The organism is Pseudoalteromonas sp. '520P1 No. 423' (assembly GCF_001269985.1).
Taxonomy (GTDB): domain Bacteria; phylum Pseudomonadota; class Gammaproteobacteria; order Enterobacterales; family Alteromonadaceae; genus Pseudoalteromonas.
This window is the reverse complement of sequence record NZ_BBZB01000002.1, coordinates 1,211,098-1,316,679: the sequence shown is the minus strand read 5'-3', so window position 1 is coordinate 1,316,679 and position 105,582 is coordinate 1,211,098. Positions and strand designations below refer to the sequence as shown.

General features: G+C 33.6%; 99 protein-coding genes and 5 pseudogenes (1 of these 104 only partly in view). 61 read left to right on the top strand and 43 right to left on the bottom strand.

Translation table 11 applies throughout. The annotated features are described in order from the left end of the window. The coding region (locus PSA_RS24215; RefSeq protein WP_269432881.1) for a PPC domain-containing protein at positions 1–1,321 on the top strand (1,321 nt) is incomplete at its 5' end. 156 nt (positions 1,322–1,477) lie between these two features. Beyond that, complete coding sequence (locus PSA_RS24210; RefSeq protein WP_042145411.1) at positions 1,478–2,011, top strand: thioesterase family protein; 534 nt, start codon at positions 1,478–1,480, stop codon at positions 2,009–2,011. Between the two features lie 48 nt (positions 2,012–2,059). On the opposite strand, the gene PSA_RS24205 is transcribed toward PSA_RS24210, so the two are convergent. Beyond that, a complete protein-coding gene (locus PSA_RS24205; protein ID WP_082305901.1) occupies positions 2,060–3,268 on the bottom strand; it encodes a hypothetical protein in 1,209 nt (402 codons plus the stop codon). A 122-nt stretch (positions 3,269–3,390) separates the two neighbouring features. Then, complete coding sequence (locus tag PSA_RS25010; protein WP_337589994.1) at positions 3,391–3,630, bottom strand: hypothetical protein; 240 nt, start codon at positions 3,628–3,630, stop codon at positions 3,391–3,393. Between the two features lie 166 nt (positions 3,631–3,796). Between PSA_RS25010 and PSA_RS25695 the strand changes: the two are divergent. The 8 genes and pseudogenes from PSA_RS25695 to PSA_RS24175 form a co-directional block, all read left to right on the top strand. Further along, positions 3,797–4,165 (top strand): annotated as a pseudogene (locus PSA_RS25695) (transposase); the annotation flags it as partial. 294 nt (positions 4,166–4,459) lie between these two features. Next, a complete protein-coding gene (locus PSA_RS24200; RefSeq protein WP_127924115.1) occupies positions 4,460–5,176 on the top strand; it encodes a hypothetical protein in 717 nt (238 codons plus the stop codon). A gap of 12 nt (positions 5,177–5,188) precedes the next feature. Then, positions 5,189–5,965, top strand: coding sequence for an ABC transporter ATP-binding protein (locus PSA_RS24195; protein ID WP_042145402.1), 777 nt, complete (start codon positions 5,189–5,191; stop codon positions 5,963–5,965). Positions 5,966–6,138: 173 nt separating this feature from the next. Further along, complete coding sequence (locus tag PSA_RS24190; protein WP_059365080.1) at positions 6,139–6,474, top strand: helix-turn-helix domain-containing protein; 336 nt, start codon at positions 6,139–6,141, stop codon at positions 6,472–6,474. After that, positions 6,474–7,652: a PAS domain-containing sensor histidine kinase gene (locus PSA_RS24185; protein WP_127924114.1), complete on the top strand. Its 1,179-nt coding sequence runs from the start codon at positions 6,474–6,476 to the stop codon at positions 7,650–7,652. The genes PSA_RS24190 and PSA_RS24185 overlap by 1 nt, the downstream gene beginning before the upstream one ends. Positions 7,653–7,959: 307 nt before the next feature. Further along, the gene (locus PSA_RS24180) at positions 7,960–9,837 is read left to right on the top strand and encodes a S8 family serine peptidase (RefSeq protein ID WP_042145400.1); all 1,878 of its coding nucleotides are present in this window, start codon (positions 7,960–7,962) and stop codon (positions 9,835–9,837) included. A gap of 203 nt (positions 9,838–10,040) precedes the next feature. Next, complete coding sequence (locus tag PSA_RS25690) at positions 10,041–10,217, top strand: hypothetical protein (RefSeq protein ID WP_157575833.1); 177 nt, start codon at positions 10,041–10,043, stop codon at positions 10,215–10,217. A 51-nt stretch (positions 10,218–10,268) separates the two neighbouring features. Beyond that, positions 10,269–10,685, top strand: coding sequence for a hypothetical protein (locus tag PSA_RS24175; RefSeq protein ID WP_042145398.1), 417 nt, complete (start codon positions 10,269–10,271; stop codon positions 10,683–10,685). 8 nt (positions 10,686–10,693) lie between these two features. On the opposite strand, the gene PSA_RS24170 is transcribed toward PSA_RS24175, so the two are convergent. After that, positions 10,694–11,509 (bottom strand): helix-turn-helix domain-containing protein, encoded by an 816-nt coding sequence (locus PSA_RS24170; protein ID WP_042145396.1) that lies wholly within the window; start codon positions 11,507–11,509, stop codon positions 10,694–10,696. 126 nt (positions 11,510–11,635) lie between these two features. Between PSA_RS24170 and PSA_RS24165 the strand changes: the two genes are divergently transcribed. The 4 genes from PSA_RS24165 (at position 11,636) to PSA_RS24150 (ending at position 16,227) form a co-directional block, all read left to right on the top strand. Then, on the top strand, positions 11,636–12,817 hold the full coding sequence (locus PSA_RS24165) for an MFS transporter (protein WP_042145405.1): 1,182 nt from the start codon (positions 11,636–11,638) through the stop codon (positions 12,815–12,817). Positions 12,818–13,631: 814 nt separating this feature from the next. After that, on the top strand, positions 13,632–13,877 hold the full coding sequence (locus tag PSA_RS24160) for a hypothetical protein (RefSeq protein WP_042145394.1): 246 nt from the start codon (positions 13,632–13,634) through the stop codon (positions 13,875–13,877). 849 nt (positions 13,878–14,726) lie between these two features. Next, complete coding sequence (locus PSA_RS24155; protein ID WP_042145352.1) at positions 14,727–14,942, top strand: hypothetical protein; 216 nt, start codon at positions 14,727–14,729, stop codon at positions 14,940–14,942. A 298-nt stretch (positions 14,943–15,240) separates the two neighbouring features. Beyond that, positions 15,241–16,227, top strand: coding sequence for a WD40 repeat domain-containing protein (locus tag PSA_RS24150; protein ID WP_042145350.1), 987 nt, complete (start codon positions 15,241–15,243; stop codon positions 16,225–16,227). Between the two features lie 101 nt (positions 16,228–16,328). Here PSA_RS24150 and PSA_RS24145 read toward each other — a convergent pair whose 3' ends face one another. Beyond that, on the bottom strand, positions 16,329–16,508 hold the full coding sequence (locus PSA_RS24145) for a cold-shock protein (RefSeq protein ID WP_042145348.1): 180 nt from the start codon (positions 16,506–16,508) through the stop codon (positions 16,329–16,331). A 302-nt stretch (positions 16,509–16,810) separates the two neighbouring features. Here PSA_RS24145 and PSA_RS26710 point away from each other — a divergent pair. Beyond that, positions 16,811–17,076: pseudogene (locus PSA_RS26710) on the top strand (cupin). 12 nt (positions 17,077–17,088) lie between these two features. On the opposite strand, the gene PSA_RS24140 reads toward PSA_RS26710, so the two are convergent. Both PSA_RS24140 and PSA_RS25685 read right to left on the bottom strand, forming a co-directional pair. After that, positions 17,089–17,394, bottom strand: coding sequence for a hypothetical protein (locus tag PSA_RS24140; protein WP_042145346.1), 306 nt, complete (start codon positions 17,392–17,394; stop codon positions 17,089–17,091). 468 nt (positions 17,395–17,862) lie between these two features. Continuing rightward, positions 17,863–18,009 carry a hypothetical protein gene (locus PSA_RS25685; protein ID WP_157575832.1) on the bottom strand — a complete coding sequence of 49 codons (147 nt, stop codon included), beginning with the start codon at positions 18,007–18,009 and terminating at the stop codon, positions 17,863–17,865. 269 nt (positions 18,010–18,278) lie between these two features. On the opposite strand from PSA_RS25685, the gene PSA_RS24130 reads away from it, so the two are divergent. The 7 genes from PSA_RS24130 (at position 18,279) to PSA_RS24095 (ending at position 25,771) form a co-directional block, all read left to right on the top strand. Next, a complete protein-coding gene (locus PSA_RS24130) occupies positions 18,279–18,797 on the top strand; it encodes an RNA polymerase sigma factor (RefSeq protein WP_231665530.1) in 519 nt (172 codons plus the stop codon). Continuing rightward, positions 18,787–19,731, top strand: a complete 945-nt coding sequence (locus PSA_RS24125) for a FecR family protein (protein ID WP_052379983.1) — start codon at positions 18,787–18,789, stop codon at positions 19,729–19,731. Before PSA_RS24130 ends, PSA_RS24125 begins: the two co-directional genes overlap by 11 nt. Positions 19,732–19,876: 145 nt before the next feature. Continuing rightward, positions 19,877–22,552: a TonB-dependent siderophore receptor gene (locus PSA_RS24120; protein WP_231665529.1), complete on the top strand. Its 2,676-nt coding sequence runs from the start codon at positions 19,877–19,879 to the stop codon at positions 22,550–22,552. 381 nt (positions 22,553–22,933) lie between these two features. Beyond that, entirely contained in the window at positions 22,934–24,481 is a 1,548-nt protein-coding gene (locus PSA_RS24110; RefSeq protein WP_042145337.1) for a PepSY domain-containing protein, read from the top strand. Continuing rightward, a complete protein-coding gene (locus PSA_RS24105; RefSeq protein WP_042145335.1) occupies positions 24,475–24,741 on the top strand; it encodes a DUF3325 domain-containing protein in 267 nt (88 codons plus the stop codon). Before PSA_RS24110 ends, PSA_RS24105 begins: the two co-directional genes overlap by 7 nt. 179 nt (positions 24,742–24,920) lie before the next feature. Then, the gene (locus tag PSA_RS24100; protein WP_052379982.1) at positions 24,921–25,331 is read left to right on the top strand and encodes a hypothetical protein; all 411 of its coding nucleotides are present in this window, start codon (positions 24,921–24,923) and stop codon (positions 25,329–25,331) included. Further along, positions 25,319–25,771 (top strand): hypothetical protein, encoded by a 453-nt coding sequence (locus tag PSA_RS24095; RefSeq protein ID WP_145987698.1) that lies wholly within the window; start codon positions 25,319–25,321, stop codon positions 25,769–25,771. Before PSA_RS24100 ends, PSA_RS24095 begins: the two co-directional genes overlap by 13 nt. A 265-nt stretch (positions 25,772–26,036) precedes the next feature. On the opposite strand, the gene PSA_RS24090 is transcribed toward PSA_RS24095, so the two are convergent. From PSA_RS24090 to PSA_RS24080, 3 genes are all read right to left on the bottom strand, one after another. Continuing rightward, entirely contained in the window at positions 26,037–26,288 is a 252-nt protein-coding gene (locus PSA_RS24090) for a hypothetical protein (RefSeq protein WP_042145331.1), read from the bottom strand. A 252-nt stretch (positions 26,289–26,540) separates the two neighbouring features. Continuing rightward, entirely contained in the window at positions 26,541–26,972 is a 432-nt protein-coding gene (locus PSA_RS24085; protein ID WP_042145329.1) for a GNAT family N-acetyltransferase, read from the bottom strand. Positions 26,973–27,118: 146 nt separating this feature from the next. Continuing rightward, on the bottom strand, positions 27,119–28,690 hold the full coding sequence (locus PSA_RS24080; protein WP_042145328.1) for a BCCT family transporter: 1,572 nt from the start codon (positions 28,688–28,690) through the stop codon (positions 27,119–27,121). Between the two features lie 334 nt (positions 28,691–29,024). On the opposite strand from PSA_RS24080, the gene PSA_RS24075 reads away from it, so the two are divergent. Both PSA_RS24075 and PSA_RS24065 read left to right on the top strand, forming a co-directional pair. Continuing rightward, on the top strand, positions 29,025–29,492 hold the full coding sequence (locus PSA_RS24075) for a GNAT family N-acetyltransferase (protein WP_231665528.1): 468 nt from the start codon (positions 29,025–29,027) through the stop codon (positions 29,490–29,492). A 275-nt stretch (positions 29,493–29,767) separates the two neighbouring features. Continuing rightward, positions 29,768–30,022 carry a hypothetical protein gene (locus PSA_RS24065; protein ID WP_042145326.1) on the top strand — a complete coding sequence of 85 codons (255 nt, stop codon included), beginning with the start codon at positions 29,768–29,770 and terminating at the stop codon, positions 30,020–30,022. A gap of 409 nt (positions 30,023–30,431) precedes the next feature. On the opposite strand, the gene PSA_RS24060 is transcribed toward PSA_RS24065, so the two are convergent. After that, positions 30,432–32,615 (bottom strand): OsmC domain/YcaO domain-containing protein, encoded by a 2,184-nt coding sequence (locus PSA_RS24060; protein ID WP_042145325.1) that lies wholly within the window; start codon positions 32,613–32,615, stop codon positions 30,432–30,434. A gap of 438 nt (positions 32,616–33,053) precedes the next feature. Between PSA_RS24060 and PSA_RS26980 the strand changes: the two genes are divergently transcribed. Beyond that, positions 33,054–33,185 (top strand): hypothetical protein, encoded by a 132-nt coding sequence (locus PSA_RS26980; protein WP_269432880.1) that lies wholly within the window; start codon positions 33,054–33,056, stop codon positions 33,183–33,185. Positions 33,186–33,305: 120 nt separating this feature from the next. Here PSA_RS26980 and PSA_RS26120 read toward each other — a convergent pair whose 3' ends face one another. From PSA_RS26120 to nrtS, 4 genes are all read right to left on the bottom strand, one after another. Beyond that, entirely contained in the window at positions 33,306–33,449 is a 144-nt protein-coding gene (locus PSA_RS26120) for a transposase (RefSeq protein ID WP_197276872.1), read from the bottom strand. A 71-nt stretch (positions 33,450–33,520) separates the two neighbouring features. Continuing rightward, positions 33,521–33,841: an ISAs1 family transposase gene (locus PSA_RS26115; RefSeq protein ID WP_052379981.1), complete on the bottom strand. Its 321-nt coding sequence runs from the start codon at positions 33,839–33,841 to the stop codon at positions 33,521–33,523. A gap of 203 nt (positions 33,842–34,044) precedes the next feature. After that, a complete protein-coding gene (locus PSA_RS24050) occupies positions 34,045–34,827 on the bottom strand; it encodes a methyl-accepting chemotaxis protein (protein WP_371257882.1) in 783 nt (260 codons plus the stop codon). Between the two features lie 146 nt (positions 34,828–34,973). Then, positions 34,974–35,201 (bottom strand): nitrate/nitrite transporter NrtS, encoded by a 228-nt coding sequence (gene nrtS, locus PSA_RS27420; RefSeq protein ID WP_042145322.1) that lies wholly within the window; start codon positions 35,199–35,201, stop codon positions 34,974–34,976. A 177-nt stretch (positions 35,202–35,378) separates the two neighbouring features. Between nrtS and PSA_RS24040 the strand changes: the two genes are divergently transcribed. The 3 genes from PSA_RS24040 (at position 35,379) to PSA_RS24030 (ending at position 37,296) form a co-directional block, all read left to right on the top strand. Then, the gene (locus tag PSA_RS24040) at positions 35,379–35,594 is read left to right on the top strand and encodes a dodecin (RefSeq protein WP_042145321.1); all 216 of its coding nucleotides are present in this window, start codon (positions 35,379–35,381) and stop codon (positions 35,592–35,594) included. A 172-nt stretch (positions 35,595–35,766) separates the two neighbouring features. Beyond that, positions 35,767–36,276 (top strand): phosphatase PAP2 family protein, encoded by a 510-nt coding sequence (locus tag PSA_RS24035; RefSeq protein ID WP_231665527.1) that lies wholly within the window; start codon positions 35,767–35,769, stop codon positions 36,274–36,276. After that, positions 36,277–37,296: an MJ1255/VC2487 family glycosyltransferase gene (locus PSA_RS24030; RefSeq protein WP_042145320.1), complete on the top strand. Its 1,020-nt coding sequence runs from the start codon at positions 36,277–36,279 to the stop codon at positions 37,294–37,296. 68 nt (positions 37,297–37,364) lie between these two features. On the opposite strand, the gene PSA_RS24025 is transcribed toward PSA_RS24030, so the two are convergent. Next, complete coding sequence (locus tag PSA_RS24025; RefSeq protein WP_042145317.1) at positions 37,365–39,491, bottom strand: TonB-dependent receptor domain-containing protein; 2,127 nt, start codon at positions 39,489–39,491, stop codon at positions 37,365–37,367. Between the two features lie 137 nt (positions 39,492–39,628). Between PSA_RS24025 and PSA_RS24020 the strand changes: the two genes are divergently transcribed. Then, a complete protein-coding gene (locus PSA_RS24020; protein WP_052379980.1) occupies positions 39,629–40,636 on the top strand; it encodes a helix-turn-helix transcriptional regulator in 1,008 nt (335 codons plus the stop codon). 654 nt (positions 40,637–41,290) lie between these two features. Beyond that, positions 41,291–42,547 carry a hypothetical protein gene (locus PSA_RS24015; protein ID WP_052379979.1) on the top strand — a complete coding sequence of 419 codons (1,257 nt, stop codon included), beginning with the start codon at positions 41,291–41,293 and terminating at the stop codon, positions 42,545–42,547. Positions 42,548–42,595: 48 nt separating this feature from the next. On the opposite strand, the pseudogene PSA_RS24010 reads toward PSA_RS24015, so the two are convergent. From PSA_RS24010 to PSA_RS24000, 3 genes and pseudogenes are all read right to left on the bottom strand, one after another. Further along, positions 42,596–42,961 (bottom strand): annotated as a pseudogene (locus PSA_RS24010) (VOC family protein). A 75-nt stretch (positions 42,962–43,036) separates the two neighbouring features. Beyond that, a complete protein-coding gene (locus PSA_RS24005; RefSeq protein WP_231665547.1) occupies positions 43,037–43,309 on the bottom strand; it encodes a cupin domain-containing protein in 273 nt (90 codons plus the stop codon). Positions 43,310–43,421: 112 nt separating this feature from the next. Next, a complete protein-coding gene (locus PSA_RS24000; protein ID WP_042145316.1) occupies positions 43,422–43,739 on the bottom strand; it encodes a heavy metal-binding domain-containing protein in 318 nt (105 codons plus the stop codon). A gap of 222 nt (positions 43,740–43,961) precedes the next feature. On the opposite strand from PSA_RS24000, the gene PSA_RS23995 reads away from it, so the two are divergent. Continuing rightward, positions 43,962–44,177, top strand: a complete 216-nt coding sequence (locus tag PSA_RS23995; protein ID WP_042145314.1) for a DUF6500 family protein — start codon at positions 43,962–43,964, stop codon at positions 44,175–44,177. Positions 44,178–44,198: 21 nt separating this feature from the next. Further along, complete coding sequence (locus tag PSA_RS23990) at positions 44,199–44,837, top strand: glutathione S-transferase family protein (protein WP_042145313.1); 639 nt, start codon at positions 44,199–44,201, stop codon at positions 44,835–44,837. A 309-nt stretch (positions 44,838–45,146) separates the two neighbouring features. Here PSA_RS23990 and PSA_RS23985 read toward each other — a convergent pair whose 3' ends face one another. Then, positions 45,147–45,515, bottom strand: a complete 369-nt coding sequence (locus PSA_RS23985; RefSeq protein WP_145987697.1) for a DUF2913 family protein — start codon at positions 45,513–45,515, stop codon at positions 45,147–45,149. 760 nt (positions 45,516–46,275) lie between these two features. Between PSA_RS23985 and PSA_RS23980 the strand changes: the two genes are divergently transcribed. Further along, entirely contained in the window at positions 46,276–46,941 is a 666-nt protein-coding gene (locus PSA_RS23980; RefSeq protein ID WP_042145312.1) for a GntR family transcriptional regulator, read from the top strand. A 111-nt stretch (positions 46,942–47,052) separates the two neighbouring features. Further along, positions 47,053–47,697 (top strand): lipopolysaccharide assembly protein LapB, encoded by a 645-nt coding sequence (locus PSA_RS23975; protein WP_042145311.1) that lies wholly within the window; start codon positions 47,053–47,055, stop codon positions 47,695–47,697. A 53-nt stretch (positions 47,698–47,750) separates the two neighbouring features. On the opposite strand, the gene PSA_RS23970 is transcribed toward PSA_RS23975, so the two are convergent. The 5 genes from PSA_RS23970 to PSA_RS23950 all read right to left on the bottom strand — a co-directional run bounded on the left by PSA_RS23970 (position 47,751) and on the right by PSA_RS23950 (position 54,025). Next, positions 47,751–49,424 (bottom strand): alkaline phosphatase, encoded by a 1,674-nt coding sequence (locus PSA_RS23970; protein WP_042145310.1) that lies wholly within the window; start codon positions 49,422–49,424, stop codon positions 47,751–47,753. A 483-nt stretch (positions 49,425–49,907) separates the two neighbouring features. Next, positions 49,908–50,111, bottom strand: a complete 204-nt coding sequence (locus PSA_RS25675) for a hypothetical protein (protein WP_042145309.1) — start codon at positions 50,109–50,111, stop codon at positions 49,908–49,910. A 9-nt stretch (positions 50,112–50,120) separates the two neighbouring features. Next, positions 50,121–50,453 carry a hypothetical protein gene (locus PSA_RS23960; protein WP_042145308.1) on the bottom strand — a complete coding sequence of 111 codons (333 nt, stop codon included), beginning with the start codon at positions 50,451–50,453 and terminating at the stop codon, positions 50,121–50,123. Between the two features lie 142 nt (positions 50,454–50,595). Further along, a complete protein-coding gene (locus PSA_RS23955) occupies positions 50,596–53,529 on the bottom strand; it encodes a cadherin-like domain-containing protein (protein WP_193216503.1) in 2,934 nt (977 codons plus the stop codon). A 112-nt stretch (positions 53,530–53,641) separates the two neighbouring features. Continuing rightward, positions 53,642–54,025 carry a ribosome recycling factor family protein gene (locus PSA_RS23950; protein WP_042145304.1) on the bottom strand — a complete coding sequence of 128 codons (384 nt, stop codon included), beginning with the start codon at positions 54,023–54,025 and terminating at the stop codon, positions 53,642–53,644. A 132-nt stretch (positions 54,026–54,157) separates the two neighbouring features. Here PSA_RS23950 and PSA_RS23945 point away from each other — a divergent pair, with 132 nt between their 5' ends. From PSA_RS23945 to PSA_RS23935, 3 genes are all read left to right on the top strand, one after another. Next, positions 54,158–56,236 (top strand): CapA family protein, encoded by a 2,079-nt coding sequence (locus PSA_RS23945; protein WP_042145302.1) that lies wholly within the window; start codon positions 54,158–54,160, stop codon positions 56,234–56,236. Between the two features lie 219 nt (positions 56,237–56,455). Then, positions 56,456–58,603 (top strand): TonB-dependent siderophore receptor, encoded by a 2,148-nt coding sequence (locus tag PSA_RS23940; protein WP_082305896.1) that lies wholly within the window; start codon positions 56,456–56,458, stop codon positions 58,601–58,603. A gap of 3 nt (positions 58,604–58,606) precedes the next feature. Continuing rightward, positions 58,607–59,086 carry a thioredoxin family protein gene (locus PSA_RS23935; RefSeq protein WP_052379977.1) on the top strand — a complete coding sequence of 160 codons (480 nt, stop codon included), beginning with the start codon at positions 58,607–58,609 and terminating at the stop codon, positions 59,084–59,086. Positions 59,087–59,134: 48 nt separating this feature from the next. On the opposite strand, the gene PSA_RS23930 is transcribed toward PSA_RS23935, so the two are convergent. The 3 genes from PSA_RS23930 to PSA_RS23920 form a co-directional block, all read right to left on the bottom strand. Beyond that, complete coding sequence (locus PSA_RS23930) at positions 59,135–60,367, bottom strand: Glu/Leu/Phe/Val dehydrogenase (protein ID WP_042145299.1); 1,233 nt, start codon at positions 60,365–60,367, stop codon at positions 59,135–59,137. 136 nt (positions 60,368–60,503) lie between these two features. Beyond that, positions 60,504–62,111 carry a hypothetical protein gene (locus tag PSA_RS23925; protein WP_042145297.1) on the bottom strand — a complete coding sequence of 536 codons (1,608 nt, stop codon included), beginning with the start codon at positions 62,109–62,111 and terminating at the stop codon, positions 60,504–60,506. A gap of 53 nt (positions 62,112–62,164) precedes the next feature. Continuing rightward, a complete protein-coding gene (locus PSA_RS23920) occupies positions 62,165–63,127 on the bottom strand; it encodes a hypothetical protein (RefSeq protein WP_127924111.1) in 963 nt (320 codons plus the stop codon). A gap of 811 nt (positions 63,128–63,938) precedes the next feature. On the opposite strand from PSA_RS23920, the gene PSA_RS27415 reads away from it, so the two are divergent. Together PSA_RS27415 and PSA_RS23915 are read left to right on the top strand one after the other, a co-directional pair. Beyond that, a complete protein-coding gene (locus PSA_RS27415) occupies positions 63,939–64,064 on the top strand; it encodes a hypothetical protein (protein ID WP_127924123.1) in 126 nt (41 codons plus the stop codon). Positions 64,065–64,231: 167 nt separating this feature from the next. Next, positions 64,232–64,501 carry an aldo/keto reductase gene (locus tag PSA_RS23915; protein WP_127924110.1) on the top strand — a complete coding sequence of 90 codons (270 nt, stop codon included), beginning with the start codon at positions 64,232–64,234 and terminating at the stop codon, positions 64,499–64,501. Positions 64,502–64,752: 251 nt separating this feature from the next. On the opposite strand, the gene PSA_RS23910 is transcribed toward PSA_RS23915, so the two are convergent. Next, on the bottom strand, positions 64,753–66,786 hold the full coding sequence (locus tag PSA_RS23910) for a methyl-accepting chemotaxis protein (RefSeq protein ID WP_042145295.1): 2,034 nt from the start codon (positions 66,784–66,786) through the stop codon (positions 64,753–64,755). A 230-nt stretch (positions 66,787–67,016) separates the two neighbouring features. Between PSA_RS23910 and PSA_RS23905 the strand changes: the two genes are divergently transcribed. The 4 genes from PSA_RS23905 (at position 67,017) to hspQ (ending at position 70,147) form a co-directional block, all read left to right on the top strand. Beyond that, positions 67,017–68,027, top strand: a complete 1,011-nt coding sequence (locus tag PSA_RS23905; protein WP_042145293.1) for a phospholipase — start codon at positions 67,017–67,019, stop codon at positions 68,025–68,027. Beyond that, complete coding sequence (locus tag PSA_RS23900) at positions 68,028–69,203, top strand: peptidylprolyl isomerase (RefSeq protein ID WP_042145290.1); 1,176 nt, start codon at positions 68,028–68,030, stop codon at positions 69,201–69,203. 8 nt (positions 69,204–69,211) lie between these two features. Next, entirely contained in the window at positions 69,212–69,724 is a 513-nt protein-coding gene (locus PSA_RS23895) for a hypothetical protein (RefSeq protein WP_042145288.1), read from the top strand. A gap of 111 nt (positions 69,725–69,835) precedes the next feature. Next, a complete protein-coding gene (gene hspQ / locus PSA_RS23890; RefSeq protein WP_231665526.1) occupies positions 69,836–70,147 on the top strand; it encodes a heat shock protein HspQ in 312 nt (103 codons plus the stop codon). A 51-nt stretch (positions 70,148–70,198) separates the two neighbouring features. Here the strand turns inward: hspQ and megL are convergent, their stop codons facing one another. Beyond that, a complete protein-coding gene (gene megL, locus PSA_RS23885; protein ID WP_042145282.1) occupies positions 70,199–71,419 on the bottom strand; it encodes a methionine gamma-lyase in 1,221 nt (406 codons plus the stop codon). A 375-nt stretch (positions 71,420–71,794) separates the two neighbouring features. Between megL and PSA_RS23880 the strand changes: the two genes are divergently transcribed. Beyond that, the gene (locus tag PSA_RS23880) at positions 71,795–73,276 is read left to right on the top strand and encodes a sigma 54-interacting transcriptional regulator (protein ID WP_052379975.1); all 1,482 of its coding nucleotides are present in this window, start codon (positions 71,795–71,797) and stop codon (positions 73,274–73,276) included. A gap of 18 nt (positions 73,277–73,294) precedes the next feature. Here PSA_RS23880 and PSA_RS23875 read toward each other — a convergent pair whose 3' ends face one another. Beyond that, positions 73,295–73,864, bottom strand: coding sequence for a TetR/AcrR family transcriptional regulator (locus PSA_RS23875; RefSeq protein WP_042145278.1), 570 nt, complete (start codon positions 73,862–73,864; stop codon positions 73,295–73,297). A 170-nt stretch (positions 73,865–74,034) separates the two neighbouring features. On the opposite strand from PSA_RS23875, the gene PSA_RS23870 reads away from it, so the two are divergent. The 3 genes from PSA_RS23870 to PSA_RS23860 all read left to right on the top strand — a co-directional run bounded on the left by PSA_RS23870 (position 74,035) and on the right by PSA_RS23860 (position 79,573). Then, a complete protein-coding gene (locus PSA_RS23870) occupies positions 74,035–75,081 on the top strand; it encodes an efflux RND transporter periplasmic adaptor subunit (protein ID WP_052379974.1) in 1,047 nt (348 codons plus the stop codon). Between the two features lies 1 nt (position 75,082). Then, on the top strand, positions 75,083–78,124 hold the full coding sequence (locus PSA_RS23865) for an efflux RND transporter permease subunit (protein ID WP_042145272.1): 3,042 nt from the start codon (positions 75,083–75,085) through the stop codon (positions 78,122–78,124). A gap of 465 nt (positions 78,125–78,589) precedes the next feature. After that, a complete protein-coding gene (locus PSA_RS23860; RefSeq protein WP_042145270.1) occupies positions 78,590–79,573 on the top strand; it encodes a helix-turn-helix domain-containing protein in 984 nt (327 codons plus the stop codon). On the opposite strand, the gene PSA_RS26705 is transcribed toward PSA_RS23860, so the two are convergent. From PSA_RS26705 to PSA_RS24995, 6 genes and pseudogenes are all read right to left on the bottom strand, one after another. Beyond that, a complete protein-coding gene (locus PSA_RS26705) occupies positions 79,570–79,722 on the bottom strand; it encodes a nucleotidyltransferase family protein (RefSeq protein WP_269432890.1) in 153 nt (50 codons plus the stop codon). The genes PSA_RS23860 and PSA_RS26705 overlap by 4 nt on opposite strands. 8 nt (positions 79,723–79,730) lie before the next feature. Beyond that, positions 79,731–81,098, bottom strand: a complete 1,368-nt coding sequence (locus PSA_RS23855) for a sulfatase-like hydrolase/transferase (protein WP_052379973.1) — start codon at positions 81,096–81,098, stop codon at positions 79,731–79,733. 198 nt (positions 81,099–81,296) lie between these two features. Next, the gene (locus PSA_RS23850) at positions 81,297–81,593 is read right to left on the bottom strand and encodes a helix-turn-helix transcriptional regulator (RefSeq protein ID WP_082305912.1); all 297 of its coding nucleotides are present in this window, start codon (positions 81,591–81,593) and stop codon (positions 81,297–81,299) included. Then, positions 81,559–82,443, bottom strand: a complete 885-nt coding sequence (locus PSA_RS23845; protein ID WP_042145268.1) for an SMP-30/gluconolactonase/LRE family protein — start codon at positions 82,441–82,443, stop codon at positions 81,559–81,561. Before PSA_RS23845 ends, PSA_RS23850 begins: the two co-directional genes overlap by 35 nt. Before the next feature lie 124 nt (positions 82,444–82,567). Next, a complete protein-coding gene (locus PSA_RS23840) occupies positions 82,568–82,765 on the bottom strand; it encodes a hypothetical protein (protein WP_042145266.1) in 198 nt (65 codons plus the stop codon). Between the two features lie 114 nt (positions 82,766–82,879). Continuing rightward, positions 82,880–83,014, bottom strand: a pseudogene (locus PSA_RS24995) (transposase domain-containing protein); the annotation flags it as partial. Between the two features lie 18 nt (positions 83,015–83,032). Here PSA_RS24995 and PSA_RS23835 point away from each other — a divergent pair. The 3 genes and pseudogenes from PSA_RS23835 to murQ all read left to right on the top strand — a co-directional run bounded on the left by PSA_RS23835 (position 83,033) and on the right by murQ (position 84,968). Beyond that, positions 83,033–83,317, top strand: coding sequence for a hypothetical protein (locus PSA_RS23835; RefSeq protein ID WP_042145264.1), 285 nt, complete (start codon positions 83,033–83,035; stop codon positions 83,315–83,317). A gap of 163 nt (positions 83,318–83,480) precedes the next feature. Continuing rightward, positions 83,481–83,885, top strand: a pseudogene (locus PSA_RS23830) (transposase); the annotation flags it as partial. A gap of 138 nt (positions 83,886–84,023) precedes the next feature. Further along, on the top strand, positions 84,024–84,968 hold the full coding sequence (gene murQ, locus PSA_RS23825) for an N-acetylmuramic acid 6-phosphate etherase (RefSeq protein ID WP_042145260.1): 945 nt from the start codon (positions 84,024–84,026) through the stop codon (positions 84,966–84,968). A gap of 237 nt (positions 84,969–85,205) precedes the next feature. On the opposite strand, the gene PSA_RS23820 is transcribed toward murQ, so the two are convergent. From PSA_RS23820 to PSA_RS23810, 5 genes are all read right to left on the bottom strand, one after another. After that, positions 85,206–86,405 carry a beta-propeller fold lactonase family protein gene (locus PSA_RS23820; RefSeq protein ID WP_042145258.1) on the bottom strand — a complete coding sequence of 400 codons (1,200 nt, stop codon included), beginning with the start codon at positions 86,403–86,405 and terminating at the stop codon, positions 85,206–85,208. A 164-nt stretch (positions 86,406–86,569) separates the two neighbouring features. Further along, positions 86,570–86,773, bottom strand: coding sequence for a hypothetical protein (locus tag PSA_RS27410; RefSeq protein ID WP_371257881.1), 204 nt, complete (start codon positions 86,771–86,773; stop codon positions 86,570–86,572). Beyond that, positions 86,767–87,048 carry a hypothetical protein gene (locus tag PSA_RS23815; RefSeq protein WP_052379972.1) on the bottom strand — a complete coding sequence of 94 codons (282 nt, stop codon included), beginning with the start codon at positions 87,046–87,048 and terminating at the stop codon, positions 86,767–86,769. The genes PSA_RS27410 and PSA_RS23815 overlap by 7 nt, the downstream gene beginning before the upstream one ends. A gap of 166 nt (positions 87,049–87,214) precedes the next feature. After that, entirely contained in the window at positions 87,215–87,406 is a 192-nt protein-coding gene (locus PSA_RS24985) for a PepSY-associated TM helix domain-containing protein (RefSeq protein ID WP_269432889.1), read from the bottom strand. A gap of 203 nt (positions 87,407–87,609) precedes the next feature. Continuing rightward, positions 87,610–88,989 carry a sodium:alanine symporter family protein gene (locus PSA_RS23810; protein WP_042145256.1) on the bottom strand — a complete coding sequence of 460 codons (1,380 nt, stop codon included), beginning with the start codon at positions 88,987–88,989 and terminating at the stop codon, positions 87,610–87,612. Positions 88,990–89,177: 188 nt separating this feature from the next. Here PSA_RS23810 and PSA_RS23805 point away from each other — a divergent pair, with 188 nt between their 5' ends. The 3 genes from PSA_RS23805 to PSA_RS23795 are packed head-to-tail and all read left to right on the top strand — an operon-like array spanning position 89,178 to position 93,000. Then, entirely contained in the window at positions 89,178–91,301 is a 2,124-nt protein-coding gene (locus tag PSA_RS23805; RefSeq protein WP_042145356.1) for a TonB-dependent receptor, read from the top strand. Between the two features lie 5 nt (positions 91,302–91,306). Further along, the gene (locus tag PSA_RS23800; protein WP_052379971.1) at positions 91,307–92,524 is read left to right on the top strand and encodes a sialidase family protein; all 1,218 of its coding nucleotides are present in this window, start codon (positions 91,307–91,309) and stop codon (positions 92,522–92,524) included. A gap of 11 nt (positions 92,525–92,535) precedes the next feature. Further along, positions 92,536–93,000 carry a redoxin domain-containing protein gene (locus PSA_RS23795; RefSeq protein WP_193216502.1) on the top strand — a complete coding sequence of 155 codons (465 nt, stop codon included), beginning with the start codon at positions 92,536–92,538 and terminating at the stop codon, positions 92,998–93,000. Between the two features lie 107 nt (positions 93,001–93,107). On the opposite strand, the gene nrdD is transcribed toward PSA_RS23795, so the two are convergent. Then, positions 93,108–93,260 carry an anaerobic ribonucleoside-triphosphate reductase gene (gene nrdD / locus PSA_RS25660; RefSeq protein WP_371257880.1) on the bottom strand — a complete coding sequence of 51 codons (153 nt, stop codon included), beginning with the start codon at positions 93,258–93,260 and terminating at the stop codon, positions 93,108–93,110. Between the two features lie 49 nt (positions 93,261–93,309). Further along, positions 93,310–93,579 (bottom strand): 4Fe-4S cluster-binding domain-containing protein, encoded by a 270-nt coding sequence (locus PSA_RS23790; protein WP_052379970.1) that lies wholly within the window; start codon positions 93,577–93,579, stop codon positions 93,310–93,312. A 237-nt stretch (positions 93,580–93,816) separates the two neighbouring features. Here PSA_RS23790 and yjjX point away from each other — a divergent pair, with 237 nt between their 5' ends. From yjjX to glgC, 8 genes are all read left to right on the top strand, one after another. Beyond that, a complete protein-coding gene (gene yjjX, locus PSA_RS23785; protein ID WP_127924109.1) occupies positions 93,817–94,383 on the top strand; it encodes an inosine/xanthosine triphosphatase in 567 nt (188 codons plus the stop codon). After that, complete coding sequence (gene yjjG, locus PSA_RS23780) at positions 94,373–95,047, top strand: pyrimidine 5'-nucleotidase (protein ID WP_042145249.1); 675 nt, start codon at positions 94,373–94,375, stop codon at positions 95,045–95,047. The genes yjjX and yjjG overlap by 11 nt, the downstream gene beginning before the upstream one ends. A gap of 452 nt (positions 95,048–95,499) precedes the next feature. Then, the gene (locus tag PSA_RS23775; RefSeq protein ID WP_042145247.1) at positions 95,500–95,799 is read left to right on the top strand and encodes an isoamylase early set domain-containing protein; all 300 of its coding nucleotides are present in this window, start codon (positions 95,500–95,502) and stop codon (positions 95,797–95,799) included. Between the two features lie 15 nt (positions 95,800–95,814). After that, positions 95,815–97,878, top strand: a complete 2,064-nt coding sequence (malQ, locus tag PSA_RS23770) for a 4-alpha-glucanotransferase (RefSeq protein ID WP_042145245.1) — start codon at positions 95,815–95,817, stop codon at positions 97,876–97,878. Next, entirely contained in the window at positions 97,871–100,120 is a 2,250-nt protein-coding gene (gene glgB, locus PSA_RS23765) for a 1,4-alpha-glucan branching protein GlgB (protein ID WP_042145243.1), read from the top strand. Before malQ ends, glgB begins: the two co-directional genes overlap by 8 nt. Next, positions 100,120–102,270 (top strand): glycogen debranching protein GlgX, encoded by a 2,151-nt coding sequence (gene glgX, locus PSA_RS23760; protein ID WP_042145241.1) that lies wholly within the window; start codon positions 100,120–100,122, stop codon positions 102,268–102,270. Before glgB ends, glgX begins: the two co-directional genes overlap by 1 nt. After that, a complete protein-coding gene (locus PSA_RS23755; RefSeq protein ID WP_042145238.1) occupies positions 102,263–104,737 on the top strand; it encodes a glycogen/starch/alpha-glucan phosphorylase in 2,475 nt (824 codons plus the stop codon). Before glgX ends, PSA_RS23755 begins: the two co-directional genes overlap by 8 nt. Before the next feature lie 21 nt (positions 104,738–104,758). Beyond that, positions 104,759–105,582, top strand: partial view of a glucose-1-phosphate adenylyltransferase gene (gene glgC, locus PSA_RS23750; protein WP_042145235.1) — the 5' portion only. The gene runs 484 nt beyond the window's last position; the window shows 824 of its 1,308 coding nt (coding positions 1–824); the start codon lies at positions 104,759–104,761; the stop codon falls past the right edge of the window.

Below are 105,582 nucleotides of genomic sequence, written 5' to 3'. Positions count from 1 at the left end.
TACAATCGAAGCTGATTTAGTGAAAGATGTGATATCAGAAGAGATCCCAGATCAAGATGAACTAGGTAGCTGTGCCTTAGCACAGCCCCATATGATTTTAGATCAATCCCATGCATTTACTATCACCAATACAAGTGACAAATCTATAAGACTATTTAGAGTTGATAACGCAACTGGTAAACCTAAATATGAAAGTGCAGCAACAGGATTTGATCATGGCTACGGAACTTTAGCTAAAGGTGAAAGCTATACTTCAGATATTTGGTATGGCGATCGTCGCTTTATAGTGACAGATACGAGATTAAACTGTTTAAGTGTGGGTGTACTAAATAATTTAAGCGCAAACTTCACAATTGATGATTTAATAGTTGCAAATGCTGCCGAGCCAGAAGTTATTCCTGCGGCAAATACCATAGGTAGCTGTGATTTAATGGAGAAACATTTAACAGGGCCATTTGAAGCTGATTTCTCATTTACAAATACAAGCAGTACACCAGTAAGAGTTTACCGAGTAGATAATGAAACTGGACAATTGAGTGAAGGCTTTGGTTTTACTACGCTACAACAAGGTGATACGTACGATAGCGCTAACACTTGGAAATGGTTTGGTAAACGTCGTGCAGCAATTACAGATACATCAGGACAATGTTTAGGTGTTGCTGTTATGACTGAAAAAGACACCGTGAATACTTATGAGATCACAGATCAATTAACTGGTGGAACGACACCTAAAGATTCTGATGGTGATGGCGTAATAGATTCTCAAGACGCATTCCCAAATGATCCAAATGAGTGGACTGATACTGATGGTGATGGCTATGGCGATAATTCAGATGCATTTGTAAATGACCCAGCCGAATGGTTAGATACTGATGGTGATGGATATGGTGATAATTCAGATGCTTTCCCAACAGATGCGACTGAGTGGGTAGATACGGATGGTGATGGAATGGGTGATAATTCTGATCCGTACCCTGAAGATCCAACTAATACAGCACCTCATTGTGGCGCAGCAACCATTAGTTATGGTCAACTTCATTCAGGTGTAACACAGTGTATATCTGGTGGTAGAAGCTCATTTTATGTTTGGATAGATAGTGACAATACACAACTAACAGTATCAACATCAGGTGGAGACGGTGATGCTGATATTCACTTTAATGCCGACACTTGGGCTACAGCAGCAAATGCGCAAGCTGAGTCTTCAACAGTAGGTAACAATGAAAGCTTTACTGTAACAGCACATAGAGGTTGGCGTTATATTGATGCAAGTACCACAAGTAATTACTCAGGTGTAAGCATCACAGTGACAATGAATTAATCCTTGTTATAACAATTGCAGAAATGTAGTTGCGAATATACCAAACGGACCGTAAGGTCCGTTTTTTCATATAAAATATAACTTAGAGCAAAATAGAGTTTTTATTCCAAACAAACGATGGCTATAATTATAATTCATTATTTAAGGTGTATTTTCATGAATTTATATTTTCGTTTGTTTTATATTTTATTATTTAAAGTTAAAAAACTGAGTTACCGAATAGGTTTACTTGATGAAGGATCGATTTCATTTCGTGCACTACCAAGTGATTGTGATATTAACTTTCATCTAAATAACTCTCGTTACCTAGCTATGATGGACTTAGCAAGAACTTGGTTGATGGCCGAAATGGGTTTATTGCATTTATTTATTAAAGATAAATGGATGCCAATAATGAATGCATGTTCAATCACTTATATTCGAGAAATTAAACCGTTTCAAAAGTTTGATATCAAAACTAAAATGATAGGTTGGGATGAAAAATATTACTACATTGAACAAAGGTTTGAATCAGAGAATACCTTACATGCAGTAGCGTATGTACGTGGTGTTTTTATTCATAAAGGCCGACGTATTGAAAATGATGAGTTGCTAAAAGTAGCAAAATTTGAAGGAGCAGTTCCTGAATTACCAGAGCCTGTTATTCATTGGAAAATGTTATTAGATGCTAAGAAAAAGCATCATAGTTAGCAGCTATATGTTTAAGGACTATAAAAAATAGTCTTTAAACACTCAATTTCAAACTTGCATCATTGAACCTGTTCTAGGCTCAGATAAAAGTTCAGTAAACACACGCCAAAGCTCATCATGGCTTGAATTTGTAACTTGGTTGGCTAAATAAACTTTAACTAAGTCTTGCCCATAGTTATAGTTGATAACATATGAGCGATTATATTCAATAAATTTAAGCCTTTGTTTTGAACGTTCTTCACTACTCAGTGCATACTTCATCAATAATTTAACAGCTTGATCTGCAGTTATTTCATTATCTAAATATTTTTGTGCAACCATATTATCAACATAAGATAATTTATGTAAAACGGCTTGTATATCGTAATATAACTTTGCTTTTTCAGGTTTTATTTCTGCCAATGGAAACAGCACTGACTGCTCAAAATCCAACCTTTCTTTTATTGGAAATACCACATCAATACCATAATTAGCACTGCCTTCAGCTAATAACGAAGCAGGAGAAAATAGATTGTAGATACAATATTCCATCCAGCCATTCTTATTCACTAAATGTTTTTCAATTAATGCATTAAAAATGTGGTGTCCAGGATAGCCTTCGTGTGCTGCTAAATCTATTACACGATCAATAAAAATTGGATGATCAGTATTGAGTTGTATTAAGCTGTAGCTGTTACCTTTATACCAATTATAAGCACTCCAAACTTGATCATTAACTAATTCAACATTGAAATTTTCATTTGTTGGAATATCAATAAAATTAAGTGTGCGCTTTCTTGCTTCATCAATAGCAGCATTAAAAACAGCATCAAGCCTGTCTACAGGTATAACAAATTCTTGGCGGTAGTCATTCATCCGAGTATTCAAATCACCTGTACCGGGTACTAAATTGTCTAGTTCTTTTAAAACGACATCAAAATGTTGAGTATTAAAAGTGGGTGGTACAACATCATATAAAGCAGCACACTCATCTAAAAACTTTAATTCATTGCCTAATAACTTGTTTATATAAGTCGCACTTGCTTTTATATGTACATATAAATAATGCACACGGCGAGATCTGTTATTGGTAATTATCTTGTCGATATCGTTTATGAGCTTACAGGCATCTTTGTAAAGCGTATTTAAATCGGTTTTACTTTGCTTAGGCTGCCAATCAGCAGGTCCATAATAAGCATCAACGTAGTATTCACTATGTTGACCTATTTTAAGAGATAGCTTCACATATTGTTCAGCAATTTTATCTATAGTTATCATGTTAACTTACACAGCTTAAGGTTATTAGTATATTGTATATCAACGGCCTTATATTAACTACTCTAGGATAATTAATGTTAAATAATAATGATACACTGATTATAATTGCTGGTTAAATAGCTTTAAAATGTTGTCAGTACTTTCACTCTATCGGTAATAGCACTCGAATCAACGTAACTTATAATGTTAGGGTTGGAAGCAACAAGGTCTATAACTGCGACGTTATTATCTACACTTTTTGGTGGAGAACCTTTACCTGTAAATACCAGTTTAGACCAATATGCTTTTAGTTGGCTTGATGATTTTTTAAGCGCCTTTGAGTTAAATTGTCCTGTAGCACTACTTGCCTCAATTTGATTCAAGGGTATAGCAACCGAACTATCCGGAAAAATAGCCGAGATATTGCAGATGCATCCATAGCGTTACTATTGAAGGATACACAATAACTGCAATATCAGGTAATGTTGTTGTGAAAAAGTCACTAATTCTCCGTCGAAATTCTTTAGTCGAAGAAAAATATTTACCATTTCTAGCATGTTCATTCATGACCATTGGAAGCCGTATTATCAATATACTAAGTGCCAACATGCTTTATGCAATGCTAATCATATCCGAGCGTTAGAAAGAGCATGGGAGCAAGATGGCATGCAATGGGCGAAGTCTGACGAGCGCTGCAGTCCCATTTACCAATAATCAAGGAGAGAATGATATTAGGATGACAAAAGTTCATCAAAAAATATCTGGATGTTTCAGAAGTATGCAGGCGCAGAGATGTTCTGTTTGATCAGAAGCTATTTATCGACTTGCAGAAAACAATATGTATCTGCAAGCCTATCTCTTGAATTGCTATTCAAAAATCAGCTTCCAGATGTATTTATTGACGATAAGGCTGAATAGTTACAAAATTTAAAACACTAGAACTTAAGTCACATCAAATTCGACAATTATCTTAATTCTCAACTTTAGTTTTATTTTATTCCCACTTTTAACTTCAACTTCCCTGTAGAGGGAAGCCTTAAATACATAAAAAACAAAAATCCTCTATAAATCAAGTATTAAACTTTTGGCATGCTTATCGCTATTACGTATCAATAATGAATAAAAAATTTATTGGAATGTTTAAAGTATGGACTTAACAAGTACTCTGAAAAAAAACCACAAAGCTTTAATAAAAAATATCTGATTGTAATTTTGATATCTTTAATTGCACTGTTTTTAATTTGGACTGGTGTGTCGTTAGATGATACTCCTTCACTAGAAAAAAATAACGTTAGAATTGCACAAGTAAAGCAAGGTACTTTTAAAGTAAATGTATCTGGATATGGTCGATTAAAAGCAAATTATCAAAGACTATTGACCAGTCAATCGCAAGCAATCGTGGAAAGCATTCAACTTTACCCTGGTGCTAAGGTTAATAAAGATACAGTCATTATGACCCTAACTGATCCTCAATTAGAGCAAGCGGTGATCAATGCCAAGCTTGAACTAGCTCGTCAAAATGCTGAATTTAATCAGCAAGTTATGACTTCAGATAAGACTATCAGAGCAAAAGTTTTAAGAATTGACCCTGTGATCACTGACGGGCGCGTGATGGTTGAGCTTGATTTAACTGGGCCACTCCCAGCAAATGCAAGACCAGAACTAACAGTGGAGGGTAAAGTACATGTTAAAGAAATAAATAATGCCCTCTATGTTGAACAACCTAATAATGTTTACAACTTTAAAGAAAAAGATATCTATCGAATGAGCCGTGATGCTCAAAGCGCACAGTTAACCACAATAAAATTTGGTACACTTTCGGATAATCAAATTGAAGTGATAAGTGGTGCTGTGCTTGGTGACAAACTGATTGTATCAGATATGTCTCAACACTCTGCTACGCAGAGAAACTTAGTAATAACGCTATAAAAAGGAATGATAATGAACAGCACAACTAATAAAACACACAAAAAACCAATTATCACGTTAAAAAATATATCTAAAACGTATCACTCATCTAATATTGAAATAAAGGCATTATCGGATATTGATTTAGATATTATGCCTGGTGATTACTTATCTATTAGCGGTCCTTCAGGCTTTGGTAAGTCTAATTTATTATCCCTTTTAGGCTTATTAGATTCTCCTAGTAAAGGCGAATATTTAATTGAAAATGTTGATACCTCGCAGCTTGATATGGACCAGCAAGCTGAGTTAAGAAATATACATATAGGTTTTGTTTTTCAGTCCTTTAATTTAATTGATGAACTCAGTATTTTTGATAACGTAGCACTACCGTTAACTTATAGGGAAGACGCTTTAACACAGTCAGAAATACAAGAACGTGTTATGAATGCATTAACACAAGTAGAAATGGAACACCGTAAAAGTCATCAACCTAACCAGTTATCTGGTGGTCAGCAGCAAAGAGTTGCAATAGCTAGAGCATTAGCTGGTCAGCCGAGCATATTTTTAGTTGATGAACCGACTGGTAATTTAGACTCTAAAAATGGAGATGCTGTAATGGATTTACTCAATAATTTAAATAAACAAGGAACAACAATTTGCATGGTGACTCATGATGTACGTTATGCAGGACATGCGACTAAACAAGTACAATTACTCGATGGTAAAATAATGCAGTTTTCTCAAGCGCAAGAGAAAACATCAAATGAAACGGCAACTTTTGTTAATCAAACTCAAGAAGCAGTGGTGTAATTAATGCTGACCTTGAGAAATTGATTACATCAGAGCAATTTCGAAGAGATTTATTATTTAGGCTTAATACAATTGAATTGCACATCCCACCATTAAGAGAACGTATAGAAGATATCACGTGTCTTAGTGAATATTTATTGGAAAAACATTCAAATAAATATCAAAGAGGGGAAATGTCTTTATTAAAAGATGCACAAATTGCTATTTTAAAACACCCTTGGATCGGAAATGTCAGAGAGCTTAGCCATAGCATAGAGCGCGCAGTGATAATGAGCGAAAATGATCAGCTAGATGTTCAGTCATTAAGCTTAAATCATCAAAATGATCCAAGTACACAAAGTTTTCCACTAATGACTTTAGAAGAAAATGAGAAAATAACCTTGGTCACAGCAATTAAACATTATCAAGGTAATGTAATTGAAGCCGGTGAGTTTTTAGGTATGAGTAAATCCGCTATTTATCGACGATTAGAAAAGTTCGCTATCGACCCAAAGAATTTGGAATGCTAGTGACTGATAAATCATCTCTAGAAAATAAGCTAGTTTACAAACTTTGTTTTTTAACAATGCTACCGCTTTTACCTTGTACTTATATTACTGACATGAGTGAGATGGATTTCCTCAGTGCCAGTACTTTAATAATGGCTTTTATGATCCCAAGTATTTTTGTTGCAAGACGATGCTTTAAAAGCGTTACTGACACGATAGAGCGCATAGGCCTACAACTTGATGCCATAGGCAACGAAGAGTTTAATAGCTGGCATTTAGCAGAGTATAAAGCGGGTAGGGTAACAAATCTTAGAAATGATTTTGAAAAATTAAGCAATAAACTCATCGATAAACGATTTGAATACATGCACAACGAATCATTTTTATCTGAATTCATTAAAGATCTCAGTTTACCGATTATAGTACTCGATCATCATCAACAAATATATTCAGCAAATCATACAATAGAATCTCTACTAAAAACCTCATCTAATAAATGGTTAGGTAAACATGCATCCACTTTAGGTTTATCTTTTGAAGATAATAAATGGCAACAAAATAGTGACACTACTTTAGGGCAACGTTTTGAAGTGACACACCATGTTTTAAAACGAAGTGGGCGTAATTATCAACTATTGGTTTTATTTTCAATAGAGCAACAACTTAGAGCAAATGAAAAACAAGTTTGGCAACGTTTGATTAGGGTACTTAATCATGAAGTGAGAAATTCATTAACGCCTATCTACTCTATGACACAATCATTACAAGAAAGGAAAATAGCGGGGCCATTAAAACCAGAACAAGAGAAGCTAGAAAAAAACATTTTACAAGTAATTGAAAAGCGTTCATTACAGTTATTAGAGTTTGTCGAGAATTATTCTGCGTTTAGTAAACTAGCACCCGCAAAAATTGAGCATGTATTACCAAAAGATATAACCGATCGTATGCGAGCCATTTTCCTTAAACTTGAAATTAAACTTAACTTATCAAATCAAGCATTTTTAGCTGACCCTGGTCAATTAGAGCAAGCACTAATTAATCTCATTAAAAATGCATTTGAAGCAAGTAAAAAAAATGAGCAAGTTTTAATGCAATGGCACCAAGATAATGAGTTTACACAGATTGATATTATTGATTCAGGCACAGGAATTGCCAATTTAGACAACTTATTTGTGCCATTTTATTCAACAAAAGAGTAAGGATCTGGTATCGGGTTAATTATTAGCCGAGAGTTTATCCGTAATCAACAGGGTGAGCTGGACTTAAAAAACCGAACAGATTCTGATGGTGCTATCGCAACAATTAGCTTACCTAATTTTATTTATTAGAAAAAACTCATTATTTAATAAATTAAAATAAAACAATACCTTAATGGTTTTAAATCCAGTATTTATTCATTGGTTGGATTGACTGTTTACATCTGTTTACATTTAAGTACCTAGAAACGGTAACTGTAGTCTATTTTTAAATTGCCTCTTGGCAAAAATATAATCTACGGAGAATAAAATGCAAACAAAACATTTAGTAACGTTGGCAGTGACAGCTGCACTTTCATATTCATCTGTTCAGGCTAATGAATATAAGGCAACATTATTACAAGTCGATGAATCAAGAGCAATAAAAGACAAATATATTGTTGTTTTTAATACTCCCAGCGTTTTAAATTTAGACAGTGATCAATCAATTGCACAGTTTGCTACAGAGCAAGGTGCATCACTAAATAATAAATATGACGTCAATGTTCAAACTAATTTCGGTAGTGCATTAAATGGTGTATTAATTGATGCAAATCAAGAACAAGTAAAGCAAATGCTTTCAGATCCAAATATCGCATATATTGAACAAGATCAAATGATGTATGCAACACCAATTCAAGCTTCTGGCGATCAAGCTAGTCCTACTTGGGGTCTAGATCGCGTAGATCAACGCTCAGGTTCTTTAGATGGTAATTATCATTATGATTATGATGGCACTGGTGTAACTGCCTATGTTGTTGATACTGGTGTACTTAACTCGCATAATGAATTTGGTGGTCGTGCTACGAGCGGTTACGACTTCATTGATAATGATAATAACGCAACAGATTGTAATGGTCATGGAACACATGTAGCTGGCACCATTGCAGGTTCGAAATACGGTGTTGCTAAAAATGTTAATGTTGTGGGTGTAAGAGTATTAGGCTGTAACGGTTCAGGTAGTAATTCGGGCGTGATCCAAGGTATTAATTGGGTTAAAAATAATGCATCAGGTCCTTCTGTTGCAAATATGAGTTTAGGTGGTGGTGCATCTCAAGCGACTGATGATGCTGTAAATGCGGCAGTTTCAGCGGGTATTACATTTGTTGTGGCGGCAGGTAATGATAACAGTAATGCATGTAATTATTCGCCTGCAAGAGCGGCAAATGCTATTACCGTTGGTTCTACTGCAAATGGTGATTCACGTTCTAGTTTTTCTAACTATGGTAATTGCTTAGATATATACGCACCTGGTTCAAATATCACTTCTGCATGGTATAACTCTAACTCTGCTACAAATACGATCAGTGGTACTTCGATGGCTGCGCCTCATGTAGCGGGTGTTGCTGCATTGTATTTAGATGAAAATACAGGCTTATCAAGTTCACAAGTTGAAAGTTTATTGAATTCAAGATCAACCAGTAATGTCGTTTCTGATGCAAAAGCGGGCTCGCCTAATAAGATGGTTTTTGCATTGGCAGATGATACAGGATGTGGCAATAACTGCCCTGTAGATGAAACTGAATTATCAAATAATCAATCGAAATCAGTTTCAGGTGGTACAGGTTCCACCACTGATTTCTTTATTGATGTACCATCAGGTGCTGCAAGCGTAACGTTAAATATTGCTGGTGGGTCAGGTGATGCAGATTTATATGTAAATCAAGGCCAAAAAGCAACTTTAACAGCTTATTCATGTAGACCTTATAAAAATGGTAATAATGAAAGCTGTGTCATTAATAATCCATCTGCAGGTAAAATGTATGCTATGGTTCATGGATATTCTTCATACAGTACAACAATTACAGCGAGCTATGAAACGTCAGGTGGTGGTTGTACAGGCAGTAGTTGTTTAGAAAATGGAATACCAAAAACTGGTTTATCTGGCAGCGCTGGATCTGAAAGTTTTTACGAAATAGCCGTTCCAGCAAATTCGAGGTTAGCAGTGCAAATGTCTGGCGGTACCGGTGATGGTGATTTGTATGTGAAGCAAGGAGCACAACCGACAGATACAGATTATGACTGCCGCCCTTATAAAAATGGTAATTCAGAAAGTTGTAGTTTAAATATTACACAAGCTGGTACAGTGTATATTAGAGTAAAGGGTTATAGTACTTATTCAGGTATTAGTCTTACAGCTTCTTACTAATTTAGACTTTAAGAACTAACGACATTTTAGAGTTTACAAAACACTTTAAATAGATCTGGATAGAGATATTTAAAGTGTTTTTCTTTTTTAATAACCCAAATCTTCAGATAATAAATTCTTTAAAATTTCTATTAATGGCTTAAATTTTGCTTTAAGAAATCAAGTGAAATTTTGGTGATTTTAAAATCGCAACAGGTATAGAAATGAAGATTCAAGAATATGCTTCACAGATGAACTTTTTGGACTTAGATAATAACAGTACTGCACAGGATTATGCAGTACATGCATTAGATTTATATCGTAATGGTGAGAATATAAAACAAGCGCAAATGTTATGGGAGTATGCAAAAGAATATATGTTATTAAGTACAAGAGCCTGATTGTTCTGGTAAGATTAGGTTAGTTAGGTAAAGTATTTAAGGATCAGAACAATGCAGGGTAAGGAAGCTCGTTGTAATGTCAGTAGCATTGTAAAAAAGTTTATACTGATTATTAGCTTAGCTTTACCTTCATCTGTTTTTGCATCTGATCCATCTGCTTTATATTGGCCATTTATGATTGGCATGGCAGTATTGGGTTTATTATTATTTATAGTCAGTTGTATCCTCATTACTTGCCTACTAGACAATTGTTATTTGAAAACGATATTAATTGGCTTTTTCTTTGGCATATTTCTAGGTCCAGTCCATTTACCTAATGGGTCTTTCATAATAAATATTGCTAATTTGTTTTTTGGTGATGGGCAAGATAGCTTATTTTTAGCAATCATTTATGCATCTGGCTACGCAATAATTTTTTTTATAATCTATTTTAGCGTAAATAACAGATCTCAAAAGAAACCTAAATAAATCACCTATTAATCATTATTAATTGATAAGTATTTTTTGGGTGAACATCCTAGCTGTTTTTTAAAAGCGGTTAAAAATGCTGATGAGGATTCATACCCAAGTTCATAGGCAATATCACTTAAAGGGATTTCTTCATTTAACATTTCCAAAGACTTCATAATTTTAATCTTTTGCTTCCATTTACTAAAACCCATGCCGTAATTTTTATTAAACAGTCTATTTAAAGTTCTGCTTGAAGCGCCAACTTTTGACGCCCATTCTTCAATTGTTAGTTTGTTTGCAAGATCAAAGGTTAAGGATTCTATTATTGGCAACAACCGGTTGTCATTAATGGTTGGCATAAACAACTCGTTACTGGGTGCTATTGATAATCTATCAATTAAAACTTGTACTAAACGATCAGTTTGAGCGGTTCTTTCATAATGCTCACGCCAGTTGGCTATTTCTAAAATTAAAGATTTCAATAGTGGGTCAACAGTGAGAGAACGAACCTTATTACCAAGTGGGTTACACCATTTTGAATCTATGTATAAGCTGCGATTACTAACCTTAGTCTTTAGGTGTTGTTGATGTTCGGCGTTAGCTGGGATCCACAAAGCTTGCTCTGGGGGTAATATGAACGTACCTTCTTGGGTTTGAGTTTGAGTTACGCCTTTACATGCGTAGCACAATTGTGACCATGGGTGAGAATGCTTAACAATATGTGTCATAGCTTCGAATTCATGAGCCGTTGAAACAATCGGTCTAGGTAATTCTGGATAAAGTCTACTTGGGCTCTGTTTTGTCCATTTAAAATCTGTCTGTTTTGATAAGTTAACTGTCATAATTTCACCTTTCAGCCATGTAATGGAAATAATATACTGTTGTAACTCGGTACACAAACTAGAAATCAGTAATGGTTTAACAGGAGCAGTATGGATCAGGAAAGTATTAAATCAATAGGGAATAATATGAAAAATAAGGTATGGCAAACACCATTTATTTTCCTTGTAGTTGCAAGCATTGTTATGTCAGCAACTTTTGCTGCCTGGCTAGCAATGTTAAATAATTTCGCTATAGAACAGGCGGCATTTACAGGAGCTGAAATTGGTATTTTACAATCTCTAAGAGAGATCCCTGGCTTTTTAGCTTTTACTGCCGTATTTGTGCTATTAGTTTTAACAGAGCAGATATTCGCGCTTATTTCTTTGTGTATTTTATCAATAGGCGTTGCAATAACGGGATTATTTCCAAGTATTTACGGCCTATATGCTACCACAATTTTAATGTCTATAGGTTTTCACTATTATGAAACTGTAAATACATCATTAAGTTTACAATGGTTTAATAAAGAAGAAACTGCTGAGAAATTGGGTAAGTTAATGTCAATTAAATCAGCTGTATCTTTAGTGTGTTATGCCCTTATTTGGTTAGGGTTCAGTTTATTTTCTACTAGTTATCAATTCTTATATTTATTTTTTGGTTTAATAGGCTTGTTGCTGACAATTTGGTTGTTTATGGCTATGCCAAAATTCGAGGTGAAACACGCTCAGCACAAAAAAATAGTTTTACGAAAACGCTATAGTTTATATTACTTGTTAACCTTTTTGTCGGGGGCACGAAGACAGATCTTTGTGGTATTCGCTGGATTTCTTATGGTTGAAAAATTTGGCTATAGTGTGCAGCAAATCACACTACTGTATATGATAAACCATGTTATAAATTTCTTTTTAGCACCTAAAATTGGTACTTGGATTGGCAGAGTCGGTGAGAAAAAAGCGCTTAGTTTAGAGTACTCAGGTTTAGTTATGGTTTTTGTTGGTTACGCTGTTGTGGATTCTGCCGATATTGCAGCTGTATTGTATGTGATTGATCATTTGTTTTTTGCTATGGCGATAGCATTAAAAACTTACTTTCAAAAAATTGCAGAACCGAAGGATATCGCATCAAACTCTGCTGTAAGTTTTAGTATCAATCACATTGCTGCAGTTGTTATTCCGGCAAGTTTTGGTGTGATTTGGCTCATTGACAATTCGTTGGTATTTTATGCAGGAGCATTGATTGCTGTTGCTTCATTATTTGCAAGTCAATTTATAAATCTAACTAAAAATACTGCTGATTTTTCTCAAGAGCTTGAAGTGAATAATAAGTAGCAAAATAAAGGATTATTTATGATTTAAAGCTATATTACATGCGATAAAGTAACGGATCAAAATAGTCACGATGGTCAAGGTGAAATAGAAATTCAAGAAGTATTTCGTCGTGAAGAGCTAAAAGGTGTATGGGACTTTGCATTAAGAGTTACTATGCCTGCAAACTCTTCAATGGGATCACATATACATGGTAATGAAGAAAAGATAGTACTTTGAATCATTCAAGCAAGTAATAAAACAGTTTAAAAGGGGTTAAAAGCGATATACCTAAACCCTGCACCATAAATTGTCTCAATGGTTAAAGTAAGAAGTATGAATTTTTTACCTACTTTATCAGCAAAAGGAGCAATAAATAGTGCTCCAAACGCCATAAAAACTGTACCTGAAATAAGTAAATCACCTATTTAGACTTTGGTAGGTGCCTTCAGTACTGACAGAAGCTGCAGTAAAAGCCATCATCATATTTATTAAACTACAAATCACTATAATAATAAATTTAAAGTGACTGCTTTTCGATTCATCAATATTACTTTTTACTTGGGGTAAACTCATACTTTGCATTTTATTGCACTGTTTTAATTATAAGTTTTATCTTTTTATAGAATTAAAGTGGTTAATTATTTCTTTTATTATCTTTTCTTAGCATAGTGATAGAGAAGAGCCCCGCAGATAAAAACATAAATAACCCATAGATACTGGGAGGAATAGACATCGTATTACTTTGTATAATTGTGCTTGTGATCAATTTGAGGCGTATTCCATTCTAGCCTAAATCCCCTAAAGTAATGTCATCATCTACTTACCAAGTAAAAGAATGGCAAATATCCACAGAACACCTGAGCAATGGCAACAAATTTTCGAACAACATGCTGCAAGCAGTATGCAAATAGCCGCCTTTTGCAAACAGCAAAAACTCAACACATCATGCTTCTATGCTTGGCGTAAGCGTTTAACAAGCCATACTCTTCACGCTGTCATAACCGACCCTTTACCACCAGTAGAAAAAACTCAGGATGATTGGGTTAACGTTATCCAAGAGCAAGCAATGCCGTACTGTTAAGTCCCAATTTACTGGCAAGCATAACAACGATAACAAGAATAATCTCGTTAGACAGCTTCAACGCAGGCGTGAGCGTCTTATCTTCTTGTAACTGAGCTTTAGTTTTCTCAACTATTTCAGTGATGTTGATGCTGTTTAAATTCATTGAAGCTAGGGCGATTAAGTCATAGCACTGGCTTGGCATACTGGCAGGATCGGTCAATAGCTAAAAAGGATCATTAGAAAATAATTTTCCCCTAGTGAATAGTTACACTTAATTGTAGAAACAAAAAAATTAAATCTACACAAAATTCATATCATGCATGTCTCAATAAATATTCTAATATTATTTTAATTAGACTAATGATAAGTATGTGTAGATAATTAAGTATCGATACAATCTTAGTAAATACCTAGTTATCACTTATAAAACTATAACATTCCTTACTTATTAACTAGATATTTGAAAAGTAGGTGTCATGAGAAATAAACTATGTACTCGAATTTCTTGGTTAATCACTGTTACTTCTGTGTGGATTATTTTTGAATTTGAAGCTGATAATTTATTGGCCTGAAATTTTATTCATATCTATTTATATTTATGGTCTTTAACTTGTCACATTTGGACTTTCTAAAACCTTGAGCTCTGTTGTTGGTTTAAAATTCATTTTTATAGAAAAAGACAATAGTGCTCTTGAGTTAAGCAAAGTTTATAAATGCTAAATTAATTTTTATAAAAAACCTTTATAATTTAGTAATATAAGTAAGCTATGATATCTTCGCTATTTATGGTTCTGATTTGTTAAGTTACCCAAAAAACTCAATTTATCATAGGAATCATTATGTTCAGTATGCTAACAAGGAAATAAAATGAAAAGTGAAATAACTGAACTGAATGTAACTCAAACCTCAAGAACGCTCGCTTTAGTAGTCGCAATCTTAACCGTATTCATAGCTGTTATTGGGATAATGACACTCGCTGCCAGCGCACAAACTGATGTAACGTTTAAATTTATTATTCCGATAATTGTAACCGATACTGCGAGCGCGTTTTTTTATATTTATTTTTACCTTTTTATACCTTAGCAGCTACTTATATATTAGTTGCGGCTTTTTGTATCGCATACAACTTAGTTGCAAAATATACTGGTGGGATAACCTTTCATACTAAACCTCAATAAAATAAATAAAAGGCTTATGGATTACACTTTTTAGATAAAGTCAGTTGTACTAGATTACAACTTTTGAATAATGCCCTATAATACAGTCAATTACATTTAGGGTTGTTTCCTATATATTGATTTAAACTCACATGGTTTTGACCTAGTTTATTTAACTGTTTACTATGTATAATTCTTGCCATTATTTAGTTTGTCGTTTCATTATGAGTTATATTTCTCGTTTATTGCTTGTACTTTTAACTACTTTTATTTTTGGTTGTACTGACAAATTAAAAGAGCTTAAAGCGGTATCATTTCATAAATTTGTAGAGGTAGGTGTTGTTGATGCAGATTTATCTGAAGACAGCCAATTATCTGCATTATTAGATATTAATCAAAATATTTCTATTTTCAATAATACGAATAAGCAAAAAATGATTGAATACCCAAGCTCTCTCTTTAAAGAATTACAGTATCATATTGTTCTTTCAGGTGATAAATCAATCATTGCCAGTGCAGGTAAAAAATATATAACACTACTTTCCATTAATACGGAAAAAGTAATTGCGACATGGGAGGTTAAAGGATTTAGTGAAGATATTCAAATTACAAAAATATTGCTTAATTACTCAGGAGATAATGTTTATATAGGCCTAAATGAGGGCAGTATTGTAAATGTTGACTTAAAATATAATAAAAGATCTCTTCATAAGATTCACAATTCTTCTGTCACCAAATTAGTAATGCATAAAAATGGTCAAAGCATTTTCTCAGCAGCAAATGATGGTACAATTGTGCAATGGCATGCTTATACAGGTGAAGTAATCGCTTCAGCTGCATTAACTCAAAGGATCACCAGCTTCGCACATGATAGTTTTAATGAAAGAATATTTATATCAGATGCACTTAAATCACAAAAAATAATAAATTTACCCTCTGGAGAATCAGATACGTCCCTTGAATATATAGAACGATTTAGATTTTTTAGGCAGGCAATCTTTTTGTCAAATGGGAGTAAACTGTTAACAGCCTCATCAAAATTCCAACTTTCTCTTTGGGACGTACAAACAGGCAAAGAAATTGGATTTGGAAATGTGAGATCTTATAACTTTGGCAGCATGATCTTAGATTTTGCAGTAACAAACAACAAAGATGTTTATTCAATTACTTCTGATGGTGTTTTAGAAGTTTGGGGCAACAAAGATTTATAACGATAGCAGAAAACAAAAAAGGTAAGACATCAGTCTTACCTTTTGATCATTAAGAATTAACTTAAATGATAATATTTACTCAGCTATTTATTAATAAACAGTTATAGAGCAACAATGTTCTCATCTTGAGGGCCTTTTTGCCCTTCAGCTAAGGTTTTAAAACCGTCACCTTGGATTGCGCTAAAGTGAGCAAAAACATCTGGACCAGAAGCTTGTTCGATAAAACCAATACCTTTAGCATCGTTAAACCATTTTACTGTACCAGTAATTGTATTAGACATAATAGAATCCTATTTTTTAAAAGTAATTGTGCCCTAAGGCGATAATACTGGAAGTCTTACTGTTACTTATAAAAAACATAACGAGGAACATAAGATGCATCTTCGAAATGATATAACACAAATATACTGTTTGCTTTCAAACTGAGTGAATTATATATAATGAAGATTTAAAGTAACGTGTTATGTGTGCAGTTTGTATTTTGTGTAATAATCAAGGATAGGTTTAAGTCATATTTAACTCACTGAAATTATGGTATATTTGTTTTTTCTGCTCTTTGAATTTAATTTTATAAGGAAAAGTAATGAACAACATTTTTAAAGACATTCCTGAAGATCTGAGCTGAGAGGTTTTTGAAGTCTTAGCAGAAAATAAAAATATAAAAATTGAACGAATTATTACTAAATGACACACTTCACCTGAAACAGGTTGGTATGATCAAACCTTAAATGAATGGGTGATTGTGTTAAAAGGTGAAGCAATTTTAACATTGCAGCTCATCAAAAACACAAAGTAACTTGGACTACATCTGATGAAGAAATCATCTGGTTAGCAATTCATTATGATTAAAAAAGCATCTATCTATATTAAATAACCCATTACAAACACTAGAGTGTATGTAGCCAAAATAAATATACCAATCGCATTTATAATAAGATTAAAATACCGTTTAGATTTATCTGAGCATAGTGCGTTGAAATTCTCTTTAAAAATACCAACTAAAAACAAAAAGATTGAAATAAGTAATACATAAGGTAACAGGGGCACATAGATTTCAGCAATATTTTTAACAATAGGGAGTTGGGAAATTCCTAATATGGCAAGCCCTTGAAATAAAGGCATGACTAACACGCCTAGCCACTTCATTTTATAGTAAATATTGTTCACAATTACTTTCCTTAATATATGTATCACGAACTATTCTAAATTGTTCCTATTTTGTTTGCAATCAGTAACAGGAGAGCTGATAATCAGCCACAATATAACAAGACTAAGGAGCAGTTATTTTTAATCGCTTGTTTTATATTTGTTTTTTATCTCTACTACTCATCTCTTGCGGTAGTGATTCAAAATCTAAAATCGAACAACTCTCTGTTCTATCATATAAAAACTCATGTATTGGCATGATGCAATATTTATGCTCTTCTTAATGCTTTCAGTAACTGGTTTGTTAATTTTTTCCTCAATAAACAAGCCAGATGAAACTATATGGCCAGCATTTATTATAGTAGGTGTTATTACACTGTTATTTTTTTCATTTACCATTCGTATCACTAACAATAAAATAACTTGGTTTTTGGCTCTTATTTTTGGAAAAAGGAATTGAAATTTGAAAAAATACATAACGTAAAATTATTAGAACCAAATGGTATTTTGTATACGTTTAGTTTCTACTGGATGATTATATAATGTTTCTACTGGATGATTATATAATGTTTCTACTGGATGATTATATAATGTTTCTGCTTTAGATGCTGTTGAATTAACGCTTAAAGATGACACAACTATTAGCTTGGTCTGTATATTTAGCCTCTATTCTGTCTATAGTGGGTGTGGTAGTTTTTGTTTGCTATATGAATCAATTTCAAATTATGCATGAGGAAGCGGCTTTAAATAAAGTTTTTGGTGATGAATTCGAACAGTACAAGTCAAAAGTAACAAGGTGGTTATAGTTAAAATCTATTAAACTTGATGTGAATCAAAATAGCTACTTGCCTATGCGTATGATAATCATTATCATACGCAGTTCCTCTGTTTCTTATATCTTTAATATGTCTATTAGTAAACTCAATGTATTACAGGTATTCCAAAAGGAATACCAAAATCTGTTCAAATTTATTAAGTATAAAGTTAAATGCCCAGATTTATCTTCTGATTTACTTCAAGATCTTTACCTGAAGTTACACTCAGTTCCTGAAAATAAAAAAATAAATAACCCAAAAGGTTATTTAAATACAGCTGCTAGAAATTTAATTATTGATAATAGTCGCAAACCATATCATGTAATAGAAACAGGACAAGAACAGCAAATTGACTTAGCGATTTGTGATCAAATTTCGCCTGAGCAAAGAGCGATTGATCAAAATATGGTTGAGCTACTTGGATCAGCATTAAATCAATTACCAACAGATAAAAGAGACCTAGTTACTTTAAGCAGAGTACATGGATGGACAAATCAACAAATTGCAAGTCATAAAAATAAATCATTGAGTTGGGTGGAAAAAAATTTAGCGATTAGTTTGATTATGTGCAGCGATATCGCGCAGGAGAAAAATAAACATGGAAAATAATATCGCAGAAATTAAATTAGAAGCAGCGATGTGGATAGTTAAATTCGATCATAATTCACTTACTGCTGATCCTGAATTCGTCAATTGGTTAAATACTTCAGTTAGTCATAAACAGGTATTTGATGATCTTAGTCAAAATTGGCAAATCCTAGAAAGCATACCAAAAAACGAGTCTACAGATTTTGTAGTTAAAAAAGTAAGTCCTATCACTTTTAAGTCAGAAAAAAAGGTTGATAAAGTGCCAATTAAGTTCATCTCATATATGGCTTTGGTAGCGAGTTTTTTCTTTTTTTCCTTTATCTACTTTAATTTAGACACACAATATTATTCTAAAAGTTATAAAACACAGGTTGCGCAACAAGCAGATTTCGATTTACCTGATGGTAGTACCATAAGTTTGAATGCAAAAAGTGAAGTGCTTGTATATTTTGATCATGATAGACGTCAAATAACAATACTGAACGGTGACGCACATTTTGATGTAGCTAAAGATAAGACAAGACCATTTGTAGTACGTTATGAACAACATAAATTTACTGCTCTAGGAACCGCATTTACGGTTAATACTCGGCCTTTTTTGCAATTAGCAGTAACAGAGCATAAAGTAAAAGTGAACTTCAAACACACAAACCGAGTGATCCAAGAAGGCTTTTTAACCGAATTTAATGACTATTGGCAAACAGCTAAAGTCATTCAATCAGATCAGAATTGGCGTGATGTTAAACTAAACTTTAAAGCGAGATATTTAAAAGATGTATTAACGCAAATACAGCCTTATGTCTCCAAACCTATCAGTCTACTTAATCAAGATATGGCTTACGAATTAATTTCAGGCACTGTTAATCTTGAAAAACCCATGCAAGCCCTAAAATTAATCACAAATGGCTTAGGATTAGAAATCGTTAACGAAAACAACGAAGTAAAACTAAAATAATTAAGCTTTTATTTTATATGAAAGGTGAATTAAGAATTAAATTCATCTTTTTTAATTTATTTTTACGGGTTTTGAATATGATTAACGTCCTTATTGGTAATGAATATAGTTATCACTTACATTACTGTCGGAGAGTTGTAAATCCATGTCTGGTAAATCAACATTTAAATTAAGTAGTTTGGCATTTGCTGTTGCAATGTCTAGTTCTGTTATTGCACTTGAATCAAATATATCAATCACAATTAAACAACAATCTTTAGCTAGCGCACTAACAAGCTTAGCTAAACAAAGTGATATACAAATTTTTGCCAGAGATAAAGTTATTAATGGATTAAATGTGAATGGTGTATATCAAGCTAAATCGGTTAAACATGCTCTAATGCAGTTACTAAACAATACGCAATTAGAAGCACAATGGGTATCTGAAACTGATGTTGTAATTAAGCATAAAGAACGCGAAGTAAAAGCAACTAGTATTGTAAAGCCACAAAATAATTTAGTTAGAAATAATCAAACATTAGAACATATTAGTGTTTATGGCAGACATAATAAACTGATTTTAGAGTCAGGTACTGCAACTAAATCTAATATGAGTTTAATGGAGACTCCGGCTGCCATAGTTGTCGTTGATAAGTTTCTATTAGACGAACAATCTACGTCTACTTTACAAGATAGTTTAAGAAACATAAGTGGATTAACACAATCAGGTAATAATTACGGTATAGGTGATAATTTAATTATTCGTGGTTTAGGTGCGAATTATATTTATGATGGTATGTATGGTGGTGCAGGTTTAGGCAACAGTTACAATCCAACCAGAACAACAACAAATGTTGAAAGTATTGAAGTATTAAAAGGACCTGCTACTGGATTATATGGCACAGGCTCTGCCGGCGGTGTTATTAATTTAGTAGAAAAAAAACCATTAGATAAACCTTTCTATCAAGTAAAAGCAACAGTAGGGCAATGGGATAATCAAAGCATGATGTTAGATGCAACATCCGCTATAAATGATTCTATGGCCTATAGGTTTGTTGCTAATTTTGAAGAAACAGATGGTTATCGAGGTCTTAGCTCTGCCCGAAATGAAGTATATGCTTCTTTACGTTTGAATCTACAACAAGATCAAGAGTTAATATTTTCAACAGCCTTCATTGATGATGAAAATCAAGTTGATTCTATCGGTCACCCAGTTCGTATTTTGAACTTAGATAGCATTAACGCCAACCCTGGTGAAATCACTTGGCAAGACTTAGTCAATGATACTGATGCAGATAATGATGGCAATTGGGGATTACAACTTAGTGATGTACAAAGACAGGAGTTAGCTAAGTCATTGGCTGCAACTGATGGTTTAAAACCATTTGATTTAGGTAGCCAAGGTTTAATTTCACCTATGTCTAAGCCTAATGAAGGTGAAGAATTAAGATTTAAAATAAGTCATAGCGTTGATTTTTCGAATGATACTAGCTTATTACAAAAAGTGCAGTTTAGAGAGTATGAAACTGATTTTATTCGTCAAACAGGTGCGTTTAACTATGTTTATTGGGATCGCCGAGGAGAAATAAACGCTGATCCTCGCGCGCCGCTTATAATTGATGATGTGATTTATCCATTTGCAGCAAGACGCCAGCAATATAGAAGAAGTGATGCAAGTGAAACAAGTTGGCAATACTTTGCTGATTTTAATACGAGTTGGTCATTAGGCCCGTTTGAAGGTGAGCATTTGATCAGTGCGAACTTTGAAGATCGTTCTATGACAGTTAAAAGCTGGAGTTTAAGTGATGCTGATGGTAGCTCAGCTGCTGAGCCGCTTCCGTATATTCTAGATATTCGTAATCCAAATTGGCCAACAAAAAGCTTTATGGAATATGACCCAACTTTAACTTCTAATTATGATTCATCGGTCACTTCGTATGGTTTAAGTTTTCAGGAAGTACTTTATTTTAATGATATCTTAACGGGTAGATTTGGATTCGCACACTCTAAAATTAAGCAATCCTATCAGCATAAAGGCACACCAAGAACACCTGATATTTCTGAAGAAGAAGATTTTTCAGATTCAGGAAACACTTATAACTTAGGCTTAAATTATCGAATCACAGATGATTTTGCATCTTTTGTTAACTTTTCAAAAGGTCGTACAGCCTCAAGTATTTTAGGCTTTAGCGATATTCCTGATTCTGAGTCTAAGTCATTTGATTTAGGTATACGTTTTACAGCATTTGATGAAGAGTTATTAGCTTCACTCGTTTATTTTGAAACAAGAAAAACAAATATTCGTCGTTCTCACCCTTTATACAATGATAACCCTGAAGACAGTGAATACAACATCAGTGTTCCTAAGTATGTTTTTGATAACGAAGATAATACTAAAGGTTACGAGTTTGATATGAATATGGCAATTAATGATGTTTGGTCTATGAATTTTAATGCCACATATCAAGATGCTGTTGAAATCAGAAATCAAAATGAACAAGCACAATCGGGGCAAAGAAAAGGGATCCCTAAAAAGTTTGCCAGTATCTGGACGAGTTATCAAAAATCATTTAGTGAATTAGCGAATCCGATAAAGCTTAGTTTAGGTATGACTTATACCGGTAAGCGAAGTATTAATTCAAACGCATTTGGTTTACCCGATTCAACCATAGACGCATATACAGTGTTGGATGCTGCGGTTAGTTACGATGTTGAAAACTGGAATGTGCAACTAAATTTAAGAAATCTAACCGATGAAACCTATTATGTTAAAGCACTATTTATCGGTGGTTTACCAGGTGATAGTCGTAACGCTAAGTTAACTGTGAGATATACCTTTTAAATAATTAAAGTTTAAAAAACAATATTAACAATTAAGACCAATCAGGTATTTGCCTGATTGGTTTTAAAGTTTATACATCTGAATCGGAAATTTAAAATTAATAATGAATTATAGATTGAGTATTACTTTTCGTGCTTTAGCTGCCATTTTTGGAAGTTATGGACTAGCAGTTGCCAGCAGCTTTGCTTTGGTTCCAATATTTATGCATGTATTTGGTTGCTTTAAATCAGATGCCGTTTATCTAGGAACTATTTTCAGCTACGTATTTTATTTTGCTTGTGTGATTTTTAGCTTCTCTAGGTCAAGCGCTTTATTAGTTTGGCGTGATATTGCATTGGTTAGTTCAGTTTTCTGTTTAATTCATTACATAGGAAATATTTCATGAAACCAGATTTTAGAAAATGTATGATTTGGTTGCATACTTATAGTGGATTATTAATAGGCTGGCTTTTATTTGCAATATTTGTAACAGGCACACTCAGTTATTTTAATCCCGAGATCAGCCAATGGATGAAGCCTGAACTTGGTAGTAATAAATCTTCTGATAAATTACTAAATCAATCTTTAACTTTATTAAATAAACAATCAAAAGACTCTGAACGATGGCATATTAATTTACCTACGCAACGGAATAATCAATTTGTTATCTCTTGGTTTATGCCAAGTGAAAAAAGAGCCAAGCGCTTTTCAAAAGTATTAGATAGTGAAACATATAAAGAAATCTCAGTGAGAGATTCAAATGGAGGTAATTTTTTTAGAACATTTCACTACACATTAGAAATGCGTCAATTTGGTGGGCGTTATATTGCTGGCATTGCAGCTATGGTGATGTTGATAGGCGTTTTTACTGGTATTTTTACTCACAGGCGATTTTTTAAAGATTTTTTTACCATACGTCTTAATAAGTTAATGAAAACACTCACAGATACTCATGCTGTTATGGGAGTGATCACCATACCTTTTTGTTTTGTAATTAGTTTTAGTGCTTTGCTGATTTATATTAGTATCTATGTCCCTTTTAGTGCGCAACACCATTTTGAAAATGGCTATAGAGACTTAAATAAACAAGTATCAACGTCTTTACCTAAAGTCATCTCTTCTAATATTGCTGTTGAACCAATCAAAGATCTTATGCCTATTGTGAATACAATTAAAAAACATTGGCCTGAAAAATCTGCAATCAAATCTATCGTATATGAAAGACCTTTTGATTCAAATGGCCGCATTATAGTTTATCGCAACCCGCTAATTTTATTATCAAATAAAGAGGAAGTATTAGCATTTAATGCACAAAGTGGTGAGCAATTAGCCCCAATTGAACCTGAACGTACTGCAAGAAAGATCCGCAGAATATTTTATGGCTTACATGAAGCGCATTTTGCAACACCTATGCTTCGTTGGCTGTTGTTTTTTATGGGGGTTGCTAGCTGTATTTTAATTGCCAGTGGTTTGATTATCTGGTTAAAAAAACGCTTAGATAAAGTTAAAAAACGTCATTTTGGACACTTAGTAGTTGAGCGTTTAAATATAGCTGGCATTGCAGGTTTACTATTAGCCATCACAAGTTATTTTTATGCTAATAGAATAATCCCTCTTAATATTGAATCAAGAGCAGAATTAGAAGTATCAGTTTTTCTGATAGTTTGGTTTGTCTCATTGCTATATAGTTTTTTAAGGCCTGCTTTAAAAACCTGGGCTGATATTATGTTAGTAACCGGGTTGGCATTATCTTTATTACCTTTGATTGATTTTCTCATCGAAAAAAATTGGCTAATTAACGCTTTAGACAATCAAAATATGGCCTATATCAGTTTTAATTTAGCTTTACTCATATCTGGAGGCGTGTGTTTAAAAGTATATTCATGGCTCAAAGGTAAAAACAGAAATGCTGTATCTGAATTTAAAAACAAAGAGGAAGCCGTATGCTAATCAGTTTTATCCTTCAACTCATTGCCCTATGGTGTTTATCTATGACCATGACTAAACATTTTCGCTCGGTATTCAATACAACTTTCACAGCTGAAAAAGGAAAAAGATTTAAAGTGTTAGGTTGGTTTTTATTATTAGTGTCATTCGTGATAGTAGCTTTTCAAAACACGGCTATGATGAGTGTTTATTGGCTTTCCTATCTCGCATTAAATATTTTCATTGTGGCACTTATTAATGCATGGCGTTCATCAAAACAATAAGCTTAAATAAAACTTTTCAGAAATGAAGTAATTTAATTTTTTTTACCACTTCATTTCTGAAAACCGTTTAAACAAGATATTTATTGTAACCTTACTCAAATTTCGTTAATGTTCCTTTACTAGAAAATTCAATTAACCCCACTATTTATAGGGTATTAAAGATAGTTAAAGGATTAATAGTGTTTAAAAAAGTAATACTAATCATGTTTTTAGTTTTAGTTTACGGCATAGTAAATTATGGTGAAACGTTCAGTTCAGTTGTAATAAATTATTTTGCATCACCAGTAGAAGTACCGGAACTCACTAAAACTTATACACCTCATTTATGGTCCGATTTCAAAGTATTAGAGATAGATGCTGAGTTATGCGCTATGAAAGGCAAAAATATCCTTGAATCTCTAAGCTTTAAAACTATTAACAGAAACTTAAAGTACGATAAAGCTAAGTATGTATATGGAAAATTCAATGATAACAGGGCATCTATTACATGTGCAAAGCTAGATGGTAAGACATTTGTTTATACCTCTGTTGCAGGTCCTGATGTTGCTTTGGTAAAAAAACTACGTAATGAGATAGTGTGGAAATTATGATTAAAAATGAAAACACCTTATCTAAATTTTTAATATTATTAGCGGTTATATTCGGGATAACCTTTGCGTACTTTTATTCTGTATTGGATAAAATTGAGTTGCAATATGTCCTGATGTCTATTTTTACGTTAGCAAACCTTGTAACGCTTTCATTTACAAGCTCGAATACTTATAAAAAGAAAAATAATATTAAAAACCTAATCAGGAGGGAGGAGCAATTACTGTTTTGTCAGAGTACAAGTATGAGTCCTGCATCCATTTTACTGATTGATAAGATAGGTGAAATTACGGTTTCAAATAATTACTTATCTTTTATAGAAGTAGGTAATGGGCAAGGGTATGACTTTCAAGTTAAGGGTCGATCTCATGATATAATGACTCATTTGTATTCCATACTTAAGCCACAAGAAATAAAATCAATCAAACTGGTAAAGATTTGATGTTCGCTTTCTTTTAAGTCATTTATAAAGGTGATAACCTTTACATTTTGAAGTAACAGGTACAATAAAACTCATTAAGTTAACAGAATCAGACGCACTCAGTATTTATAATTTAGTTGAGCAAAGTCGAGAATAGTTAGGTGAATATTTATATTGGGTGAAAGGAGTCATTGCTCTGGTTCTTGAGTGTCCAATTCTTCTATTAAATTAATTGCGACGTTTACATAGTTACTTGATGTCTCTAAGCTAACAAGTCTACCGTTAGCTAATATCGGTAAACAGCCAATTTTATATTATCTAAAAGCTTGTGTTCGATTTTAGACAAATGACTCGTTTTATTTACAGCTAACTTTGATTTTATATTAGTTGTATCAACAGATTTTACGATTTTTTTCTCTTGTTTATTTGAACATGGAAATTGGCTAAATATCAGCACATTATTGATATTGCATTTATATAGTGTTGCAGAAGCTGAATAAGAAGTGATTAATAACCCAAGTAATAAAATATATTTCATAAATTAACACCTTCATTAATGGTTGGTAGTGTTAACTTTCATTGTTGCGCCATTAAATACAAACAACTACATAATTTAACAATTTGAATTTAATGGAAAATAAATTCATATTGGCTGAAATTCAAATTAATTAGTAGGACAGTATTATAAAATTTAGGGAGCAAATCTTGTTATAAGCAAGGAAACGGAAGTGCCTTGGTTATTGGCTTTTGGCACTTCTTCTAACAAATTCGGATTATGGAAAACCGAGACTTATAACTTCATATGTAAAATAGGGAAAGGTTTCCCCATATTATCAATGGGTGAGCGAGATATCACTTTAAAACCCATATGTTGGTAAAACCCAACAGCTAATGGATTTTGTTCGTTTACATCTACACTATTTGCATTTAAATTATCAATTGCGTATTGCAATAATAACTTACCAACGCCACTTCCTCTTATGTTGTTTAAAATAAATAACATTTCAACTTTCATTTCATGGACGCCCATAAAACCAATAATTGAACCAAATTTATCTTTAACACATTTTAATGTAACTGCAGGGAAAGCTTGCTCCATGATAATTGGTTTAAAAAACACGATATCTTTTTCAGTGATAAAGTCATGTGTTGCTCGGACTGAGTTTTCCCAAACAATTAGCATTTCATCATAATGTTCAGGAAGCACATTTTCTACAATCATAATATTCTCTTATATTAGTATTGAATCGATGCGCAGCCGCGAATGGATATAGTATCAATCAAGATTGAATAAATACAGTAGAAATCATTTCACCATGATTTCTACTCTGGCAGAAAATAATTTACTTACCAGAGCATGAATAGAAATTATCTCGGTTCAGTTTTTAAGCCTTTTAATAGACAACCACACATTAATAATAAGAGTACTGTAAAGGGCAAACCTGTTGATATCGCCCCAGCTTGAAGTGCTTCAATTGCTTGGGTGCCACCTACCCATAACAAAGCAGCAGCAATCACGCCTTCAATGATAGCCCAAAAAATTCTTTGAGGTGCAGGAGCATCTATCTTGCCACCAGCAGTAATGCTATCAATTACTAGAGAGCCAGAATCGGAAGAGGTAATAAAAAACACTATAACTAATACGATAGCGATAAGCGAAAGCAATGAACTCATAGGAAGTGAATCGAACATCTGAAACATAGCTAAAGGCACTTCTGATAAACCGTCAGTGCCCAAAGAACCTAATTGATTCATAACTTGATCAATCGCTAGACCACCATATACCGACACCCATACAATTGTCACAAGCGTCGGAATTATTAATACTGCAAGAATAAATTCACGAATAGTTCGCCCTTTAGATATTCGGGCGATAAACATACCAACAAACGGAGACCAAGATACCCACCAAGCCCAATAAAATACAGTCCAGCCTTGAAACCAGGCTTCATCATTACGACCATGTGGGTTACTCAATGGAATAATATTCTCAATATATGAAAATAACGTTGTTGGTATTGCGCCAATAGTGACAGTAAATCCAGTAAAAATAACAAATACCAACAAAGCAAAAGCCAGTATCATATTAATTTTACTAAGCTGTTTTACGCCACTTTCTAAGCCTTTGGCAACAGAGAAGACTGCCAATGCAGTCACACCAATAATCACAGATATTTGCATGCCAATACCACCGTCAGTACCAAATACATGATTAATGCCGCTGGTGGCTTGTTGTGCACCAAGACCTAAGGAGGTCGCCAAACCAAATAAAGTTGCTAAGACGGCGAGTATATCTACCATATGTCCAGGCCAGCCCCAAGTTTTTTCGCCCAATAAAGGATAAAATATAGAACGAATAGACAAAGGTAAACCTTTGTTATAGTTGAAAAATGCTAAAGATAAAGCAACAACACAATATATGGCCCAAGGATGAAGACCCCAATGATACATGGTCGCACCTAAAGCTAAACGTGCAGCCTCTGCAGTATTTGGTTCAACACCTAATGGCGTTTTATACCATGAGGTTAAGTAGGCAACAGGTTCAGCTACGCTCCAAAACATTAATCCAATGCCCATACCTGCTGCAAATAACATTGCAAACCATGAAAGGCGTGAATGATCTGCTTCGGCATCGCTTGCGCCTATACGGATTTTGCCATAGGGTGAAAAAATGAGTGTAAGACAAAATAATACAAAGATATTTCCTGACCACATGAATAAGGCATCAAACGTCCCAATGATTTTCCACTTTATACCATCTAAAGCAGTTTTTGCTGTTTCAGGTTCACTTACTAAAATGGCGAGAAGAAATATAAAAATTAATGCGGTACTGACGCCAAAAACAGGGTTGTGGACATCGAATCCCCACTTTTGAATATTATCTTGTCCTATTTTATAGTCAGTACTATCAATACTATAAATGTCTGTATTATTTTTCATAAAATTATTGGCCGTGTTTTTGTGTTAGTTAAAGCTGTGCTTTAACTATTCTCAATGCAGCTAACTTAGTCACAGTCCGTTGTTGGCAAGTTGAGTAAAACCGAGAAAAAGAAGTGTTACCCACAAATTAGATATGAGTAAGCAAAGATTTGTTAGTGAATATTAGCATAACAGCGTGATTAAATCGAAGTTCCTCGGGGTTTGTATATAAGTTTTATTAATAAGTTTCTCAATAGGTTAAATTAAAGTGAAATAGTAACTCTTTTCCTTGTGTGCAGTTAAAAGAGCGCGTTATTATTTAAGCTATAGAATGATAACGGATTACTCAAATAATATGACAACAGAAATAATAATAAGAGATGCTGAGCGGACAGATTATGATTTTATTTTTAAATTATCACCAGATTTAGCAAAAGTTGCAAACTTAACATGGCACAGGGGTGCCATAGTTGCAAAAATGCAAGATGATTATATAGCACAAATATTAAATCAAACATCCGTTAACAAAATTACATTGATTGCAGAGAAAGAGGGTGTTTCATTAGGTTTTGTTCATGCTTGTGAGCACCAAGATAGCATATCAAATGAAGCTTGCGGTACAGTGCCTTTACTTGCAGTTTCTGCAAAAGCTCAAGGAATGGGAGTGGGTAAGTTGTTAATGCAGGCAGCTGAAAAATGGTCTAAACAGCAAGGGTATCGTTTATTGCATTTAGAAGTATTCGCTAATAATAAAAAAGCAAAAGGTTTTTATGATAACTTGGGTTTTGAACCTGAAACCTTGCACATGATTAAAGCTCTTTAAACATATTTCTTATTCTTACACTGTTATATTACACTTTTCAAAGTTGCAGCTTAACAAAAGAGTGTTTCATCTCAAAGCTATTTAGGCTATATGTGTAGTGGTACAATGTTCAGCAAAGGTAAAAGTGTCGATAAAGATTTGGATGCAGCATTTAGTTGGTATATGAAAGCTGCAGAACAAGATTTGTTATTTCTAGGCTCAATTGATTTCTTTGAACCTTATCCTGTATATTGTTGTCTCATTTTTTATTTTTGCTTTAATTTTAATTGCGCTAAGTGTTTTTTCTTATTAAACATATAGCGGGGCAGTTATATAAATTACAAGATAAAGTGGATGCAATTAGTCCCAACAATACATTAGAATTAGAGCCAACTGTAGACAGCAGTGCCATCGCTGTTTTATCACTAAAAGTTCATAATATGGCTGAGCGGATCAAGAGTTTATTAGATGAAAATCACCCCGTTGCTTTAGGCTTTAATAAAGACTTAGACCAATTAAGTATTTTAATTGATGAGCTTCTGACCTATTAAAAGCTTACATTATAATCTCGTGTCGATTTATATCCAATCGACATCACTGAATTAGTCGCAGAACAATTACAGAGTTATAAATTACTGTATCCAAAATTAACGATTACATTAATATCAAAGCTTCCCAAAAATTTCACATTTGATGCGAATGAACCTTTAATAAATCGACTATTAGATAATTTAGTGAGTAATGGTTCAAGATATGCAAACACTAATTTGAGCATTTCAATCACTATCGCGAAATTTTTAAAAAGCTTAACCTAATGAACACAATTTCATTTTACCATATCAACTCATCCCTGCAGTGTATAAACCGTGGCGTCCTATTTTAATTGAAGCAGCCAAAGTACTGATAAACAATATTTACCATCCTGATTTTGAATATCTTCACTTTGGCTAGTACTTAAATTTACTTTTTAACTTTTAATGCACGTGCTGTATGAAGTTTTTTGTAGCTTTCGATTAATCTTAAGTGTTTGTCCAAGCCTTCTAGTTTCATACTTGTTTTAGTTAAACCAAAGAATCTCACATCACCTGTGATTGAACCGACAACGTGCTTCATGTTTTCTTCACCAAACATGCGATTGAAGTTAGGTATATAATCTTCAAGCTCAAGCTCTTCATCTAATGTTACTTCAAGCACAGCATTGATTGCTTGATAGAATAAACCACGCTCAACAGTATTATCGTTAAACTGTAAGAAAGTCTCTACTAATTCTATTGCGTCTTCTAACTCACCTAGTGCTAAGTAAATTAAGATTTTAAGTTCAAGAATTGTTAACTGACCCCAAACGGTATTTTCATCAAATTCAATACCAATTAAAGTGATAATATCTGTGTAGTTATCTAATTGGCTGTCTTCTAATCTTTCAGCTAAGCTTGCTAAGGCATCGTCACTTAATGAATGCAAGTTTAAGATATCCTCTCGGTAATTTAATGATTTATTGGTATTGTCCCAAATCAGATCTTCAACTGGGTAAACTTCTGAATAATCAGGAACTAAGATACGACATGCAGTGCCTAAGTCAGAGAATTCAGCGATATAACATTCTTTACCTAAGTCTTTTAAGATACCAAATAAACTTGCGGTCTCTTCTTCGTTAGTGCCAGAGAAATCCCATTCGATAAACTCAAAATCATATTTCGCACTAAAGAATTTCCAAGAAATAGTACCTGTAGAGTCAATAAAATGTTCTACAAAGTTTTCCGGCTCTGAAACAGCTAAACTATTGAAAGTTGGCTTAGGTACATCATTTAAACCTTCAAAACTACGGCCTTGTAATAGTTCTGTAAGACTACGCTCAAGTGCAACTTCAAAACTTGGGTGGGCACCGAAAGAGGCAAAAACACCGCCTGTTTTTGGATTCATTAAAGTGACACACATAACAGGGAATTGACCACCAAGAGAGGCATCTTTAACAACTACTGGAAATCCTTGTGCTTCTAACCCTTCAATACCAGCAACAATACTAGGGAATTTAGTAATTACATCTTTAGGTACATCTGGAAGTACAATCTCTTGTTCTATGATCTGTCTTTTAACTGCACGTTCAAAAATTTCAGATAAACATTGTACTTTTGCTTCAACAAAGTTATTACCTGCACTCATACCATTACTTAAAAATAAGTTTTCGATGAGATTCGAAGGGAAGTATACTGTTTCGCCATCAGATTGACGAACATACGGAATTGAACAAATACCGCGTTCGCTATTACCTGAGTTAGTATCAATCAGATTGGAGCCACATAGCTCACCCTCAGGATCGTAAATTTCTCGACAATATTCATCTAGGATATCAGTTGGTAGTGAATCATCTTCTTCTAATTTGAACCATTTTTCATTTGGGTAATGAACAAAATCACTATTAGCAATTTCTTCACCTAAAAATTGGTCATTGTAAAAGAAATTACAGTTTAAGCGTTCAATAAATTCGCCTAATGCAGAACACAGTGCACCTTCTTTTGTTGCGCCTTTACCATTAGTGAAACACATTGGAGAGGCTGCATCACGAATATGTAGAGACCATACATTTGGTACGATGTTACGCCAAGACGAAATTTCTATCTTCATGCCAAGAGCTGCTAAGATGCTTGTCATATCGGAAATTGTTTGCTCAAGTGGTAAGTCTTTTCCTAGGATAAATGTATTAGAGGCTTCATCAGGCTTTGCCATGAGCATAGCTTGCGCGTCTTCATCTAAGCTTTCTACTGTTTTAATTTTAAATTCAGGGCCCGTTTGTACAACTTTTTTAACAGTACAACGATCGATAGATCTTAAAATACCTTGGCGGTCTTTATCTGAAATACTCTCTGGTAGTTCTACTTGAATTTGAAAAATTTGGTTATATCTATCTTCAGGATCAACAATGTTATTTTGTGACAAACGAATACCATCTGTTGGAATATCACGAGCCGCACAATACACTTTCATAAAGTAAGCTGCACATAACGCAGAAGATGCTAAAAAGTAATCAAATGGGCTAGGTGCTGAACCATCACCTTTGTAACGAATTGGCTGATCTGCAATAACAGTAAAATCATCAAACTTAGCTTCTAATCTAAGGTTGTCGAGAAAATTAACTTTAATTTCCATTGAATGGTATCCACTTTAGTCTTTCGAGAAATTGGTCAAATAAAACTGCCAATTTTCGGATTGATCTTAATTGGGGCAATTATCTTCTTTTTCTGTGAAATAGTCTTGGGTTTATTGTTTAAAACGTCAAAATAAAGGGTTTATATTTAGGGTTTAACCATAAATAGGACTTTGTGAATAAATAAATTGTAAAACCAAATTTCAAATACGAATTATTATCTTTAACTTGAATATTATAAAAGAGGTACTACCTTTAAAGTCCGACTTATATATTTAATCATTTAGCACGTAGGCTACATGTCCATTCGTTATAAATTTTTTTGGTTTCTTTTTTTGTAATATTAGCTATGGGCACTATGGCTAATATTATGGAATACGAGCAATAACATTGCTCAAATAGGTGAGCAATATGCTCTTTCAAAAGAACTTACATCAGATATGTTGATGTTACGTCGTTATGAAAAAGACTTCTTATTACGTAAAGATTTAAAGTATATTGCAAAGTTTGAAAATCGCATGTTGTCAATGAATGAACATGTTAATCACAGGGCAAACGGGTTAAAAGTATAGAGAATTAAACCCTACTGTGAGTACTTTCATCATATAAGCCTCGTCTCAACCAGCTTTTAGGCGTTTTGTTTTAACGCCTACTTTTACACTTTCTCATTTTTTAATAAATTAAGCGCTATTTTATTCATCTCTCAAATTGGTTTCTAAAAATAACTTAATGTCATCATGAAATTCACCTTGATTACCTTTTAAGGATAATACGTAGTCTGCTTGAGGATCTACTATTTTATCGGCTATAGCAAACTGACAGCCCATAGCATCCATCGTTATTGTAGCTCCTTTTATATCAAGTAGTAATGGTATTACTGTGATCTCATTTGATTACTCATTCACCTTTATCTGACCAAAACATAAGTTATTTTTTGCAGACCAAGCACCCACTGGCTAAAGGCATGGGAAAACTCTTTCGGCTTTAAACGATTCATAACATCATTAAGCGTATCGTGACTTGGGATCCCATTTTCTAAATCTAAAAAACTTTTAAGCCAGCTAATTTTAGGTTTACCATACTCTTCAATTGAGTGAAAATCATCACAACCACAGATAATTGTACAGATAGAGATCGTCAATATATTAACTAAAGGATGACGGAGGCGTTGATTTATGCTTGGGTCTGTTATTTCATCAAAAGCTTTACTGATAGCCGTTTCTTTCATAATAATTTAAGCAAAGACCATTATATGCCACGATCAAAATTATCAGTCAAATGATCAAATCTGCTTGCTTAAATTATGAGGTTATTGGTTGATTTAAACCCGTTTTCCCTTACTCTCCCTAGGATATGTTGCTAATTGAGAAAAAGCATTATCTTTGTTTTCATCAAATTGAATTATTGCTAATAAAGCTTCTTCTCTTGTCATTATAGTCTGTTATCTAAGATTAATTGGCTTACTAGTTGTTGACCTAAGTCAACATTAGTAGAAGAGCCATCGAGTGCTTGGCGGGTATCTTCAATCAGTTGTTGCATACTCTCTTTAATTGTTTCAGAGCTACTTAATTGTTGCTGTACTTGATCAATTGTTGATTCAACTAAACTCGCACTTGAAGAAGACATTGATACTAATTCTTGTAAACTTTCCATAGTGGTATTCGCAATATCTACACTGCCATCAATAATGGTTGTTACTTCTTTTTGTTTATCAATAATCGAGGAAGAAATCCCCATAATCTTTTTCATTTCATTTTGGATCTGATCTGCAGACTGATTAGCAGTATTTGCTAACGAACGCACCTCATCTGCTACAACCGCAAAACCACGACCATGCTCACCTGCACGAGCAGCTTCAATTGCAGCATTTAACGCAAGTAAATTAGTTTGATCAGCAATGCCTTTTATAGATTCGACTAATTGACCAATATTACGATTATTTTCATCTAGGCTGGCTAAAAGCTCAGTAAATTCACTGATATATTGCGCTGATGTTGTAATATTGTCAGTTAAGCTTTCTAGTTGTTGAATGCCGTTAGCAGATGTTTGAGAGGTTGCTTTTGCTGATTCAAATGACTCACTGGAAGTATGTTCAACACTTTCGGATTGCTCAATAAATGATTGGATCAAGCCATAATTACTTTCTATTTCACTTAATCTATTTGAAGATGCTACATTTACATTTTGTGCATTTTCCGTAATTTGTTGTGCCATTTCTAAAGCACCACCAGAAATTAATTGATCTAAAACCTGTGCTTTAGCATTTAGATCCGCTAATTCTTCTTGTTTAATTAAAACATGTCCTTCTGGAGTTTTATCGCCACCAAAAAAATTAAACATTGGGAAATCCTCTTTATTAGTTATTCAGTGGCATCAGAATTCAACATCGAATCTACACTGGCATAGGTTGATACACAATATGGAACACAATAGGTTAATAATATTTTAATCAAATGGCTGATTGTAATTTGGCCATTGAATATTACATCGGCATGGTTTATGAAAACTAAAATAGTTCCTACCACCATAGCAACTTTTAATGAACGCAAAATTACGGAACTGCTTGTCGCTAAATTAAACCATTGCATATTAAATACTCACTGAGTAATCAATTGTTTATAGCGTAAACATACACGACAAATAAGCTAACTACCATAATAAATAAGCAATATATAAAAATTAAATTAATTTTAAATATAGCTCTATTTTCAAAAATAGTTCTATATTTAGATGTAATTAATAATTCTGATAAAAAGGAAGCCTCGATGTCGAATCATCATACGTATAAAAAAGTCGAAATGGTGGGGTCATCACCTACTAGCATAGAAGAAGCAATTCATAATGCGATAGAGGAATGCAATAAAACAATAAAAAATTTAGATTGGTTCGAAGTTGTTGAAACACGTGGTCATATTGTTGATGGCAAAGTCGGTCATTTTCAAGTCACTATTAAAGTGGGTTTTAGAATTGAAAATAGCTGATTGAATCGAATTATACATATAAATCCAGTGGTACAGCCTTAAATCTAAGTTTAAGGCTGTCAACTTATCTTCATCAAACTGTCACTCAAAAGTCATATCAGCACCTCATTATCATTAGCAAATCTCTTGTTATTTTAAATAATAGTGACTCGTAATAGATTAAGAGGTAATTATGAAACTACAACATCTAGATACTGTAATGTTTATGTGGTGTGTCTCTGGCCACAAAAGTGACAAGTTAAAACCTTTTGCTAATTTAATATCAAAAACAGGTGACGGCTATCTACAAGTTGCTTTGCCTATTCTTTTATTGTCTTCTGATAAAGGTATTCAGCTTTTCATCGCAACTTTAGTCGCATTTATAATTGAGCGACCTATTTATTGGTTATTAAAAAATACGTTAAAACGAAACCGTCCACCTAAGGCGATACCTTTTTTTAGAGCAAGTATCGTGGCATCAGATGAGTTCAGTTTCCCATCAGGACATACATCAGGGGCATTTTTATTAGCTTTTTTAATTGCGCAATACTTACCTTTTCTAAGCTTTTTAATTTACATATGGGCTACTTGTGTTGGCATTTCGAGGGTTTTACTGGGAGTGCATTTTCCAACAGATATTATAGCAGGCGCAAGCCTAGGTACAGCGCTTGGATTTTTAACAATAATAATGATAGGTCAATAAATGAAGATACTTTATGGCGTACAAGGGACAGGCAATGGTCATTTAACCCGTTCGCGTGTGATGGCAGAACATTTAAAAAATTCTGAGTTAGATGTTACTTATTTGATTTCAGGCAGAGAAAAATCTGAATTATTTGCCATGGAACCATTTGGTGATTTTGAGCATAGGGCAGGATTAACCTTTATTACAGAAAATGGAAAGATAAAGAAAAGAAAAACACTACAAAACAATAATATAAAGCAGTTCATTAAAGATGTTAAAACGTTAGATTTATCAGGATTTGATTTAGTAATAAATGATTTTGAGCCTGTTAGTGCATGGGCTGCAAAGCAACAAGGTATTGATTCAATCGGAATAGGGCATCAGTATGCTTTTAAACATGATATCCCTAAGGATGGAGGGACTTGGCTGACAAATACTTTAATTCAAAAATTTGCACCTGTTAGATTTCCAATTGGCTTGCATTGGCATCATTTTGATAGTCCTATTTTACCACCAATAGTTGATGTAAAATTAAGCAGCGCAGATATAATTGAAAATAAAGTCTTAGTATATTTACCCTTTGAAGCTCAAAGTGAAGTGGTCAATTTATTACAAAAGTTTAAAAATTTTGATTTTTATATTTATTCGCCTGATTTAGAAAATAAAGATAACGGTAATATCCATACCAGATCGCCATGCCTTAAAGGTTTTAAGAATGACTTAATTCAAAGCAAAAAAGTCATTTGTGGTGCAGGGTTTGAGCTTGTTAGTGAATGTATTCATATAGGTATTGATGTTTTAGTTAAGCCATTAGCAGGGCAAATGGAACAAATATCAAATGCAAAAGCATTACAAACACTAGGTTTAGGTAAAGTAATGAATAACTTAGATTCAAAAATATGTGAAATATTCTTAACATCAGATATCAAAGTACATCAAGCTAATTACCCAGATGTTGCACAGCACTTAGTGACTTGGTTAAAACAAGGAAGATGGCATGAACAGCAAGAGCTAGCTGATTTATTATGGAAGAGGTGAATAGCTTAACTGTGACAATACAAACAAAAAAGCCAAGCAATACCTGCTTGGCTTTTCAATATTAAATATTAAAGCTTATAAGATACTGTCGCTTTTATATTTCTACCTGGCTCATAATCTGTTAAGAATAAATCACCAAACCTCGGATGCTTCGAAAGACCCGTTCTTGATGACTGTGAAGCGTAATATTCATCAAATAAATTATCAACTCCAAGACTGATTGCTAAGCCAGTAACAGCAGATGGCGCCCAGCGAAGTGAAATATTTTGGACTGTGTAGCTGTCTTTTGCAGTATCTTCACTTGCGCCATCTAATGAAGGCGCATGATCTAGACTTGCAACGGTTAAAATATCCCAATGGGCAGTTAATTCTATAGCTTCAAAGTAATAATCTACGCTAGCACTTATTGTATCTCCTTGCTCTCGATCTAAACGAAAGCCATCTAAAGACTGATAATCAGCAAAGGCATTTAAGTCAGTTTCTGCAGCAGAATAACTTAATTGAATTTGTAATTGACCTAATTTATAGCCTGCATAAGCTTCAAAACCTGTTACTTCTAAATCACCTACATTATCTTTATGATAATCACGCGGACCACCACCTGGGATTTTAGCATAATCATAGATATAATTATCTACATCTGTTTGGAATAAAGTGATACCTGCTGTAAAGCTATCAGCACCTAAAACTTCTGCGCGGTATGCAATAGCAAATTCTGAGTTTAAACCTGTTTCAGCTTTTATGCCTTTATTTGGCGTAACTTCAGAGCCTGCTCCAGTAAATACTTCACTTAGCTCAGGACCTTTAAATAACTGGGTCGCACTGAGTTTAAATGTTAATTCATTACTTACATCATACTGTGCAGCTAAAGAGCCTGTCACTTTTGAAAAAGAATTATCGACTACAGTTGAATCAATATCAAAGTTGTCATAACGAACACCTGGTATAAGAGTAAAACCATTATCAAATGCTATTTTATCTTCGATGAACAAGGCTGAGTTAGTTGCTTCTTCATCTGAAGTTCTCATATCTCCAGTTAAAGCAATTGCAGTATATTGTGTTTCATATTTCACAATATCAATACCATAAGTAAAGTTATTGCTTATGTCACCATCTAAAAAGGTATTCCCAATTAAGTTAATGCCTGTATTGTCGGCTTCACCTGTTACATTACCAGCCCACATTGCAAAAGCAGGATTTTCTGCCCAACCACTCTCATCTCGATATAACTCACTTTGATTATTAAAAACAGCAAGTTTTAATACTGAATCTTCATTGAAATTTAATTCATAATTTACAGTTATAGTATCGCGGCTAAACTCAGTAGGCCAATTTAATGGTACGCCCAAAGCACCTGAGATTGCGATATCAGTAGCAGAACCCATATCCGGACGATAGCTATAATCACCTTTATCTGAATAGGTTTCATAACCAAATTCAAAGCGCTGATTGTCTGATAAATCCCAACCTAATTTTAACAATGCATCATCTAGTTCACCTTCAAGACCTTTCACTTCACCATCAGTACCAGGGATCTTATTACCATGTTGATCTGTGATAACGCCACCACCAACTTCAAAGTTTTGACGATCTACAAAGTTATAATATGCTAATACATCTACTGAATCTGTCAATTGGCCATATCCAGAAAGTGAATATGAATTACCTGAATTATCGGCAAAAGTAGTTTGTAATCTGGCACCAAATTGTTGATCTTTGTCTAATAATTCACGGGCTTCTTTTGTTTCAAAGCGTACAGCACCACCTAAACCGCCATTAATCACTGAGTTTGTGCCTACCTCAATGTCTACTGATTTTAGAATGTCCGCGTGGATCTGTAAGTTACCCATATGGTGATACATATAAGTATTTTGATTTGCACCATCAATAGTTACTTTTAAATCTTTATCTTCCAATGAACGAATTGTAATTCTTTGGTTCATTGAGTGAGAGCCACCTACATCAATACCAGGAATAGTTCTTAATAAATCACTTAGGTGATCCGCTTGTTTTGAAGCAAGTGTTTCTTCATTAAAGTATAAAGAAGACGCTTTAACTTCAGTATTCCATATCTCAATCTGCTCTAATTCATTGTTTTTGTCTACCGATGTTTCTTCTGCATAAACGAAGTTAGTTGTACAGACACTTGAAATTAATAAACATAGAGCGCTTTTTTTAAAGTTGTGAGTTGGCATGATTTTCCCTTAACAAAATTCTAAATACGAATGATTATCGATATGATACAATCAAGGTGAGAAAAAGTTTCATTAGTCTGTTATGCAATATCGTCAAATGACATTTATATATCGTCAAAGGAGTACAGGAAGTTAAAATGGCATCAAAAAATACACATGTAACGATTGTAAACCAACAGCAACTAAGAGAAATGATTACATCTGTACATCATAGTGAATATCATTTAAACCTAGCAAATGAGCAGCCGATTATGTCTGGGTTGTTTTCTTTTTCTGATCTTGCATCGGGAATCTCAGTGCATTGCAATGATGTAATTGAAATGCAAAATATGAGCTCATCAATAGAGTTACCGCCTTGTTTAAGTTTTAATATTGTTTTTAAGGGCAAGATACATTTTAACTTAGGAAAACAGGCATATTTTATTGGTGGTGAAGATGCCCCTGAAGTTGAATGTTCAGCCATTATTTTAAATAAACCAGATATTATGACACGCCATATGAAGCAAGATGAGCATGTTAAAAAGGTAAATGTGTTTATAAAGCAAGAATGGCTGAAGAAAAGATGTAAAAACAAACAAGACATCGCAATATTAAATAAAATCTTTACGAAGGATTTAGCTGTTTATAAATGGCAAGCTTCAGATAATATAATCAAATTATCCAAATTGATCTTACAAGAAAAAGTCAAAACAGGGTTTGCAATTGAATTATTAATAGAACAAGTTGCTTTACAAATTTTAGCTGAATGTTTTGATATTTTAAGTAATCAAGATACGGTTAAACTGACTGAAACAAATACCAACAATAAAATAATGAAATCAGATTTAACGATAAAAAAACAAATTGATTTATTAATCACTAAGCCCATTTCATTAGAAGGTATCGCAAAATCTATGGGTTTAAGTATTAGTACATTACAAAGACGTTTTAAAAAAGACTATGGTACAACAGTTGTTGATTATATTCGCCAAACAAGACTTGAAAATGCGCGAGTAGCAATTGCAATTAAAGGCTTAAGCATAGGCGAAGCGGCATATCTAGCAGGTTATAATCATTCATCTAATTTTATAACGGCTTTTAAAAAACGATTTAATATTACACCTGCAAGTTTATTAAAATCACATGCGTTACTAGAAGAAAGCTAACAGTGACCATGACCAGTAATTTTATCTGTAATACTGATTTTAATTGTTATTAAATAAAAAGAGCAATAAGGAAAGCAGTTATGCAAAGTTATAAAGCCCCTTTAATGGATATTAATTTCTATTTGATGATGTATTTGATTATTACGGTCATTACCAAAAATATACTGGATTTGAAGAAGCAACACCTGATTTAATTGATGCTATTTTTAAAGAGTGTGCCAAATTTTGTGAAAATGAATTATTACCTTTAAATCGAAGTGGCGATAAAGAAGGTTTTAATTTGGAATTGCATAGTAACAACACTCAAAGGCTTTAAAGAAACATATCACTAATATGTTGAAGGTGGATGGTAGAGTTTATCGCATCCTACAGGGCACGGTGGCACCAAAAGGTACTCGGGGTATTGCACTCTTTATAGTGCCTAAAGTCAAGTTGAGTTGACCATTACAATGATGGCAGATCCAAAAACGTTAATGCAACTAGGTGAAGACTTATTAAGTTTTCTAAAATACGCGACATGTATAATGCTTAAATAAGCACTTACACAGGATGCCGCCGCAAGCATTTATTTCATTTTACTGTAACAGTAGTGAAATAAAAGATTAATTTATTTTGTGTATTTTATCTTTAGTGCTAACTACTTAAGTAAATTAGATGGAAAATAAATTTTTATTAATGGCTCGTGGTCCATCACATGTCAAATACTTTAAAAAATTATCTGCATATTTCAAATCAAATAAACAAATTAATATAATTGTTTATCGACCTTCCAAATCAATATTTAATTTAAAAGCGTTAAAATATATAAATAAAATAAATCCCTTTATTTTAAAAGGGAATTTAGCATTACATTTTTCAAAAAAGAAAAAGGCACACCCAATATTATCAGAATCCCTGTTTTGGCCAATATATTGCTTTATTAGATCATTACTTGAATATTACTATGTTGCTAAGCATTGTGCTGTAATAAATAAAATAGATCCAACAGTTGTAGGTGTTTGGAATGGTCAGAAATTTCCAAGCAGTACTATTGTGATGGCTGCTAATATATTACAAAAGCAGGTGTTATACTTTGAAAATGGCTTAATACCCAATACAACTGTCTGCGATTGGAAAGGTGTAAATTGTGAAAATAGCATACCTCGAGACCCATCATTTTACCGAAACTACAGATTAAAAACATTATTGAATTCAAACGAGGTTAAAAGGGAAATTCAATTAACAGCAAGAACGCCAACAATACCAAAAAGTATTGATTCTAATGAAATATTAATACCCAAAGAATATATATTTGTACCTTTTCAAGTTGAAACTGATAGTCAAATTATTCGTAATTCACCGTGGCTAAAATCGATGGATGAATTATTCGATGAATGTATCGTGCAACTCAATAAAAACGCAAAATTATTTTTTGTTTTTAAAGAACATCCTAGCGAAAACAGAAGCTATAAACACTTATATGGACAGCATGAAAGGGCTATTTTTTGTAATTCGGCTTGCACACAAACATTAATAACAAACGCAATAAGTGTTTTAACAATAAACTCTACGGTTGGAATTGAATCTATTTTACTTGGCAAAATGCCAATTGTTTTAGGTAATGCATGTTATAAAATTGAATGCCTGTCTCATATGCCTAAAAATTCAAATGAACTAATTGATGTATTAAGAAGTGCAGAGTTAGGAAATGAAAATAAGCCTTTACATAAAACATTTATTAAATTTTTAAATAATGATTATTCCATCCCAAGTAATTGGCTTAATGTTAATGAAGAGCACCTTGTAAAATTAGAAGCAAGACTATTAAAAATTGATAATATGGCTCAATTAATTAATGAAGAAAAGCCCTCATCAGAGGCTAGACAAGACTTAAATAAATATGCGCAAACAGGTTCTTTGATTACAATGTAACTTTATTCTAGCCATGTTCATATAGGTATTAAACTTAATATAAAATGATTAAGTTCTTGAGGACATTGGATGTTCAGGGCTTAATTGTAGTAAATCCCATAAATTACCATATAAATCTTCAAATACAGCTACGGTGCCATAATCTTGCTCTTGTGGCTCTCTTACAAAATTGATGCCATCTGATAGCATTCGATTATAGTCTCGCCAAAAGTCATCAGTACTTAAAAATAGAAAAACACGTCCACCAGTTTGATTACCTACAAACTGTGTTTGATGCTCGTTAGATGCACGGGCTAGTAAAATGGTGACACCAGTTGAACCTGGCGGAGAAACAACTACCCAACGTTTATCTTAGTTTGGTTGGTATGTATCTTCAATAAGATCAAACTTAAGTTTATTTATATAAAAATCAATTACTTAATCATAATCTTTTACAACTAAGGCAATATGTATTATTGACTAGTTCACTCATACTCCTTTACATTTGAATTAAATCCATTCTTGTTGATCAGATGAAACGGTTCTTTCACTCAAGTTTTCACCAGTATGGGCGGTTGATGCAGGTTCAATCATCATAAAGTGGGTATCAGGGAGTGCTTTTGGACAATGCTCAACTCCTTTAGGCACCACATACATTTCACCTGGGTTAAGGGTTATATTTTTAGCTCTTAACTGTAAGGTCAATTGTCCTTTAAATACGATAAATAGTTCATCTTCATTATCATGTGTATGCCAAACTAATTCGCCGCTTCCTTTTGCTATTTTTACTAATTGCCCATTCGATTGAGATATTACTTTAGGTGTTCATTGTTGATCGAACAAACCAAATTTTTCAGCGATGTTAATTTTATTCATATGCTCTGCTCGACAAAATTTATGCTTTTAATTTAACAGCTGTGCCAAAAACCATGATTTCTGAAGAACCATCCATAATAGCACTGGTAGTAAAACGAATACCAACAACGGCATCAGCTCCTTTTTCAGTGGCATTTTGAACTAGGCGTTGCACTGCGATATCTCGGGCATCGGTTAACATTTCTGTATAACCACGTATTTCACCACCCACAATATTTTTTAAACCGGCCATTATATCACGGCCAATATGCTTAGCTTGAACAACATTGCCTGTAACAACCCCCAATATTTGATCTATCTCTTTTCCTGGAACTGTTTCTGTTGTGGTGTAAATCATAAGTTTCCCTAAAGACTGTGGCTAAAATGTAAAGATGCTTGATAATAGTGCAAGTTCTTATGAGGTTAGCACTAATGTATCCTGGGGACAAATTACACCATAACACAATTAATTGTTAAATTAGATGTTACAAGATAGTGCGTTTGCAATATATTCAGTGTCGAGATTTACTGTTAAAATCATGGATTTTTAAGGCATATTAACTTAGTTAACATTATGATTATGAATGAAGCATTGAAACAAAAAATAATCACCGTTTGTAATAAAAAAATAGAACAAAAAGGTGATAACGTAGGTTTATCTTTTTATGCATTTTTTGCAAATAAAAATGATGATCCTGAATTATTAATGGAAGTCGCAACTTGGTGGATAATGACACACAAATTAGATCACTTCGAAAAGGCGGTTAAAATTAAAACTATGGTAGAGCAAATATAACATTTCAATTAAAGGAATATGATGTACACACTTTATTATTATCCACTTAACGCCAGTATGGCACCACATTTTGTATTAGAGGAAATGGGCATTGACTATCAATTACAATTAGTTGATAGAAAATCTAATGCGCATAAATCTGACGAATATTTAGCATTAAACCCTACTGGGCGAATACCTACTTTAGTTGATGATGGCGAAGCAATATTCGAAAGTGCCGCAATTTGTTTACATTTATGTGATAACAACCCATCACACTCCTTGATGCCAGAGGTAGGTAACAAAAATAGACCAAAATTCTACCAATGGTTAATGTATTTAAATAATACCGTTCAAGCTGAATTGATGTTGTATTTTTACCCTCAAAGACATAGCGGCAAAGAAGCAGATATAAATACGATAGTAACGATACAAGAGCAACGTGTCACAGATATGTTTGCACTGCTTGATAGTGAACTTAAGGGGAAAGACTATTTAGTGGGTGAAAGCATAACAGTGTGTGACTATTTTTTATTTATGTTAGCTGTTTGGGCTGATGAATTTAAAAAACCACCATTATCATTTAATAACTTATCGCGATACCTTAAAAAACTTGCAACTAGAGATTCCGTCGTACGTGTCTGTGAAAAAGAAAATTTAAGTTTGGTTGATTACCTTTAACAAATAGATGGGTTTTATTAATACTCATTTAAATGCAGTCGAGTCCTTTTAATTTTTAAGACATAATAGTATCAGATTCAGGTGATACTACGAGTAATCATAATGGCAAGCCAAAACTTGAGAGGTATAGGTGTTTAAAGGACTTAAATCTTGCTCAATGACCGTCGCCATGTCCTTATGTATTTTGGGAAGTTCACCGAAGTACTATTAATGGGTCATAGATAATAATTATCTATAGATTTGCTTTGGTTGAGAAACATGCATGTGACCTTATTTATTTTGATCACATGCTGTTCAGAACTTACAGATTTACTTTGAAGCTGTATCTGATGAAGATTCTGTATCTGACTTTGAGTCAGTATTTTCTTCTGGCTTGCTTAATTTAATTAAATTAGCTTTTAATCCAGCAAATTGACCTTTTTCTTTAGCCATTTGAGTAAGAGCTTGAAGTGTAGGCGCAGTCTCTTTAGCAAAGCGTTTTTGTTTATATGCAGCAGTTAACCATTTACTCAAAAATTTATGTTCTGAAGTTGGACCAAATCCACACTTGCCAGTTTGTTGTTCAATCGCTAAAGCCATCAATGCACATTGTGCCATGTCTGTGAGCAATTGCTCGTGAAGTTCTTCTTGTTGCAAAATTTCGTTTACCTGTATATTTAGTTGCGCATATTCTATCACTATTTATACAATCATAAAATATCTAGAGTATGTATAGGGCCAATAAAATACAATAAATAGTAAAAAAAAATAAAATTCGCAGATAAAGTTTAATTTTTTGTTTAAAACACGCTTTCAAAGTCTCTATTTGCGAAATTAACTAAAGTTTTATCACATTCATAGCGGCTATCTTTATCGATAAAGATAATTTTATAATTACTAGCATAATGCATTTGTTAAATGATCCTCCCTTAAGGACAAGATATATTGAATGGATTTTATCTGAGCTATTTATCAGGTTGAGTATATATGGTTTGGTAGCCAACTAAAGATCAGCTAAGAGAAGAAGTTAATAAAATGCTTTTGCGAAATTTTTGTATATTCTGATCTTATGGATGTATCTAATGGTCGTTTAATTAAACCTGTATATTAAGTGATGGCTTTACAGAATATGTCTGAATTACAAATAATCCTATCAAAAATTACAGTGTTTCACTTAATATCGGAAATTATGTTCACTTTTGCGAAACGTTAAATAATCTAACATTTGATTATTACGTATTAAAACAAGACTTAGTAAAAATAGAACAATATTTTAAATCTTGATGGTCAATAAAGTTGTGGTGCCTCAAATACTTTAAAAATGCAAGGGTTTACACAAAGTGTTAAGGTTTATGAAGATTTAGATTACATAAAGATAAAAAATATCAATAACAAGGATAAAGAATTGTTATCATTAGATGATGCAAGTAATAATTTATAACTGATTTAGGAAAAACCAATGTCAGCAGTAAAAAAAATGGAATATAAAACCATGACTCAGTTAGTCACGGAGTCTGTCAGAGAAAAAATACTCAGTGGTGAGATAGCTGTTGGAACACATATCCGCCAAGCTGCTCTGGCAAAAGAGCTAAATGTAAGTCAAATACCTGTACGCGAGTCACTTTTATTATTAGAAGGTGAAGGGCTAATTACTTTTAAAGCAAACAAAGGCGCCAGTGTTACTGAGTTTAATTTAGAGCAAGTAGATGAGCTATTTCTGTTAAGAGCAACATTAGAAGCTCAGCTATTAGAAAGTTCAATTCCTAATTTATCCCATGATAAAATAAAACAAGCTGGTTTTATTTTAGATACGTTAAATAATGCACTTAAGTTAAATAATGCGCCTAAAGTATGGTGTGATTTAAATACCGATTATCATACATGTTTATACTCATCAGCTGATTTACCTCAAACTCAAGAATTAGTGAATATTTTAAATACAAAGGCTGAGCGATATGTGCGTGTACATATTAACAGTTTAGGTGGGGTTGTAAAAGTGGGTACTGATCATAAAGACATTTTAAATGCCTGTATCGAAAGAGATGTTAAAAAAGCAGTTAAATTACTTAAACAACATATTTTAAGTTCAAGAGATGAAATAAAAGAAGTACTACAAGGTGTTTAATAGTTTTATTGCAATAATAATTCACTTTGATGAATTTTACATGAAACAGTAATTTGCTGTTTTTATTGAGCTAAAGTTTAACTATAAAGTTATGGTTAACAAGTAAACTCCATGTTTGAATTATTACTAGCAAATAAACATAAGTTAAATGATTTATTTGAAGCTGCGTTAGAAAAGGGTGATTCTAATAAAGCTTTAAAAATAGGGCGTAAATTAATAAAAAAAGATAATAATGATTATAAAAACCTGAACAATGTTGCTATGGTGCATTTTAGGTTAGGTTTTTATGAGCATGCTATAAACTATTTATTAAAAGCCAATATTGTCCAAGAAACTGCATGTCATTGGGAAAATATCGCCCAAGTACAACAAGCGCAAAAAAATTATCAACGCGCAATTAAATCATATAATAAAGCCCTAGAAATCGAACCAAGAAAAATGTCTGCTTGGTATTTACTCGCCCAATGTTATAAATCAAATAAAGATTTAAAGTCAGCTTGCTCTGTACTCACTAAACTTATTTTAGTGTATCCAGATAATATTGAAGCAAGAATAGATTTGGGACTTTACTTATTATTACAAGGAAAAATTCACAAAGGTAAGAAACATTTTGAGTGGGTTTTAAGTTCCCAAGATAAAAAAAATGCAAGGGACTTTATGTTGAGAAAATTATATGAATATCGTTACAAACCTTATATTAAAGAATTAATCTTTTATTATAAGGAATTGACGTGTATTGAAAAAAGCTTAACCTGAGCTAATTAAGTTAAGCTTTTACTGATTTGAGACTATTTAAGGTTATCTTTAAACTAATCTTGTGAAATCGCATTCATCATTTTTTGCCCTAAATCTACATGATGTTGCATAGTTGAAAATTGTTTTGTAACACCTTCTGGACCAAAAGCATAAACAGGTACAGGTGCGGCTGTATGTGTACCCGTTCCCCAAACTGTATTTTGATCTGCACCTAAAGTACGGCCAATTAAGTTAGCATGAAGTTCATCACCATATACATAAAATTCCTTGAAATCATTTATTTTAGGAAATTCTGCGGCAGATAAGTACTTGTGTTCAGCTATATAATACTCATTTTCTTCTCTCTCAGCGATATGCGCCGATTGCTCCGGCGTGACCTTAAAATCACTGTAATTATTGATTGCATTAGCCCATTGCTCACCGGTTGTATTACTGAAATCCCAATCAGAATCAACTTGGCTCATCATGTCGTAAAAAGTACCTGATTGCGCATGTAATCTGTCAAGTTTGTTTAAAGCGCCGAAGTTAAAGTTAGGTTTATAATCTTTTCCTTGCATGCCATCTCCAGACAATGTCTGTGCCTGAGGTAACTCTTTACGAGAGTAACTAAAACCAAAACTACCGGTTTCATGATCTGCTGTAACAACAACTAAGGTGTCTTCTCTGTCTTTAACCCATTCATAAACTGCATCTACAGCTTCATCAAATTTCAATAATTCATGTAGCATCCAACCGGTATCATTTACATGGCCAGCCCAATCTATTTGTCCACCTTCAATCATTAAGAAAAAGCCATCATCGTCTTTAGATAATATATTTAATGCTTTTAATGTCATTTCACGTAAAGAAGGCTGAGTACAGATATTGTCTTTTTTACAAGCTGAATAGGCGATACCATCAGCCATACCTGAGTTTGAAAATAAGCCTAGTAATTTATCACCTTCAACGGCATCAAGTTGTTCTGCATCAAAAGCTAAGTTATATCCGTGATCATCTTTCGCTTCTAAAATTATATTTCGATCATCACTACGTTTTGATTTTTTATAGGTACTTAAAGGTAAACCTAACTCAGCCATAGCAGCACGCTCAATTTCATCTGTTTTTATATCTGACGGTAAAAATACACGAGCACCACCAGAAAGTAGTACATCAACATTACCTGAACTGACCAATTCAACCGCGATTTCAGATTCATGCGAGCGATGAGGCTGATGTGAAGCAAAAGCAGCAGGCGTTGCGTGAGTGATTCGAGTATCTGATACTAAACCAGTCGCTTTACCCATAGCTTTCGCTTTTTCTAAAATAGTTTGAACTTTATTGCCGTTGATATCTAGCCCAACCATTTCTGAACCGGATGCAAGACCTGTGGCTAATTGAGTTGCTGAACAAGCTGAATCTACAACTAAGCTGCCAGTTTCACCATGGGGTGCGTTGAGTGATAAACCCATTTGACCAGCATTAGCAAATTTTGATAACGCAGTGATATTGTTTTTGGTGTTATAAATAGATTGCGGTGCTCTGCGGGCGTATTCTTCTAATAATCCAACTTGTTGAGCACCCATACCATCGCCTATCATCAAAATAACATTTTTAACTTTAGTGACTTCAGCACGAGGTACTTCTTTTATTACTTCGACCTTCTTGATCACTTCAATCGTTTTTTCATTATCGCTGCAACCCGATATTAAAATAGCCGATACAGCTAAAGCTAACATACTTTTGTACATGTTTTGAAACCTTTTATAAAATATATATTTAAGTAATATTTTCACAAAAGATTAAAGGAGTTATATGACAAATTAATGGCAAATATATGTCAGTTTGAGTATAAGCTCTAAAGCCAAAATAATTTAATGCCATTTTTACGAATTCTATTTACATTTATGTTCATAAAATGGCGAGCAACATATCTAAAAAATAGTTTTTTAATCCCAAAAAGGTTACTAACAAATCCGGTGTGAAAATCATCTGGTTGTGTATAAACCCTAAATCATCAGCGATACCTTCGCTTTGTATGCAAGTAGTCTCAGCATTAAAATCAATTTAATGTCATCACGCACAAAATTGTAAATTGCACTTATCACATCAAATATAGGTAAATTGCGCCATTGTTTTGTGCTATCAAGATTGTAATTTTTGATGATTAAAATCTAGTATTGGTGTTGGAAGTAGGAAGTCTGTTAATAAATTCCGCATGAGTTGCTGAGGTATTATTTAAGATAGCTTGTACTGCACACATCATTGTTCGCCATAATAAATACGGTCGCCACGAAACCCCTAATTCTTGACTGAATTAATGATTCTAATGATGGCCAAACCAATTGAATTGCTTGATGTGAATGGGATGCGGCATCAAAGCTAGTACCAAAAATACTCACGATACCAGGTTTAATCCAAACAGTTGGTTTATCCATAATAATGTTTTACCACTGACGGTACTGTACGGTTATATCATGATCAAATTTTAATCCAGCTTGTACGATAACTTTATCTATAAATTTGCATATGTCTTCACGTTCACTTGTTTCTATTAAACAGTTAAAACATCGCGCGTTTAAATCGTTTAAAGACAGAACTAACTCTTGAACTTCATAGGTCGCTGTATCATTTGTTTGTGGCTCAGAGCCCATAAATGTCATAAATTCTAATAGCAGTGTGATGCACTGTTCTACATCTTCTGAAGTATATTCAGGATCCTCTTCACCATCTATATAATCTAACATGCCGTATTGAATACTTTTAAGTAATGTTTTCATTTAATTAGCCTATAATTTTTAAGTTGAGTAGGCTACGTGATTCAGTTTTTTAAAACAATTAAAATAAGTTAAATTTCGCGATATTTTACTTACCAAAAAGTAAGTCTTTGATAAGCAAAAATACTAAAAATACTAAAAATACTTAAAACGTTTTATACTTAAAGAGTCCGATATAGCCAGTACGTAAATTATTTTGAATAACTTTGCCAGGAATATAAGCTTGATTGTTTTTGATTAAATATAACTCTCCTAGCTTACCAATCACTTCAAATTCACGATATCGCCATTGTTCGCAGTTATCTTTATTAACATCACAGTAGGTAACATATTCATAATTTTCAGGGTGCACAAAGTAGTCAAGTTTATATATGAGATTATTAAATGACCAACTAAAACGCCCAGAATAAGAGTCATACCAAGTACCTGCTTGATAATTTTGTTGAATTCCAGTGTGATCAATTTCGTAAGGTATTTTAAAATTAGTATTTATATCAGGATCAAACAGTGGTAATTCTGCAGGGATAAATTCACCTTGATGTGAAAATAAACTCAAATTCTGTTTTGCTACTAAATAAGTTGTCTTTACTAGAACTGGTTGATTGTTTTCGAAAACTCTATATTGATAAATAGGTAACCCTTGGTAATTACTTATTTTCGCATAAATGATTTTTATTCCGTTATCATAATTAAGTTGGAAACCGTCATCGTGTAAAGACCAAGTTCCAGTTCGACTTGTATTATAACTATCAGAATACTCGTTAAAACTACCATTAGCGTTGAGAATGAAACTCGCAGCAATAGTATCAAAAGAGGTATATATTCCGGTATCAGTATTCCCTTGCATATAATCAACAGTTTCAAAATGATACTCACCCGGCGAAATTTCAGAGAGTGAAGTTGTTATTAATCGACGACTTTGATAAAGGGTTTGGGTTGGACTATTTTCACCACATATATCATTATTTTCATCATCTGTAGTAATCTCATTACAGCCAGTTCTTTTTTCAAATAATATCGTATGTTTATTTGTTTTAAGAATACTTTTTATCTGAATATTTTGAGCACCAAAATTAAAGCTTTTAGCAACAGCGTTATCATCATATTGATATAAAAATTCTCGATTAATGTCTTCGACGTTAATATCGAGTTTGGAGTCTGTTAATTGCCAACTTATTTTTAGCGGAGCTTTATAGTGGTTATTTGTATCTATGTATCCTTGATTTTCATTATTTAGAATTAAATGGTCAGTGGTAAATAAAGAAGAAGCTTTCCCTGAACGGTATAAAGCATGCCTCCCTTGGTTTAATTCATCAGGAGTCCACGTTAATTGAGTATTATTAAATAATGATTCATAGGCTAAAATATAATCTTGATTATTATGAATTCGCCATTTTCCTAATTCTTTACTGATCTCAAAAGGTAATTGCATAAAGTCATTTATCGAATTAAAACGCTCAGGTAAATTTAACCCATTGTCAGAGATTATAATGTTCGCTGTCGCGGCTAAATCTATTACATAATCGTAATCAAGCTTTTGCTGTATGTCTGAAAGGGTTTGTTCTGTGACTATCGGATCCTGATTAATTTGATTTAATAGCTCGTATTCAGCTGTGGTAAAATGACTTATAGAATGTACACTTACTTCACCACTTTCATTTGCGCTTGCTAATAAACTACTAACAGAGCCGTAATGCGCAAATAGCTCATAAGATTTTTGTGGATATTTAACGTTTGCAACTACCAGACTAGACAAATTTTCTAATGGTATTTTAGCTTCAAAAACACCATTTGAATTAGTTAAAACTTTTATACTTTTATCAGATTCAGTAAATACCACCTCAATATCAGACTGTGTAAGATTGGCTACTTTACCAGTAAGAATGACACTATTTGAGACATCAAAACTAATAAACCCTGAATCTGAACCACTATAATTATCAGAAACCGTATAGCCAACGATGATTTCTCCTTCATAATTATATGGAGCAGTATAAGAAACTTTATTATCAATTATTTCTGCATAACCTTGCTCAGGTGAACTTATAGATTCAATTGTTAAATTATCACCTTCAACGTCGATATCATTTGCTAATACATCAATTTCAATAGTATGTCCGACAAGGACAGTGATGCTATCATTTAATACATTTGGTAATTGATTAGTTATATCAACTACAATAGTGGCAGTACTGCTAGCTCCATAATTATCTAACATTACATAGTCAAAGCTGTCTTGCCCTGAAAAGCCTAGCTGTGGAATATAAACAAGTTGATTATTTTCAATAGAAACATGACCAAAATTTGGTTGTGAATTTCCTGATATTGTTAAATTATCTCCAACAGCGTCTATATCGTTGTCTAAAACCGAAATTACAATACTTTGATTTTGTAATGTTTGTACATTATCGTTTTCAGCTATAGGGAGTTGATTTTCGATTATAATTGACACGGTGGCAGTGGATTCGTCTCCATGTGTATCTCTAACAACATAACCAAATGAATCCTGACCAACATAACCTAACTGTGGTACATAACTAATAACACCAAGATCATTATATATTTGACCACGCTTAGGTGGTGTCATACTAACTAAAGATAATTGATGTTGTCCTTGTGAGCTATCATTACCTAATAAGTTTAATTCAACAGAATTGCTTTGCGTTGTTGTTACATTATCATTGATAGCGTCTGGTGCTTTATTATTAATTGTAATGGTAATATTAGCGCTGGAAGACCCTCCTTTAGAGTCACTGACTATGTAGGAAAGGTTGTCATAACCAATAAAGTTTGAATTAGGTGTATAGGTAATTATTTTGTCAGAGAATGTTGCAACGCCATTTGCTGGTTTTGATATCTCAGTGATTGATAAATTATCACCATTACTATCACTATCATTTGAGATTACTGAAATAGGAGCTGTTTCATTTACCCAAATGCTGACTGAGTCATCAATTGCAACAGGCGCTTTATTTTTTTGTTTATTGTCTGTTTCATTATTAGTCCCGCCACTTCCACCACATGCTGCCATTGCAAAGCAAAATATTGATAGTACAAAAACCCGTTTGTATATTTGCATTATACTTAATACCATTTTGCTGTTCTTAAAAAAGAGGAATGTTAACATGATGTTATTTAATTAAGCTAGCAATAATATCAACAACTTACTATGTAACCTATATAATATTAAATTAGCGCCACTCTACAATATCAATCGCTTCTCTTGCTTGTGCTAATGTGCAATCTGTTTTTTCAATTAACTGATTAAGTGTAATAAGCGGTTGTTGTTTTATTAATTCAACAAGTTCATTAACTGATAATTGTGGTTTATGTTTATGTAATTCATTGATAAACCATTGCCAACTCGGCTCTTCGTTGACTTGCACATTATTTAAAATTTCACTGATCTGTGGCCAGTCGGCTTTTAATACCCAGTTACGAGAACGCCCTTTTCGTTTAAGCAAAGCACCTGTACCCATAACTAACGCTTTGAGTTGTTTATGGTCTTGAGTCCTGCGAACAAAACTATTGAGTGGAATTTCTATCATTGATGTATTTTTAATTATTTTAATCATACTATCCTAAACTGTATTTTATGCTTTTGAAAATACATATAACCTGAGGTTATGGTTGTTTGGTGTAAATGCATTGTTCGATGTTTAAAATGCATGTTAGTGTATTTATTCCAGCAATCGAAGATAATAATTATGAATAAAAATCTGTTGTTAACCCTTATAGGTTTAAGTTTAGGCATTGTTAGTGCGTGTAAGACGGTTTCAGCTATTGATGAAACAGGTAAAGTGAATATTACAGGTTCGCTTGTTGACGAACAACAAAGATCGCTTAAAAATGCTAGCCTTGTGGTAAATGGTCAAAGCTTTAAAACCGATACTAATGGTGATTATAGTGTTTGGGTATCAGCCGATGACATTTATGCTTTAACATTTTCAACAGAAAATTATTACACAGGTATTCAAACATTCAGTCATTATGAATTAGAGCAACAGGATATGAATATTCAACCTGTTGAGCTGGTTAGAAAAGTACAAGGGCGCACCTTATTTGCTTTTGGTGGCGATGTGATGATGGGCCGTCGTTTTGCAAAACCTAAGTTTGATAACGCTGTTATTATTGAAGCAGATAGTAAACAGCAAGATACAAAATCGATAGTTGAGCATATGCGCCCTTATATGAGCTTGGCTGATATGGCCGCGGTTAATCTAGAGACTCAAATTGCACATACAAAACCTAACGAACGCGCACCTAAATCTGTCACTTTTTATTCTCCACCAGAAACACTCACTGCCCTTGAATGGGCAGGTATAGACTTTGTTACTTTAGGCAATAACCATACTTATGATTATATGGACTCAGGCCTTAAATCAACTTTAAAATATCTTGAAAAAAGTACCTTAAATTATGCAGGAGCAGGCATAAATAAAGAGCAAGCGCTTAAAGCCCATAGACAAAATATCAATGGTACTGATTACGCATTTTTAGGCTATGTCGGTTGGGAAGGTGGTTTTACACCAAACCAAACAGCTTCAGATGATAAAGGTGGTGCAGCTTTTGGTTCTATGCAAAATATTGTAGATTCGGTTAGCCGTGAATCAGCTTATAACCATGCCACAATAGTGCAATACCACGGCAGCCTAGAATATAAAACAGAGCCAACTTTAGTAACTGAACAGAGATTAAAAACATCCATTGATTCCGGTGCAGATATGGCGATTGCCCATCATCCGCATGTAACTCAAGGTTTTGAAATCTATAATGATAAGTTAATAGCTTACTCTATGGGTAATTTTATCTTCGATCAGTACTTTTATTCTACACCACATTCATTTGTTTTATATGTATGGATGGATGGAGAGAAATTACATCGCGCCGAGATAGTACCTGTTTATTTAAAAGGGTATAAACCAACGCCTGCAACAGGTATGCATAGATATACTGTATTAAAACGTTTAGATCAGTTATCTCAAAAACGCGGTATAAAATTAGGCATATCTGGTGGCCATGCTGTTATTACACCCAATAAATTACCCGTTACTTCTAATAGTGATATCACTATTAAAGCCAAAGATGATCAAACGGTTTACCCACTTTACCATACAAAATGGCAACAAAGTATTGCTCACGTATCAAGTACAGATAAAGAATTAACCTATCGTTTAGGTGTTAATTTAGTGAATGGTTCTGACTTTGAAAGCTTTGATACCTTTAATAGTAACGAACGCGGTTGGAATATTGATCAGAATGCATTTGATATTACGTTAGATTCTGCATCAAGTGGTAAGAAGTCTGTTAAAGCTGAATTAAAGTCTCGTCAAATCGAAACATTTGGCATGACAAACTTTAGACGTGTTTATAACCCAAGTTCACCGATGACAATTAGTACCAATATTAAAGTAGATTCAGATACGAAAGTAAACTTTTATTGGCAAGGCCGTAAGACCCGAGATAAATTCTCATATGCAATTAAAAGTGCTAAAAAACATTTAATTGAAACTGTGACATTAGATGGCACAGAAGGTTGGACAAACCTAGAAGTCGCTTTTAATACCCAACGTGTTGGTTATCGTAGCTTTAGAGTATTACTAGAAATTGAAGATTTATCTGGTAATAAAAATACGGTTTATTTAGATGATGTAAATTTAGTTGAATGGCAAAGTGCCTATAGTAAATTGAATAGTTTACCAGTTTTGAATGATGGCAATAAACAAGCTAGTTTTATTGGTTTTAATACAACCCCTAAATCAGATGTGAAAATTGATTTGAAATAGTTTTACCATTTTCTTGAAAGTTTTGTAGTTATCACCCTTGAATCAAATGCCATCATATCTATGATGGCATTTTTTTTCATATTATGATTATTAACCTCATCAAATTTACCAGCTTAATAAACTATTTCATGTTTAATCAAAACTCTTATTGTTATTCTTAATGAAAATCATTATCATCTACTGTTTATTTCTGTTCCCATATTGTTTTCTAAGGTTTTTATGAAACATCTAGTTTTGATTTATGTTGCTTCAATCAGTTTTTTGTTTAATTCATTTAATGTATTTTCGTCAGATACAAGTACAGAAATAGTTACACAAAAAGATAAGAGTGTATCTATTGAAAAATTAGATGTATATGGTGTTCGCACGCGTTTAACGGATGCAGGCACATTAAAAGACAGCATTTCTAAAACTGAACTATTAACTGGCGATTATATTGAAAATACACAAGCAGCGAGTTTAGCTGATGCAATTCAAAATGCTATCGGTATTCGTGTATCTAACGAATGTTCAATGTGTGGTGCCAAAAGAGTAATGATAAATGGTATGAAAGGGGAGCATACTAATGTACTGATAGATGGTATTCCTATGCATACGATGATTTCAGGATTTTATGGTATGGACTCTGTAGCTGCAAGTGGCATTGGAACTATCGAAATTGCACGTGGGGCTGGGGCGTCATTAACTGCTCCAGAAGCAATTGGTGGTACTGTAAATATGATCACTAAAAGCGCATTTGAAAATGGCGTGCAATTTGATTTATCTGCAGGTGAGTTAGGTTATCGCAAGGCTTCTATGGTTGCGACAGGGGTCAGTGATGATAGCAATACAAATATCACACTCGTTGGTCAATATGATAACCGAGATCAATTTGATGGCGATAATAATGGTGTAAGTGAAAACCCTTTGTTAACTAATCAATCTTTTACGTTATATTTATCCCATGACTTAAGTTACACAGATAACATCCGTTTTCGCTATAATCAAAGTAACTCAGAAGTATTTGGTGGCCCTGTGATTGGTGATACAACACACAGTATTTCCGATGCGCTATCTAGCGTTGTTTATGGAAAGTCTGAACACTTATTTGAAGATAATGATGTTCGTAACAGTTATACAGGTTTGCCTTGGGAAACTGCTGAATGGGTAAAAACAGATCGTGAAGAGTTATCGCTGAGTTGGTTACATGAAATATCAGCTAAATCAAATGTAACTTCAAGCATTGCATATATTGACCATATTCAAGATTCATTTTATGAAGGTGTTGATTATCGAGCTGACGATGCCATGCTATATCTAAGCACCAGATTTAATTATGATTTAAATGATAATCACCTATTAACTTTTGGTATTGATCACCGAAAAGAAGAAATGCGCTCTAGCTCTCGTGCATTAAAGCAATTAGATAACTATGTCTCTGATAGTTTTGACTATGTAACAACAGGGTTGTTCATACAAGATTCTTGGCTGCCAAACGAAAACTTTGAATTAGCAGCAGCAATACGTATTGATAATATTCAGGCTGATTTTGTTGATCCTTCTAAACCAGGTATTGAAATAGATAAAACGCTTATCTCACCTCGCATAGATATGCGCTATTTACATAACGAACAAATTACTTCTCGTTTATCATTTGGTCAAGGTTATCGAGCACCATTATCTTTCTTTGAAAGTGATCATGGTATATTAGATGCTGGCAAAGGCTATATCGTTGCAGTTGATAGACCAGAACGTTCAGATAGCGTCACTTACTCACTAAACTTTGATGGTGAAAAACTTAGTACTACAGCATCATTTGCATATACACAAGTTGATCATTTAGCTTCCTTATATCATGACGAAGCAGGTACACCTGTACTTGGACAATTAGAAGATATAGCGTCAGTAACAGCAATTGATGTCGCTATCAATTACCAAATTTTTGAGCAATGGTCTTTATCATTAATTGCTGAGCAATATGATTATGATGAGACATTTAAAACTTCATTTGCAATAGCACCGGCAGAGCAAAGAATGACACTAAGTTCTGATTGGGATTACAAAGGTTGGGATGTAATCACTTCAACAACTTGGGTTGCGAGCCGAGACTTATCTGATTATGGCTATGTGGGTTATAACAAAAATGATGGTACACAATTGAAGTCGATCAATGCTGATTCTTACCTTACTATTGATTTAAAGATAATCAAAGCATTATCAGATGACCTTAAAATTTATGTAGGTGCTACAAACTTGTTTGACTACAACCAAGTAAACGATATGGATAGTCCACTCATGTTCCATGATGATGGCAGTTATGATGTTGTTTATATTTATGGACCGTTACGAGGTAGAAGTACTTATGCAGGTTTAAATTACGAGTTTTAATAAATGTTAAAATATCTTTTAATGGGTTTATGTGCATTTGGCTTTTATGCCAATGCACAGAGCATTTATCAAGAAGAAATGCAGCGTATTGATATCAGTAGTCAAACCCCTTACACCCTAAATATGTATAGTGGCTCACCGTTGTTAACTTCTTTTTTTATGCCCAACTGTCGCTGGTGTCAACGACAACATAAAGTCCTTAAAAAGTTACAAAAAATTTGCCCAACGCTGCAAACAGTGATGCTTGGCGTACAAGGTTCAAAGCAAAAATTAAAAATGGAATTGAAAAGGGAGCACAACAGTTTCCCTGCATATATCGCCAGTAGAAACATCATTAATGCAATAGGTACTAAAAGCCCAGTACCTATGATGCTTATTTTTAATGCTAAAGGGAAATTAGTTTTTAAAACACAAGGTTATACACCAAAAGATAAACTGATAAACCTACTTAATAAATATGAAATACCCTCATGTAATATATGAGTCTATGGTTACAATATATGTAGCGTAACTATAAGAGATAAAATAAAGTTAATTTGAAAAGTATTGCTGTGTGCCATGTGCACTTACGGCTTTATCAAACCGGCGCATAGCAAGCATATAAGCAGCATCTCTCATGCTTACTTTCTCGTTCATTGAAATATCCCATATTTCAGAAAATGCTTGGTTCATAATAGTGGCCAATTTATTATGTACTTCAGGTAACGACCAATAATAACCGTTTTTGTTTTGCACCCATTCAAAATAGCTTACTGTAACACCACCGGCATTAGCCAAAACATCAGGTATAACAGTGATGCCTTTTTGTGCGATAATATGATCAACTTCCCCAATAATTGGGCCATTGGCTACTTCAACAATATTTTTTGCTTTAATGTTATTCACATTTTTAGTAGTGATCACACCATCAAGTGCCGCTGGGATTAGAATATCAACATCAAGCTCTAGTAACTGCTCATTAGTGATCACATCATGATCGACTAACTCACATACTGAATGTTTACAATAAAGCGCAGTAATACGATTTGTTTCTTGTTTACCTTTGTAAATACTGTCAACATCAAAGCCGTTATCGGAATAAATCCCACCTTGAGAGTCACTAATAGCCACTATTTTATAGCCATCATCATGTAATAGCCTAGCAACGTGATACCCGCCATTACCAAACCCTTGTACTGCAACAGTGATATTATTTGGTTGCCATTTATTTTTAGACTCTAACTGTTTTATACATAAATAAGCACCTCGGCCAGTTGCATCATCACGACCTAAGCTACCACCTAAGCTACCACCTAAGCTTATTGGTTTACCTGTGATCACACCAGGTGCTTTTACTCTTTTTATCGTTTCATACTCGTCCATCATCCAACCCATAATTCTGGCATTGGTATATACATCAGGTGCAGGTATATCTGTGTCTGGTCCAATAAAATCAGCCATTGCTCGAACATAAGCTCTGGATAATCGTTCTATTTCCATGGCTGAAAGTTTTTTGGCATCAACAGTAATGCCACCTTTACCGCCAGCATAGGGGAGGCCAACAATGGCGCATTTAATGGTCATCCATAAAGCTAAGGCTTCTACTCCTTGGCGGTTTACATTTGGATGATATCTTATGCCGCCTTTTGAAGGCCCTAATAAATTATTATAACGACAGCGATATCCAGTAAAATATTGTGTTGAACCATTATCCATCCTCACAGGCAAACTTGCTGTAAGTGTAGCATGTGGGTGCATTAATGAGTTAATAACGTCTAAACTCACATCTGTATAATTTAGACTAGCTTAATTTCACTTTTTATGAGTTAAAATGTTAGTAATTAATTGTTATAACGCGTATTCATGTACTGAGAGCAAGTTATAAAATCTAAATAAAGATCATATAACTTGATCTTCTTCATTAAAAAGTTTTGTTAGATATTACTAATAACTCAGATAATTGAGTTTTTAAAATAGGATGTTCAGTTTCGGCCAATTTTGCTTCAATAATTTTTTTTTGACTTGCTGATAGAGATCTATTTTCACGCCTCAAACCTTGGGCTACAGCTATAATTTCTTTAGGATTATTACTTGTACTTGCATAATCAATAAGACGATCTTGGTATTTGATATCTTTTGCTAATATCTTTAAAGCAACGATATTTACTTCCGCATTTTTATTCCCGAGTAAATTTGATACATTTGCATTTAGTTTATTTGAACCTGAATTATTAATGGCTAATAAGGTCATTGCAGTTTTATTCGAATTGGTAAGCTGGTCTGATAAGTAGTGTTCAACTTCAGCTGCGAGATCAGGAGAGTTCTTAGCTACAGATCCTATATTTAATAATGCTGTATTCGAGTATTGATGCTCTTTATTGTCAGCTACTGCTTTTAAACTTGTAAAAGCATAATCACTCGCATTAATTAAGCGTGCCAAAGACATGATCACTCTTTGCTGATTTTGAGCCTGTAGATCTGGGTGCTCAAGTAAATTTATTAAACTTATTTCAGATTTTTGTGTATTTGATTTTTGTAGCGCATATATTAATGCTGACGCGTTAGGGCTACCATTTAATAGAGCCAATAATTTATCTGTATCATAATTTTCACCCAAATAGCGCCCGACCTCTGATAATAATGATTCATTTTGCATATTGTGTTTTAACTGTGCTATTGCGTTTAAAAGTTGGTTTTCATTTAATATTTCGTGTTTTTTAGGTTGCATTAGATGAATGGCACTAATACTAGAATTAGCATCTAGTTCATAACTTAATTTTTTAAATTCTGTTTTCGAATTAATTACTGTGACTTCTATTTCTTGTGTTAAATTTAATTCATTAATATCATTTTTAAATAAATTTTGATTAGTAAAATTCAATTTAATGATATTATTTTCTTTGTCTAATAACATTTCCCAATTTTCATTTTGATTTATTCTTTGCAAATTTAGATCACTGTTAAAGTAATCTCTATATACCGCTGTTCGTGTGATGCTATTTCCATTTCTTTTATATCTATATTCAGTTTCATTAGTCGCGCTGGTTATTTTTAATGGTTTATCAAATTGATATGAAAGCTGTTTTAGTAAAACTTTAATTGCATTAACTGGATGATCAGCTGTTAATTTTAATAAATTAACCTGGTCAAATACAAAGTTATTGTATTTGACCTTAAATGGAATGCTTTTGGATATATTAATTGTATTTGATTCTTCACCGACTTGACTAACAATTTTTACATCCTTTATCTGTCCAAGATATTGGTTGTTTACTTCTTCGGGCTTTAATAAAAACTTACCTTCAAAACTTGATTGATTACTAATTTTATTATTAGTTGATAATATTGTTTTAATTTTAAAATTAAATCCATTTAGTGTGTTTTTTTTCCTATGAACATCGTTAGATATATTGGTACTGAGTTCAAATTGAGCATTAACAACAGGTGGTGTTTTGCCTACATTTAAATTATAAAGAAATAATAAAGCCACAATAAAAACGAGCGCTATTATTTTAAAAGTCGGTTTCATTTATTTATTCCTATAAAATAGCGAAGCCAATCTTCGCTATTGAATTTAATTATCTAAATTTTTTCCCAAGAAGGACTAGCATATTCAAAAAAAGTGCGTTCATAAGTGTATATAGGATCCCATTTCATTAAATTTGCGCTGAAATATAATAATCCCCAAAGTTTCTTACAATATGCTTCTAATTTTCCATCGCCACCAGATAGTTTTCCTGTGACTTTTAATTCTAAAAAACCTTCTTCTTGTATGCCGTCATCATGTTCTATTCGACGAATCCCTGCTTCCATATACCCCTTTGCTTGTACCTTTACGATATTAAATTTACCTTTTACACCAGCCTCAGCAATACCGTGTCCAAAAGTTGTATATGCAGCTCCAGAAATTTGACCGCTCACATAAGGTGCCACTGACGCATATACATAATCAGGATTCCTAACACCATTAGGCGTGAATGGTTGCTCATTATTGTGGCCACCAATTACACCACCAGCTGTAAATTCTGCTCCTACTTCAACACCGACTCCAAATTTAACACCTATTTGAAATAAACCTAATGGGTCTAGTGGTACAACGACTTTAGGCTTAATAACATCTGGTATGAGATCAAAATAATGACTAATAGGGTAGGTAATAGAAGCGTCAAGTAAATCATCGCAATTTGGCTTAAATACACTGACAGTATCTTCCCCAACTTCTAAATTAAACGACATTCCTTGAGTACAATCTATTTTTGCAGGGTTAAATTCAAATGAGATTGAGCCAACACCGATTTTCATAGTGCGATCATGCAGCTTTACCCAATTACCAGCACTATAAGAGCCAGTTATACCCCCAGAGTCTGTATTATCAGTATATAACCAAGCTTTTTGATTTCTATGTTGTAATACGTTATCTAATGCTGAGTTTTTAACAGCATATCTTGTATTTTGTTCTACAGTTCCTGGATTTGAATAAATAGAGGCATGGATAAAGCTAGACTGTACTAAAGCTATGCCTAAACATAAGGTTTTAATATTCACAATAAACTCCTAATTATAAGTACCTCAAAATGGCACTCAATCAAGAATATAATGAATATATGTCATTTTTATTAAATTTAATTATTTCTTAGATGTAATCTCAGATTTTAACTGTGTCAGTTAGAAACAAATAGAAATGGAATTTTAAAAATTTAATTATAAAATAAAAATAATGGAAAATAAGCGGGTAGGGTTAATAGTCTAATACGTTAACTTTCATATAATACTATATTAAACCTAAATCCTTTAAGATATAGATAAGCTAACACATTAATAATTGTTCTATCGGCAATTTTGAAGACTAGGATAAAGATAAACTAACCCAATTTACGATTTATACACCAGTAAAAAAGAATGTGATTAAACAAAAAAACAAAATTGCTAAAGCATAAAATAATCCTGAGAAATATTTAGATTGTGTATCTTCATTTTGAAAATTTGACATGAATAGAACTCCAGATAATTTACTTTAATATGGCGCGAATTTTACGTGAATCTTTTGCCTCTGTAAATGGGAATTCATCTCATTTAAGTTAAAGAAATGTTATCATTTTCTTAATCTTTTGAATGCATTCGTATGTATTAATATTTCAGTCTTAATTTACAATTAATTTTATGAATTAAGGCTATAACTAACTGAGAAAAATATAATTGTTAATATTTATGTAGGTCCCAGATGGAATTTGAAACAATCAAAAATACCGCCATTTATTCATCCCATTGAATTATGGTTGTATCCGTATTTGCGGTGAAAATTTTGTAGCAGATCGGGCTAGGGGACAATATGCTATTCATAGTACGATAGAGGCACATTAATCATGCGGATATTTATGGCTCGGGACAAAGTGAGTTATTATTTGATGAAATACTAAAAGCATCGCCTAGCTTACGAGATGACATGTTTATCACATCTAAATCGGGGATCAGGCCTAATTAAAGTGATGTCGATTATGCACCAAAAATATATGATTTTCTAAACAATATATTTTAGATTCTATTGATAACTCTCTAAATCGTTTAGGCATCGAGCAATTAGATATGTTTTTTATTATATAGACCTGATTATTCACAGAATTCGCAAGGAGTTGCAGATGCTTTTGATATATTACAAACGGTAAAGTTAAACATTTTGGTGTGAGTAACTTTAAGCCTTCTCAAGTTAACTTGTTACGTTCGATGATCTCTATGCCATTGGCAGTTAATCAAGTTGAAATTAATATTGAAAACATTACCACTTTATTAGATGACACATTAGATCAATGTCAACAACATGAAATAACTCCAATCGCCTCGTGCTTATTAGCTGACATTGCATATCCTAATGGAAAAATTCATTTACCACTGATGATCAACAAAGAATTGAAACTGGGTTAGCTCAGTAAGCTAAAAAATACCAATGTGAAATGTGGATTGTCATATTAGCGTGCTTATTAAAACACCCAGCAGCCATTTCCCTATTATTGGTTCAACCACCCCTGAACGCATACTTCCTGTAAAACAAGCATTATCGATAAATGATAGTCGAGAAGATTGTATAGAATACTAGAGTTTAAAAATGGCGTATCTTTGCCTTAATATTGTATGTAAATAGACCTTAACATTTGAATTAAGGTCTACTTTTAACATTAAAGTTTAAACCTTGCCACTGAGCTAGTTAATGACTGTGCAAGTTCATTTAGCGCTTTACTACGAAGTGACATAGCTTGTGCCTCGTTGGCGTTTGTATTAGCTGCATTAGAAGCTTCACTCATAGTTGACTCAATATTTTGACTAAAAGTCAGTTGCTCTTGAGCTGAATCATTAATACTTTTACTCATTTGATCTATGGTATGCAGAGCATGTTCGATTTGCTCGATTGCTTTACTTAATTCTTGGCTTTGAGAGACACATTCAGAAGCTTGATTTTGCCCTTGAGAAATGGCGGTTTCTGCAGTTTCAGTTTCGTTTTGTAAAGCATTTATCATCGTTTGTATTTCTGTTGTAGAATCTTGTGTACGAGAGGCAAGAGATCGGACTTCATCAGCTACAACAGCAAAGCCTCTGCCATGTTCACCGGCTCTCGCAGCTTCAATTGCTGCATTTAATGCTAAAAGATTAGTTTGGTCGGCAATACTACCAATTGTATCTAAAATACCTCCAATGCTATTACTGTGATCACTTAAGCGTGTCATAACGGCAACAGAGTCTCTTAAACTGGTTGAAAGTAATTCTATCCGATGCTTATTTGAATACGCTATATCTCTGATCTCATGACTATATTTAGAGGCTTGGGATACATGCTCAGCAGTCAAAGATGCTTCATCAGACACTAAAGATGAACTAGAGTACATTTGTTCAGCTAATTGTTTTGCACTATCAACTCGATTAATCTGCTCATTGGTTGTAGATGTTATATTTTGGCTTTGAATATTAGTAGACTCAGCTGATTTATCTAATAAGTGTGCATCTTTGCTGATGCCCTGGAGTAAACCGGTCAACTCATTACTGAGCTTATTTATATTTGTGATTAAAGTACCAAATTCATCATTACTGCGCTTTTCTATTCGGTGACTAAAATCTCCTTGTGCTATACGCGATAGAGCTTTATTAACAGCAGTTAATGGTACCAGCATCGCCTTGGTTGTAATGGATGCGATAAAACTGGCAAGTACCACAAAGATTAAAGCCATTACAACAGCAATTGTTTCACCTGTCATTATTTTTTCATTTGCTGCTTCTTGTATTTTTTTAAATTTCTCATCAGCTAATGCGACTAACATAGAGAGATCTTTATAAGTTACATCAAAACTTTGCTCTGCCGTAGAATAAGCTTGTTGTGCTTGAAGTTTTGAAGCTAATGCTTGTTTTTGTAATCCATATAACTTTCCTGGCTGAGATAAAAGTAAATTAAGATCGTTAAGATTTGCAGTAAATTCATTTAATAAGCGATCATCATTTAATGGTTCAGCTTGTTGATTTAAATAATTAAAGTTATCTTGAATGTTGCTTAATAGGAAGCCAACATCCTCTTTATGTTGGTTGATGGTGTCTAAATCACTTACTCTGTTTAAACCTGCCATCGTTTCTTTTAAAGTAAATAATAAATCATCAATTCGGGTCCCACTGCCAATCACCACATCTAATAACGCAAGTTGATTAGCCGCATCTATGGTTTCTAGGTCAAGCATGTTATCACTTGCTTTATTTCTGGTATGTACAAATATCTCAAATTGCTCAGCATAGTTTTGCTTTGCTTTTGCAATATTTGTTTTAGCGCTAAAAATTAAATTGCTTTGCTTTACAAAATTAACATATTGAATCTGAGTTTTTTTTAATGCAATGAGCATTTTAGGTTCTTCAAATAGCTTGTTTTGTAAGCTAGTAACGGCTTTTAAATATTCAAGATTAAATTTTTCAAAATTTTTAATGCTTATATTAATAGATGAAATGTCATTTTGAGTGAAGCCCAAAGCACTTATTTTCATCATATTTAATAGTTTAATTTGCAGAGCATTACTTTGCTTTTGGACAGGCACCGCAATGGTTTCAACGTTGCGGTTGGCGTTGCTGATAGAGTTTAGTGAGTAGTAAAAAAAGCTGCTTCCTGCAATTAATAAAACTCCTATCGTACTAAACCCTAAAATTATCTTTTGTTTTATGGTTAGTTGCAGGTAATACATTGTTATCTCTAATTAAAGTAATACATCTATTTCGTATAATAATCACATTTTATTAACAAGTATAGTAATTGAAAACTTAATTATAAAATAATAATAGGCTGTTTGGCTGTTATTGGGCTGCCTCTTTAGATAATTTCATGTTATTTAATGATAATGTAAAACATTTGTCACATTAGTGTCATTACTCTAAGTTTAAATGTTGTACCTAATACAGCACTTGGATAATAAAAATGAATAAAATTATAGCGGGAACATTACTTTTAGCTTGTTCAATAAATTCACATGCTTTTAGTCAAGAAACACATAAGAGAATTGTGATAGATGCCGTTGAATACATGAAAAGAAACGCACAAACAACTCAATATAACAAACTAAAGTTATGGGCTGATAGTTTAAATACAACACCTTCAGCATTAGCGAATTTAATGGGGCAAGCAGCATATGATGTCGATGATTTTGAAGATACTTTCTTATGTGGCGCGATAACTGGTTCATGTGTACAGGCCCCAATTTGGGGAGCCGCCGAAAGTATTGTTAAATACACGAGTTATTGGCATTTTCAAAATCATAGTCAAGGTCATGACGAGCATGGCAATGATTTTGGTGGATATAATTATGATAAATTAACCGTGTGGGGTGCAATAGATACTATGGCTGCCACTTGGTTAAAAGGCGATTACTTAGATGATGGTCAAGGGGGGGAAACAGGCTGGTTTAATGTAGATAAAACAAAATTTAATAGTTATAACGTGACTGAGGCCAACTATAGAATTGAAAGTCAATCACATTATGAGATGTATGATGATTTCGAAAAAGCACCTTTCCAGCCAATTGATAATTTGGGGCAATATTGGTATCAATCTTTTATCGAATCTAAGAACCCACAAATATTAGGGTTTGTATTTCATACTACAGATTTATTACAACCACATCATACTTGGACTACTTCAGATCTAAACCACAGTGGTTGGGAAACTTGGGTAAAAGATTATTATGACAAAGAAGAGTTAAACAACTTTGATTTAGTAAAAAATGCATTAGATAATTTTACCCCTTTAAATGTAAATCAACACGATGTAAGACCACTTTTGACACAAGGAGGTGCATTTTCTTATGCACAAGGTGGCATAGTGCTCAACTCAACCAATCATTATGATCGCCTTAACACTGCGCAACAAGTTATTCCATCAGCTATTGCTATGGTTGTACACATTTTAAACCATGCTATGGAACAGTTGTAAATGAAATTATTTATTATAATGCTAAGCATATTTTGCTTACCACTTAGCGCTTCAATTAAATTTTCAGATGCAGAAATAAATTTAATGCATCAAAAATATCGTGTCGATACTGCTAATGTTACTAAAAACCAAGTGGTCAAAAGGTTACTTGAAGGGCAGTACCTTTTAGCAAAAGCTAAAGAAAAACAGCCTAAATTGTTGCACACACAATCTGATGTTGGCTTTGATACCAATTATCACAAACGAAGATATTTATATACGCTATTGCAGCCTTTTGTCGATGATAAGCTAGCACTACAAACGCTGACTGAATTACCAATATCTAAGGAGAGTTTGAAAGCCTTGCTAGGTAATTATCCATTTAATGGCGAAATAGATGACATCACAAAAAGACACCTAAAATCTGAATATTTAGTTGATAATGAAATTTTAAAAATAACTTATTTTGAGTTATATAGCTCTTTATCGATGCAAAATAGATATCGATTACATCAAGGAGATAAAGAGTTATTATTACAAGAGGTAAACAAAAGATTGAATTTTAATCAGGTGAGTAATTATGTAAAGTCAAAATTAAAATTACAGAACCTAAGTTATACCACTTTAGAAAGCATTGCTTTAGCAGAAGTTCTAAGACTGCCTATGAAAAACTACTTTGGAGTCAACCAAATGATGCACTCTGATTCTTTGATGCTAAATTATTATGAAAAGTCAGTGACAGACGAACAAATAAACAAATATTATGCTAAAAATATAGAAAGATTCAATTATCTATCTCATGTGAAATCTAAAGGGGTTTATTTTAGTACACAAACACAAGCATTTGAATTCTATAACGCCGTCATTAAAAAGGGTTGGAGCAAAACAATCAACCACTTTAATGTAGAAGATATATTTCGACAATATCATAATCGCCTAGGAAGAAACTTGAATTCAAATGACTGGGCTATTCAAACGGCATTTAACTTTCCTGAAAATAAAACGTCGCCTCCTATTCGAACACCTGATGGTCAATGGCTTGTATTAAACAATGGTGATAAGGACTACGATGTTTACGAATTGAATACACCCACAGTGCAATATCAAGCTAAAAAACAGCTGGCTAAATCTCTTGCCATCAAAAATTATCATCAAGGTTTTCAACAGTGGTTACAAAATCAAAGTTCAAACGGCTAAACATCATTATGAGTGTTTTATTTATCATAATGTTAATACTTGCTATTTCATACTATGAATATAACGAGGTGAATGAATTAGTAATATCATCTAACTCATCATCAATTAACAAAGAGTATGTATCAAGTAACAATAAAAAAAATGAGAACTATGAGCTAGAAAAGCAAGTTTACATTTTGCCCAAACAAGATAACACTAGCTCACTCAATCACAAAAATATGGTTAATATTTATATACCAACAATAGAAAATTCAGTAACGCCTGAAGTATATCAAGGCGATTTAAACGACTTTGAACAATATGAAGTATTTGAAATAAATAAAGATATTCAGCTTAAACATAATTTTGTGAATGCAAGTAATGATAAAATTGCATTTTTAACTGAGTATTTACAAAAAGCACAAATAAAAGGTATTTCTCAAGAGCAATTACAGTTCGCACAAAAAAAGATTAATTCTTTAAAGTTACTCAATGAACATTTGCAAAACGAACTTACAATAAAACAATCACTTGTTATGTAAGCTAGGTAAAAAGTAAATTTATCTACAAATAGTCAGGGTAAAGCGTATTGTTAGCGCTATAGTTAATAAGTAAACAACTTCAAAATACTTATTAACTAAAAGGGTTATATGATGATCGAATCTAAATTTTATATAGGGCAAATCATCAACCATATACGTTTTAATTATCGTGGTGTCATTGTTGAAGTTGATCCCGTGTTTAATAACTCAGAACTCTGGTATGAACAAATGGCTGTAACAAAACCGCCAAAAGATAAGCCTTGGTATAGTGTGTTGGTGGATCAATCCGCTGATATCACTTACGTAGCTCAAAGAAATTTAGTAACAAGTGATAACATGGCACAAATAGATCACCCATTATTAGGTAGTTATTTCAATAAATATGATGGTAAACGTTATTACATTAAAAATAAAATGATGTAAAAAAAATGAGGCTTGAAGGGGAGGCAGCCTCATTTAGGACATGTTAACTTACTATTCTAAAATTAACTCTATTTCAGACTTTGGGGCTTTATGACTCATTGCTTGTAAAAGTGCCATATTAAGATCTTCAATTAAATCATCTGAATTTTCTAAACCGACAGAGATTCGAATTAAGCCATCACTAATTCCCGCTTCAGCACGCTCTTCTGGTGTATATGGGCTGTGAGTCATTGAAGCAGGATGTTGTATCAATGATTCTGCATCACCTAAACTGACAGCAATACTAAATAGCTTTGTAGAATCTATAAATCTTTGCCCATCTTCAATATTACCTTTTATTTCAAAGGCGATAACACCACCAGCAGCTGTCATTTGTTTGCCGATATACTTATTACCTTGATGGCTTTTTAATCCTGGATAATAAACATTGCTGATCATTTGATGTTGCTCTAAAAATTCTGCAACTTTTTGTGCATTTTCACAGTGGGCTTTCATTCTGATATGTAGTGTTTTTAAACCACGTAAAATTAACCAAGCATCATGTGGACTTATTGTGCCACCAATATCTTTTAACGCAGTTAATTTAATATGCTCAATCATTTCATTAGAGCCACAAATGATCCCTGCAACAACATCACCATGTCCATTTAAATATTTAGTTGCACTATGAATTACAATGTCGAAACCAAACTCAACTGGACGCTGTAATATTGGCGTTAAAAAAGTATTATCACAGATAGAAATTAAATCATGTTTTTTAGCAAAATCGCCGACCATTTGTAAATCAATTACAACTAAGTTTGGATTAATAGGAGTTTCTATAAATATGATTTTTGTATTGTCTTGTAATGCATCGTCTAATTCTTCTGGTTTCGTCATATCGACAAAAGTCACTTCAACAGCAAACTTAGTGAGCATATGGCTAAATAAAGCAAAACTACATCCATATAGCGCTTTGGAAGCAATAATATGATCACCAGCTTGTACATTTGCCATAACCGATGCCGATACTGCAGCCATGCCTGTTGCCGTTGCAGCAGCATCTTCCATACCTTCGAGCACAGCAAGTTTTTGTTCAAATTGACGGGTAGTTGGGTTGCCTAAACGCGTATAAATATAGCCTTCTTCTTCACCTGCGAAGCGCGCTCTGCCTTGTTCTGCATTTTTAAAAACAAAAGTTGATGTTTGATAAAGCGGTGTTGCTAATGAGCCAAATTGTTCATCATTAATTCTACCCGCATGAACTGCTTTAGTTTCTATTTTGTAAGTCATTATTTGGCCTTTTGTATTAAATTTTTATTAGGATAATTATGATCAGTGACTGATCTTATAAATCGATTTTTAATATTTTTATCGGTGATTTAAACAGTCACTTAAGTTTTAATTAATTGCTAGATTCAATATCGGATAACAGCATTTATTACGCCAAAATATAAAACTCATACTTATCAATAACTTGTGGGTTTTGTTTGTTTTTAAAATCTTTGTTCGTTACATATATGTAACACTAGCAAGGTGAAACATGTAAAAATGATAGTAATATTACGCTTTTAGTGGGTTCAGTAGTGTGTTACCTTTTTGCAACGCGTTACAGAAATGAATCAGATATAAGTGAAGCTAAGAATTTTATGTGAAGACAGATTGGGGATGACTCAAGAAATCCTAAACACAATTGTTAACAAAGGCTGGAACTTGACCGCAATGGAAATGGTGAGTCAAAAGATTTTTGTTCATTTTGAAGAGCGTGGAGGTAGTTTTGAAACAATTAGTACTTCTCTTAAATCGATCAAAGGTGTTACCGATGTCAATGAAGTAGATTTATTACCAAGCGAATTAAAACGTAAACATTTAGATGCTTTATTATCAAAATTACCCGACCCACTTGTTGATATTGATTTTAAAGGAGAGGTATTGGTTGCCAACACAGCTGCTGAAATCGCATTTGGTTTAGAGAAAAGTCTTCTGATCGGTAGTAAAATTTATGAACTTATTGGTGTTTCATTAAACAAGGTATTACCAAATGACGAGACTTCCTTTGAAGTATCATGTGCAAATAAACAATATTTAATGGATATCACACCTGTTTATACACAAAACAAAACGACAGGTGCAGTGATAGTATTACGCAGTGCGCAAAGACTAGGTCAACAAATATCGGCTATATCGCCAAATAAAGGTGAAAATATAGAGTCTATGGTGGGAACTAGCCACCAAATGAAGCTAATTCAACAGCAAACAGTCAGGTTTGCTAAGTTAGATTTACCAGTTTTAATAATGGGAGAAACAGGAACCGGCAAAGAGCTACTGGCACGCGCCTTACATGAATCTGGTCCACGCGCAAAAGCACCATTTTTAGCAATTAATTGCGCTACACTCGCTGAAAACTTATTAGAGAGTGAGTTGTTTGGTTATGCACCAGGTGCATTCACTGGTTCTAAACAAGGCGGCAAACCTGGTTTATTCGAACTAGCAGAAAATGGCACTGTATTTTTAGACGAAATAGCTGAGCTATCCATTTATTTACAAGCTAAATTATTACGATTTTTACAAGAATTTACTTTTAGAAGAATAGGTGGCACACAAGAAATAAACGTAAATGTACGTATTGTGTGTGCAACACATAAAAATTTAGATGAGATGATTGTAACAGGTGAATTTAGGGATGATCTGTTTTATCGTTTAAATGTATTAAGTCTAAACTTGCCGCCTTTGAGAGAACGTGCTGAAGATATTCCCGCATTATTAAATCGATTTGCAACCAATGCAGCTGAGCAGGTTAATATTCCAAAGCCGGACTTTACCAATCAAGCAATACAATTATTACAAAATGCCCCTTGGCCCGGTAATATTAGAGAATTACAAAATGTAATTTTTAAAACTTTAGCCTTGGTTGATAAATCTGTGATTGATCATACTGATATTTGTTTTACTTCTCAAAATCAGGAGCTAACAAAAGATAAAACGCATACCAATGAAATAATATCGTTAGAAGCAGCAGTTGGTAGCTATGAAAAGCAATTGTTACAGGAACTCTATTTAAACTTTTCATCAACACGAAAATTAGCGCAAAGATTAAATGTCTCAAATGCGACCATTTCCAGAAAATTAAACAAGTACGGTATTAAATAAACTTAAAATTTTGTGAAATTAAACAGCAGTCGACGCCTTAAATACTTTCATTAAATGCTTAACAAAAGCTTGGTTATCTTCTTCCATACTCGAAAGGGCCAAGCCAAAGGAGGCTGATTCAATAACGCGGGCAAACTCTTCAATCGTAATATCAATTTTATCTAAAGTCATACGGCTTAGAGCAAGTTCTTTTGAAATCCTTAAGCTGATTATCTCACGTACTTTTATCTCGTTTTCGCTGATAATGTCATTACAATGGCCTTGGCCTGCATGCAGTAAATCAGTTCTTATTAATGAACTTGATACTTCTTCAAATAACCCATCACATCGCTTTAATATAAATGCTTCAGTTTCAGCCCAAAAGTCACCGGTTGATTGGCTGTAATCTTGTAAAAGTACATTGTTATCCGCTATATATTTTTCTACGACAGCTCGAAAAAGGGCCTCTTTGGTCCTAAACTGTTTATGTATTGTGACACGGGAAATCTCAGAATATCTGGCAATCATAGATATATTAGCGGCGACATAACCGTGCTGAAAAAAACATTCAGTTGCACAGGTTAAAATTCTGTCTCTTGAGCTCGGCAAAATTAATTTCTCATTTGATTTTGGCTTTATTAAACAATTTTAGCTTAGTATTGGTAGTTACTCAACAGGTTTACACTTATTGTAAATGTGTAAACCTCTTGCTATAGTACCACAAAATTAAATAGGCTAGGTAATAACTACCTGGTTAATGATAGTGTTTTGGAGATATCGTGAATCGAATATTAATAGGTGTTTTACTTTTATGCTTACAAGCGTGTTCTGAACCAGTTAAGCAAGAAAAAACTCAAGAACCCCTTGTAGTTCAACTTTTTGAAACTAAAAAGGTAGATATATCCAGTGAATACGAGTTTCCAGCAACCGTATCTGCAGTTAAAAGTGTTGACCTTAAATTTGAAGTTTCCGGTAGATTAATTTTTGAAAATCTTGTTGAAGGCAGTCCTGTAGCAAAGGGTGACGTTTTAGCGCGTATTGATTCAGCACCATTTGAACGTCGCGTTTCTGAAGCAAAAATAAGATTTGAAGATGCAGTACGTAACTTAGCGAGAATTGAAGAAGTGTTCAAAAAAAATGTCGCTTCTCAAAGTACATTCGATGATGCTAAATCACAATTTGCTATTACAGAGTTAGCCTTAGCGAATGCAAAACAAGACTTAAGCTATACCACTATAAAAGCGCCATTTGATGCGGTAGTAGGTGCAAGATTGATTGAAAATAATAGCTATATCAGTGCAGGCGATACCATAGCGAATTTGCAAGACAGATCTAAACTTTATTTTACATTTGATGTACCAGAGCGCGTTATGACTGCTAATGCAGGTAATCGAAATATAAAAGCAACTGCATTTATCATAGGTCAAGAAGACACAGTATTTGATATTACTTATGTTGAACATGAAACATCGCCCAATCCTATTACGCAAACTTATGGTGTTACATTTGCCTTAGATGGCAAAGTCAGTAATTTATTTTATCCGGGTTCAAGAGCAAGTGTAAAAATTGAAAATATTAGTGAACAACACAGTGCAATATTAATTCCAATCAAGTCACTTATGGGTGATAAAAATAAAGGATTTAAGGTTTGGAAATTCAGACAAGAAAATAATGATATTCAATCTGTTACTGTTGAAATAGCAAGTTTACAAGGAGAGTTTGCAGTTGTCTCAAGTGGTGTAGTGGTAGGTGATAAAATCGTATCAGCTGCGGTTAATCAAATGAGTCAAGGGCTAAAAGTTAAAGAATATAAGGCAGAGTATTAATATGGATATTGCACGTTATTCTTTATCAAAGCCAACAAATATATGGCTTATCGCACTATGCTTTATTATAGGTGGTGTGATAGCTATGGGTAAAATAGGGCGCTTAGAAGATCCTGCTTTTACCATAAAACAAGCTGTTATTTTTACATATTACCCAGGTGCAAGTGCCAAAAAAGTTGAACGAGAAGTCACTGAACAAGTTGAGATAGCACTTCAACAAATGTGGCAACTTGATAAGTTAGAATCTGTTAGCAAACCAGGTTTTTCTCGTGTCACTATGGAAGTGAAACCTACAATAGATGGACCTTTGTTACCGCAAATTTGGGATGAATTAAGAAAACGATTACGAGATATACAAGGTTCATTACCATTAGGAGCGAGTGCCCCAGTAGTGATGGATGATTTTGGTGATGTATATGGCATCTATTACACATTAACAGCACCTGATTTTACAGCTTATCAAATGAGAGAGTTTTCGAGAACAATTAGGAGAGAACTTCTTGCAGTAGATGGCGTGGCAAAAGTACAAGTTGAAGGCATAATTGAAGAACAAATTGTTGCTGAAATTGACAGTTATCAAATTGCAGGATTGGGTCTGTCATTCCCAGAAATAAAACAAGTTTTGGCAAGTAATTTAAAACCATTTGTTGGTGGTAGACTGTATGTTGATGATAAACAGATCCGAATCCCCGTTGAAAGTTCAACCAACCGCGTAGAAGAAATAGAAAATTTATCAATTGTGCTACCAGGGAAAAATGCTTCTATAAAAATTAAAGACATCGCCAAACTTTCTGTGCAAACAGTTGATATTCCAAGCGGATTAAAACGATACAATGGTCATCCAGCTATTACTTTAGGTATATCAGCACAAAACGATATCAATATAGTGGAAGTAGGTGAAAAAATAGAAGCTAAACTCGCCCAAGTTCTAAAACAGTTACCAGCAGGGATCAATGTCGCTTCAATCTATAATCAAGCTAAAGTTGTTGAAAAATCTGTAGATGGATTTATTTTAAATCTGGAATTATCAGTGGCAGTAGTAACAATTGCTTTATGTATATTCATGGGATGGCGATCAGGTATTGTAGTTGGTGGTACATTGTTAATTACAGTACTAGGTACAGTTTTAATTATGTGGTTATACGACCTTCAGCTACAACGTATATCGCTTGGGGCTATGGTAATTGCCATGGGCATGTTGGTTGATAATGCCATAGTAGTCGCTGAAGGCATGATGCTACGAATGGAAAAAGGAAAGTCGGCTTTTGAATCTGCAAGCTTTATTGTAAAAAGAACCCAATGGCCTTTGCTTGGTGCAACTATTATCGGCATCGCTGCGTTTTCTGGCATCGGTTTATCTGATGATGCAACAGGTGAGTTTTTATTCTCTCTTTATGCCGTAGTCTTAATTTCATTGATGTTAAGCTGGGTACTAGCTGTTTCTTTGACACCTTTATTAGGACGTTATTTTTATAAAGTTGGCCAAGCTAGCCAAGAACAAGATTCACATTCTTTTTTACACAGAGGATATTTAGTTGTTTTAAGAGCAGCACTCCATTGGCGCGGCTTAACGATTGTTACTTTAATTGGTATAACAATCACTGCTTACGCCAGTTTCGGTTTAATAAAACAAGGGTTTTTTCCACCTTCAAATACACCTGTATTTTTCGTTCACTATTGGGGCGCGCAAGACTCAGATATTAGAGCAACAGAAAAATATATGAAAGCGGGTGAAAACTTAATTCTAGAAACTGAAGGTATTGAGTCTTTATCTACTTTTATAGGTGAAAGCTCCGCACGGTTCACTTTAGTTTTTTCACCTGAAATGCCAAACGAAAGTTATGGCTTATATCTTATTAGGGCAAAAGATGCTTCTGAAGTACCTAGGCTAGCGCAAGAGATTTCAGATAAACTCAGAAAAAATAATGCAAATGTTGAGTACTTTGCTGAGGTCATGCAATTTGGACCAGGTGCTGGTGCTAAAATTCAAGCACGTTTTTCTGGTCATGATCCTGAAATTTTACGTCGTTTATCAGAGCAAGCTAAAGCAATATTCCGTCAAGATGGTTTAATTAGGGATATTCGAGATAATTGGCGTGAAAAAGGCATTGTACTTATTCCAGAGTTTGACGATATTGCTGCAGGTGTCGCTGGGGTTAGCAGAAGTGACTTTAGTGATGCTGTAAAATTTTATACTGATGGACTCACAATAGGCCAATTGCAAGATGGTGACTACTTATACCCTATAGTGGCAAAGAATCAAAATCAGACGCAAGATCAATTGTTTGGGCTAGAAAACAGCTTAGTCTGGAGTAGTAGTCAACGCACTTATATTCCTTTTAAACAAGTAAGCGGTAATATTACCTATCAAAGTGAAGAGTTACTGATCAATCGACGTGATCGTGTCAGAACGATATCTGTAAAAGCTGAAGCAGGTTATCAAGAAACAACTGGTGAAGCTTTTGCTCGTATTAAACCATTAGTCGAAGCCATAAAATTACCAGATGGTTATCAGCTTGAATGGGGTGGCGAATATGAATCTTCACGTGACGCACAAGCAGCGTTAGGTCAAGGTCTACCGCTTGGATTCTTAGTGATGTTTATTATCAGTGTTTTATTATTTGGTCGTGCTAGACAGCCTTTGATCATATGGTTAATCGTGCCTATGGCTGTAGTAGGAGTTGTTGCTGGATTATTAATAGCTGATATGCCATTTGGCTTTATGTCATTGCTGGGTTTTTTAAGTTTATTTGGTATGTTGATTAAAAATGCGATCGTGCTGCTTGAAGAAATTGATCTTCAAATAGAAGAGGGCAAAGAAAAAGGGGTTGCCATAGTTGAAGCTAGTTTAAGTCGTTTACGTCCAGTATCCCTTGCAGCTATCACAACTATTTTAGGTGTAATGCCGCTAGTGTTTGACCCATTCTTTGCTGATATGTCAGTAACCATAATGGGCGGACTGGCATTTGCTACGATTCTCACTATGATTGCAGTCCCAGTTTTGTATAGTATCTTTTATAAGATAAAAGTCCCCAGAAATTAAGTTTATTCGTAATTATATTAGTTTTAATACCAAGCCTCGCAGATAATCTCGAGGCTTTTTTGATGCATTTAATATTTTGGTAAATGCTTTAATATAAGTACGATAAACAAACGCACACTTAAATTAAAAATTGTTTATTATATTTCTGTTTTGTTTTTTATAAAATTATCAATGTATGACCCCACTAGATTTATAATTAATTCCTCTATTTAGTTGAGGTTGAAATTATACTTTGCGATCTATTATCAATCATTTATTAAATAAAAGGGGAATATACAATAAGTTAATATTACTCAAGCTATACTATTAATTATTTTTGGCCAATTACTCTTGCAATTAATGCATTAAATTCAAAAGCTTAAACAAAAGCAACCTTCAGTTGACAAAATTCAAAGCATGCTTGATAGTATGCAACTTCAAATTTTCCTATTCTGGCTACCAATTAATACATAAAGGATTTAAAAAATGATATTAGCAGACAAAATAGCTAAATTAAGAAAACAACTTGGTTGGTCACAAGAAGAATTAGCAGAAAAGCTAGACGTATCTAGGCAATCTGTTTCTAAATGGGAAAGCGCAAATAGCATACCTGATTTAAATAGAATAATTATGCTTGCAGATATTTTCGATGTGACTACAGATTTTTTATTAAAAGATGAAAATGAAACTTTTGAAAATAATACTCAAACGACAAAAGAGTCAGATACAATTCAAGTTAGTTTAGATCAAGCTACAAAATATGTTGAAAATAAGCTGGCGGTATCAAGTTTAAATACAAAAGGGATCATGCTTTGCATTTGCTCTGTGGTGCCATTGTTTTTCTTTATGGCGATGGCAGAAACGAACCGTTTAAATATAACAGAAGATATCGCAGGTGCATTAGGTGTTGTCAGTATCTTAGTTATGGTGTCTATAGCCATTCACTTTTTCATTAAAACGAATCAGTTTGAAACGCAAACATCAATAATCGACGATGAGAAATTTGAATTAGAATATGGTGTACATAGTATTTTCACAGATAAATTACATAAGATTAAACCAACTTATAATACAAGACTATCTATGAGTATATTTATGTTCATTATTAGCTTTGTTCCTGTCATGGTTATAAGTATGTTTTTTGATGGTTCAGATATGGTTATGTTAATGTTGATCTTGATGTTATTCATAATATCTGGCGGGATTTATATCATCTCTCCAATATCGGCTGAACATGATGCATATAATGCAATTCTACTAGATCATTCTATAGACACAGTAAAAAATAAACGAGCTAGACGCGCAGAGAAACTCGCATCTTTTTATTGGCCTTTACTTACTGCAATTTATTTAGGTTGGAGCTTGTGGACCATGGATTGGGACATCACTTGGATTGTATGGCCTGTTGGTGCAGTTCTGTTTACAGCATTAGTTGGTTTAATGGAGCTATTTGAAAAAGATGACTGCTAACTTTTAATTATAATGAGCTTATTCCAGCGTTCTAACCAAGCTTTAGAGGTAACCCTTTGATTAAAGCTTGATATAGAACGCTTTGGATTATGAGTCACTTTTAAGTCAAATAATGAATCAAATCCAAAAGCTGAGTATGAAAAATTTATTGCTTTAATTACAATTTTGCTTTTTCAGCTTCTATATCATAGCTCATAAAGCCTGCTTCACCGAAAACAGCAGTGCCATTAAGAAAATATATATTTTCTTTTTCATTTGGGTTTGATATCTCATAATCTAACAATTTAGCTATTTTTTTACTGATAGTGTAATGGTTAGGTAAAATACCTAATTCTTGCGAAACACTGCTTATGGCATCTTTAGTTAAATTTGCTCCATAAAATAAGAAAGGAACTTTTGCAATTTCTAAATCGACTTGATTATGCCCAAACCTTCCATTTTGACCAGTTAATTCTCCATGATCTGAAGTTAAAAATATATATGTAGGCCTGTTTGTACCAGCAAAAAAATTAAAAATATCTGTAATTACTTTATCATTAAATTTTACAGAATTGTCATAACTGTTTTTTAAATAAGCATTATAATTAACGTTGTCAACTGGATAAGCCTCAAATTCTTCTGGATAGTTATCTACATATGGTGTGTGGGCACTTGTCATTTGCAACGTTATAAATTGTGGTTTAGAGTAATCTAAGTCCATTTGATTAAGTTCTAGCAATAATCTATCGTCATATTTACTATGATAATGATTTAAATGACTATCATCTTTCCAAGTATCTATATCTTTTAAGGAAAATGAGTAAGTTAACCCTCCTGCATTCTTTTGAGTTGTAATGTAATGTGTATTAAAGCCAGATTGTTTAGCAAGCCTAAATAAGGATGTATCCATGCTTTGTAGGTGAGATATATTGTCAGGTTCATAAACAGTATTAAAAAATAAAGCTAAGGATACACGAGTAGATACTGCACTAGATAATGAGTGGCGATAAACAAAATTAGGATCACTTTTTAGCTTAGTTAAATTAGGTGTAGTTTGGCGTTCATAATCATATAGACCCATGTTTAAAGTACTTAAACTTTCACCCATAATTACGACTATATTTGCATCAACACTTGGTACTTTAGTAATTTGATATTTTTCATAATCAGGTATTTCTTTATTAAAACCTAAAGCTTTTTTTGTTTGGAATGCGATAAAATAAGAAAAGGAATAAAGACCATTTTTAATTGGTGAATGAGTTATATTAGGTTGAAATTTTTGTGATGAACTTGATTTTAAAGATTGTAAAAAAGGGAAACATAAAACTAAATATAGTAAGAAGTTTACACATAAAAAAGATAAAGACTTTTCACATAATTTATTATAAAAGAAGAAAGCTAAACTAGATAAAATAAGAGAAATAGACAAAGGAATTAGTAAAAATAGACTCACATCCCAAAAACCAGCCAATGCATCAGTTGTTTCTCTCATGGCTAAAATAAGATCAAAAGCGCTATAAAAAGATCCAAAATAATGAAAATACATCAATTGGCTTGCTTGCAAAAATATCAAAAAAAAGAGTATTAATTTAACAAGTAAATTAGGTTTAGAAAAACTAATAAGTGTTACTAATACGAGTGATGTAACTATACTTTTTTCCTGTTTGATTTCCTATATAATGTTAATTAACCAGACTATAAATATACTTAAAATTGAATTCCACTACTTGGCTCGTAAAATTGCTTATATGTTTTTGCCACATTCATCTGCACAACATTCACCTTGCAAGAAATGTAATACTTCCATTAACCTCGGATATTGCGCGACACAATATAAAGTACGACCTTCTCGTCGTTGTTTAATTAAGCATGCTGCCGCTAAACTTGAAACGTGGTGAGAAAGGGTAGAGCCAGGAATGCTTAATTGCTCTTGAATATCACCCACAGCAATCCCTTGAGTGCCAGACTTAACAACACGTTTAAAAATTGCTAAACGTGTTACATGCCTAATTAAACTGGCTTGATCCTGGGTATTGAGCAAAAAAAGTTTCAATCGCACCACGTTTTTGCATTGTTACAAAGATTTGATTGCCATTTTTACCACCAAAAGCAACATTAGTTGGATATTGTCCTTTAAGTTTTATTTCAGACAGTAGCTTACCTTTTGAGGAAACTTTAGCTATTACACCTTTACCATATCTGGCAATATACAAGTTGCCCTTAATATCAACTCTCATTCCATCTAAACCAAAATCAGCAAATTCTATTAATAAGCGTTTATTTTTAAGTGTATTATCAGGTTGAATATCATAAACCCAAACTTTTCTTTGCACACTTTCATTAACGAATAATTGTTTTTGGTCTGCACTGACTTCGATACCATTAGTTGTTCCCATACCAGATTCTATTAGGTGAGTTGAGCCATTAGTATCTATTCGCCATAATTGTCCAGTACTTTTTACCCAATTTGGATCACTCGCGAATAAAGTCCCTGTTTTCATTATCGCAATATCATTTGGTTGATTCATTTTAGGGTTATGCGCAAATACTGAGGCTTTCTTATTGTAGGCATCAACTTTTAATATGTTATGACCGCTATAATCTGCAATATACATATTATTTTTAATATCAAAACGTATTCCGTTTCCAGTACTGCCTTTAGGCAAAGTGATGTACAACTGAGCTTCACCTTTTGCTGTTACTTTTCCTATGGTGCCATCTTTTTCAAAATTCACAGCAAATAGGTGACCTGATTTATCAACCGCAGGGCCTTCAATACCTTGAGTGAATACCTTGTCAGTGATCCAATCGCTTGTTTGATATGTCTGTATTGAATGAGCAAAAAGTACCGGTGTAAATAGACTAATAGTGAGTGCGATTATTTTTTTCATAGGTATTTAAACTTACTTAATTATCGTTCTAGAGTGATAAATCAAAAAATATAAAGCAATAATACTTTGGTCTCAATTATAGGTAATTTATATCATCACCTGGCAAGATAATCGTTTGCATATTTTAATTATTTAGCGCAGTGTGCAATGGTAAAGTTGCAATACCTTTCAATGTAATATTTTCAACATCAGGTGTTTTTATTAATCGCACGACCTGGCGATCACCAAATTGTGAGATAGAAGGAATAAAAGGGCGTAACAGGGTAATAAATTTAACAAGAAATTGTGTATTGATATCACCTCCTAAAAATAATCGTTTCACAATTGTAACTATTCAGCCTTATCTTCAATAAATACATCTGGAAGCTGGCTTTTGCTCCCTTTGCAGTGCTGGAGAATAGCCAATTCTTTCTATGTATCCGTCTGGGGATCACACCTAGCGTTTAATATTCCAAGGTAATAGAGAATCTATGTCTGGCTCTGGTTGGCTGAGTTCTTCTAAGCATTGCACCAAGTAATCAAATGGAATAAGCCCATTTGCTTTGGCGGTTTCGATTATAGCCAGCATGATGCCTTAACGAACGTGCTGATGTACACTATTGATGGCACACAATACCACAGCTCTAAAACAGTGCATTGTGCTTGTTGTTATAACATGTATTTGCTCACATTATTGGCGTTCACCTTCCATCAAATATTTGAGTTAATCGATGGCGTTTATCAAGCCTGCCGTGTGTTATTGGGCTCAAAAGCTCATTTATGGGAAAACTTAAGAAGCACAATTAGAATGGTTATTGTAAAAGGTTGGGCGCAATTAATGGATTTGATGTTAAATCCTGATGATTATGAGGTGATGAAGCTGAAAAAATATTAACCAGTTAATTTTGAAAGAATGGACTTAAATGTCTAGCTCGACGGGTGCCTGATAGTAAAGGTTAAAAATTAAATTCTTCACAAAAAAATGAGTTAAATTAAAAGATGACTAAAAAAGTCATTTTGACTCGATGAAAATTAATTCACCGAGAATTGCTGACCAAGGATACTTACAATGTGATGGTTATGCTATTTATGATAATGTTGACAATATAATACCTGTGGGCTGCTGGGCACATGCCAGACGTAAATATAATGATGCACTTAATCAATGGAATAAATTAAATCGTTATATTGCATATGGTGAACTAGGTATAGACAATAATATAACGGAGCGTGATATCAGAGCATTTACCACGGGACGAAAAAACTGGATGTTCTCGCAATCAGTCAATGGTTCAGAGGCAATAGCGATACTTTATAGTATTGTCATGACATGTCGGGCAAATGATATAAACCCATATTATTACTTCCAACATTTATTTAAAGAAATACCCAATCGAGAAGAAAATTCAGATTTAACAGATTTAATGCCTTGGAATGTGCAGCTAGACTTTGATTATAGCTAGGTGCACTGCCTAGTTGCGCGTTTACCTATAAAACTGCGCTCTTGAAAATTTTTCCTAATTTATATTAGATCATTAACTTACTAGAATTGGTATAATTTCAATAGTTCATTTGCTCAACGTTTAATTTTAAGGAATAAAATGCAAAGCCCATCAAATCAAGACCAAATAGACATGGTTGACTCTTTAAAATCAATTGCGACCGAAGTGCAAAACATCGATACCTTAGATATCGATTTATTAGATTCTTTAGGTGTTGTTACAAAAATAAATAATGAAGATCAAAAAGTGGCTGATGCTGTTAAAGACATTTTGCCAGAAATAGCAAAAGCAGTTGATGAAATTGTTATTGCCTTTAACAATGGTGGCCGTTTAATTTATATAGGTGCGGGTACCAGTGGTCGTTTAGGTATTTTAGATGCGGTTGAATGTCGCCCTACATTTAGTGTTTCTGATGATATGGTGGTTGGCATAATTGCAGGTGGTCAAACTGCAATTCAAAGTGCTGTAGAGGGTGCTGAAGACAATACAGAATTAGGTATTCAAGATTTAAAAGATATTAATTTAACGTCTAAAGACGTATTAGTTGGCATCGCAGCCAGCGGTCGTACCCCATATGTTATTTCAGCTATGAATTATGCAAAGCAGCTTAACTGTAGCGTAGTAGGTGTGACTTGTAGCCCAAATCAAGGTGTCTCGGATGTAGCTGATATTGCTATATGTGCCCAAGTAGGTCCTGAAGTATTAACAGGTTCAACTAGAATGAAATCAGGTACGGCACAAAAGCTTATTTTAAATACACTGAGCACAGCAAGCATGATCAGGATAGGTAAAATATATAAAAACCTCATGGTTGATGTGAGTGCTACCAATGAAAAATTAAATGCACGTGCAATTCGTATTGTTATGCAAGCAACTGAGTGTGATTTTGATACTGCAAGCACCGCATTAATAAATACGCAATCGAATACTAAGTTAGCAATCTTAAATATATTAACAGGTGTTTCAATAGATGAGGGCGCGAAGCTTTTAGAACACAGTGCTGGATTTTTAAGAAAAGCAATTGATACCAATAAAAGTGTATAAATTTCAATCGATATTTGTTGATTATAAAATAGCAAAAAAGTTGAAAACACAAAGCGAATTAAATTAATTAACTCGCTTTAAATTAATCTAAAATGTTATCTAGACTGGCTGTAAATCTTGTCGTCTAAATAAAGTTTTAAATTTTAGAACTTAATTTCTTAAACAAAATATGACGACAGTTTTAAGGACTAGGCCGTCATATTTTTTATAAAGTCAGAATTAGTAATAATCGTTTACTTAATTTACCTCAAAAACATTCAGTGAATCACCTTTACCAGCAGTTACAATTAAGTATTGTCCATCAGTCGATAAAGTAACAGATGATGCACCAAGTAGATTATTTTCATTAAAATCTAAATTATTTATCGTATCCTTTAATGTGAGTGTGCCATCTACATTTCTAGAAAAAATAGATAAAGCATTGTCGTTTTCAGCTACAACATATAATAATCTATCATCGTTACTCATTAAAACACTACCCGCACCGTCAAGACCTGTGATTTGCTCACTTTTAATTGATTCTAAGTAACTTAATTTACCCTGATGGTCTTGATTAAACACTACAATCGCGCCACTGGCGCATGCTACGTATAAATATTCACCATTGTTAGAAAATACAACACTCTGTGGTTTATCTAAGTTATTAATACCATTAGAGTCATTTACTAGGCTTTGCTCTAAACGGAAAGTATTATCTACTTCTCTTTTAAAGTAATTAATTACATTCTCATTAAAACCAGCAACAGCAAAATGATTATCATCTGGTGATAAAGCCACATCAACAGCACCTTTTAAGCCAAAATTGATGTTATCTGTATCTTTAATGGCATGTGAAAAAATAGGAAAACCATCTTCATTAATATTAAAAATACTGACCGCATTACTCACAGAACTGGCTATATACAGTTGATTTCCTGAGCTGTTTATTTCGATATCATACGCGCCTAATAAATAAAATTTTTGTAATGCAGATGAGATAGGTTTTCCTTTATATTCCCACCATTTAATTTTATCTGTATAAGTATGTTGATAGTGAAATTTACCATCATCTGCTTTTTTAAAAATAACTAAAGCACTATCATAAAAACTCACTACATACGCATATTGACCATTTTTAGAAATAGCAACATCTGTCGCACCGCGTAAGCCTTTAATCTCTTGGTTATTTTTAAAAACTTGTGATAATGAAAGTGTTACATTATTACCCACATTGAATATTGCTAACGCATCATCATCAGCGCTTACAACAAAAAGCTGTGAATCATTTTGATTAAATTTTGCTACGCGAGGATTATCTAAACCATCAATATTATTGATAGTATCTTGCAATAGGTGAATGTGCTTAATATTTTGAAATTGCAGTCCTGATGAACAACCTATTAGGCTAAATAATGAAAAAACAAAAAATGATGAAACGAAAAGCTTTAAATAACGCATAACTTTCTCATGAAAATTTCGTAGTTCTATTTTATGCCTTAACTAAAGGTTTTTCCTCATTTTTGTGTCAAAAGTTTTTAAAAATATTTGTTTGATTGTATTTTAATCAAAATTTAGGTGAGGATGAGTGGGTCTAAATCAAAATAATTTAAACCCGTGGTAAATTATTCTAAGCCAGCTTCGAAAGTTAAAAACAATGTATTAAGCATCTTATCTGCTAAAGCATTATCTTTTAATTCTTTTTCATAAGTCGCATGTAATAAATAACGGCCAGCTTCTTGAGGAATAAATGAAACTATGCACTTATAATTAGATTTAACTTCAATTGCTTCAATTTGATTACGGTATAAAGTACCTTCCCTTACAATTGATACCTCAGCATTTTTAACTGGTTTACCATTAAAACGTAATTTAAATTCTGTAATATTTTTTCAACAGTATCAGTAGATTGAGTAATGGGAAGTAATTCAAAATATTGATTTGTTGGTTTAGATGCAGCGTCATTCGGGGTATTTAATGTTACGTAAGTTTCAACTCGTGAAAAATATAATGCGCCTTCTAAATCATAAGCACCTTTGGGAATCATCGCTTTAGTGGCTAATTTATCAACAGGTGTACGCACTGGCTTATCCGAACCTTTCATTTTATATCTTGAGTAATATTTGGCAGAAGTTTCTTTCTATAATCGCAATATTATCTATTAAATCTAAAGTGATATTTTGATAGGTCCCCGGCCCTTTATGCACAACGATCACTTCATCATCAGTGAACTCTATGCTATTAAAATCAACGCCCCATTGGCTTTTTAGTCAATGACCGCTTGCTTGCTGCCAATTAGAATCTAACGGTTCACTAGGGAGTAAATAATCTGGAATTGCTTGTTCGCTAAAGTGACTATTATCTGTTTTACTATCGAACCAGTCAGTGTGGTTTAATGTGATGCCAGTAAAAGCATAAAACATCATAAATAAGAATAATGCCATTGATACATAAATATGGATTGCACGTGCAATGCTAAGTGACTTTTTATTTACACGTTTTTTGCTTTGATGTTTAAATTGCGTCTACTTTTTACCACAGGTATTAGCTTATTACTAATACAATGCAAAATGAGAGTGATTATTTTAGGTTGTTTTGAAAAGTATATATATAACTTAAGTCATTAATATTTAGTATATTTGTCATTTTGGCAATAGTTTTATATTTATTGAACTAGGTTATCAAAATATTTTTTAGACTCTACATTTACTTTTTTTGCTAATAGTATGGTTGAAACCATAGTTGGAATAGCCATCAGAGCATACATAACATCTATCAAGTTAATCACTAATTTAAGGGATGCAATGGCGCCTACAATTATCAAAGCTAAATAAAAGATAATATAAAATCTTTGAAAGGTTTTACCTAATAAAAACTCGGCACATTTTTCGCCATAATACCAAAAACTTAATACTGTACTAGTACTTAAAAAGAATACCACCATAATAAGTAGGTAACCGCCAATCCCTGGGAAAGTATTTTCAAAAGCATGCGCTGTTAAACTAACACCGGTGAAATCACTATCTAATACTCCAGTGACTAAAATTGCTAAAGCAGTACAGGTACATACAATTAAAGTATCAACAATTGGACCTAAGGTTGCAACTAATCCCTCTCTTATTGGTTCGTCAGTTTTTGCCGCACCATGGGCCATAGATTCTGTGCCTATACCAGCTTCATTAGAAAAAGCCCCACGTTGCACACCTATCATAATAATCGTGCCTAGCAATCCACCAGCAACCGAACTTGAATTAAATGCATTTATAAATATTGAAGCAAAAGCAGGTATTATTTTATCTAAATTAATAAACAAAACACTTAATGTCATTAGTAGATAAACAATCACCATAAATGGCACTACTCGACTGGTTACTTTTGCAATTCTGGTCAGTTTACCCATCACAATTGAAGAGATTAAAATACAAAACAATATTCCACACATCAGATCAAAACTAAAATGCTGACTTGGAGATGCAAGTCCATTTGGTATCGCTATGAAATCTCTTAATATTTGAACCAACTGATTTATTTGAAAAATAGGCAATGAACCAAGCATACAGGCGATACAAAATAACCAAGCAAGTGGCAGCCATTTATGGCCTAATCCTTCACGTATTACATACATGGGACCACCTTGTAATTGACCGCTTCTATCAAGTCCCCGAAACTTTACTGCAAGTGTCGCGGTATAATATTTAGTTGAGATACCCACAATAGCAGTGATCCACATCCAAAATATGGCGCCAGATCCTCCTAAAGTAATTGCGACAGCAACACCACTTATGTTGCCTAAGCCGAGTGTGCCTGATAAAGCCACCATTAATGCTTGAAAATGACTGAGTTCTCCTTTGGCTTTAGAATCTTTATCATATTTACCAAGTGTAATATCTATTGCATGTTTTAAATGTCGATATGGCCTGAGTTTTGAATAAATGACAAAAAATAAACCGCCACCTACAAGAATTATAACCAGAGGTAATCCCCACAAAAAGCTTGCGATATTACCTAATGTGGTTTCAATTTGATTTATGAGTTGTGATGACATTTAAGCTCTTTTTAAATTTTTTGTTCAATTTAGTAACGATATAAATACCAGTCACAAATTTTAGAAGTAATATATTGATCTGTATCACTATCCTACATTCAAACTTAACTAATTGCGACATTATGTCACACCCCAAAGATGACATTGTTAATTACAATTGCATTACACTTTTTATTGAGCAATCAATTATGCAATCTTATTTAAAGATATCTCTACTCGCTTTATGTATTTCAGCAAGTTTTCAATCAAACTCTCAAGAAGTTTCCAAAAACAATGAAATAAAAGATATTGAAAGAATTTCTATAACAGCAACCAGAAAAGAATCTTTAGACACAGATTTAGCGATGTCTGTGCATAGTATTAATTCTGATGAGCTTAAAATCGATAACGGACAGCATATTGCTGAATCTTTAAATAGTGTATCGGGTGTATTAATAGACCAACTTGCTGGCGGACAGGGTCATAAAACTGCTATCAGAATGCCAATGAATACCAGCGGTTATTACTTATTTTTACAAGATAATGTGCCAATTCAATCAGCTGCTTTTTTTAATCATAACGCATTATGGTGGTCTAGCTTTAATTCAAATGCTGCTCGTGTAGAAGTATTAAAAGGAGCCGGCACTGCTTTATATGGCTCTGGGGCTGTTGCAGCAACAATAAATGTACTTTCTAAACCAATTAGTAAAAAGCCTGAAACTGATTTATCTATGACATTTGGAGAGTCTGAATATAATAAAATGGCACTTAGCCACTCACAAAACTTGGATGATAATAATGGCATAAGAGTATCGGCATCTCATTTATCAAACCAAGGCTGGCGTGATCATACAAGCTCTCAACGGTCAGAAATTACTGCTAGACATGAATATACCATCAATGATTCCCAATCATTAACCACCTCTGTGGTAATGAGTGATTTAGAACAAGAGATGGCTGCAGGTTTGTCTAAAGATTTATTTGAAAATAATCCTACTGATTCAGGTTTACCACAGCAAGTACTAGAAAATGATCCTCTTAGAAAAAGTCAGTATATAAAGTTATCTACACAATGGGATTTTTACTCAGGCGATAATTATTATTCTGCGATTGGTTATATTCGTCATAGAACTAATGATTACACAGCAACTTGGAATGCAAATATGCCAAACAATGAATCCCAAGTTAATTCGCTTGGTTTATTAGCATTAGCAAACTGGCAACATGACAATGATGCTAATTCTATTTTTGGGATCGATATAGAGTTAACAGAAGGCGAACAATTTTCAAATCAACCGACAGATATCACTACAACAGGTTATGGTGCAGATACCTTTCTCAAAGGTGAAATATTCTATGATGATACAACCCGCTATACAGGCATTTCACCTTATTTTCAGCATCAAAGGTCATTGAATCAAAAATTAGAGCTCACTTTAGGTGCGCGTTATGATTACGCTAAGTATGATTTTGATAATCATATGTCAGTGATAGGTGATATAGGTCATGGGTTGCAAAGCATAGCAGATAGAAGCGATAGCTTTAAACACCTCAGTCCTAAAGCCAGTTTAAATTACCATTTAACCGATGAATCAAGTACTTATTTACGATATGCAAATAGTTTTAGACTGCCAACAGCCGGTAGTTTATACCATATTAAATCAAGTGATACTGCTGATAATATATCAAGCATTGAAGCTGAAGTATCTGATACATTTGAGCTTGGTTATAAAAATAATCTAGAGAATGTATCTATTGATTTAGCGTTATTTTATATGGATGTAGATGATGCAATAGTGCGTGCATATGATGATAACGGTCAAAGATTTTTAACCAACGCAGGACGAGTAATACATAAAGGATTTGAAGCCGCAGCTAATTGGCAGGTGACAACAAATTTCAACATCTCTATGGCTTATAGTAAAGCCGACCATGAATATGATGAATTCATCATAGATGAGGGCCGTATCAAACGCGGAGAATTAGTTGAAAAAGATTTATCAGGTAACAGCATGGTTATGGCTCCAGAATATTTAGCAAACCTAAGGTTAAGATATCTACCTGAAGCAATATCTGGGCTATCAACTATGGTAGAAGTGCAATCTATTGGTGAGTATTGGATGGATGAAGAAAACGAGCAAAGTTATGATGGTTATACTATCGCAAACATAAAATTAAATTATGATGTCACCAATAAATTAAGTTTAAATGCCAGAGTTTTGAACTTAACAGATAAATTTTATGCGCAAGAAGCGCAAGTGAGATATGGTAAAGAAAGCTATCAACCGGCAGCTCCAAGAACAGCTTATTTTGGCTTGAAGTACCAGTGGTAATGACTATGAAGTTCTTATTATCAGTATTATTTATTATTTGGTGTTCATCTTTAGCTGCACATCAGCATGTAATGGATTCACCAGATCAAGCTAAGCTCAAAACCTGTCAAGCACAGGATGTGACATGTGCAAAAACAGTGACAATAGCCACTCATCCAAATGGCGATATCTGGCGTGTTTGGGCCAATAATAATCAAATGTATTATGCTATTTCACATGATCTAGGTAAGCATTTTGGTAAAGCAATTAAAATAAAAGCAATTAATGAAAAAATATCAGCTCGAGGTGAAAACCGCCCTAAAATCGCTTTTTCAAATACTGGTCATGTCTACTTATCATGGTCAAAGCCTGGCAGTAAAAAATATACCGGTGATATTAGGTTTAGCTACTCTCAAAATGGAGGTCAATCTTTTGCTAAACCCATTACCGTTAATAATGATAATTTAATAACGGGCCATAGTTTTAATGAAATGATCGTTACCCAAGATCAAAAACTCGTTTTAATTTGGTTAGATGGACGCGATAAATATAAAGCAAAAAAAGCAGGGCATCAGTTTAATGGATCATCGATTTACTTAGCACAAGCTAATTTTGAAAATGATCTCAGAGTCACATTTTCAAATATTAAGCTGGCGCAAGGTACCTGTGTTTGTTGCCGATTAACCTTAGTAGAAACCGATAAAAATCAAGTTTCTATTATGTATCGGGATATATTTGGCGACAATATTAGAGACTTTTCATTAATTAATTACGATCTAAACAGCAATGAAATTATCAGTCGTCACAGAGTTACTGAAGACGAATGGTTTATCAATGGTTGTCCTCATCAAGGTGCGGGTATTTCAAAAACAGCTAGTAGATTACACTTAACTTGGTTTAACCAAGGCAGTAAAGGGAAGGGAGTTTTTTACGGTTATACCGATACCTTAGGTAAAAAGATATCAAAACCTATACCTGTGGGGGAGCTTAGTAAACAAGCGGTACACCCAAATATTATTTCTAATGATAAACAGGTCGATATCGTATGGCTTGAGTTTAATGGCGTAAAACATGAACTATGGCATAAACAATCTCTTGATAATGGCCACTCATTTCAAGCTCCAACTTTGCTTACAACTTCAAGTACCGGCGCAGATAGGCCATTTTTATTCAAATCTAAAAACGGTTCTAATCATGTATCTTGGCATAAACCAAAAACAGCCCATTGGACAACTAAACTATGAGATTATTAAAAATGTTAACTCATATCTTAGTATGTATTTTATTGGGTTTTACAGCCTTGGAAAGTGCAGCAAAAAGTACACAATTTAATAAGCAAGTTTGGCATGATGTAAAAAAGCAAAACCTAAATGAAAATTGGATTGCAGTATTTTGGTCTTTAGAATGCCCACCTTGCTTTAAAGAGCTCAAAATAATTTCTCAAATGCTAAAAGTTAACTCAGATCTTAAAGTTGTTTTAATTAACACAGATTCAGATGATGAAATAAAGCAAGAAATTGATAAGATTATCAATGAATATGAATTAAATACTTTAGCTTTGTTGCACTTTGCTGATGAACAAGCAATGCAAAGTAGATATATTGTTGATCCAACGTGGTATGGCGAATTACCTCGCAGCTATTTTTTTAATAAGAAAGGGCAAAGCCAAGGTCGCAGTGGTTTAGTTGATAAACTTATTTTGCAAGAATGGCTAAATTAATGCTTTAACTGTCTAAATTTAAATGTAAATAATCATTTTGTATAGGGGGAAAATCATGCGATTTTCTCCCTATTTTTTAATTTAAGTCCCGCTCATTACAAATAGTATTAACGAATATGATAATGACGTCGACTATGCTCTTCACGTCGACCTTGGCTAAAAGCAGATATACGTTTTAAATAACCTATTACACGGGTACCATAATCTATATCTTCGGAGCCACATTCATAGCAAGTTTTTAAAAAATCTAAATGCGCTATGATGCTTTTACTGACTTTCTCAGCCCCCTGTGTATAAGAAAGTTTTAAATTATTGATTTTGCTTTAACTTTAAATGTGCGATAAGTTTATGGGCTTGCCGCTCACCTCCGAAGAAAACAACACAGGTAATGAGATTTTTGTATTGAGATAAGTAATTTGAAAAAGTTTTTGCATCTAATTCAACACCCGAGGTAGCAGTCCAGCTGTCTTGGCTATGACACCCATCACACGCAAAAGGACAACCAGTAACTAAAAATGCCAAAGAGACTTCATTAGGTACTTCTTGAAATACAACTTGTGGTTCAACGCAATTAAACATTATAATTACCATATATTGTGTTTATTTTTATATGAAAGCACAATATATAGTTTGTATGAAATCGCCAGTCAGTTAATTGCTCAAAAATTGTGTTAGATCAACTTATTTATAAATAATAAAATTTCAGTAGTTTAAAAGGGGTCGATATTAAATTTAAAAATTGTTTACATTTGAAATTTAAAGGACAAAGTTAAGCTGTGTTACTATGCAGAAATAACCTGAACAATGTTTAAAAATATGTCAAAAGAAGTTATCAGAATCCTCGTAGGTTCACTTAACCCTGTTAAAATCAATGCAGTAAAAAATGCATTTTCTAATATTTTTGCTAACAACCAAATTATTTGTAAAGGCATACATGCGCCATCCGGTGTTTCTGAACAACCTATGACAGCAAGCGAAACACGCCTTGGAGCGATAAACCGAGCACTATTTTGTAAAAATGGATCTAATAATGCCGATTTTTATGTTGCTCTAGAGGGCGGTGTTGATTTAACCGAAGACGGTCCAATCACCTGCGCGTACTTTTCAATTATTAATAATCAACAGCAATCTGTCGGCAGAAGTGCCAGTTTGCCTTTACCGCAATGTGTTTACGAATCATTAAAATCAGGTGAAGAATTAGGAAATGTGATGGATGATTTATTTAAAACAACCAATATTAAACAAAAAGGTGGGGCGATTGGTTTATTAACACATAATAATGCCACCCGTGAAAGCATTTATACTCAAGCACTCATTTTAGCATTATCTCCCTTTATAAATGCAGACTTATATCATGGAACAGGAGTGAGCAATGAATTATAAATGGGTATTATTTGATGCTGATGAAACGTTATTTCATTTTGATGCATATCAAGGCTTAAAGTTAATGTTTGAAAAGTTTGATATTGAATTTTCCATTGATGATTTTGAAATCTATCAAAGAGTCAATCAGCCACTTTGGGTTGAATATCAAAATGGTGATATTACAGCACAACAATTACAACATAACCGATTTAATGATTGGTCGAACAAACTGTCGGTATCTACTCAAACGCTTAATAGCGAATTTTTACATGCAATGGCACAAATCTGTAAACCACTTGATGGTGCTAAAGAGCTGATTCATTATTTATCAACAAAAGTTAAAATGGGGATCATTACTAATGGCTTTACTCAATTACAAACTGTGAGACTAGAAAAGACAGGCTTTAAAGATGTTTTTTCGACTTTAGTGATCTCTGAGCAAGTTGGTGTTGCAAAACCAGATATTGGTATTTTTGAATATGCCTTTAGAACCATGGGAGAGCCTAATAAAAGTGATATTTTAATGGTAGGGGATAATCCCCATTCAGATATTTTAGGTGGTATAAATGCAGGTATAGATACCTGTTGGTTAAATATAGACAAACAAGCCAGGCCAGAAGGGATCACACCAACACATGAAGTACATTCCTTATGGCAACTACTAGAAAAATTCCAGCAGTAATATATTAACTTTGATTATAAGCACCAATAAGGCATTTGTTTGCACAGTTTTAGTGCAAACAAAAAATTCATATAGAGCTCTAGCACTATGTTTTATATGAACTAAATTCAATTCACTGATTTAAAATCCCTTTTATAGAAACAAATTGAAAATTACTCATCTAAATAAGATCTATTATCATTTGAAAAGTTAATATTTTAATTTATATTAAATATCAATCAAAAATGGTTTATTTATTGCTCTATCTACTACACTAAGTTTTCTTAATCAAAGCCATAACATTTTGTTTTATTGTGGTGCAGTGTTCTCTTACACACACTGTCATAAAATCTAAATATTCATATGTTTAACTTTAATGAGCTTAAGTAACATCATTCAGAACACTGTTAAAACACTCGTTTTAGTAATGTTCGGCAAGGAATTTTTTCGGTTTAGAACTGTTAGGAGCCAATATGTTAATTAAAAGATTTTTTAAAACCAAACAAGAAGCAGAAGTAACATTTGAATTTAATGTATCAGATGTTAAGAAAGTACAACTCGTTGCTGAATTTAATGACTGGCAACCTATTGATATGAAGTTCATTAAGAAAGATAAAGTTTACCGCACGCGAGTAAGACTACCTAGAGACAAAGACTTTCATTTTCGTTACTTAATTAATGAAGATAAATGGGAAAATGACAATCACGCAGATGCTTATATTCAAAATAGCTTTGGTAGTGATAATAGTGTTGTAAATACCTATCAAGTTTAAGGCGAATATAGCCTTATGCAACCAATAACACAATTATTATATTTACAAGGTATTGGCAATCAATATACCAGTTATAACGGTGATCAAATCACAATTAGTGATGATGTAAGACGCAGTGTTTTATCAGTATGTGGATATGACCTAGAGGATTTAGATGCCGTCAATCTGGCTAATTTTCAATTAGATGTCGCCCCATGGTTCGATATTATAGGTCAAACAAGCTTTGTTTCTAATTCAGATTTTATTTTGAAAGTACGTGCTAATGCTGCTCAAGTTAAATCTAAAATTTGTTGGAAAATTTATAAAAACGCACATTTAGTGAATTCAAATAGTATTGATATATCGCAGTTAAAAGAAATTGGTAATTATCAATATAATGATCAAGTGTTCCGTGAATTCGCAGTCAAAATTGAAGACATTTCAATTGGGTACTATCAAATTGAAATATCAATAAACGATACCCACAACAGTGGTAAATTAATCGTTTATCCAAATAAAGCTTATTTGAATGACTGTAACCAAGCATGGGGTGTATCCCTGCAATTATATAGCCTTATTGGTGATGATAATTATGGGATAGGTGATTTTAAAGATTTGAAAAGTGTAATTCAGCATTCATCACAACGCGGTGCTGACTATATTTTATTAAATCCATTACACGCATTATTTGATCATGAACCTAATCGGGCAAGTCCATATAGTCCGAGTGATAGATTATGCATTAACCCTTTATATATACATATTCAAGATATTAAAGACTTTAATAATTGTGCTGATGCACAAGCATTAGTTAAATCTGATTTATTATCAACTCAGCTGAAGCAGCAAAAAAGTGAAAGTTACATAGATTATGAATTGGTATTTTCCTTAAAGTATCAAATTTATTACATCTTGTTTCAGTATTTTTTAGAACAGCATAAATTAATTAAATCGCATTATTACAAACAATTCATCAATTTTAAAAATGATACTGACATTAACAGCTATTGTGATTGGGTATGTGCTCAAGAAAACTTAAAAGCGAGTTATAAAGATCCAGAGTTTATTGCTTATTTACAATGGCAAGCCAATATTCAATTTGAGCAGTGCCAACAATTGAGTAAACAAAGTAATATGAGTTTAGGTTTAATACGCGATCTAGCAGTAGGCTGTGCTCAAGACGGTAATGAGTTCAAACAAAATGAAACCATTTTCATCAAAAATGCCAGTATAGGCGCACCACCAGATCCTTGGTCTAATGAAGGACAAAACTGGGGTCTACCACCCATAGAACCGATTAAATTAAAACAGTCAGGTTATAGCCATTACATCAAGCTATTACAATCGAATATGAAAAGCTGTGGCGCACTTAGAATTGATCATGTTATGGCATTATTAAGACTCTGGTGGTGCATTTTAGATAACTCAGAGCAAAACAAAGGGTGTTACGTTTATTATCCATTTGAGCAGATGTTAGCCTTACTCAAACTTGAATCTCACTTAAACCAATGTGAAGTGATTGGCGAAGACTTAGGTATCGTACCAGATGAAATTAAATCAGCATTGAAATCATCTAATATCTATTCAAATTTACTATTTTATTTTGAAAAGAATCATATAGGAGAATTCATCGCTCCAGATGAATTTGAGCCTCATGCCATGCTTATGGTTGCTAATCACGATGTACCAACATTTAAAGCTTGGTGGCAAAAAAGTGATATAAATTTACGCCATTCATTAAATTTATATTCCAGTGCAGATAAATGCCTTGAGGCACTAGCACAACGGCAATCTGAAAAAACCAAACTACTTAATTGGTTAAATCAATATAAAAGCCAATCTGACGTTAAAGAATTAACGTTAGATTCATCACATCAACACATTTATCTCAGCTTACTAATCATTTTAGCACGCACTAAAGTGAAGTTACTCACAGTGCAGCTTGATGATTTGGATGATAACGAGTTGCCCGTAAATATTCCTGGAACAGATAAAGAATACCCTAATTGGCGAAGGCGCTTACACAATAAACCAGAAAAGTTATTTTCAGAAAATACGTTTTTTAAGCAATTAAATCAGGCAAGGAAGCACTATGAGTGAAGCAATGTTAATAACATCTCAGGTATATAAACCTGATTATGATACACAAGTATCTGCTTTAAACTTAGGGGTATTTAGTGATCCTTTTTCGTTTTTAGGCGTACACAAGTTTAATGAAGATCAATATGTACTTAGGTGTTACATACCAGGTGCAACTAAAGTTTTTTATGAGACTAGTAAATGCAAATCAGCTTATAGCAGATATAAAAATACAGACTTATTTACTTTGATTTTAAATAAATCTCTTTTTAGTCAGCATTATAAACTCAATATTAATTATCCATTGTCTAATGAAATACATTCTGATGTTTATACATTTGAATCTACATTAGATTTAAATGCCATGTATTTATTTAATGAAGGCACATTAGAACAGGCATATCAACACTTAGGTGCGCATTGGCAAACACTAGAACAACAAATTGGTGTTAGGTTTACTTTATGGGCACCCAATGCAAAAAGTGTCAGTTTAATTGGTGATTTTAACCATTGGAATAATAAGCGTCACCTAATGAGAAAACATCCAGCATGCGGAGTTTGGGAAATTTTTATTCCTGATATTAGTGAAGGACAAAGCTATAAATTTAGTATTGTAACTGCACAAGGCGATAGATTAGAAAAATCTGACCCTTTTGCATTTTCAATGCAAATACCTTCAGACACCGCATCTGTAGTGCCTGAACAACAAGCATTAACTGGTTGCAATAAAACTCCCAAAGACATTAATGATCTGCAATATGCCAGAGAATTACGTAATGCAGTTGATAAACCAATTAGCATATACGAAGTACACGCTGGTTCTTGGCAACATGATACTCAAAAACTTGAACAGGGTTTAAAGGGCTACCTTAGCTACCAGCAATTATCAGAAAAACTGGTGCCTTATGTAAAATCTCTTGGATTTACTCATATTCAGTTAATGCCAATTAGTGAATTTCCATTTGATGGTTCGTGGGGATACCAGCCAGTTGGCATGTATGCACCTACAAGTCGTTTTGGCAGTGTTGCTGATTTTCAAAATTTAGTTGATGCCTGTCACGAACATAATATTGGATTATTAATAGATTGGGTACCCGGACATTTTCCTTCTGATCCCCACGGTTTAGCTAAATTCGATGGCTCTCACCTATTTGAACATGCAGATAAACGTCAAGGATTCCATCCTGATTGGAATACCCATATCTATAATTATGGTCGAGCTGAAATACAGAGCTTTTTAATTTCTAATGCAATGTTTTGGTTTGATAACTTTGCAATTGATGGTTTAAGGGTTGATGCTGTCGCTTCTATGCTTTATCTAGATTACAGCAGAGAGTCAGGAGAATGGATCCCGAATCAATATGGCGGTCGTGAAAACCTAGAAGCCATTGAATTATTAAAACAAGTTAACCAAAGATGTTATGGCAACTATCCAGGGATCATGATGGCAGCAGAAGAGTCTACAGCATGGCCTGGTGTCACACAGTTTGTTGAACATGGTGGTTTAGGCTTTGGTTATAAGTGGAATATGGGCTGGATGAATGACAGTCTCAACTATATGTCAAAAGATCCTATCTATCGCGCACATCATCATAATGAAATGACTTTTTCTCTCATCTATGCATTTAGTGAAAACTATATCTTGCCGCTTTCACATGATGAAGTGGTACATGGTAAAGGTTCTTTAATTAATAAAATGCCCGGAGATGATTGGCAGAAGTTTGCCAATTTACGTGCATATTATGCATTTATGTGGGCACATCCAGGTAAAAAATTATTATTTATGGGCGGAGAGTTTGCTCAATACAATGAATGGGATCATGACTCATCCCTTGATTGGCATTTATTAGAGTTTGAACCACATAAAGGCATGCAACAGTTGATCAAAAACCTAAATGCTGTTTATCAAGATCACAAACCTTTGTACCAGTTAGACAATAAACAAGAAGGCTTTAAATGGATAGATGGTGGCAATGCCGGTCAAAGTATATTTAGCTTTATTCGTTTTGCACAAAATTTGGATGATCATATCGTTGTGATCAGTAATATGACACCTGATACTCACCAAAACTTTAGAATTGGCGTACCAAGTAAGTGTGAATATGAAGTAATACTCAATACCGACGCAAGTGAATATTGGGGATCTGATTTTAGTAAACAATCACGATACAAACCTCAACTAATTCAATGGCAAGGTTTTGAGAATAGCATTTATTTAGACATACCGCCTTTAGCTACCTTGTATTTAAAAAGAGTAGATTAATGCCAATAGATTATGAGTTAAAACCTGGGTTAATTTTCCCTTTAGGTTCATCAGTTATATCAAGCAGTGAAGTCGATAAATACAGTATTAATTTTGCTGTATTTTCCAGTTCAGCTCAAGCAATACAACTTTGTTTATTTGATGAAAATGGTACTCATGAAATTGGGCGCTTTGAGCTATTTAAAGGCGAGGGCCATGTTTGGCATGGTCAAATAGATTACTTACCTAAAGATCAGTTATACGGTTACCGCTTAACAGGTGAGTTTAATCCTGAGCAAGGCCTTAGGTTTAATCCAAATAATCTATTGATCGACCCTTATGCGAAGGCGTTATTTGGCGAGTTTACACCAGCAACAGCTTTTGATTTTATTTTAAACTCAAATGAAAATTCAGATAGTGACTTGGGTGAAGCCTACAATCACAACAACACAACAGAAGAAATTAATAATTTAGATACAGCCGCATATATGCCCAAGTCTCAAGTATCGAATATTAAGGCTTATACAGGCAAAAAACCTTGTATTCCTTGGCATGATACTGTGATTTATGAATGCCATGTTAAAGGGGCAACTAAAAATAATACCTTAATTAATGAGTTACATAGAGGTAAATTTTTAGGACTCGCAGAACCGGCATTTATCGCACATTTGAAGAACTTAGGCATTACAACCCTAGAGTTGCTACCTGTACATCAATTTATCAGTGAACGTTTTTTACAAGATAAAAACCTAACTAATTACTGGGGCTATAATAGTTTAAACTTTTTCACACCTCATAATGCATATTTGACTCACGGTAATATCATAGAGTTTCAAACTATGGTTGCTCAACTACATAAACATAATATTGAAGTTATATTAGATGTTGTTTTTAATCATACAGCAGAAGGGAATCATCATGGTCCTACTTTATGTTTTAAAGGTTTTGATAACCCAAGTTATTACCGATTAGATCCCATTAATCTCGCTACATATATTAATGATACTGGTTGCGGTAATACAATTAACATCAGTCATCCTATGACATTAAAATTGATATTAGATAGTTTAAGATATTGGGTTGAAATCATGGGCGTTGATGGCTTTAGATTTGACTTAGCGCCCATACTTGGACGTGATCCTTCAGGATTTAAAACGCACCACACATTTTTTCAATCTATCAATCAAGATCCTATTTTAAGCCAAGTGAAATTAATTGCAGAACCTTGGGATATTGGCCCTGGCGGCTACCAACTTGGTAACTTTCCCTCTGATTGGCGAGAGTGGAATGACAAATATCGCGATGTAGTTCGTCGTTTCTGGCGTTCCGATCTTGGTTTACTGCCTGAGTTTGCTTTACGTTTTCATGGCTCAAATGATTTATTCGAACACTCTGGTCGAAATTCTAGTGCAAGTATTAATTTTATTAGTGCCCATGATGGTTTTACATTAAAAGATCTTGTAAGTTTTAATGAAAAGCATAATGAAGCCAATGGGGAGGAGAATAGGGATGGCCATAGTGAAAACTACAGCTTTAATTTTGGCATAGAGGGTCCTACTGATGAACTTGATATCAAAGCAAAAAGGTTAAAACAACAAAAAAATATTCTACTGACGCTGTTATTTTCTCAAGGCGTTCCTATGATATGTGCAGGTACTGAAAGTGAACACTCTCAACATGGTAATAACAATGCTTATTGCCAAGATAATGATATTAGTTGGCTTGCAGATCAAAATATCTACCAAAAATCACCTTTATATCGCTTTATAAGCCAAGCTTTATCTTTAAGAAAACAGTTTAAAGTGTTTCAGCAAACACGCTTTATTCACCAAAATGATAGTGAATTTGAACTTATTTGGCTTAATAAAGCGGGGTCTGCGATGACCGAAAATGACTGGCAGCTCGAAGATAACCATATTTTAGGCTATATGATTTCGAATAAGTCTCATAAAAATAACTTTGATGTATTACTGATTATATTTAATGCTTCACAAACTGACTGTTCGTTTCAATTACCAAACATCCAAATAACAAGCCCGTGGCAAGTCCGTTTAAATACCTTGTCTTCACCTAATTTAAATGAAATGTATACCTCAGAGCAGAGCATACTGATTGGCGCTCAAACAGCTTGGGTATTGTCTACAACGAAAGAAGGAACATTGAGTGAGTAGTGAAAATATTTCTAGTTTAAGGGATCTTCAAGAAGGACCAGTTATAGATGAAAATACCTTACATGATGACTTAACAAGACATTTTTATTATACCTTAGGACGAGATCGCGTTGGTAAATCTCATTTATATTTATATAACGCATTAGCATTAACAATCCGAGATAGGCTGATTGCACGATGTCGACAAACAAGACAAAGCCTAATTAATAAACCAACAAAACAAGTGGCTTATTTATCATTAGAATTTTTGATGGGTAGGGCATTAGGCAATGCCGTATTAAATTTAGAGCTTGATGAGAGTGTTAAAAAAGCTTTAGAACAATACTCAAGTACCTTAGAAGAAGTATCTGACGCAGAACACGATGCTGGATTAGGTAATGGGGGCCTAGGTCGATTAGCCGCATGTTTTTTAGATAGCTGCGCAAGTTTAGCCTTGCCTGTGACTGGTTATGGGATCCGATACGAATATGGCATGTTTAACCAGAGCATAGAAAATGGCCATCAAGTTGAGCACCCTGATAACTGGTTAAGGGAAGGCCACCCTTGGGAAATATCAGCACCTGAACATACCAGGAGAATAAAATTCTTTGGCCATGTAGAAATATATCAGGATAAAAAAGGTCGCAAACATCATCAGTGGTTAGGTACCGAAGATGTACTCGCTGTGCCTTATGACGTGCCCATTCCAGGTTATAAAAATGATGTAGTAAACACATTAAGACTTTGGAAAGCAGAAGCAACTGATGAGTTTGATTTAGATGAGTTTAATGCAGGGAGTTACACTGACGCTGTCGCACATAAAAATTTAGCTGAGCAAATCACTATGGTGTTATATCCAAATGATGCCAGTGAAAATGGTAAAGAGCTAAGATTACGCCAGCAATACTTTTTAACGTCAGCAAGTTTACAAGATATTTTAGCTGACTGGGTTGCTCGATTTGGTGAAGACTTTGCTGACTTTGCACAAAATAATGTTTTTCAACTTAATGATACACATCCAAGTATCGCAGTTGCTGAGCTTATGCGGTTATTAATCGACGATTATGATGTGGATTGGGACCGAGCTTGGTCAATCACCACAAAAACCATGGCTTATACAAACCATACTTTGTTGCCTGAAGCGCTAGAAAAATGGTCAGTGCCATTATTTAAAAACTTATTACCTAGATTATTAGAGATTATTTATGAAATAAACGCGCGATTTTTATTAGAAGTGGCATGTAAATGGCCTGGCGATATAAACAAACAAAGAAATATGTCTTTAATTGAAGAGGGAGAAGTTCCTCAGATCCGTATGGCGTATCTGGCTATTGTAGGCAGCTTTTCGGTAAATGGTGTAGCTGCATTACATACCCAATTACTCACTAAAGGTTTATTTAATGACTTTTACCAGCTGTGGCCAACTAAGTTTAATAATAAAACCAATGGTGTTACCCCTAGGCGTTGGCTATCTCATTGTAATGAAAATCTCGCTAAATTAATTTCTAAAAATATTGGTGATGATTGGATCCGAGATTTTTCAAAGGTAAAACAAATACGCAGATTTTTTGATAATAACGCTTTTCAAAAACAATGGCAGCAAGTGAAGTTTGATAATAAACAAAAGCTAGTTGCCTTAGTTAAACGAGATTGCAATGTCGAGTTTGATGCCAACATGATGTTTGATGTTCAAGTAAAGCGGATACATGAATATAAACGACAATTGCTCAATGTTTTGCATGTGATCCATTTATATGAGCGTATACGTAAAGGCGATACAAAAACGCTCACACCAAGATGTGTATTGTTTGGCGGTAAAGCTGCGCCTGGCTATTTTATCGCAAAGTTAATTATTAAGCTTATTAATAATGTAGCGCAAACAATTAATGCAGATCCTCTTGCTAAGCCATATCTAAGAGTTGCTTTTTTACCTAATTACAATGTTACAGCCATGGAAACCATTTGTCCTGCGACTGATCTATCTGAGCAAATTTCAACAACGGGTAAAGAAGCGTCAGGGACAGGCAATATGAAATTTATGATGAATGGGGCTATCACCATTGGCACTTTAGATGGTGCCAACATTGAAATTAAGCAGGCTGTTGGTGATGATAATTTCTTTTTATTTGGTGCAAAATCAGAGCAACTCAAAGATATAAGAGCAAACTATGATCCGAATAGCATTATCGAAAACTCACCGGATTTAAAAGAAGTCATCACATTAATAGAGTCTGGACATTTTAATTTATTTGAACCTGGTTTATTTCAACCTTTACTTGATTCAATCAAAAGTCCAACTGATGAATGGCTAGTAGCATATGACTTTGAAAGTTATGTAAAAGCTCAGCATATGGCAGAGTTGGCATATCAAGATAAAACCCATTGGACTCGCTTGAGCATTTTAAATACTGCAGCAAGTGGCTCATTTTCAAGTGATCGCACAATTAACGAATATAGCCAGGACATCTGGCAACTGAAAAACATTTAAATACTTACGGAGAAGTTAAAAATGCCAAATTATGAAAATCGTTATATTAGTAACTTAACTAGAGAAACATATGCCTTAATTTTAGCTGGTGGTCGTGGTTCACGTTTACATGAACTCACTGATTGGCGTGCTAAACCCGCTGTATATTTTGGTGGTAAGTTCAGGATCATTGATTTCCCACTATCAAATTGTATTAACTCAGGAATACGAAGAGTAGGGATTGCCACACAATATAAATCTCACTCTTTAATACGTCATGTTAATCGTGCTTGGGGTCATTTTAAAAAAGAACTGGGTGAATCAGTTGAAATTTTACCTGCATCTCAAAGATATGGTGATGATTGGTACTGTGGTACTGCTGATGCTGTTTTTCAAAATATGGATATTATTCGTCATGAGTTACCAAAATACGTGATGATATTATCTGGCGATCATGTTTATAGAATGGATTACGGTGCTTTAATTGCAAAACACGTTGAAACTAATGCTGATATGACAGTGTGTTGCATCGAAACTGATGTGGAAGAGGCTGCAGATACTTTTGGCGTAATGACAGTTGATAAACAAAACCGCGTAAAACGTTTTGATGAAAAACCAACTAGTCCAACTTCTATTCCTGGAAAACCAGGTACATGTTTAGCGTCAATGGGAAATTATGTATTTAATACTGAGTTTTTATTTGAGCAACTAAAAAAAGATGCACAAAGAGAAGGTTCAGGTAGAGATTTTGGCCATGATATCATTCCAGCAATTATAGAAGAGCATAATGTATTTGCATTCCCATTTAGTGATCCTGGCCATGAAGGTCAACCTTATTGGCGTGATGTTGGTACATTAGATTCATT

Bases quoted from the DNA above. Each gene is read 5' to 3' on its own strand.
- PSA_RS24210 (WP_042145411.1), top strand. From the start codon at position 1,478: ATGAATTTATATTTTCGTTTGTTTTATATTTTATTATTTAAAGTTAAA.
- PSA_RS24205 (WP_082305901.1), bottom strand. From the start codon at position 3,268: ATGATAACTATAGATAAAATTGCTGAACAATATGTGAAGCTATCTCTT.
- PSA_RS24195 (WP_042145402.1), top strand. From the start codon at position 5,189: ATGAACAGCACAACTAATAAAACACACAAAAAACCAATTATCACGTTA.
- PSA_RS24190 (WP_059365080.1), top strand. From the start codon at position 6,139: ATGTCTTTATTAAAAGATGCACAAATTGCTATTTTAAAACACCCTTGG.
- PSA_RS24180 (WP_042145400.1), top strand. From the start codon at position 7,960: ATGCAAACAAAACATTTAGTAACGTTGGCAGTGACAGCTGCACTTTCA.
- PSA_RS25690 (WP_157575833.1), top strand. From the start codon at position 10,041: ATGAAGATTCAAGAATATGCTTCACAGATGAACTTTTTGGACTTAGAT.
- PSA_RS24175 (WP_042145398.1), top strand. From the start codon at position 10,269: ATGCAGGGTAAGGAAGCTCGTTGTAATGTCAGTAGCATTGTAAAAAAG.
- PSA_RS24170 (WP_042145396.1), bottom strand. From the start codon at position 11,509: ATGACAGTTAACTTATCAAAACAGACAGATTTTAAATGGACAAAACAG.
- PSA_RS24165 (WP_042145405.1), top strand. From the start codon at position 11,636: ATGAAAAATAAGGTATGGCAAACACCATTTATTTTCCTTGTAGTTGCA.
- PSA_RS24160 (WP_042145394.1), top strand. From the start codon at position 13,632: ATGGCAAATATCCACAGAACACCTGAGCAATGGCAACAAATTTTCGAA.
- PSA_RS24155 (WP_042145352.1), top strand. From the start codon at position 14,727: ATGAAAAGTGAAATAACTGAACTGAATGTAACTCAAACCTCAAGAACG.
- PSA_RS24150 (WP_042145350.1), top strand. From the start codon at position 15,241: ATGAGTTATATTTCTCGTTTATTGCTTGTACTTTTAACTACTTTTATT.
- PSA_RS24145 (WP_042145348.1), bottom strand. From the start codon at position 16,508: ATGTCTAATACAATTACTGGTACAGTAAAATGGTTTAACGATGCTAAA.
- PSA_RS24130 (WP_231665530.1), top strand. From the start codon at position 18,279: ATGTCTATTAGTAAACTCAATGTATTACAGGTATTCCAAAAGGAATAC.
- PSA_RS24125 (WP_052379983.1), top strand. From the start codon at position 18,787: ATGGAAAATAATATCGCAGAAATTAAATTAGAAGCAGCGATGTGGATA.
- PSA_RS24120 (WP_231665529.1), top strand. From the start codon at position 19,877: ATGTCTGGTAAATCAACATTTAAATTAAGTAGTTTGGCATTTGCTGTT.
- PSA_RS24110 (WP_042145337.1), top strand. From the start codon at position 22,934: ATGAAACCAGATTTTAGAAAATGTATGATTTGGTTGCATACTTATAGT.
- PSA_RS24105 (WP_042145335.1), top strand. From the start codon at position 24,475: ATGCTAATCAGTTTTATCCTTCAACTCATTGCCCTATGGTGTTTATCT.
- PSA_RS24090 (WP_042145331.1), bottom strand. From the start codon at position 26,288: ATGAAATATATTTTATTACTTGGGTTATTAATCACTTCTTATTCAGCT.
- PSA_RS24085 (WP_042145329.1), bottom strand. From the start codon at position 26,972: ATGATTGTAGAAAATGTGCTTCCTGAACATTATGATGAAATGCTAATT.
- PSA_RS24080 (WP_042145328.1), bottom strand. From the start codon at position 28,690: ATGAAAAATAATACAGACATTTATAGTATTGATAGTACTGACTATAAA.
- PSA_RS24075 (WP_231665528.1), top strand. From the start codon at position 29,025: ATGACAACAGAAATAATAATAAGAGATGCTGAGCGGACAGATTATGAT.
- PSA_RS24060 (WP_042145325.1), bottom strand. From the start codon at position 32,615: ATGGAAATTAAAGTTAATTTTCTCGACAACCTTAGATTAGAAGCTAAG.
- PSA_RS26980 (WP_269432880.1), top strand. From the start codon at position 33,054: ATGTTGATGTTACGTCGTTATGAAAAAGACTTCTTATTACGTAAAGAT.
- PSA_RS26120 (WP_197276872.1), bottom strand. From the start codon at position 33,449: ATGGATGCTATGGGCTGTCAGTTTGCTATAGCCGATAAAATAGTAGAT.
- PSA_RS26115 (WP_052379981.1), bottom strand. From the start codon at position 33,841: ATGAAAGAAACGGCTATCAGTAAAGCTTTTGATGAAATAACAGACCCA.
- PSA_RS24050 (WP_371257882.1), bottom strand. From the start codon at position 34,827: ATGGCACAACAAATTACGGAAAATGCACAAAATGTAAATGTAGCATCT.
- nrtS (WP_042145322.1), bottom strand. From the start codon at position 35,201: ATGCAATGGTTTAATTTAGCGACAAGCAGTTCCGTAATTTTGCGTTCA.
- PSA_RS24040 (WP_042145321.1), top strand. From the start codon at position 35,379: ATGTCGAATCATCATACGTATAAAAAAGTCGAAATGGTGGGGTCATCA.
- PSA_RS24035 (WP_231665527.1), top strand. From the start codon at position 35,767: ATGAAACTACAACATCTAGATACTGTAATGTTTATGTGGTGTGTCTCT.
- PSA_RS24030 (WP_042145320.1), top strand. From the start codon at position 36,277: ATGAAGATACTTTATGGCGTACAAGGGACAGGCAATGGTCATTTAACC.
- PSA_RS24025 (WP_042145317.1), bottom strand. From the start codon at position 39,491: ATGCCAACTCACAACTTTAAAAAAAGCGCTCTATGTTTATTAATTTCA.
- PSA_RS24020 (WP_052379980.1), top strand. From the start codon at position 39,629: ATGGCATCAAAAAATACACATGTAACGATTGTAAACCAACAGCAACTA.
- PSA_RS24015 (WP_052379979.1), top strand. From the start codon at position 41,291: ATGGAAAATAAATTTTTATTAATGGCTCGTGGTCCATCACATGTCAAA.
- PSA_RS24000 (WP_042145316.1), bottom strand. From the start codon at position 43,739: ATGATTTACACCACAACAGAAACAGTTCCAGGAAAAGAGATAGATCAA.
- PSA_RS23995 (WP_042145314.1), top strand. From the start codon at position 43,962: ATGAATGAAGCATTGAAACAAAAAATAATCACCGTTTGTAATAAAAAA.
- PSA_RS23990 (WP_042145313.1), top strand. From the start codon at position 44,199: ATGTACACACTTTATTATTATCCACTTAACGCCAGTATGGCACCACAT.
- PSA_RS23980 (WP_042145312.1), top strand. From the start codon at position 46,276: ATGTCAGCAGTAAAAAAAATGGAATATAAAACCATGACTCAGTTAGTC.
- PSA_RS23975 (WP_042145311.1), top strand. From the start codon at position 47,053: ATGTTTGAATTATTACTAGCAAATAAACATAAGTTAAATGATTTATTT.
- PSA_RS23970 (WP_042145310.1), bottom strand. From the start codon at position 49,424: ATGTACAAAAGTATGTTAGCTTTAGCTGTATCGGCTATTTTAATATCG.
- PSA_RS25675 (WP_042145309.1), bottom strand. From the start codon at position 50,111: ATGGATAAACCAACTGTTTGGATTAAACCTGGTATCGTGAGTATTTTT.
- PSA_RS23960 (WP_042145308.1), bottom strand. From the start codon at position 50,453: ATGAAAACATTACTTAAAAGTATTCAATACGGCATGTTAGATTATATA.
- PSA_RS23955 (WP_193216503.1), bottom strand. From the start codon at position 53,529: ATGCAAATATACAAACGGGTTTTTGTACTATCAATATTTTGCTTTGCA.
- PSA_RS23950 (WP_042145304.1), bottom strand. From the start codon at position 54,025: ATGATTAAAATAATTAAAAATACATCAATGATAGAAATTCCACTCAAT.
- PSA_RS23945 (WP_042145302.1), top strand. From the start codon at position 54,158: ATGAATAAAAATCTGTTGTTAACCCTTATAGGTTTAAGTTTAGGCATT.
- PSA_RS23940 (WP_082305896.1), top strand. From the start codon at position 56,456: ATGAAACATCTAGTTTTGATTTATGTTGCTTCAATCAGTTTTTTGTTT.
- PSA_RS23935 (WP_052379977.1), top strand. From the start codon at position 58,607: ATGTTAAAATATCTTTTAATGGGTTTATGTGCATTTGGCTTTTATGCC.
- PSA_RS23925 (WP_042145297.1), bottom strand. From the start codon at position 62,111: ATGAAACCGACTTTTAAAATAATAGCGCTCGTTTTTATTGTGGCTTTA.
- PSA_RS23910 (WP_042145295.1), bottom strand. From the start codon at position 66,786: ATGTATTACCTGCAACTAACCATAAAACAAAAGATAATTTTAGGGTTT.
- PSA_RS23905 (WP_042145293.1), top strand. From the start codon at position 67,017: ATGAATAAAATTATAGCGGGAACATTACTTTTAGCTTGTTCAATAAAT.
- PSA_RS23900 (WP_042145290.1), top strand. From the start codon at position 68,028: ATGAAATTATTTATTATAATGCTAAGCATATTTTGCTTACCACTTAGC.
- PSA_RS23895 (WP_042145288.1), top strand. From the start codon at position 69,212: ATGAGTGTTTTATTTATCATAATGTTAATACTTGCTATTTCATACTAT.
- hspQ (WP_231665526.1), top strand. From the start codon at position 69,836: ATGATCGAATCTAAATTTTATATAGGGCAAATCATCAACCATATACGT.
- megL (WP_042145282.1), bottom strand. From the start codon at position 71,419: ATGACTTACAAAATAGAAACTAAAGCAGTTCATGCGGGTAGAATTAAT.
- PSA_RS23880 (WP_052379975.1), top strand. From the start codon at position 71,795: ATGACTCAAGAAATCCTAAACACAATTGTTAACAAAGGCTGGAACTTG.
- PSA_RS23865 (WP_042145272.1), top strand. From the start codon at position 75,083: ATGGATATTGCACGTTATTCTTTATCAAAGCCAACAAATATATGGCTT.
- PSA_RS23860 (WP_042145270.1), top strand. From the start codon at position 78,590: ATGATATTAGCAGACAAAATAGCTAAATTAAGAAAACAACTTGGTTGG.
- PSA_RS23855 (WP_052379973.1), bottom strand. From the start codon at position 81,098: ATGTATTTTCATTATTTTGGATCTTTTTATAGCGCTTTTGATCTTATT.
- PSA_RS23845 (WP_042145268.1), bottom strand. From the start codon at position 82,443: ATGAAAAAAATAATCGCACTCACTATTAGTCTATTTACACCGGTACTT.
- PSA_RS23835 (WP_042145264.1), top strand. From the start codon at position 83,033: ATGTACACTATTGATGGCACACAATACCACAGCTCTAAAACAGTGCAT.
- murQ (WP_042145260.1), top strand. From the start codon at position 84,024: ATGCAAAGCCCATCAAATCAAGACCAAATAGACATGGTTGACTCTTTA.
- PSA_RS23820 (WP_042145258.1), bottom strand. From the start codon at position 86,405: ATGCGTTATTTAAAGCTTTTCGTTTCATCATTTTTTGTTTTTTCATTA.
- PSA_RS23815 (WP_052379972.1), bottom strand. From the start codon at position 87,048: ATGAAAGGTTCGGATAAGCCAGTGCGTACACCTGTTGATAAATTAGCC.
- PSA_RS23810 (WP_042145256.1), bottom strand. From the start codon at position 88,989: ATGTCATCACAACTCATAAATCAAATTGAAACCACATTAGGTAATATC.
- PSA_RS23805 (WP_042145356.1), top strand. From the start codon at position 89,178: ATGCAATCTTATTTAAAGATATCTCTACTCGCTTTATGTATTTCAGCA.
- PSA_RS23800 (WP_052379971.1), top strand. From the start codon at position 91,307: ATGAAGTTCTTATTATCAGTATTATTTATTATTTGGTGTTCATCTTTA.
- PSA_RS23795 (WP_193216502.1), top strand. From the start codon at position 92,536: ATGTTAACTCATATCTTAGTATGTATTTTATTGGGTTTTACAGCCTTG.
- PSA_RS23790 (WP_052379970.1), bottom strand. From the start codon at position 93,579: ATGTTTAATTGCGTTGAACCACAAGTTGTATTTCAAGAAGTACCTAAT.
- yjjX (WP_127924109.1), top strand. From the start codon at position 93,817: ATGTCAAAAGAAGTTATCAGAATCCTCGTAGGTTCACTTAACCCTGTT.
- yjjG (WP_042145249.1), top strand. From the start codon at position 94,373: ATGAATTATAAATGGGTATTATTTGATGCTGATGAAACGTTATTTCAT.
- PSA_RS23775 (WP_042145247.1), top strand. From the start codon at position 95,500: ATGTTAATTAAAAGATTTTTTAAAACCAAACAAGAAGCAGAAGTAACA.
- malQ (WP_042145245.1), top strand. From the start codon at position 95,815: ATGCAACCAATAACACAATTATTATATTTACAAGGTATTGGCAATCAA.
- glgB (WP_042145243.1), top strand. From the start codon at position 97,871: ATGAGTGAAGCAATGTTAATAACATCTCAGGTATATAAACCTGATTAT.
- glgX (WP_042145241.1), top strand. From the start codon at position 100,120: ATGCCAATAGATTATGAGTTAAAACCTGGGTTAATTTTCCCTTTAGGT.